This window comes from Streptomyces sp. BK208 (genome assembly GCF_004364245.1).
GTDB lineage: Bacteria > Actinomycetota > Actinomycetes > Streptomycetales > Streptomycetaceae > Streptomyces.
The window spans coordinates 173,015-284,496 of record NZ_SOAV01000002.1 but is presented as its reverse complement, the minus strand read 5'-3'; the positions used below and the strand labels follow the sequence as shown (position 1 = coordinate 284,496).

The following is a 111,482-nucleotide window of genomic DNA, read 5'->3' as shown; positions in this document are numbered from 1 at the left end:
GTCCCGGACGACAAGAAGCTGCTGTCGATCTTCACGGACGTCTTCGACTGCTTCTTCCGCTTCCTCGCCGCCAACCTCGCGGGCGAGTGCATCGTCACGGAGGACGCCTTCTGGGGGACGGTCGCGGAGGTCACCCGGGAGTACCAGGAGTCGGTGCCGGAACTGGCGGAGAAGTTCGAGCGGTTCGACATGTTCGCCCCCGAGTTCGCCCTGTCCTGCCTCAACCGGCTCCAGCTGCGCGACAACCGGCAGATGGTGGACCTGGCCGACCCGTCCGGCGCCCTCCAGCTGGTCGGGAACCTGAAGAACCCGCTCGCGGGCCGGTAGCGGCGGGTCCCGGCAGACGGGCGGGCACCCCGGAGACGGTCCTCCGGGGTGCCCGTCGTGCCGTCCGGACCGCGCGGTCCGGATCAGGTCCGTCCGGGGCAGCTCCCCCGGATCAGGTCCAGGGCACCTGCGGCGAGCGGTAGTAGTCGATCCCCGCCGCCTCCCAGTGCGGTGCCTGCGCGGCGAGCCGTACCTTGTAGGTGTCCCAGTCGTGCGTCGACGCCGGGGACCAGCCCAGTTCGGCGACGCCCGGCAGCCTCGGGAAGGCCATGAAGTCCAGCTGGTCCGGGTCGGACAGGGTCTCCGTCCACAGCGGGGCCTCCACCCCGCGGACCGCCTCGGCCGGGGCGCCCGGCAGGTAGGCGGCCGGGTCCCAGTCGTAGGACCGCTGCACCTCGACGTATCCGGCCCAGGACAGGCCCAGCGGGGTGTCCTTGGTGTACTTCATGTCCAGGTACGTCCGGTCGGCCGGGGAGAGGATCAGCCCGGTGCCGTTCCTGGCGGCCTCGGCGACCTCGGCCTTCTCCGCGGCGCTGGTGCGGTCCAGGCCCCAGTACTGGACGAGCGCGCCCTCGGCCGGTCCGGCGCCGGCCAGCTGGTGCCAGCCGACGACCGTCTTGCCGTACTTGGCGACGATCGGCTGCACCCGCTGCATGAACGTCACGTAGTCGGCGTGCGGGGTGGAGTGCGCCTCGTCGCCCCCGATGTGGAGGTAGCGGCCGGGGGTGAGCGCGGCGAGTTCACCGAGGACGTCGTCCACGAAGTCGTACGTGAGGTCCTTGCCGACGCACAGGGAGCTGAAGCCGACCTTGGTGCCGGTGTAGAGCGGGGGTGCCACGCCGTCGCAGTTCAGCTCGGCGTAGGAGGCGAGGGCGGCGTTGGTGTGCCCCGGCATGTCGATCTCGGGGATCACCTCCAGGTGGCGGGAGGCGGCGTAGCGGACGATCTCCGTGTAGTCCGCCTTGGTGTAGTAGCCGCCGGGTCCGCCGCCGACCTCGGTGGAGCCGCCGTAGGTCGCCAGGCGCGGCCAGGAGTCGATGGCGAGGCGCCAGCCCTGGTCGTCGCTGATGTGCAGGTGGAGCTTGTTGTACTTGTAGCGGGCGACGCGGTCGATGTAGCGCTTGACCTCGTCGACGTCGAAGAAGTGCCGGGAGACGTCGAGCATGGCGCTGCGCCAGGCGTAGCGCGGGGTGTCCTCGATGGTGCCGCCCGCGACCGGCCAGGGACCGGGCTGTGCGACGTCCTTCTCCACGGCCGCGGGCAGCAGCTGACGCAGGGTCTGGACCCCGTGGAAGAGCCCGGCGGCCTTGCGCGCGCTGATGGTGACGCCGGAGCGGCCGCTGTCGAGGCGGTAGCCCTCGTCGCCGTACGGGCCCTTGGTCAGGCGCAGTTGTATGCCGCCGTGGCCGTGGGTGGTGACGGGGAGCCGGTATCCGGTGGAGGGCCGCAGGAGGTCCGCGAGGTAGTCGCCGACGCGGCGGGCCTCGCGCGAGTCGTCGACACGGATGTGGGTGCCGCTGGTGATGCGGTACGGCGCGCCGCCGGGGCGGACCGAGGAGGGGGCCGGGATCACCTGGTCCAGAGGGGTGGGTCTGGGGGCCGTCTTGGGGCCGGGGGCGGCGCCGGTGGTCACGGCGCCGGCCGCCGCGACCAGCAGCAGCGATCCCAGCAGCCGGGTGATGCGGGGAGTCGTTCTGTGGTGCCGTCGATGAGGTCTCACGTGCGCTCCCTTCGCGAGGTGTGCGATCCGGGGTTCCTGGAGGGGGGTTACGGGGGTTGGAGGGGGGCCGGACCACTCTCCCGCACCATCACCGCTCGCGGACGCGATGAAACAATCCCCGCATGGCGGAAATCATCCAGAAGGACGGAACGTGGGTCTTCGACGGTGACGCCCTGCGGCTGACACCCGGTCGGGACAAGAACGTCGGCCTGCTCCGCCGGGAGCTGGGTGAACTGCTCGTGCCGCTCACGGCGTTGGCGGGCATATCGTTCGAGCAGGGGAAGAGGTCGGGGCGGCTGCGGCTCCGGCTGCGGGACGGGGCCGACCCCCTGCTGCACGCGGCGGGCGGCCGGCTGGCCGAGCCGCACGACCCGTACCGGCTGGTGGTGGAGCCCGACCGGTACGGCGTGGCCGAGTACTTCGTGGACGAGGTGCGCAACGCGCTGCTCCTCGACCAGGTCCCCGCCGGGCCGGTGGACGCCTATCTGCTGCCGGGGCCGCCGGTGCCGCTGTCGGTGTCGGCCGGGGACGGCGTGGCGAGCTTCGACGGGGAGCGGGTGCGCCTGGAGTGGAAGTGGCAGGCGGAGGAGGCCAAGTCGGCCGCCGGGCCGCGCGTGCTCCCCCTCGCCGACATCGTCGCCGTCGAGTGGCAGCCGACGGTCGGTCTGGACAACGGCCACCTCCGCTTCACCGTGCGGGCGGCGCCGGGCGAGGTGCCGCCGAAGTACGACCCCAACGCCGTGGAGCTGTGGGGTTTCAAGCGGGACCCGCTGATGGCGCTGGTGGCCGCGGCCGTACAGGCCCGTCTGCCGCACCCGGCCGCCCGTGCGGCCCTGGAGGAGGCCCGCACGGGAGAGGAGGCCCGCACGGGAGAGGAACGGTCCGTCGCGGCCGGCGGCCCCGGCGGCGCCGCGGCTCCCGCCGCCGTGCCCGCGCCGGCCGCCGAGGACGACCACGACGCGCTGCTGCGCAGGCTGCGGGAGCTGGGCGAGCTGCACCGCTCCGGGGTGCTGACAGACGAGGAGTTCGCCCTGGCGAAGCAGGCGGTGCTCAAGCGGATGTGACGGGCCGTCCTACCGGGCCCGGCGTGCCACCGTGAAGTGGTCGACGGTCTCGCCGGTCTCCGCGATGCCCCGCACCTTCAGGGTCGCCAGCCGCCCCCGCGAGGCGGGCGTCACGTCCACCCGCAGGAACGAGTAGTCGAGGTACCGCACCCGGGACCAGGCGACGTCCTCGCTCTGCCGCCCGCCGTCGACGCAGACGAAGGACGACACCGACTCGACGTCCTTCTCGTGACCCTCGTAGCTCTGCTCGGCGCTGAACGCGTACAGGCTCTTGCCCGCCGCGCCCGCGGTGACGTAGACGACGCCGTCCGTCTCGGGGTACGCGGTGCCGCCGATCGGCAGCTCCCGGGTGACCTCGCCGCCCTTGACGACGTCGGTGCGCTCGTAGACGTGGTTGTGCCCGTTGATCACCAGGTCGACGGTGTACTTCTCGAACAGCGGCACCCACTCGTCGCGGACGCCGCCCTCGGAGGCGTGCGCGGTGGAGGTGCAGTAGGCGCAGTGGTGGAAGAAGACGACGACGAAGTCGATGTCCTTCTCGGCCCGGTACTTCTTCAGCTGCCGCTCCAGCCAACGGGTCTGGGTGCCGCCGGAGATGCCCAGGTTCGCCGGGATCTCGAAGGAGATGTCGTTGGCGTCCAGCGAGATGACGGCGGTGTTGCCGTGCACGAAGGTGTAGACGCCCGGGAGGTTGTCGGCGTCGGGGCCGTTGTCGGGCAACTGCCAGCGGGCCTGCTCGCCACCGTAGCCGTTGGGCGAGTACCAGGCCTCCATGTCGTGGTTGCCGTACGACACCATCCACGGGATCTGCTTGGCGACCGACTCGGTCTGGTGCAGGAACTGGTCCCACACCCGCGAGTCGAAGCCGGTGTCGGAGGTCTTGCCCTGCCCGGCCGGGTCGCCGTAGGCGATGTCGCCTGCGTGCAGGTGGAAGGCCGGGTTCTGGGCGAGGATCAGGGCGTCGTTGGCGAGGCCGTGGTAGCTGACGCCCTGGTCGCCGAAGGCGGTGAAGGTGAACGGTTCGGATCGGGCCGGCGCGGTGGTGAAGGTGCCGAGGGTGCCGGCGAGGTGGGGCTCGGCCGGGTCGAACCCGGCGTGGCCGACCCCGTAGTAGTAGGTGCGGCCGGGCTTGAGACGGGTGAGCCTGGCGTGCAGGTAGTACTGGGTGTGGTCGCCGCTCGCGCCGACGCCGGCCGGGGTGTGCAGCGGGCGCGGTTCGGCGTCGATCCTGTGCGAGAGGTCCCACGGGTGGGCGCCGACGCGGATGAAGGGCTTCTTCACCGCGACCGGGACCTGCCAGGAGACGGTCATCTCGGTGCGCGGGTCGCCGCCGTAGGCGAGGTGGCGGCCGAAGGGGGCGACGAGCGCGCCGTCGACGGTGTCGGTGCCGCCCGGCCGCCGGCCGGGGGTGGCGGCCCGCGCGGTGGCGCCCGGCACGAACACGCCGCCCGCGACGGCACCGAGCGTGACCGCACCGCCCCTGATCATCGTGCGCCGCGAGAACCTGGCGCGCAGGTACTCGTGCTGCTCGGCCATGCTCATGCGGCCGGCCAGCGGCTCGGGAACGCCCATGCGAGGTATGTCCATGGCGTCTGAAACTCGTCTCCTCAGGCAACGAGATTCCGGACACCAGGTGGACAGGCCGCGAACAGCCCCTCATGAGAGTTTCAACAGCGATCTGCCCGAGATCGGGCAGGATTCTTGCGCAGCGACCTCTCGTACCCCAGGATCTACCGGGTGCACGACGAACTCGTTGATCATCTGACGCGGTCCACGCCCCTGAGCCGGGGCGAGGCACTGCGCGTGGTCCAGGACGTGCTCGCCTACTTCGACGAGACGACAGAGGAATACGTCCGTCGCCGCCACCGCGAGCTCCAGGCCCAGGGCCTGGTGAACGCGACGATCTTCGAACGGATCGAGGCGGACCTGAAATACCGGGCGGTCGCGCCGCCGGAGCTGTCGCTCCGTCAGCTGCGCCGCATCGTCTACGGCTGAGATGCCGCTACGGCCGAGAGGCCGAAGAGAGACACGAGGTTTACGTATACATGTGCGGAATCGTCGGATACATCGGCAAGCGTGACGTCGCTCCCCTGCTCCTGGAGGGTCTCCAGCGCCTGGAGTACCGCGGCTACGACTCGGCGGGCATCGTCGTCACCTCCCCGAAGACGACCGGCCTGAGGATGGTCAAGGCCAAGGGCCGCGTGCGCGACCTGGAGGCCAAGGTCCCGGCGCGCTTCAAGGGCACCACCGGCATCGCCCACACCCGCTGGGCCACCCACGGCGCTCCCTCCGACGTGAACGCCCACCCGCACATGTCGGCCGACAACAAGGTCGCCGTCGTGCACAACGGCATCATCGACAACGCCGCCGACCTGCGCCGCAAGCTGGAGGCGGACGGCGTCGAGTTCCTCTCCGAGACCGACACCGAGGTCCTCGTCCACCTGATCGCCCGTTCCGAGGCCGAGAAGCTGGAGGACAAGGTCCGCGAGACCCTGCGGGTCATCGAGGGCACGTACGGCATCGCCGTGATGCACGCCGACTTCCCCGAGCGCATCGTCGTCGCCCGCAACGGCTCGCCGGTCGTCCTCGGCATCGGCGAGAAGGAGATGTTCGTCGCCTCGGACATCGCCGCGCTGGTCGCCCACACCCGGCAGATAGTCACCCTCGACGACGGCGAGATGGCCACTCTCAAGGCCGACGACTTCCGCACGTACACCACCGAGGGCACCCGCACCACGTCCGAGCCCACCACCGTGGAGTGGGAGGCCGCCTCCTACGACATGGGCGGCCACGACACCTACATGCACAAGGAGATCCACGAGCAGGCCGAGGCCGTGGACCGCGTGCTGCGCGGCCGGATCGACGACCGCTTCTCCACCGTGCACCTGGGCGGCCTCAACCTGGACGCCCGCGACGCGCGCGCCGTGCGCCGCGTGAAGATCCTCGGCTGCGGCACCTCGTACCACGCGGGCCAGATCGGCGCCCAGATGATCGAGGAGCTGGCCCGCATCCCCGCGGACGCCGAGCCGGCCTCCGAGTTCCGCTACCGCAACGCGGTCGTCGATCCCGACACCCTGTACATCGCCGTCTCCCAGTCCGGTGAGACGTACGACGTGCTGGCCGCCGTGCAGGAGCTGAAGCGCAAGGGCGCCCGGGTCCTCGGCATCGTCAACGTGGTCGGTTCGGCGATCGCCCGCGAGGCCGACGGCGGCATGTACGTGCACGCCGGCCCCGAGGTGTGCGTGGTGTCCACCAAGTGCTTCACCAACACCTGCGTGGCCTTCGCGCTGCTCGCCCTGCACCTGGGCCGCACCCGCGACCTGTCCGTGCGCGACGGCAAGCGGATCATCGAGGGGCTGCGCAAGCTGCCCGCGCAGATCTCCGAGATGCTGGAGCAGGAGGAGGACATCAAGAAGCTGGCCGCGCAGTACGCCGACGCCCGCTCGATGCTCTTCATCGGCCGCGTCCGGGGCTACCCTGTCGCCCGCGAGGCCTCCCTGAAGCTCAAGGAGGTCTCCTACATCCACGCCGAGGCCTACCCGGCCTCCGAGCTGAAGCACGGTCCGCTCGCCCTGATCGAGCCCGCCCTGCCGACGGTCGCGATCGTGCCGGACGACGACCTGCTGGAGAAGAACCGCGCGGCCATGGAGGAGATCAAGGCCCGCAGCGGCCAGATCCTCGCCGTTGCCCACCAGGAGCAGGAGAAGGCCGACCACACCGTCGTCGTCCCGAAGAACGAGGACGAGCTCGACCCCATCCTCATGGGCATCCCGCTCCAGCTCCTCGCCTACCACACGGCCCTCGCCCTGGGCCGGGACATCGACAAGCCCCGCAACCTCGCCAAGTCGGTGACGGTGGAGTAGTCACGCGGCTCCCACCGCGACGGCCCTCGTGTGCGTCACCGCACGCGGGGGCCGTCCGCACCTGCGGACGCGCCGTCCGGAACGTCAGAAACGTCAGGGAATGACCACCACGGGACGCTTGGCCCGCTTGGCGAGCCGGCCCGCGACGGAGCCGAAGAGGCGGCCGACCAGCCCGTGGCTGGAGCCGACGACGATGGCGTCCGCCTCGTACTCCCGCCCCACCTCTTCGAGTTCGTGGCAGATGTCGCCGCCGCGCTCGACCAGGATCCAGGGGACTTCGGCGAGGTAGTCCGCGCACGCCAGCTCCAGACCGAGCACCTCGGTGCGGTGGTCGGGCACGTCGACGAAGACCGGGGGCTCGCACCCGGCCCACACCGTGGTGGGCAGCCGGTTGGCGACGTGCACGATGACCAGGCCGGAGCCCAGCCGGGACGCCATGCCGATGGCGTAGGCGAGGGCGCGCTCGCTGGAGGTGGAGCCGTCGAAGCCGACGACGACGCCGTGCTGAAAGGCTGGGTCGCACGACTTGCGTGGCTCTTCGGCCGCCAGGGGCTCGGCCGCCGTAGGTTCGGCGACGGGCCGCTTGCGGTCCGCGGGTTCGAAGAATTCGTGACCGGCCATGGCTGTCTCGGCGTTTTTATCCTCTATGGGGGACAACAGTGTGCGGCGGAGCTGTGTCCGGGAATGGTCTTCCCCACCCCATACCCCCAAGGGTACGGCGCCACGCCTCCTTCGCCCGGATCCCGCGGACGGTCCCCGCCGCGGGATTCACCGGAGCATGCCCGAGAGGGCGCCCGTAACGCAATGGTTGCTGCGCTGTACAGGCGGTTCGCACGGGATTCAACCGAGCGTGACCGGACGTGACCGAAGCGCCGCACGGCCGTTGATCTCCGTGCACGCCATCCCAGGGAGCACCCGTGTCCGGACCGCACCGCACCGCCGAGCCGACGTCCGGCGCACCCCACCGCGACGGCGTCACCGACCTGGTCCGCTGGGCGGCGTTCAGTTGCTTCCTCGTGCCCGTCGCGCTCCTCTGGTACGGCACCTCCTTCGCCGGCGCCGTCGGCACGGCCTGCGGACTGGCCGCCGTCACCGGCGCCTGCCGTCTGCTGCTGCGGCGTTCCGAGCGGGTCGCGGCCCGGCGGGGGACCCGCGGGGGCGGGCGGCACGCTGGGCAAAACACACCGGTCGGCTGACCGGTTTTTGCACACGGTTCCGCTTCTTTTCAGCCAACTTCCACGGGTGGCTCATCCCTGCCCCTCACCACCCCCAAACCCCCGTTCCACCTGCACGAACAGGGTCTCGGGACCCCTTCGCACCCTACGGGGATTGGCCACTGACACAAGGCGCACTTCACAGGGGCGCCCCAGAGTGCAACGCTTCGTGATCGACTGCTTCACGCCAAGTTGCCATGTCGACAATGTCCCAAGTGCCGAACCGGCCACCTCGGCGTGACGGGACACAGTAGATTCGATCTTGACCGTCTACGGCGGGGGACTCGTGCAGGACCGAGGGGAAACGTGTTGGAGCGACAGACCCGAAGGGTGAAGGGCGCCGCGACCACCGAGGGGGGCTTAGCGGTATGAGCCACGACTCCGCCACCGCGCCGGAAGCCGCGGCCCGGAAGCTTTCCGGGCGCCGCCGCAAGGAGATCGTCGCGGTGCTGCTGTTCAGCGGCGGTCCCATCTTCGAGAGTTCCATACCGCTGTCGGTGTTCGGGATCGACCGCCAGGACGCCGGCGTGCCGCGCTACCGACTGCTGGTGTGCGCCGGTGAGGAAGGCCCGCTGCGGACCACAGGGGGCCTGGAACTCACGGCGCCGCAAGGACTGGAGGCGATCTCGCGCGCGGGCACGGTCGTCGTGCCGGCCTGGCGGTCGATCACCTCGCCGCCGCCCGAGGAAGCGCTCGACGCGCTGCGCCGGGCGCACGAGGAGGGGGCCCGCATCGTCGGCCTGTGCACCGGCGCCTTCGTGCTGGCGGCGGCGGGCCTGCTCGACGGACGGCCCGCGACCACCCACTGGATGTACGCGCCGACGCTGGCCAAGCGCTATCCGTCGGTGCACGTCGACCCGCGCGAACTGTTCGTGGACGACGGCGACGTGCTGACGTCCGCGGGCACCGCGGCCGGGATCGACCTGTGCCTGCACATCGTGCGCACGGACCACGGCAACGAGGCGGCCGGTGCGCTGGCCCGCCGTCTGGTGGTCCCGCCGCGCCGCAGCGGCGGCCAGGAGCGCTACCTGGACAGGTCTTTACCGGAGGAGATCGGCGCCGACCCGCTCGCTGAGGTCGTCGCCTGGGCGCTGGAGCACCTCCACGAGCAGTTCGACGTGGAGACGCTGGCGGCGCGCGCCTACATGAGCCGCCGCACCTTCGACCGCCGGTTCCGCTCGCTGACGGGCAGCGCCCCGCTCCAGTGGCTCATCACCCAGCGGGTCCTCCAGGCGCAGCGTCTGCTGGAGACGTCGGACTACTCGGTGGACGAGGTCGCGGGCCGCTGCGGCTTCCGCTCCCCGGTGGCCCTGCGCGGCCACTTCCGCCGCCAGCTTGGCTCGTCCCCGGCCGCCTACCGGGCGGCCTACCGGGCCCGCCGTCCCCAGGGCGAGCGCCAGCCGGACCCGGATCCCGCGGGCGCCCCCCGCGCGCTGCCCCCGGCCGAACCCCCGGCCGCGCTCCCCCCGGAGAACGCGGTCCCGTTCCAGACCCGCCGCACGGCCACCCCGATGCCGGCGGGCGCGGCAAGCGTCCCGGGCCAGCGCAGCGCACCGTGAGGTGACACGGCCCTCGAAACGCCGGACGGGCCCCCGGCCCGTCCGGCGTCCACCATCGACGCCGGGCAGACCGATCCAGCCCGTCCGGCGTTCGAGGACGAGGCCCGTTCAGGGCCGAAGCGGGGCCTGGGGGCGGCAGCCCCCAGCGAGGCCGGCACCGACGCCGGGGGCCCGTGATGCCGGGCAGACCGTTCCAGCCCGTCCGGCGTTCGAGGACGAGGCCCGTTCAGGGCCGAAGCGGGGGCCTGGGGGCGGCAGCCCCCAGCGAGGCCCACCCGGACGCCGGGGACCTCAGGAACAGGCGCCCACCGTAAAGTGGCCCGCATGAACGATCGCATGGTGTGGATCGACTGCGAGATGACCGGCCTCTCGCTGTCCGACGACGCGCTCATCGAGGTTGCCGCCCTCGTCACCGACTCCGAGCTGAACATCCTCGGCGAAGGCGTCGACATCGTCATCCGCCCGCCGGAGCAGGCCCTGGAGACGATGCCGGAGGTGGTGCGCGAGATGCACACCGCGTCGGGACTCCTCGCGGAGCTGGACGGCGGCACGACCCTCGCGGACGCCGAGGCCCAGGTCCTGGCCTATGTGCGGGAGTACGTCAAGGAGCCGGGCAAGGCCCCCCTGTGCGGCAACTCCGTCGGCACCGACCGCGGCTTCCTGCTGCGCGACATGGCGGCGCTGGAGGGGTACCTCCACTACCGCATCGTCGACGTCTCGTCGATCAAGGAACTGGCCCGCCGCTGGTACCCGAGGGCGTACTTCAACAGCCCGGAGAAGAACGGCAACCACCGCGCGCTCGCCGACATCCGCGAGTCCATCGCCGAGCTGCGCTACTACCGCGAGGCGGTCTTCGTCCCGCAGCCCGGCCCCGACTCCGACACGGCCAAGGCGATCGCCGCGAAGCACGTCGTGTCCGCCGGTGAGGGGCACGGGTCCGCCGGTTAGGGCCGCGGGCCCTACGGGCGGCGGCGTCCGGAAAGCCGGGCGCGAGCACCCCTTCGGACCCTGTACACTTTTTCTCAGCCGGTCGGGAAACCCCGCCACGCGGGATTCGAGCACCGGCCTTGGTGGGTGTAGCTCAGCTGGTAGAGCACCTGGTTGTGGTCCAGGATGCCGCGGGTTCAAGTCCCGTCACTCACCCTGAATGATCAAGGGCTGACCTCGCAAAACGGGTCAGCCCTTGATCTCGTTCTGAGCCTTTGGGAACAGGTGCATGTGCGCTTCCTTGACCAGGAGCCGGACACACCACCGGTGATCCCGCTCGCCCCGGGACTGGATCCGTCCCGCCGGCAGTACCCGTGAACGACACCGCCGCCTTCCAGCCGCGGGAGGGAGCTGCTTCCCCTGGTGGCGTCAGTGCAGCGCTTCGATCGCGCGGAGGACCAGGGCGCGGGCGTCGGCGCCGTACACGGCCATCCCTTCCCGCGCTACTGCGCGCTCGCCTGCATCGGTGAGGCTCGCGGCAAGCTCGGGGCAACCCCGAGCCGCCGGTACGGCGGAGACGCCGGCCCGGGTTCGTAAGATCAGCGGAGACGAGCAGGCCGAATCAGTGCTGGTGACGGCGGTGAAACGGACCAGGAGGCGTCCGCGACAGTGTCGCGGACGGGCCTCTGGATTGCCGTCGAAGCCCCAGGGCTCCCTCCTTTGACTCACGATGCACGGTGGCGACGAGCCGTCCACGCTGCTCATTGCTTCACACCCGGAGTGTGCCAATCGGCGAACCAAATCGGCACGAGTCAAGTACGGTCATGGCGCATGGAGGCAGAAGAGGCTGAGCGAGTACTCCGAACGGTCAACGAGGCGGCTGGCCGCGCTCTCCACCAGGTGCTAGTCAAGACGCATTGGGCCCCAGCGTTTTGGTGGGAAACGCCGAACAGGGCCACCGATGCGCAGCGCGCCGCGTTGCAGGACCTGCTGGACGAGTTCGACGCCAGTGTGGAGAGCGTCCTGACCGCGTGCGCCGCGATGGTCTCCCACGAGCATGCCCATCTGGACACGGAAGCGAGGTCCGCCCTCGCCACGCTGCTCAAGATTCGCTCCGAGCCCGACAATGCAGGCAAGCTCCGTCTGCTGGCCGCCGTCAACCGGCAACTCGACCCGGTCATACGCAGACTCGACCCCCCTCAGCCTGAGCTTGGTTCTGCTCCAATTGGCTCGCGCCCGCCTGGCCCGGGGTTTTATCAACGTCAGCAGGCTCGTGCCGAGGCCGCTGCTGAGGAACAGCGCCGCGTCACAGCGCGACCAGGAGGGAACCCGGCGAATGGCGACTCCGTTCCCGGGACCGTCAGCCCTTACGACGATCTACGCGAACCGTGGTATCGCCGTCTGCTGGGCCGGAACCGGGGCCGACAGTAGGCCACGGTGACTGGGCTGGTCCAGAGCGCCCTCGGCGGCGGGCGCGCCTTGCTGGTCGGCTGGATACTGCCCAGCCTGATCAATGTGCTGATCTTCGGGTTCGTGGTGGTGCCGAAGCTCAGCAGTTTCACCTCGCTCGAGGCCGAGAAGGGGCAGGCCGCGATCTTCGGCCTGGTCGCCACCGCGGTCCTCGGCCTGGTCCTTGCCGCCCTGCAGACGCCGCTCTACCGCGTCCTCGAGGGATATCGCGGCTGGCCCCGGAGGCTTGCCCACGCACGGCGTCGACATCATCTGGCCCGCAAGCACCTGCTGCGCAACCGCGTGGACGCCCTGGCCCTGACAGAGCAGGAACGGGCAGGTCACCTGACCGCTACCGACGAGTCCGTGCTCGCCGCCTTCCGCGCCCACCCGATCATCAGCCGCTACCTGACTGCGGACATCCGCAAGGGCGATGCCTGGTTCGCGCTCCTCAATGAGCAGCTGCACCGATACCCCGTGGACGACCGGCAGGTCACCCCCACTCGGCTCGGCAACGCGATCCGACGGTTCGAGGAGTACGGCTATGACCGCTACCGACTCGACTCACAGGTGCTCTGGCACGAACTCAACGCCGTTGTCCCCGACATGGCACGCCAGCAGACCGACGAAGCCCGGATGAGCGTCGACTTCTTCGTCAGCTTGCTCTACGGGCACCTGCTCGTCGTTGCGGCTGCCATCGCCGACCTCGCTCTCGGCAACGCTGCGCGCCCCTGGCTGGTGGCCGCGACCATTGCGGTTCTGCCGCCGCTCACACTTCTTTGGTATCGCCTGGCGGTCGTGGCCACCGACGAATGGGCAGGCGCGGTTCGGGCCATGGTCAACCTTGGCCGACACCCCCTGGCCGCCGCGCTCGGACTCACGATTCCTGACGGAGTCGCGGAGGAGCGCACCATGTGGCACCTGGCCAGCGATCTCGTCCGCAGTGGCTTCCACCCGGGACAGACCGCGCTGGACTCCTACAGGACCGCCCTCGGGGAGTCGAGCGCCAGAGGCGAGCCGACGCCCACCCAGCCGGCACTGCCCACGGCGCGCCCGTCTCCAGCCGCAGACGACACATCGCCAAGTTAGGGCGGGCCATCTGGCGCATGACGGGCATCGCCCTTGCGCCTGCCGTTCCTGCTGATCACGCAGTCTCCGTTCGCGCTTGCAGTGATCGTGGTGGCGCAAATCATCCTGGACCGCCCCTCCGGAAAGGGACGGCCGCCCGTGCCGATGATCTGGGGCAGCCGTCCGTCAGCCGACGAGGTCGGCGGGTGAGACCTCGAGACCCAGGCGGTCCGGAGCAACGCGGACGGCTTCATGGCGCGGTTCACGTCCCGTCACTCACCCTGGTCCGTCGTCAGCCGGTGACCTCCGCGAGAAGGTCAACCTCTCACGGCATTACAGGGCATGAGGCCCCGATCCCGCCCGCGGCGGACCGTACCCCTGCCGCCACGCCGCGACCGGGGGCCCGCCGCCGGACCCCGCAGCGGTCACGGTCCTCGCCCGCCGCACCGCCCGCCGCGCGGGTCGGGCCGGACGGACGCCCCCCTACGACGACCTGCGCTCCACCAGCTCCGTCGCCAGGACCACCTGATGCCGTTCCAGACCGCGCGAGGCGGCCGGGCGGCGGTCGGCGATCTCGGTCAGGAGCAGGTCGATCATCGCCCGGCCCATCTCCTCGATGGGCTGGCGCACGCTGGTCAGAGGCGGCTCCATGTGACGGGCGATCGCCGAGTCGTCGTAGCCGACCAGGGCCACGTCGTCCGGGATGCGCCGGCCCGCCTCGCGCAGGACCTGGCCGGCGCCCGCCGCGGTGACGTCCGAGGCGGCGAAGACCGCGTCGACGTCGGGGCGGCGGCGCAGCAGCTCCGCCATCGCGCGGCGCCCGCCCTCCTCGGTGAAGTCGCCGGGCTCGATCAGTCCTTCGTCCACCTCGTGGCCCGCGTCCCGCAGGGCGTCGCGGTAGCCGTCGACGCGGCGCTGGGCGCCGTAGACGGCGAGGTGGCCGGTGATGTGGGCGATGCGGCCTCGGCCCCGGGACAGCAGGTGCTCGACGGCCGAGCGGGCGCCCCCGTAGTTGTCCGAGTCCACCGAGGCCAGCGGCTCCGTGGCCGAGCGGGGGCCGCTGATCACCGCGGGGATCTCCAGCTGGGTCAGCAGGTCGGGCAGCGGATCGTCGGCGTGCACCGAGACCAGCAGGACGCCGTCCACCCGGTGCGCCGCGAGGTACTGGGCGAGCCGCTCCCGCTCCCGGTCACTGCCCGCGAATATCAGCAGCAGCTGCATCTCGGTGTCGGACAGCTCGGAGCCGACGCCCTTGAGCATGTCCGAGAAGTAGGGCTCCGCGAAGAAGCGGGTCTCCGGCTCCGGCACCACCAGGGCGATCGCGTCCGTGCGGTTGGCCGCCAGGGCGCGGGCCGCCGTGTTCGGGACGTAGCCGAGCTCCTCGACCGCCGCCTCGACGGCGGCCCGGGTCGCGTCGCTGACCCTGGGCGAGCCGTTGATCACGCGGGAGACCGTGCCGCGGCCGACACCCGCGCGTGCCGCCACCTCTTCGAGGGTGGGCCGGCCACCGCTCCGCCCACGCACTCCGTGGCCTGCCATCGGCTCCGCCTCCCGTCGACACCCCCGCGCTCTGCGGCTGGCCTGGAATTTAACAGGCCGGTCGGGTGTAATGACCGACTCCGGCCCCTCTCCCGCCGTACGGGAGTGTCTCCGCGTCGCTCGTAGCGTCCAGTTAACAGGCCGATAACTGAACGCATTTCGTCGCGTCCGTTCCCTTGACACCCCCGCCCGGACCCGCGACTCTTCAACACATCACTTGTGGGAGCGCTCCCACACTACCTGGCACATACACATCCCGCACGTTCCCCGCCCGAGCCGCAGCGACGAACGAATGACATGAAGCAGCGGGCCCAACCATGTAGTTGGCCGGGGGGTCGGCACGTCAGGGCAACAGGAGGACGCAATGCGAGCAGCACGCAGAGGATCGGCCCGCAAGGTGGTGGTCATGGCGGCCATCGCGTCGCTGGGCGCCGGGCTGCTGGCCGGCTGTGCCGACGACGGGAACGACGAGGACAACTCGTCGTCGGGCGACAGCAGCGGCAAGACCACGATCACCCTCGGTCTGTTCGGGACGATGGGCTTCAAGGAGGCCGGCCTCTACAAGGAGTACGAGAAGCTCAACCCGGACATCCACATCGAGGAGAACGTCACCGAGCGGAACGAGAACTACTACCCCGCTCTGGTCAACCACCTCACCACCAACAGCGGCCTCCAGGACGTGCAGGCGATCGAGGTCGGCAACATCGCCGAGGTCGTCGGCACCCAGGCGGACAAGTTCGCGGACATGTCCAAGGCCGAGGGTGTCAAGAAGGACAACTGGCTCGACTGGAAGTGGCAGCAGGGCACCACCAAGGACGGCGCCACGATAGGCCTCGGCACGGACATCGGCCCGATGGCCATCTGCTACCGCAAGGACCTCTTCGAGAAGGCGGGCCTGCCGACGGACCGCGAGGAGGTCTCCAAGCTGTGGGCCGGCGACTGGAAGAAGTTCGTCGAGACCGGTGAGAAGTACAAGAAGGGTGCCGGCAAGGACACCTACTTCATGGACTCCCCCGGCGGACTGATCAACGCCATCCTCAGCAGTGAGGAGGAGAAGTTCTACGACTCCTCCGGCGAGGTCGTCTACAAGTCGAACCCGGCCGTCAAGGACGCCTTCGACCTGACCGCGGAGGCCGCCGAGAAGGGACTGGTCCAGTCGCAGACCCAGTTCCAGCCGGCCTGGGACCAGACCGTCGCCAACAGCCTGTTCGCCACCGTGGCCTGCCCGCCGTGGATGCTCGGCACGATCAAGGGCAAGTCGAAGCCCGAGTCCGCCGGCAAGTGGGACGTGGCCCAGGCGCCGAAGTCCGGCAACTGGGGCGGCAGCTTCCTCGGCGTGCCCAAGAGCGGCAAGCACGTCAAGGAGGCCCAGAAGCTGATCACCTGGCTGACGGCGCCGGAGCAGCAGGCCAAGCTGTTCGCCGTGCAGGCCAGCTTCCCGAGCGCCCCGGCCGCGTACACGACGCCCGAGGTGACCGGCGGCAAGAACGACATGACCGGTGACGCGCCGATCGGCAAGGTCTTCGCCAAGGCCGCCGAGAGCATCCCGAACCAGGTCATCGGTGCGAAGGACCAGATCATCCAGCAGGGTCTGACCGACAACGGCGTCATCCTCGTCACCCAGGGCAAGTCGGCGAAGGACGCGTGGAACAACGCCGTGAAGACCATCGACAACAACCTGGAGAAGTGACCGGAATGACCACCCGGCACGACACCGCCGCGCCCCCCGTCAAGGGGGGCGCGGCCCCGGGCCGCCCGCCCGGTGGCAGGGCGGCCGCCGAGGCCGACCGCAAGAGGCGGGCGAAACTCTCCCGGCGCTGGCAGCGGGACATCCGCTGGAGCCCGTACGCGTTCGTCTCGCCGTTCTTCCTGCTCTTCGTCGCCTTCGGCCTGTTCCCGCTGATCTACACCGGCTGGGCCTCGCTGCACACGGTGGAGCTGACCGCGCCCACCGACATGACGTGGACGGGCCTGGACAACTACACCCGCATCTTCGACGACGAGTTCTTCTGGAACGCGGCGAAGAACACGCTGTGGATCGGCGTCATCTCCACGGTGCCGCAGCTGCTGATGGCGATGGGCCTCGCGCACATCCTCAACTACAAGCTGCGGGCCTCGACCTTCTACCGGGTCGTGATGCTGGCGCCGTACGCGACCTCGATCGCCGCGGCCTCGCTGGTCTTCGTGCTGCTCTTCGGCCGCGACTACGGCATGATCAACTGGGTCCTCGACATGGTGGGCCTGGACAAGATCGACTGGCAGAACGGCTCGTGGGCGTCGAAGTTCGCCGTGTCCTCGATCGTCATCTGGCGCTGGACCGGCTACAACGCGCTGATCTACCTGGCCGCGATGCAGGCGATCCCGCAGGACCTGTACGAGTCGGCGGCGCTGGACGGGGCCAGCCGCTGGCGGCAGTTCATCCACGTCACGCTGCCCTCGCTGCGTCCGACGATCCTGTTCACGGTCGTCGTGTCGACCATCGGCGCCTCGCAGGTCTTCGGCGAGCCGCTGCTGTTCGACGCGAACAAGGGGGCCTCGGGCGGTTCCCAGCACCAGTTCCAGACGCTCGGCCTGTACCTGTACGAGCAGGGCTGGGTCAACCAGCACCTGGGCCGCGCCTCCGCGATCGCCTGGGCGATGTTCCTGATCCTCATCGTGATCGGGATCCTGAACGCCGTCATCTCGCGCCGGCTGCGCGCCAGTAGTTAAGGAGAACCGGCCGTGACGACGACCATGACGAAACCCCCGGCCGACGCGGCACCCGAGCCGTCCCGGAAGGGCCGGCGGGGGTCGAAGGCCTCCCGGGCCGGCGGGCACATGCACGCCGGGCCGATCGCCTACATCATCCTCGCCCTGTTCACCATCGGCTCGCTGTTCCCGCTGGTGTGGACGGCGATCGCCGCCTCGCGCGACAACCAGCGGCTCGCCCAGACGCCGCCGCCCCTCTGGTTCGGCGGCAACCTGTTCGACAAGCTGGAGGTCGCCTGGAACGACGCCAACCTCGGCGAGGCGTTCCTCAACACCACCATCGTGGCCGGCATCTCGGCGTTCACCATCGTCTTCCTGTCGACGATCGCCGGGTTCGCCTTCGCCAAGCTGCGCTTCCGCGGGCGCAACGCGCTGATGCTGATCGTCATCGGCACGATGATGGTGCCGCCGCAGCTCAGCATCATCCCGCTGTACATGATGGTGGCGAAGCTGGACTGGTCCGACCAGCTCCAGGCGGTGATCCTGCCGTCCCTGGTGAACGCGTTCGGTGTGTTCTTCATGCGCCAGTACCTGCTCCAGGCGCTGCCCGACGAGATCATCGAAGCCGCCCGCGTCGACGGTGCCAGCAGCTGGCGCGTGGTGTGGCACGTGGTGTTCCCGGCGGCGCGGCCCGCGATGGCCGTGCTGGGCATGCTGATGTTCGTGCAGTCCTGGAACGACTTCCTGTGGCCGTTCCTGGTGCTGACGCAGAACGGCAGTCCGACCGTGCAGGTCGCCCTCGCCGGACTGGGCCGCGGCTACACCCCGGACCAGTCCCTGATCATGGCGGGCGCGCTGCTGGGCACGCTGCCGCTGCTCCTGGTGTTCGCGATCTTCGGCAAGCAGATCGTGGGCGGCATCATGCAGGGCGCCGTCAAGGGCTGACACCTCGCACTCACCCGCGGGGGCCGGGTCACCGTCGCCCCGGCCCCGGTTCGGGTGACCAGTGCCCGGCCCGGCTTCCCCCCTCGTCCTTCCACCCGTCGGTCTCACCGGTCGGATTTCGCCCGATCGGGACGACCCGCCACGAACCGCCTATGGGAGCGCTTCCATGCCTGAGTCCGCAACGCCGGTGACCCCGGTGACCTTCCCCCCCGCCTTCCTGTGGGGCGCCGCCACCTCGGCGTACCAGATCGAGGGCGCGGTACGGGAGGACGGCCGTACGCCCTCGATCTGGGACACCTTCAGCCACACCCCCGGGAAGACGGCCGGCGGGGACACCGGTGACATCGCTGTCGACCACTACCACCGCTACCGCGACGACGTGGCGCTGATGAAGGACCTGGGCCTGGGCGCCTACCGCTTCTCGATCTCCTGGCCCCGCGTGCAGCCGACCGGCCGCGGCCCCGCCGTCCAGCGCGGCCTGGACTTCTACCGCCGCCTGGTGGACGAGCTGCTGGCCGCCGGGATCAAACCGGCCGTCACGCTCTACCACTGGGACCTGCCGCAGGAGCTGGAGGACGCGGGCGGCTGGCCCGAGCGGGACACGGCGTACCGGTTCGCCGAGTACGCGCAGATCGTCGGCGAGGCGCTCGGCGACCGGGTGGAGCAGTGGATCACGCTGAACGAGCCGTGGTGCGCCGCGTTCCTCGGCTACGCCTCCGGTGTGCACGCGCCCGGCCGCACCGACCCTGCGGCCTCGCTGCGCGCCGCGCACCACCTGAACCTGGCGCACGGCCTGGGCACGGTGGCGCTGCGCTCGGTGATGCCGGCCCGCAACTCGGTGGCGATCAGCCTCAACACCTCCGTGGTGCGCCCCCTGTCGCAGAACCCGGCGGACCTCGCCGCGGCCCGGAAGATCGACGACCTGTCGGGCGGGATCTTCCACGGCCCGATCCTGCACGGCGCCTACCCGCAGTCCCTCCAGGAGGCGACCGCCTCGGTGTCGGACTGGTCGCACGTCCAGGACGGCGACCTGGGCCGGATCCGGCAGCCGATCGATGCGATCTGCCTCAACTACTACACGCCCACCGTGGTCTCGGCGGCCGACGCCGACTCGCGCGCCCCGCGTGCCGACGGCCACGGCGAGAGCGACCACTCCCCGTGGCCCGCCGCGGACGACGTGGCCTTCCACCAGCCGCCGGGCGAGCGCACCGCGATGGGCTGGACCGTCGACCCGAGCGGCCTGCACGAGCTGATCATGCGCTACAACCGGGAGGCCCCCGGCATGCCGCTGTACATCAGCGAGAACGGCGCGGCCTACGACGACAAGCCCGGCGCGGACGGCTCGGTGCGCGACCCCGAGCGGGTCGCCTACCTGAACGGTCACCTCTCGGCGGTCCGCCGGGCCATCACCGACGGCGCCGACGTCCGCGGCTACTACCTGTGGTCCCTGCTGGACAACTTCGAGTGGGCCTACGGCTACGAGAAGCGTTTCGGCGCGGTGTACGTCGACTACGTCTCTCAGCAGCGCATCCCGAAGTCGAGCGCCCTGTGGTTCGGGCGGGCGGCCCGCACGGGGACGCTGCCGCCGGTGGACGCGGCCGAGTAGGCAGGCCCCGCGAGCGGACCGGCGGCCCTTCGGGGGGAGGGACGGCGGTACGACGGATGCGGGGCGCGGCACCCGGCGGGTGCCGCGCCCCGCGTACGGGACCGGTGTGGGGCCCGGTCCTGCTCCAGGCCGCCCCGTCCTACTCGAAGGCGGCGAACGCCTTGGAGAAGGCGTTCGGCTCCTGGTCGACGGAGCTGCACGTGGCGTCGGCCGAGGGCTTCGGGCCGCCGGGGCAGGCCTTGTCGCGGGTGGCGGACCACATGGACAGTCCGCCGAGGCCCTTGGACTTGGCGAACTCCACCAGCTGCGCGGCGTCCTCGACCTCGAAGACCTCGGAGGCGACGTCGTTGACGCCGATCATCGGGGTGACGGCGACCGCCTGCCAGGCGTCCGCGTCGGACAGTCCGAGGACGCCCTTGACCTGGGCCTGGGTGGCGGTGGCGGCCTGAGTGGCGTACGTGCCCATGTCGTCGCTGTACGCGGGGCCGTAGTCCATGGCCATGATGTTGACGGCGTCGATGTCCACGCCGTTCCTCTTCGCGTCGGCGAGGAGGTCGACGCCCGCCTGTGTGAGGCCCTCGGGCATCACCGGGAGGGTGAAGGAGACGTCCAGACCTGGGTGCTGCTTCTGCAGCGCGGCGATCGCCCGGGCACGGCGGGTGTTGGCGGCCGTGTCGGGCAGCGCGCCGCCCTCGACGTCGAAGTCGACCTTGGTCAGCCCGTAGGCGTCGACGACCTTGCCGTACGCCGCCGCCAGCGCGTCGGCCGACGTGCAGGTGGTGCCGAGTTCGGAGCCGGAGGCGCCGCCGAAGGAGACGCGGACGTCGCCGCCCTTCTCGCGCAGGGCGCCTATCTGGTTCGCGACCGCGTCGCCGCCGAGGTCGGTGACGCCGCCCCACTTGGGCGTGCAGCCGCCGCCGTCGGTGACGAAGGCGAGGTTGTACTCCTTCACGCCGGTCGCCGCGGAGTGCGCGAGCAGGTCGAAGGCCGGGTAGAGGGAGGTGTCGACGTACGGCGCGAAGCCCGCGCCCGCGGCGGTGCCGTCGCCGGGGGTCCCGGTGGGCGCCGGGGCGGTGGGGGTGCCGGTCGGTGCCGGCTCGGTGCCGCCGGTGGCCGTCGGGGTCGGCGTCGGGGCCGGGGTGTCGGTCGGGCGGCCGCTGGGCTCGGGGGTGGCGGCGTCGTCCGTCGAGCACGCGGCGTCGTCGACGAGACAACCGGTCGGGTCGGCGGTGCCGTCGACGACGAAGCCGACCGTGACGGACTCCCCGGTCTTCAGCCCGTCCGTGTCCCACCGGGGCGGGGTCACGGTGACGTGCTGACCGTCGACCTCCGACTCGGCGTTCCACAGCGAGCCGAGCGTCGCGCCCGAGGGCAGGTCGAACTCCAGCGTCCAGTCCGCCTTCGGCTGCCCGCTGGTGTTCGTGACGACGTACTGGGCGGTGTAACCCGTCGACCACGCGCTGGTCTTCGTGTACGCGGCGCCGACCGCGGCCGCCTGGGCGGTGCTGGTGAACAGCAGCGCCCCGCCACCGGCCACGGCCGCCGCGACGACGGCGCCGATCGCCTTGTTCCTGCCACTGACCTTGCGTCGGTGCGTACGCATCACGTGCCTGCCTTCGCTGTTCACGGTGCCCCCGGCGGGAGACCGACGGGGGCGGGGTGGGGGTGCGGCAGCACGCTAGCGACCCGGAAACGGGCAAAGAGCCTGATCCGGGCGGGGCTTGGCGATCTTAGGGTGGGCTTAAGGAAGGGATCGGGGCTGATTAATGGTCGCGGCCGGCCGGGGCCGCGGGTGACGTGGCCACGGGTGGCGTGGCCGCGGCCGCCCGGTGCTGCCGGCGTCGCCGTACGGCTCCCCGGTGGCCGTGTCGCGCCGGCGGCCGGCGCCCGTCCAGCTGGATCCAGATCCGCACCTCGGTGCCGCCCAGCACGGAGGCGCCGATGCGTACGTCGCCGCCGGTCGACTCCGCCATCCGGCGCACGATGTCCAGGCCGAGCCCGGTCGAGCCGTCGGTGCCCGAGCCCCGGCCGCGGGCCATCGCCGCCTCGGGGTCGGCTATGCCGGCGCCCGCGTCCGAGACGAGCACGATCACCGCGTCCTCGCCGTTGTGCAGGTCGACGGCGAAGGCGGTGCCCTCGGCGGTGTGCCGGAAGACGTTGCCGAGCAGCGCGTCGAGGGAGGCGGCGAGGTCGGCGCGGGCCACGGGTATGCGCACCGGCCGGTCGGCGCCGGCCACCCGCCACTTGCGTCCCTCGTCCTCGGCGAGCGCCGACCAGAACGCCATCCGCTCGCGGACCACCTCGGCCGCGTCGCACCCGGCGCCCGGACCGGCGGCCGCCGTCTGCGGCTTGGCGTCCCTGGCGGTGCGGATGATGGTGTCGACCTCGCGCTCCAGCTGCTCGACGGCGGCCCGGGTCTGCTCGGCGGCCGGGCCGTCGCCGAGCGAGGCCGCGTTGAGGCGCAGCACGGTCAGCGGGGTGCGCAACCGGTGGGACAGGTCGGCGGCCAGCTCCCGCTCGTTGGCGAGGAGCTGGACGACCTGGTCGGCCATGGAGTTGAACGCGACGGCCGCGCGCCGCAGTTCGTCCGGACCCTCCACGGGCACCCGCGCGCCCAGCTTGCCCTCGCCCAGCTCGTGCGCCCCGTCGACCAGGCGCCGCGCGGGCTGCACCATCCGCACGCCGAGCCGGTCGGCGACCGCGACCGAGCCCACGACGAGCGCGGCGCCGACCGCGGCGAGCACCGCCCAGGCCGTGCCGACGCCGTTGGTCACCTCGGACTCGGGGATGTAGACCTCGACGACGGCGATCTCGCCGGAGCTGAGCGCGACGGGCTGGAGCAGGGTGGAGCCGCCGCCCACCTCGGTGGTGGAGGCCCGCCCCATCTCCCGTACGGCGGCGATGTCCTCGTCGGTGGCGCGCTGCCGGCCGATGTCGGTGGCGCCGCCGCCGCGGTCGCCGGACGCCGGTATGTGCACGGCCATCCCGGCGTCCGAGCCCGCGGAGGCCACGACGCGCTCCAGCTGCTCGCGGTCGGTGGTGATGGACAGGGCGGGGGCGACGGCGGCGGCCTCCCGCTCGGCGTTGGAGAAGGCGCGGTCGCGGGCCATCTCGCGGATGACGAGCCCGAGGGGCACGGCGAAGGCGACCACGACCATCGCGGTGACCGCCAGCGAGACCTTGACCAGGGCCCATCTCATCGCGGTGGCTCCAGCTTCACTCCGACGCCGCGCAGGGTGTGCAGATAACGCGGCCGGGCCGCGGTCTCGCCGAGCTTGCGGCGCAGCCAGGACAGGTGCACGTCGATGGTCTGGTCGTCGCCGTAGGACTGCTGCCAGACCTCGGCGAGCAGCTCCTTGCGGGCGACGACGACCCCGGGCCGGCCGGCCAGGAAGGCGAGCAGGTCGAACTCGCGGCGGGTCAGGTCCAGGGCCGCCCCGTCCAGTTCGGCCTGGCGGCGCAGCGGGTCGACGGTGAGGCCGCCGACCCGGATGACCGCGGGCGCCGCCGCCTCCGCCGGGCCGCCGCGGGCCCGGCGCAGCACGGCCGCCATCCGGGCCGACAGGTGCTCCACGGAGAACGGCTTGGTGAGGTAGTCGTCCGCGCCCGCGTTCAACAGCCGTACGACCTCGGCCTCGTCGTCCCGGGCGGTGGCGACGATCACCGGTACGTCGGTGATGCCGCGCAGCATCTTCAGCGCCTCGCAGCCGTCCAGGTCGGGCAGGCCGAGGTCCAGGACCACCACGTCGAACCGGAAATGGGCGACCTCGCGCAGCGCCTCCAGTGCCGTGCCCACGCTGCGCACGGTGTGCGAGGCGTCGGTCAGCTGCCGGATGAGCGCCGAGCGGACGAACTGGTCGTCCTCGACCACGAGCACACTTGCCATGGGCGGCACCGTACGCCATGCGGACCGACCCGGCCCGGGCCTGTGGACAACTGCGGCCGGGACCGAGGTCACCCCGCGGGCACGCGACACGCGTGGGGCGGGTGAGGCAGTATGACGGCGATGCGCAGAGGACTCGTCCACGTGATCGCCTGGCTGCTCGCCACCGGCGCCGCGGTCACCTTGTCGTGGTGGGGCGTCCACACGGTGATGGCGGGCACGGCCTACGACGCGCCCCGGGCGCTGCCGATCACGGCGGCGGACGCGAGCGTGCGGGGCGGGGAGGACGACGCCGGGCGACCCCTGGCCTCGTCCACCGGCCGTCCGGCGCCCTCCCCTTCGGCCAGCGCGTCGCCGGCGCCGAGCCGCACCTCCCGCGAGCCCGGCCCCGCCCCCGCCCCGTCGCGCACCGCGCCGTCCAGCACGCCGGCCGAGGACCCGGCGAGCCCCGCCCCCGACACGTCCGGGAAGGTCAGGAGCTACGACACCGACGGGGGCCGCGCGGTCTTCGACCTCGGTCCGGCGTCCGCGTCCCTGGTGTCGGCGACGCCGGGCGCGGGCTGGTCGATGCAGGTGTGGAAGACGGAGTCGTGGATCCGGGTGGAGTTCAGCTCGGGCGCGGACCGGGTGTCGGTGTTCTGCACCTGGCACGACGGGCCGCCGCGGGTGGAGATCGGCAGCTACTGAGCCGACGGCCCCGCCGGCGGGCTCACTTGAACACGGACTCCGGCGGCGCGGGCGAGTCCACCGCCGCCGCGTCCGTCACGGGCCGGGCGCCGCCGGTGAAGTCGCGGAGGGCGCGGCTGTGTTCCACGCGCGCGGGGTGCGGGTCGGAGGCGGCCCGGCGGGTGAGTTCGGCGACGGGCAGCGGGTGGTCGGCGGCGACGAGGATCGCGTTGCCGAAGCGTCTGCCGCGCAGCACGGCCGGGTCGGCGACGAGGGCGAGTTCGGCGAACCGGGCGGCCGCGGTGGCGACCTGGCCGCGCAGGTGGGCCAGCGGCGGGCCGTCGGCCAGGTTGGCGGCGTAGAGCCCGCCGGGCGCGAGCGCGCGCCGCACCTCGTCGAGGTACTCGGTGGAGGTCAGGTGGGCCGGGGTGCGGGCCCCGCCGAAGACGTCCGCGACGACGAGGTCCGCCCAGCCGTCGGGTACCTTGGCCAGACCGGCGCGGGCGTCGGTGGAGCGCACCCGTATCCGCGCGCCCGGGTCCAGGGGCAGCTCCCGGCGGACCATCTGGACCAGGGCGGCGTCCCGCTCGACGACCTGCTGGGTGGAGCGGGGGCGGGTGGCGGCGACGTAGCGGGCCAGGGTGAGGGCGCCGCCGCCGAGGTGCACGGCCCGTACCGGCTTGCCCGGCGGGGCGGCCAGGTCGATGACGTGGCCGATGCGGCGCTGGTACTCGAAGGACAGGTACGCCGGGTCGTCGAGGTCGACGTGCGACTGCGGGGCGCCGTCGATCAGCAGCGTCCGGGCCCGGGGCCGGTCCCGGTCGGGCACCAGCTCGGCGCGCCCTCCGTCGACGTCCTCGACGACGGCTTCCGCGGCGGCGTGCCCGCGGCGGGCGTTCCTGGACTTTCCCATCGGTCCATTATCCGGGTCCCCGGCCGGGCCCGGCGCGACGGTGCCCAGCGGCAGCTGTCGGCGGCCCTGATCACCAGGCCGGCGCGACGGTGCTAGCGGCAGCTGTCGGCGGCCCTGATCAGCCGGGCCGCCTCGCCCAGCGCGGCCCGCAGGACGGCGGGGTCGGTCGCCAGGTCCGCCTCGCCGGGCGGCAGCAGCCAGTCGGAGCCCTCCACGGGCGGCTCGGGCTCCGGGACGATGCGCAGTCCCCGGCCGTCCGTCTCGGTGCAGGTGCTGCCCGGCACGTCCCAGGCGGCGGCGGTGCCCGGCGGCACCAGGAAGCCCAGGGTGTCGCAGCCGTCGTCGTGGATCACTGAGCCCACCCCCTCACCGGCTCCCCGCCTGAGGATGTCGACCGCCTCCAGACCCTGTCGGGCCGGCACGGTGACGACGTCACAGGCGTCGCAGGGGGGATCGCTGATGCTGGTGTCCATCCCGGCCTCCACCACGGAACTCCTCCTCGGACGAGCGGACCGGGATTCGGGGGGTCTCCGGCCGACCGGTTCAACGCGGCGGGGCGTCAACGGCTACGGCCGGATGCCGCCGCAAAGGATGGCACTTCATGGCAGATCGTGGAGGAGATATCCGTTTTGTAGCCAAACAGCGCGTGGCCGCTCTGTCACAGCCGGTACGTTCTTGCTCGCCGGAAACAGGGTGTCGCGCGAATTCGGCCCCCTTCCCCCCGGCATGGTTCGACGGTTCGCACGAGAGGACCCGGCCATGGCGTCGTCAACGGTGACCTCCGCCCAGCCCGAACGGCCCCCGCGGCCGAACCTCGCCTTCAGGCGGTTGCGCGGCCGGCGCTCCCCGGCGGAGTTCGCGGCGGCGGTCCGCCGTGCCGCACGCGAGATCGACGAGCGGGTCAGTTGCGACGCGCGCTACGTCGGCCGGGTCGAGGCGGGTGAGATCCGCTGCCCCAACTACGCCTACGAGCGGGTGTTCCTGCACATGTTCCCCGGCCGCACGCTCACCGACCTGGGGTTCGCACCCCGCTCGTCGGTACGCGGACGGCAGCCGCGCACCACCGGTGAGTCGCGAGGGGCGGGTGAGCCGTATGAGACGTATGACACGCGAGACACGCACGACCTGTACGAGACGCACGACAACAACGAGGAGAGCGACGTGCTGCGTCGCGCATTCATGACGAGCGGTGCCACGGTGGCCGCCGCCTCGCTGGGGCCCCTGGGGCTCGCCCTCGACGCCGCGGCGGCCGGGCGTCCCGCGCGCCGGGCCGGGAGGAGCGAGGCCGGCGCCCTCGAAGAGGCCGTCCGCCGGATCCGGCTGCTCGACGACCGGCACGGCGCGGACGGCCTCTACCGGCGCGCGGCGGCCCCGCTGCGCACCGCGTACGCGCTCCTGGACGCCGGGGCGTCCCGGCAGGCGGTCGCCGACCGCCTCTACTCGGGCGCCGGTGAACTGGCGATCTCCGTGGGCTGGCTGGCGCACGACTCGGGGCGCTTCGACGACGCCCGCTCCCACTACGCCGAGGCCCTGGCCACCGCCCGGACCAACGACGATCCGGCCCTGGAGGCGCACGCCTTCTGCAACATGGCGTTCCTGGCCCGCGACGCCGGCCGTCCGCGCGAGGCGGTACGGGCGTCCCAGGCCGCGCAGCGCGCCGCCCGCCCGCTGGGTTCGGACCGGCTGATGTCGCTGCTCGCGCTGCGCGAGGCGGGCGGCTGGGCGGGGCTCGCGGACCGCGTCGGATGCGAGCAGGCGCTGGTGCGGGCGCAGACCTTCTTCGGACGGGGCCCCTCGGACACCGACCCCGAGTGGATGAGCTTCTACGGCGAGGCCGAGCTGGAGGGGCTGGAGGCGCAGTGCTGGTCCACCCTGGGCGACTGGCCGCGGGCCGCTCGGCACGCGCGGCGGGCGGCCGAGCTGCAGGACCCGCACTTCACCCGCAACCTCGCGCTGTACACGGCGGAGCTGGCGGACGACCTGGCCCGCGGGGGCCGTCCCGACGAGGCGGCGGGCGCCGGGACGCGGGTCCTTGACCTGCTCGGCGAGGTCCAGTCCTCCCGCGTCCGCACGATGCTGGCGGGCACGGCCCGCGTTCTCCTCCCGCACCGCCGCGCGCCCCAGGTCTCCACCTTCCTGGACCGCCACGCGGCACTCCCGAGACCGGCCTGACCACAACCGGCCGACCCCCACGCGCCCACGCAGCACCGGCCGCCCCCGACTGCGGACACCCGCACCCCCACCGCCGTCGCTGCGGGCAGTCGTGCCTCCCCCAGTGCCTGAACGGCCTGGGAGGTACCCCCCAGGGCGGCACGGGTGGGCGGTGGGGGCACCTCCCGCTCGAGCGAAGCCGAGAGTGGGGGGAGGCACCCCGCAACGCCGGGCAACGCACCCCCACCCCACCCCAGCCCGGACGCCGGGCTCCCACCAGCACGGGCATCGCACCGCACCACCGGCACCGGCACAGCCGTCAGCCGTCAGCCGTCAGCCGTCAGCCGTCAGCCGTCAGCCGACGAGATGCCCGGAGTCGTTCCAGCTCTCCACCGCCGGCTCCCCGTACGCCCACCCCAGCACCGACAGCGACGTCGGATTCAGCCGTATCCGCGCCCCGAACGACACCGGCAGCCCCAGCCACCGCGCCCCGATGGCTCGCAGCACGTGCCCGTGGGCGAAGACGAGCACGTCCCGCTCCGCCTCCCGCGCCCACGCCACCACCTCGTCCGCGCGCGCGGTGACGTCGCTCACACTCTCCCCGTCGGGCACCCCGTCCCGCCAGATCAGCCAGCCGGGCCGCACGGCCTGGATCTGGTCCGGCGTCATGCCCTCGTAGGCCCCGTAGTCCCACTCCATCAGCGCGTCCCAGGTCCGGGCACGCCCGCCGAACCCCGCCAGCTCGCAGGTCTCGCTCGCGCGCACCAGCGGGCTGGTCCGCACCTCCACGCCGGGCAGCCCGTCCAGCGGTGCCCGGTGCAGCCGCTCGCCGAGCAGCTTCGCGCCGCGCCGGCCCTCCTCCAGGAGCGGCACGTCGGTCCTGCCGGTGTGTCTGCCGGACAGCGACCATTCCGTCTGTCCGTGCCGGGCCAGCAGGATGCGCGGTGCCATGGAAGGGCCTTTCCGGGAGAAATGTCTGAGGGGACGCTTCCATCATCCCGTACCGTCCGTGCGGGCAACCCGAGGGGCAGTGCCCGCGTCTATCCGGTCCGAGGGCGCTTCGCGGAGCGCTTCCGGCGAGGCCGTAGAGTGGCTCGCCCGCGTCCGTCCGGGCGCACGAGTGAGCGAGACGTGAGAAGCGTGAGAAGGGGGAGGGCGATCGGATTGCCGCACACCGAGACACCGGGCACCGAGGCGGCCCCGAAAACTCGGCTGCGCTGGTGGACCGAGCTGCCGCTCATCGTCCTCGTGTACGCCTGCTACAGCGCCGGGCGGCTGCTCGTGCGCGGCGACGTGGCCGACGCCGTCGACCACGGCGTGGCCATCCTGGACATCGAGAAGGCGCTCTTCCTCAACGCGGAGCACCCCCTCAACCGTCTCTTCACCAGCGAGCCCTGGATCGGTGTCCCGGCGGACTTCTGGTACGCGTCGCTGCACTACCTGGTCACCCCGGCGATCCTGGTGTGGCTCTTCCGCTCCCGCGCGGTGCGCTACCGGGCCGCGCGCACCTGGCTGATGACGTCCACGTTCATAGGTCTCATCGGCTTCACCCTGCTGCCTACCTGCCCGCCCCGGCTGCTGGACTCCGGTCACGGCTTCGTCGACACGATGGCCCAGTACAGCTCGTACGGCTGGTGGGGCGGCGAGGCGAGTGCGCCGCGCGGCATGGGCGGCATGACCAACCAGTACGCGGCGATGCCGAGTCTGCACGTGGGCTGGGCGCTGTGGTGCGGGGTGATGCTGTGGCGCTACGGCGGCACGCGCACGACGAAGGTGGCCGCCGTCGTCTACCCGCTGGTGACCACGATCGTGGTCATGGGCACCGCGAACCACTACTTCCTCGACGCGGTCGCGGGTGCGGCCGTGATGGGGGCGGGGCTGCTGCTGACGCCGTTCGTGCTGCGGACCGCGCAGCGGATCCGGACCCTGCTGCCGGCCCGTCTCGCACCGGCCGCGGCCGGCTCCGCGCCCGCTGCCGCCGGCGCCCCCGCTGCCGCCTCCGCCCCGGCCGCCGGGAGCACGGGTTCCGCGATTGTCAGTGGTGGATGTCAGACTTCCGCGGGTGAGCGAATCCCACGGCAGCGCGAGCAGCGGTTCGGAGCGGGAGCCGAGCCGGACCCCGCCCCCTCGGACGCGGGGGACGAGACTCCGGCACCGGCTCGCTGAGCTGCGCGGTCCCGACGTACCGGCCAAGGCGCTGGACGCACGCGCCCTGGCCGCCCTCGCCGCCAACCCGGGATGCCGTCGGCGCGCGGTCCTCGACGGCGCCGGGGTGGACAAGGGCTCGCTGGCGAGTGCGCTGGGCTCACCGGCGGCCTTCGGGCAGTCGCAGTTCGCCCTGACCCGGGGCAACGCCTTCGAGGCCAAGGTGAAGGCGGACGGCGGCGCCGAGCTGCTGCGCCTCGCGCACGAGAAGCTGGACCGGGGTGCCGTGCCGCCCGCCGAGGCCCCGGTGCACGTGCCCGATCTGTCCGCGGCCGGGCCCGAGGGGCGCACCGCGCGGACGGCGCTGGCGCTGCGCGAGGCGGCCACCGGCACGCCCGGCGCCTGGACGCTGCTCGACCATCCGATGCTCGCCCTCGACGTCGCCGGGTCACCGGCGTTCCTGGAGCCGGACGCCGTGGTGGTGCATCCGGACGGCAGCTGGACGGTCGTGGAGATCAAGTCGTTCCCCCTGCTGGACGGCTCGGCCGACGCGGCGAAGGTGGGCGCCGCCGCGCGGCAGGCCGCCGTGTACGTGCTGGCCCTGGAGCAGGTCGCCGCCCGGCTCGCCCCCGCCCCGCGCGTGCGCCACCGCGTCCTGCTGGTCTGTCCCAAGGACTTCTCCAACCTGCCCACCGCGTCCGCCGTCGACGTGCGCAAGCAGCGTGCCGTGACCGACCGCCAGCTGGCCCGGCTGACCCGCATCGAGGAGATCACCGACGCGCTCCCCGAGGGCGTCTGCTTCTCCCCCGGGCTGCCGGCCGAGGAGCTGACGGCCTCGGTCGACGCGGTCCCGGCGGCGTACGCGCCCGAGTGCCTGTCCACGTGCGAGCTGGCCTTCCACTGCCGCGCCCGGTCCCGGGAGGCCGGTGCGGTGACCTCCCTGGGGCGTCCGGTGCGGGCCGAGCTGGGCGGTCTCTCCACGGTCGAGGAGGTGCTGGCCGCGGCCCGCGGCGAGACCGGCGACCCGGACGACCCGGCGGTGGCCGCGCTGCGCCGGGCGGCCCGGCTGCGCGCGGAGGCACTCGCGACGGCCGGCGCCCGCCCCGGCGCCGCGGCGGGCGCCGGGGACGGCGAGGTGTCCGCATGTCGCTGATCACCACGCTCGCCCGGCTGGAGGCCGTGCACTCGGGCCGGGCCCAGCCCGCCGCCACCGTCCGGCACCGGCACCTGTCCGACCGCCCGCTGGTCTTCGTCCCGCTGATCACCGCCGGTGAGGCCGGGGCCCCGCTCGGCGCGCTGGTCGGCACCGACCGCGACGCACTGCACCTGCTGGTCGTGCCGCAGCCCCGCGACCGCGACCTGCGCTTCGCGTTCCTCGCCGAGCTGGCGGACATCGTGCTGCCGTACGTCGAGGCGTACGCGGAGAGCGTCGAGGCCGCCGAGCGCACCGAGACCGACCCGGAGACGGGCAAGCGGGTCAAGGTCGAGGTCGACCTGTGCGCGGACGCCGCGCAGCTCGTCGTGCCGAGCCGCGCGGGCATCGACTTCGTACGGCTGCTCGGCCGGTCCATGCGCTTTCGGCGTACGGCGGAGCAGGACCCCGAGACCCCGCACCCCGCGCCGCCGCGGGTGCCGCTGCTCGGCCGCTGGCTGACCCACTTCGGCGAGCGTGCCCGCGTGCCCGGCTCCTCGCTGCTGCTCGCCGTGACCGACCTGCTGGGCCGGCACTGGGCGACCGGGCAGTCCACGCTGGAGGACCAGCACCTGGGCGCCCTGCTGGCGTGGATCGCGCCGGACGGCACGGGCCTGTCCGGCGCCGAGGCGGCCCGCCGCGCCGAGCTGGCCCGTGACGCCGACGGCCAGCTGCTGTGCCCGCCCGCGGGCCCGGCGACCGACCCGGCCTTCGACAACAAGCTGCTCGCCCCCGCCATCGAGCGCTACGACCGCGCCCGTGCCGCGCTGGCCGCCGCCGAGGACGGCGTGCAGGCCGACGGCCGGCTGGGCGCGCTCACGGCCGCCGAGCGGGAGATCCGCGCCCTGGTCGAGAGCCGTACCCGGCCCACCTGGGACGCGGTGTGGCGGGGTCTCGACCTGCTGCGGGAGCTGCCCGAGGGGGCGCACACCGAGGAGCGCTGGACCCGCGACCGCTGGTCGTTCACCTCCCACCGCGACCGGGTCCTGGCCGGCGAGCCCCCGCAGCCGCGCCGCGACGACGCGGTGACGGCGGCGAACAAGCTGGCCACGCGCGAGCGCGAGCAGGCCCGACTGGAGGCCCAGGAGGCGCTGGACGATCCGCTGGTGATGGCCGGGCGGCGGCTGGCCGGGGAGGCGTTCGCGGGCGAGGTGGTCGACGTGGTCATGGCGTACAGCGAGAGCAAGCGGCCCAGTCCGCGCCCGCTGGTGACGGTACGCACGGACGACCGCCCGCACCTGGGCGAGCGGGTGAAGGTCTACCGCTCGCTGGGCGGCAGGCCGCAGGCGGCCGAGTACGTCGGACCGGCGGGCGCGGACGCCCCCGGCGGCGGGCACGGGGAGCGCGCCGAGCGGGACGACGGCACGCTGGTCCTGCGGATCCTGGACAAGATGGGCCGCGGCAAGGAGCCCGAGGCCGGGTCGGTGCCCGAGAAGGGCGACCTGGTCTGCTTCACGCTCTTCGAGCACGAGCAGCGGGGCGGAGCGAAGCTCCCCGACCCCGAGCAGACCCCGTGGACGCACGGCGGGCCGCCCGGTGAGGCGGCGGCCGTGCCGGAGGCCGCCGACGCCCAGACCGAGGAGGACGTGCTGTGACCGCCGAGACCCTCGCCGTCTCCGCTCCCCCGGCCTTCGACCCGGGCGCGGAGGCGGCCCGCGCCACCGCGGCGATCCTCCACGACACCCTGCACGGCACGCAGCGCGGTGTCGTCGTCGACTCCCCGCCCGGGGCCGGCAAGTCCACGCTCGTGGTGCGGGCCGCGCTGGAACTGGCCGAGGCGGGCCGCCCCCTGATGGTGGTCGCGCAGACCAACGCCCAGGTCGACGACCTGGTGCTGCGCCTGGCCGAGAAGAACCCGGACCTCCCGGTGGGCCGTCTGCACAGCAGCGACGCCGACCCGTACGACAAGGCGCTCGACGCGCTGGACAACGTCCGCAAGTCGGCTAAGGCCGCCGACCTCGCCGGGCTGGCCGTCGTGCTCTCGACGGCGGCGAAGTGGGCGCACGTCTCGGTGGACGAGCCGTGGCGGCACGCGATCGTCGACGAGGCGTACCAGATGCGCTCGGACTCCCTGCTCGCGGTCGCCGGGCTCTTCGAGCGGGCGCTGTTCGTGGGCGACCCCGGTCAGCTGGACCCGTTCGCGACGGTCGGCAGCGAGCAGTGGGCGGGCCTGGCCTACGACCCGTCGTCCTCGGCGGTCACGACACTGCTCGCCCACAACCCGGACCTGCCCCAGCACCGCCTGCCGGTCTCCTGGCGGCTTCCGGCGTCGGCGGCCCGGCTGGTCTCCGACGCCTTCTACCCGTACACGCCGTTCCGCAGCGGCACCGGCCACGGCGACCGGAGCCTGGCCTTCGCGGTGCCGTCGGACGGCTCGGGCCCCGACCGGGTGATCGACGAGGCCGCGTCCTGCGGCTGGGGGCTGCTGGAGCTGCCCGCGCGGCACACCCCGCGCACCGACCCGGAGGCGGTGCGGGCGGTGGCGGCGGTGGTCCGGCGTCTCCTCGACCGGGAGGGCCGGGCGACGTCCGAACGCTCACCGGAGCCCGCCCCGCTGACCGCCGCGCGCGTCGCCGTCGGCACCGCGCACCGGGACCAGGCGGCGGCGGTCCGTGCGGCGCTGGCCGACCTCGGGGTGAGCGACGTGACGGTCGACACGGCGAACCGTCTCCAGGGCCGCGAGTACGACGTCACGGTCGTCCTGCACCCCCTCTCCGGCCGTCCCGACGCCACCGCCTTCCACCTGGAGACCGGCCGCCTGTGCGTCCTGGCCTCCCGGCACCGGCACGCGTGCATCGTGGTCTGCCGCGAGGGCGTGGGCGAGCTGCTGGACGACTACCCGTCCACGGAACCGGTCCAGCTGGGCACGCTGGTGAAGTTCCCGGACGGATGGGAGGCCAACCACGCGGTGCTGGCGCACCTCGGCGAGCACCGGGTGACCTGGCGGCCCTGACCGGGGCGCCGACCGACCTCCGGATCGAGTCCGGCATGTCGCCGGAGGCGGCCGAAGGACGTGGGAACAGATCACAGCGCTGGAAGCCCCGGGTCCTGCGACGAAGCCGTCTTGCGGGGCGCCACGAGGCCTGTCAATCGTCAATCCTTGACCACACCGTCACCTGCGCCATTTCACCGGCATTGAAGCCATTGCTCGTCGCCGTGACTGTGAGAACGGCGATGCGTCCGGCATCTGTCCGAAGACAGAGAATCGTTCCCTTCTTCACCTCCACCGGGTCAATGGTCTGGGTGGAGATCAGGTCGGAACACTGCTGTCTGCTGGGCATGGTCGAGTCTGACCACAGCGCCAGCGCCGAGCTGGACAAGCCAGTCGAAATGCGCGGCGGTTCGACGAGTCCCAAGTGGACGTCGTTGTCGTTCTCATCGATTCTCGGAGGGACGACGTCGAGGTCCGGTCCCGCATACGCGATGCGAACGGTCCCTGTGTACTGGATCGCGTCCGAGTCGGGACTCAGCGTCGCACTCGGAGCTGGACTCCCCGGTGCATCAGACCCAGCGGGCTGGATCTCCGACGGAGTGGCGCTGGCTGACGGCGTCGTACTGTGCGTCTCCTGGGAAGCGTGTTCCGACGACTCAGCTGCAGCCTCTGGCTTACCGTCCCTACCGCCGTCGCCGAATAGGGGAATGCCGGCGGCGATCAAGCCGAAGACCCCACTGCCGACGGTCGTGACGAGCGCGGCAATGAGACCGACCTTGCCTGCTTCGCTCAGGCCTGTGAACCAGTTCCGGAACTGGCGCAAGCGTGACTGACGTGGAGGGGAGGCTGGTGGCCCCCACCCCGCGCCGGCCGTCGGGCCTGGCCCTGGGTTCGGGCTGTTCTGAGGTGGTGGCGGTGCGGAAGACAACGCAAATCTCCCAGGCATCAAGTTCCGTTGAGATACAGGAGACTAGAAGAAATCCACTGACTGCACCCAGAGTCTTTGAGACGTCTTGAGATGGGGTGGCTCACCTGCCGAGCACTGCATGCGATGGGTTGTTGCCATCTTTCGGACTATGACCCCTCGGTTGCAGAACTGCTCGGTCACAGATGATCAAATGGGTGTCGGGGCCATATGAGTGGCGAGCGGGTCCAGGCCTGAAAGGCCATTCCCCCGGACGCCTCATGCCTGCAAACTCCGGGCCAGCGTCATAGGAACGGTCGCTGACCTGCGGAATATGCACCTGCATCCCCCGACTCACGGGCTCGCCCCAGCGACCGCCCCCCGTTTCACGGCCTTGCTTCCCGGAGCAGCGGGCGCCGTTCCCTCAGGAGCCGCATCGATCACAGCGATCAGAGAGAGAGGCACCGACACATGCAGTTCGTCCTTGCCCCACCCTTGCTCCGCCCCGCCCTCTGAGCGGCCTGATCCGGTCGCCCCGCGTCGTGACGATCCGCCTCACCCTGACCGCCGCGGGACGCGGGGGCGGCCGTTGAAGGGCCGGAGCCGGGGCCAGCTTTTCCCTTAGGGCTAAGATTTCTGTATCTGAACGTACGCCGCGAGGGGAAGACATGGCGCAGGGCAGGGCGGCGAAGCGGCCGGACGCGGTGGCGGGGATCGTCGGGGACTGGGCCCGTGAGCGGCCCGAGCTGGACACCTCCCCGCTGGAGGTGCTGGCCCGGCTGCACCGGTCGTATCTGCAGTACCAGTCGCGGATGACCTCGCGGCTCGACGAACACGGGCTGTCCGTCGCCGGGTTCGACGTGCTGACCGCGCTGCGCCGGGCCGGGGCCCCGTACCGGCTGACCGCCGGGCAGCTCGCGGCCTCCGGGCTGGTCTCCTCGGCGGGGGTGACACTGCGCCTGGACCGGCTGGAGAAGGACGGCCTGCTGGTGCGCGAGCGGGACGCCGAGGACCGGCGCGTGGTGTACTCGCGGCTCACCGAGGCGGGCCTGGCCAAGGTGGACGAGGTGTTCAGCGAGCACCTGGAGAACGAACGCCGGATGCTCGGCGGGCTCTCGCCCGCCGAGCACCGTCAACTGGGCCGTCTGCTGTCGAAGCTGGAACGCTCGATCGTGGATTCCGACGACGTCCCGGATCAGCGCGCCGACGCGGGCTGAGCGGCGGCCGGAGCCTTCGACTGCTGTTCCGCCCGGGCCCGGTACAGCCGGCGCAGCCGGACCACGCCCAGGTCGTGCTGGTAGAGGTTCTCGCGCTGGTCGGCGTCCGCGGGCATGTTCTCCAGCATCACGCGGTCCTGCTCCAGGACCTCCCAGTGGCGGGCCTCGATGAGCGTCTTGTACAGGAACCGCCAGGTGTCCCGCTGCCAGTCGCTCACCTTCCGGTAGCGCCAGAAGAAGACGCCGGTGCGTCCCGCGTCCACCGGGCAGGCCATGCCGACGATGCCGAACGGGCCGCCGGGGCCCGCCGACGGCGGGTAGGGGATGGACAGGTCCACCCAGTCGACGCCGGTGTGGCACAGCTCGACCCAGTCGAAGTTGACGCCCCGCTGGTCGGTCTTCTCGAAGAAGTAGCCCCGCTGCGTCTCGCGGATGCGGAACTTGGCGGTGGTGTCCCCGGCGAACATGGTGTGCGACTCGGAGTGCAGGAACGCACCGTGCATCGGGTCGAGCAGGTTCTCCATGGCGTACCGCCACGGCACGTCCCACTCCGCGTAGCAGAGGAAGGCGGAGATCTCCTCGTCGGCCAGCGGTTCGGGCAGGGTGAGTTCCACCGGCTCGGGGTGCTCCTCGTCGCCGAACCAGGCGAGGATCGCGCCGCCGACCTCGCGCACCGGCAGCGAGGTGACGAGGGTCTTGCCCTCCAGGCTGCAGCCGGGCAGTCCGGGCACCGAGGTGACGGTGCCCGTGCCGTCGACCTCGACGCCGTGGTACCAGCAGGCCACCCGGTCGCCCAGGTGCTTGCCGAGGGAGAGGGGCGCGCCGCGGTGCGGGCAGCGGTCGGCGAGCATGGACAGGCCGCCGTCGGACTTGCGGAAGAGCAGCCAGTTCTCTCCGAGTGCGGTCACCCGGCGCATGTCGCCGGGTGCGACGAAGTCGGACGGTACGACGGGGTGCCACTGGTTGCGCAGGCCGTGGGCGTAGATGTGGTCGGCGCTGTCGTGGGTGGAGAGGGTCATGTCAGGCTCCCAGGCGGTTCATCTCGGCACGGAAGGACTCCTCGGTCCAGGGCTCGCCGGTCGGCGTGCGCAGCTGGCGGGTGTTGAGTCCGTCGATCACGTCGGCCAGTTCGTGACCGTCCTTGGTGAAGATGTCCTCGAGCGTGCGGGCGAGCTTCAGCTCGTACGGGGTGGGCTCGTGGTCGCGGGTCTGGTGGGGGTCCAGGTAGGGCCAGGTCTCGGGCACGGCGTTCTCCATCGAAGGCGTGAGGGGGTCAGAGGTCCAGCACGAGGCGGTCCGAGGCGCAGCGCGAGACGCAGATCATCATCGTCTCGCCGGCGGCCCGCTCGGCGTCGCTGAGCAGGAAGTCGCGGTGGTCGGGGGTGCCGGCCAGGACGCGGGTCTCGCAGGAGCCGCAGATGCCGTCCCGGCAGGAGGAGGCGACGGTGAGCCCGGCGTTCTCGGCGGCCTCCAGGACGGAGGTCCCGGCGTCCACGCGCAGGGTCACGCCCGAGGCGCGGCACTCGACGTCGAAGGCGCCGTCGTCGTCCTCGCGGGTCACGGCGGGTGCGGCGAACCGCTCGGTGCGCAGCCGCCCCTCGGGCGCCGCCTGTTCGACGGCCTTGAGCAGCGGTTCGGGGCCGCAGCAGTACACCAGCGCGTCGGCCGGGAGGTCCGCGAGGGTGCCCGCCACGTCGATGTGCCCCCGCTCGTCCTGCGGTACGAGGGTCACCTCGCCGCCGAGCGCGGCGAGTTCGCCGCCGAAGGCCATCGAGGCGCGGGTCCGCCCGCCGTGCACCAGCCGGTACGGGACGCCGTCCCGCTCCGCCCGGCGGGCCATGGCGAGGATCGGGGTGATGCCGATGCCGCCGGCGACGAAGACGTAGGAGGCGGCCGGTTCGAGGGCGAAGTGGTTGCGCGGCCCGGCCACCCGCACAGTCTGGCCGGGCCGCAGCCTGGTGTGCACGTGCCGCGAACCGCCGCGCGAGGCGGGCTCGTTGAGGACGCCGAGCCGGTACCTCCCGGTGTCCTCGGGGTCGCCGCACAGGCTGTACTGGCGGACGTGGCCGCCGACGTGCAGGTCCAGGTGGGCGCCCGGTGTCCAGGAGGGCAGCGGCTTGCCGTCCGGGTGGACCAGCTCGACGGAGAGGACGCCCTCGGCCTCCCAGGTGGTGCGGTGGACGAGGAGGTCCAGTTCCTGCTCTTCGGCGGCTTCGGTGCTGCTCATGTCGGCGGGCCTCCCTACCGGGCGGGGATCTTGACGGGCGGGGTGAACGGGTTCTTCATCGGGCCGAGCGCGGCCAGGTCGACCTCGACGAGGGTCGGCCCGTCGGAGGCGACGGCGGCGTCGATCACCTTGGCGGCCTCGCTCGCGTCGCCGATGCGTGCGTACGGGAGGGCGCAGGCGGCGGCGAGCTGGGCGAAGTCGGGGGTGAACAGGTCGACGCCGGAGCGGCGTTCGGTGTACGTGGCCTGCATGTTGCGCAGGACGCCGTAGCCGCCGTCGTTGAAGACGATCAGGGTCAGGCGGGGCCGTTCCTGGGCGAGGGTGAGCAGTTCGCCCAGGTGGACGGCGAGTCCGCCGTCGCCCGCGATCACGACGGTGGGCTCGCCGGGGCGGGCGAGGGCCGCGCCGATGCCCATGGCGAGGCCCTGGCCGATGCCGCCGCCGCGCGGGAAGACGTTGGCCCGGGGATCGTGCATGGGCAGCAGGCGGTTGCCCCAGGACGAGGACGGGATGGTCACGTCCCGGGCGACGACGCTGCCGCGCGGCAGCGCGGCGGCGAGGGCGTCGCAGATCGCGGCCTGCGGGCCGATGCCGTCGTGCAGGGCGGCCCGCACCTCGTCGCGCACCCGGCGGACCCGGTCCGTCCAGTCGGTGTCGGCCCGTACGGCGGCCTCGGTGAGGCGCGGCAGGACGGCGCGGGAGTCGCCGTGCAGGGCGTGCCGGGCCGGGTACACCCGGCCGAGGGCGGCGGCGTCGACGTCGATCTGGATGTGCGCCTCGGGGAGGCGGAGCCCGTAGTCGGCGGTCTCGTTGGACCGGAAGTGGGTGCCGACGGTGACCAGGACGTCCGCGTCGGCGAGGAGCGCGCGTCCGGCGGGCGTGGTGGCGAAGTTGCCGACGACCTGCGTGTGGTCCTCGGGTACGGCGCCCCGCCCGGAGTTGGAGGTGAGCAGGCCCGCGCCGGTCGTCTCCAGCAGCGCGAGGAGCTGGTCGCGGGCGGTGTTGGCCCCGCCGCCCGCCCAGATCAGCGGGCGCCGGGCGGAGGCGAGCAGGTCGCGCGCCGCGGCGAGTGCGGAGGCGTCCGGCACCGGGGGCACGGCGACGGGCACGGTCTCGCCGTCGTCCTCCTGGACGGCGTACTGGAGGTCGATCGGCCACTCCACGCTCGCGGGGCCGCCCGGGAGGGCGAGCGCGGCGGCGGAGGCCTCGCGCAGGACGCGGCCCGCGTCCCGGGCGGAGGTGACGGTGGCGGCGTACGCGGAGACCGCGGTCAGCATGCCGAGCTGGTCCTTGGTCTCGTGGATGAAGCCGCGTCCGCTGCCGAGGTGGGCGGACTCCACCTGCCCGGTGACGTGCAGCACGGGGGACCCCGAGGACAGGGCCTCGATCAGGGAGCCCGCCGCGTTGCCGGCGCCGGTGCCGGTGGAGGTGAGGGCGCAGCCGAGGGTGCCGCGGGCCCGGCCGTAGGCGTCGGCGGCGTTGACGGCGCTCGCCTCGTGCCGCACCGGCACGAACCGCAGCCCGGGGTCGGCCTCGACGGCCTCCACCAGCGGCAGGTTGTGCACGGAGACGATGCCGAAGACGGTGTCGACGCCGAGGGACTTGAGGTGGGCGGCCAGGAGTCCGCCACCGTGGTCGTAACGCATGCGAACTCCTCAGAGGATGCCGCGGCCGACTCCGCCGCAGACGTCGATGCTGGTTCCGGTGATGTAGGAGGCGCGCGGCGAGAGCAGCGAGACGATCGCGTAGGCGACCTCCTCGGCGCGGCCGAGGCGGCCCAGCGCGATGCCCCGGTCGGCGGCGATCTCCGCCTGCCAGTCCTCGTAGGTGAGGCCGCTGTCGGCGGCCGCGTGGCGGCGGGTCCACTGGCCGGTGTCGACCAGGCCGAGGCAGACGGAGTTGACGCGGATGCCCTCGGGGGCGAGTTCGCGGGCCAGGGAGGTGGAGAGGTTGAGGATGCCGGCCCGGGCGGCGCTGGTGGTGATGAGCCGGGTCTCGGGCTGCTTGGCGAGGACGGCGTTGACGTTGACGATCGCGGCGGCGTCGGAGGCGCGCAGGTGGGCGCGGGCGGCGGCGAGGGGGTTCAGGACGCCCGCGAACTTCAGCTCCAGCTCGTCGCGCCAGTCGTCGCCGGTCGTCTCGTCGAGGCTCTTCATCCGCGACTGGCCGGCGTTGTTGACGAGCCCGTCGAGCCGGCCGCCGAGGCGGTCGGCGGCGCGCTCGGTGAAGTCCCGTACGGCGGCGGCGTCCCGGACGTCGCAGACGCCGGTGTACAGGCGCTCGGGGCCGGCGCCGAGGGAGGCGGCGGCCTTGGCGAGCCGGTCGGCGTCCCGGCCGCAGGTGGCCACGCGGGCGCCTTCGCCGAGCAGGGCGCGGACCGTGGCCAGGCCGACGCCGGAGCTGCCGCCGGTGACCAGGACGGTGCGGTCGGCGAGGCCGAGGTCCATGGGTACTCCTTGCAGAGGGAGGTGCGGGTGGGGCGGGGTGTCAGTGCATGGTGAAGCCGCCGTTGACGGCGACGACCTGCCCGGTGAGGTAGCGGGACTCCTCGCCGAGCAGGAAGGAGACGAGGCCCACCAGGTCGTCGGGGTGCTGCGGCCGGGCGATCGCGCGGTTCGCCGCGTACAGGGCGTGCCGCTCGGCCGGCACCGTCTCGGTCGCCTCGACCTCCGTCAGGCCCGGCGCCACCGCGTTGACGGTGATGCCCCGGCCGCCCAGTTCGCGGGCCATCGCCCGGGTGAGGGCGACGACGGCGCCCTTGGAGGCGATGTAGTGCGCGAGGCGCGGGGAGCCGTAGAGGGCCGCGTCGGAGGCGATGTTGACGATCCGTCCGGGGTCGGACATCAGGGGCAGCAGGTGTTTTGCGACGAGCCAGGGGCCGCGCGCGTTGACGGTCATCAGCCGGTCCCAGGTGGCGACGTCGATGTCCTGGAACTCCCGGCCGCCGACGCCGTTGGCCAGCGCCGCGTTGTTGACCAGGCCGTACACGCTCCCGTCGGAGCCGAGACGGTCGGCGAGGGCCTCGACGGAGGCGGGGTCGGCGACGTCCAGCGGGACGAAGTCGGCCGCGCCGCCCGTCTCGCGGATCGCCGCCGCCGTACGGGAGCCCCACTCCTCGTTCAGCTCGGCGACGACGACGCGGTACCCGTCGGCCGCCGCCCGGCGGGCCATGGCCTCCCCCAGGCCACGGCCCGCACCGGTGACGACGACCGTGCGGCGCCCGGTGGCCGGGTCAGTCACGGGTGACGCCGTACAGCGGGGAGTACTCGGGGTAGGTCGGGACCTGGGGCTTCTGCGTGCCGATGATCACGCAGAACAGCGCGTCGGTGTCGCCCTCGTTCTTGAGCGAGCGGGTCACCCCGGCGGGCACCACGATCATGTCGCGGTAGCCGAGGGTGCGGTACTCGGTCTCGTCGGGGCCGCGGTGGATGCCGACGCGGACCTGGCCCTCCAGGACGAAGAAGGCCTCCTCCACGTCGTGGTGGGTGTGGGCGGGGCCCTCGGCGCCGGGCGGCAGCAGCATGTTGGAGAAGGTGAAGCCGCCGGAGGGCAGGATGCGGCCGTCGTCGTCGTGGTTGCCAGTGGCGCCGGAGCCGACGTAGCGGATCTGCGCCCGCTTGAACTGCGGGCCGGCCTTCTCCTGGAAGGAGAGGGTGCCCCAGTCCGGCTCGCGGGAGGCCTTGGTGGCGATCAGGGAGTCGGTGTACTTGGCGAGGTCCGAGCCGTTGTCGTAGTCGTCGGTGGTGAGCGGCATGGTGATCAGCCCTTCCGGGTGCGGGTGTCGGTGACGATGTGGAGGTGGGAGAGCAGCCAGGCGTTGAAGTGCTCGGGCTGCTCCTGGTTGGCCAGGTGACCGGCGTCCTTGACGATCACGTAGGCGGTCCGGTGCAGACCGCCGGCCAGGACCTGGGAGGCGTCGGGACCGGTGATCCGGTCCCGGTCCCCGCACAGGACGAGGGTGGGCGCGGTGACGTCGGCGAGTTCGCCGCGCAGGTCGGTGGCGGCCATCGACTCGGCCGCCTGCCGGTAGCCGGCCGGGCGGATCGCGTCGGCCATGGTGTCGACGACCCGCCGCACCAGTGCGGGCGGTGCGTCCTGCGACAGCAGCCGGGGGCCGCGTTCCTCGGCGAAGGCGCGTGCGCCGACGCGCTCCAGTTCGGGGACGCGGGCGCGCATGGCGGCGGCCTTCTCGGGGCTGGTGCCGGAGCCGGGGGTGGAGTCGGCGACGGTGAGGGAGGCGACGAGGTCCGGGTGCCGGGTGGCGAGCCGCAGGGCGATGACGCCGCCCCAGGAGACGCCGACGACGTGTGCCTCGCCGGCGCGGGCGCGGATGACGGCGGCGGCGGTGTCGGCGTAGTCGTCGAGGGTGAGGTCGCCGTCCGGGTCGGCGGACCGGCCGTAGCCGGGGGCGTCCCAGGCGACGACCCGGTGTCCCGCGGCGGCGAGGGCGCCGGTCTGCGGTGCGAAGGCGGCGGACGAGGAGCCGATGCCGTGCAGGCACAGCACCAGCGGCCCGTCGCCGCCGGTCTCCGCCAGGTGCAGGCCGGCCAGGTCGTGGGCGGTCACAGGATCTGCCCCCGGCGTCCGGCCAGGGCCGCGAGCGAGCGCAGCACGGCGTACGGGACGACCTGGCTGGTGGCCGGGTTGGCGGGGTCGGGGAGGTGGCGCACCTCGAAGCGGTACGCGCCCTGCGGCCCGCTCGCCTCGACGACGTGGGAGGTGTGCGCCGCCGCCGGGTCGGCGACGACCCTGACCCGCACTGCGTCGAGGTCACCTACCGCGAGGGCCACGGAGGCGGCGACGTTGGTGGACCGGGGGAACTTCGCCGGTACGTCGCGGGCGGTGCCTGCCATGACCTCCACGGGGCCGGTCGCGGACCGCAGCCGGGCGAGCGTCTCCTCGTCCATCCAGGGCTGTTCGAGGGTGGACGGCAGCTTGGTGGTGGTCAGGGTGACCTCGCCGAGCGGTCCCATGGCCCGTACGGCCTGGAGCAGGTCGAGGCCGCCGACCGCGCCGCCGGTGAAGTAGACCCGGCCGGGTCCGGCCGCGAGGAGCCGCTTGGCGAGGTCCTCGTCGGTGAGCGCTCCGGTGGAGGCCACGAGCAGGTCGGTGCCGGAGGCGAGGATCGTCTCGCCCCACTCCCGTACGACGCCCTGGCCGGCGGCCTCGACGATCAGGTCGCAGGCGTCGAGGGCTCCTTCCACGGTGAGCTGGGGTGCGGGTACGGCGTCGCCGAGGGGGCGGTTGTCGACGATGCCGGCGAGTTCGGCGCCGGGGATCTGACCGGCGGCGAGTGCGCCGCCGACGGTGCGGCCGATGGCGCCCCAGCCGATGAGGCCGACCTTGCGTGTGCCGCCGTTCATGCCGCTGCTCCTTCGGTGCCGGCGGGGGTGGGGTGTTCGGTGCGGGCGTCCACGGGCGCCGTGACCGGGCTGCCGTCGGGGGTGCCCGCCATGTGGGCGCGGATCCGCTGCGAGGGCGGGCCCGCGGTCCCCCACAGGTCGGACAGCTCGGGGGTGCGCCGCCACACCTTGCAGATCCAGGTGTCCTCGACGATCTGGGCGACCTCGGTGGTGTACTCGCACACCAGGCCGGTGGGGTCGGTGAAGTACGAGAAGGTGTTGTTGCCGGGGCCGTGCCGGCCGGGTCCCCACTCGGGGGTGACGCCGTGGTGGCGGAGCCGGCCGAGGCCGCGCATGAAGTGGTCCAGGGACGTCATCTCGTAGGCCACGTGGTTGAGGGAGACCCACGGCGCCTGGTTGAAGGCGACGCAGTGGTGGTCGGTGCCGCAGCGCAGGAAGGCCATCTGGTGCTCGGACCAGTCGGAGACGCGCATGCCGAGGACGTCGCGGTAGAAGGCCACGGAGGCGTCGATGTCGGGGGTGTTGAGGACGGCGTGGGTGACGCCCACCGGCAGGGACACGTCCCGGCCGCGCGCGGTGACCGCCCAGGTCTCGGCGGACAGTTCGATCAGCCGTCCGTCGAGGTCGTGGAAGCGCAGTCCGTAGCCGCCGCCGACCTGGTCGAGGGGGCCGGGTTCGGTGACGAGGGCGATGCCGCGCGCCCGCAGCCGCTGCGCGGCCTGGTCCACCTCGGCCGGGGTGCCGAGCGCGAAGACCAGGCGGCCGAGACCGATCGTGTCGGAGCGGGTCAGCCGCAGGGCGTGGTGCTCCTCGCCGGTGCCGCGCAGCCAGCTCGCGCTGTGTTCGGCCTCGACGACCTCCAGGCCCCAGACCTCCTCGTAGAAGTCGACGGCGTCGGCGAAGTTCGGGGTGAGCAGCTCGACCGAGCGCAGGGCGCGCAGGCGGCCGATCGGGGGCTGGTTCATGGCGGGGTCTCCCTAGGGGTGGGTCAGTTGGCCCAGGGCAGGGGCGTGGCGTCGGTGCCCCAGTACAGGGACTTCTGCCGTTGGTAGGCGCGGATCAGGTCGCGGCCCTTCTCGATGCCGAGCCCGGAGTCCTTCATCCCGCCGAAGGGGGTGGAGATGGAGAACTGCTTGTAGGTGTTGATCCAGACGGTGCCGGCCTGGACGCGGCGCCCGAGCCGCCAGGCGGCCCGCGCGTCGCGGGTCCAGATGCCGCAGGCCAGCCCGTAGACGGAGTCGTTGGCCAGGTCGACCAGTTCGTCCTCGTCGTCGTAGGGCAGGGCGACCAGGACCGGGCCGAAGATCTCCTCCTGACAGGCGCGGGCGGAGTTCGGCAGGGAGTCGATGACGGTCGGCAGGTAGTAGGCGCCCTTCGCGTACCGCTCGCCCTCGGGGGCGGCGCCGCCGCACAGCACCCGGCCGCCCTCCTCGCGGGCGCGGTCGACGGCGGCGGCGACCGCGTCGCGGTGCGCGTGGTGGACGAGCGGCGCGACCTGGGTGTCGGGGGAGGTGCCGGGGCCGACGCGCAGTCTCCGTGTCCGCTCGGCCAGTTCGCCGACGAAGGATTCGTACCGCGAGGCGTGGACGAACAGGCGGGACCCGGCGATGCAGGACTGGCCGCTGGAGGAGAAGATCCCGTACATGACGCCCGCGAGGGCCTGTTCGACGTCGGCGTCCTCGCGCACGATCGTCGGCGACTTGCCGCCGAGTTCGAGCGAGGCGGGGACGAGCTTGTCGGCGGCCGCGCGGGCGATGGCGCGCCCGGTGGTGGTGCCGCCGGTGAAGCCGATCCGGCCGACCAGCGGATGCCGGACGATCGCGTCGCCGACCACACTGCCCTTGCCCGGCAGTACGGCGAGCAGGGCGGTCGGCAACTCCTCCTCGCTGAGCACCCGGTGGACGAGGCGGCCGAACGCGAGGGAGACCAGCGGCGTCCACTCGGCGGGCTTGAGCAGGACGGCGTTGCCGCCGCCGAGCGCGGGCGCGACCTTCTGCGCGTCGGAGGCGATGGGCGAGTTCCACGGGTTGATCGCGCCGACGACACCGATCGGCTCGTAGGTGCTCATCGTGAGGTACGGGCCGCGCGAGGGTGGGAGCGCCTCCTCGGCGGTCTCCAGCGCGGCGGCCGTGTACCGGAAGGTGCCGGCGGCGCTCAGTGCGAGCGCGCGGGTCTCGGCGAGCGTCTTGCCGGTGTCGGCGGTCTGGAGCGCGGCCAGGTCGTCGGCCTGCTCCTCGATCAGGTCGCCGATCCGGTACAGGACGCGGGCCCGGCGGTGCGGCGGCAGCTCCCGCCACTCGGGGGCGGCGGCGGCCGCGGCGGCGGCGTGCGCGGCCTCGTCCACGTCGTCCGGCGAGGCCGCGTGGACGGTGGTGAGGACGGCGCCGTCGGCCGGGTCGACGGTGTGGATCGGCAGGCCGGCGCCACGCCGCCACTGCCCCGCGATGAGGATCTCGTCGGCTGGGATGCGCGGCATGGGGGCCTCCGGTAGGGGCGGGAGGGGACGGTGCGGGAACTCGCTGACACGGCAGGGGCCTTGCCCCCGACCATCGCGTCTAAGCACTAGAAATCTAAGGGCTTAACTATTTTCACCGCAAGGGACCCGGGACCGGGAATTTTTTACGACGTCAGGAGTAAGGCTTGCCTAACATCGGCGGGCTACCGGTAGAACTTAAGCACTGAGACATTCAGCGCCTACATAAGTGGGGCGTCGCCGCACCTCTCCTACCCTCATCGCCGCCGGCACGCGGCCGCCCCGTCGTGCCGTACGGCCCGAACCCTCCGTGCGGGCTCGCGCACTCCCCGACGCACGGGATCCGGAGACCCACCCATGACGATCGACGCAGCCCGTGACACCCCGGGCCGACGAGACGACGGCCCGAGCGACGGCACCGGCGACTCCGCCGCGCTCGCGGCCGCCATCGGCGCCCGCTTCGAACGCCTGCCGCTGTGCCGCTGGCAGGTGATGGTCCGGCTGGTCGTCGGCGCCGTCACGTTCTTCGAGGCGTTCGACCAGCTTCTGATCGCCTACGCGCTGCCCGAGCTGCGCGACGAGTGGCACCTCGGCACGACCCGGGTCACCACCCTGATGACCGTCGGCTCGGTCGGCATGCTGATCGGCGCCCTGGTCTCGGGCCGGCTCGCGGACCGGATCGGCCGGGTGAAGGTCATCGCCGGCTGCATCGCGCTGTCCGGCCTGTGCAACCTGGCCCTGACCCTGTGCACCTCCCCCGAGCCCTTCATGGCGCTCCGCTTCGTCCAGGGCATGGCCATCGGCGGCGAGGTGCCGATCGCGGCCACCTTCATCGCGGAGATCACCCGCGCCCACCAGCGCGGCCGCTTCGTCCTCCTGTACGAGCTGGTGTTCCCGGCGGGGCTGACCGCGGGCGCGCTGCTCGCCGCCTGGCTGGTGCCGCTGCTCGGCTGGCGCTGGATGTTCGGCCTGGCGGCCGTCCCCGGCGTGCTGTGCTTCGCCCTGGCCCGCTGGGTCCCCGAGTCGCCGCGCTGGCTCGCCGACCACGGCAGGCACGAGGAGGCGCGGGCGACGATGGCGTCGATCGAGGAGAAGGTCGAGAAGATCACGGGAGCCCCGCTGCCGGACCCCGCACCGGCCCGCCCCGTCCCCGCGCCCGCGGGCAGCGGTGGCACCGGCGGCCTGCGCGAGCTGCTGAGCGGCCGCTACGGCAGGCGCACCCTCGTGATCGGCGCCCTGTGGTTCACGGGCTACTTCGCGAACTACGGCATCACGTCCTGGCTGCCGACCATCTACGAGGACCACTTCGGCCTCGACCTGTCCACGGCGCTGCTCTACTCGACGGTGACGAGCTGCGCGGGCCTGGCCGGCTGTCTGCTCGTGGCCCTCACGGTCGACCGGGCCGGCCGCCGCGCCACAGTGACCTGGTGCATGGCGGCGGCGGCCCTGTGCCTGCTCCTGCTGGGCCTGACCGGGGGCGACTCGGCGGGCGGCGTCCTGGCCTGGACGTCACTCGCCGCCGTCTTCCTCTTCGGCTCCAACATCTGCCTCTACCTGTACACGCCCGAGCTGTTCCCCACCCGGATCAGGGCACTGGGCTCCAGCGTGGGCGGCGCGATGAACCGCCTGGGCGTCATCCTCGGCCCGATCGTCGTGGGCGCCATCTACGCCGGGGGCGCGGTCGGCACGGTGTTCGTGACCCTGGCCGTCGTCGCCGTCGCGGGCTCCCTGACGGCGGCGGCCTGGGCGGAGGAGACCAGCGGCCGCGCCCTGGAGGACGTGGCGCCGTAGGGGGACCGGCACGCCCCGGGACCGGCCCGCCGGTCCGGCCGGCCCTACGGCGGCGGGCCGGAATGGGAGCGGGCCAGCCCGGCAGCGAGCCGCTCGATCAGCCGACGGGCGGCCTCCGGGGCGACGACCTCGATGTGCTCGCCGAACTGGAGCAGCTGCCGCACCCCGTCGATCCCCCGGTACGCCACGGTCACCTCGACCCGCCCGTCCTCCCCCGGCTCCCCCGCGTCGCCCACCGTCCGGAGCCGGGCCCCCAGGATCCGCCGGGCGAGGTCCAGGCTCCCGGCGTCGACGCGCGCGGTGACCAGCACCCGCCCCGCACCCTCCAGCGCCTCCGCCAACTCCCGGGCGGTGCCCGCGAGATCGGCACCGGCCCGCAGTCGTCGCGGATCGTCGAGCACGACCCACCGCTGAAGCCGGGTCAGCGCGAACATCCGCGGCCGCCCGTCCTGGTCGGCCACGAGGTACCAACGCCCGCCCCGCTGCACGAGCCCGTAGGGATCGACCACCGACTCCCGTGCGGACTGGGCACCGCTCCTGCGGTAGACGATCCGCAGCCGCTTCGCCGTCCGCACGTCCCGGACCAGCCCCGCGACGTCGATCAGGGGCACGTCGTCCTCGAACCAGGGCCGGTTGTCGATCGCGATCACGTCCGTCAGCGCGAGCGGCAGCTCACCCCGGACGGACGGCAGCGCCCGTCGCGGCGTGAGCTTGCGCAGCGCCGACCGGGCGGCCGCCTCGCCGCCGACCTGACGGGCCCGTTCGAGGTCGAGGCCGACCGCCCGCAGCAGATCCGCCTCACCGGTCGTCAGCTTCGACAGGTCGGCCTGGTCACCGGGCAGCAAGCTGATCCCGCCGTACTTGCCCCGCTCGGTGAAGACGGGAATCCCGGCGTCGACGAGCGCCCGCACGTCGCGCAGCACGGTCCTGGTCGAGACCCCCAGCTCCCCGGCCAGCTCCTCGGCGGTGGTCCGCCGACGCGTCTGCAACGCCGCCAGAAGCTCGATCAAACGCTGCGGCCGGCTCATCCGGCAGTCTCCTCACCCGAACATGACACTTTCTGTCATGTTCGCAGACGAGGCTGACACCGAAGGCCGGAACCGACCGGCCCGTCCGCAAGGAGCCGATACCCATGTCCGCACCCAACCTCTTCCTCGTCTACGTCAACGACGTCGAGCGCGCGACCGCCTTCTACTCCGACCTGTTCGACATCAAGCCCGTGATCACGACACCGCGCTACGTCCCCTTCGAGGTGGCCCCGGGCGTGCTGTTCGCCATCTGGAGCGGCCGCGCCGACCAGGTCGCGCCCGGCACCCCGCGCACCTCGGAGGTCGGCCTCATGGTCCCCGGCTCGGCGGCGGCCGTCGACGCCGTCCACGCCGAGTGGGTCGCCAAGGGCGTCACCGTGGTGGAGGAACCCCACGACGAGGTCTTCGGCCGCACCTTCGTGGTCGCGGACCCGGACGGCAACCTCATCCGCGTCTCCCCGGTCGACTAGTCCGCCTCCTCCGCCCGGGCGCCGCATCCCCGACATCCGTCACACCTGCTGCGGCGCCCGCCCGGCGGCCGTACCGTCGGACGCGAGCGGCTACCGAGGAGGCATTCCGATGCGCAGGGTGACCTATTCGATGAACGTGTCCCTCGACGGCTACATCGCCGACGCGAGCGGCGGGATCGACTGGAGCGACCCGGAGGCGGACGTCTTCGGCTTCTGGACGGACGAGATCCGCGAGGCCGGCGCCCACCTGCTGGGGCGGCGCCTGTACGAGACGATGCTGTACTGGGAGACCGCCGAGGAGGACGAGTCGCTCGGCGCCGCGGAGCTGGAGTGGGCCGCGCTGTGGAAGGCGCTGCCGAAGGTGGTCTTCTCCAGGACGCTGACGACGGTCCAAGGCACCAACACCCGCCTGGCCTCCGGCACCGTGACCCAGGAGATCGAGCGCCTGCGGGCCGAGCCCGGCGACGGCGACATCGCCATCGGCGGCGCGTCCCTCGCCGCCGAGGCCGCCGCGGCCGACCTGATCGACGAGTACCGGACCATGATCCACCCGGTACTGGTCGGCGGCGGCACCCCGTACTTCCCCCGGCACGAGCGCCGGGTGAACCTCGAACTCGTCGAGCACCGCACGTTCGGCTCACACGTGACCTACCTCCGCCACCGCGTCATCCGCTGACCGGCCCGTCAAGCGGCCCCCAGCTCGCACCACACGTACTTACCCCTGTTCCCCTCGCGGGCCAGCGGCTGCCACCCCCACACGTCCGCACACGCCCGGACCAGCGCAAGCCCCCGCCCGTCCTCCCGCTCCACGGCCCGGTCGAACGGCTGCGGCGGCTCCGGCGGCGAGGGATCCGCATCCCAGGCACCGAGCCGGAGCACTCCGTTCCCGGACCAGCGAACCCGCAGCGCGGCGGGCCCCTTGGTGTGCCGCACGGCATTGGACACCAGCTCCGTCGCCAGCAGTTCGGCGAGGTCGACCATCCGGATCAGCCCGTGCATCGTCAGGATCAGCCGCAGAGTCCGACGGCAGACGGTGACGGCTCTGGGGTCGTTCGGGATGTAGAGGGAGTACTCCCACGGATCGTTTTCGGGCATGGCGGTTCCCTTCGAGGGTGAGGGCGAGTGGGTGCCGTGCCGGTGTCTTTGCCGCCTTGCCATGACAGGGCAAAACGGTGCGCTTCCGCCACAGGCAGTTGCAGTGCGTGTTCTTCGCGCCACCGACGGTAGACCTTAGAATTAATGGCACGCAAGCCCGTCGCGTAATCTGACACCCGAACGAGGAGCAGAACCGGGCGCGTTGAGCAGGGGGCACGAGCATGGGAACCAAGCGCGTAGCGACGGCACGACAGTTGCGCTTGGCGGTAGAGCTGCGCAGGCTGCGCGAAGCCTCGTCCCTCAGCGCCCGCGAGGCGGCAGCCCTCCTCAGCGTCAACTCAGTGCAGATCAGCCAGATCGAGTCCGGCACAACAGGCGTGAGTGAACAGCGCCTACGCCGCCTGGCCGCGCACTACGCCTGCACCGACGAGGACTTGGTCAACGCCTTGGTGGCGATGGCGACCGACAGGACGCGCGGCTGGTGGGAGGAGTACCGAAACCGTTTGCCCACGCCGTTCCTGGACCTGGCGGAGCTGGAGCACCATGCCACCTTCCGCTGGGACGTGGACTTCCTGCACGTACCAGGGCTCCTTCAGATCGAGGACTACGCCCGAGCACTCTTCTCGCGGCGAGTGCCCGAGCTTCCGCAGGACGAGCTGGACTTGCGCGTCCGCCACCGGATGCAGCGACGCGAGATCCTCGAAGGCCAGCGGCCGATCCCGTACGAAGCCCTCGTCCACGAAGCGGCATTGCGCATCCGAGTCGGAGGTCGCGCCACCTCTCGTTCTCAGCTCGCGCACATCCTGGAGTTCTCCGAGGCAGAGCACGTGACGTTGCGCGTCATCCCTTTCGATCTGGAGGAGTTCGCCGACGTCACAGCCGACATGGTCTACGCGGGCGGTGACGTCCCGCGGCTGGACACCGTGGTGCGCGACGGCCCCCACGGCACGCTGCTCATCGACTCGGAACCGCAGCTGGATGTCTTTCGAACACTCTTCCGTAGAGTGGAGGCGGTATCGCTCACCCCCGAGCGTTCCCGTGACTTCATCCGCAGACTGGCGAAGGAACTGTGAGGCTCTCGGTGACCATCCCCGACAACTGGCGGAAGTCCTCCTACTCCGGCAGCGGCGACGGCAACGCCTGCGTGGAGGTCGCCCTGGACCACCCCCGGACATCCGTCCGCGACTCCAAGACCCCCGCCCGAGCCGTGCTCACCTTCCCCGCCTCCGCCTTCGCCGCCTTCCTCACCGCCCTGCGGAACCCGCCCCGGAGCTGAGGCGCACCGGCGGCCCCGGACCTGCGCCCGGTGCGCGCCGCGACCAGGGGTCACGCGACCTCATCCACGGCCTGGCCAAGGAGCTGTGAGGGAAACCATGTCCTCCCCCATCAAGTGGCAGAAGTCGTCCTACTCCGGCGGCGGTGAGGGCAACGCCTGCGTGGAGGTCGCCCTGGACCACCCCCGGATATCCGTCCGCGACTCCAAGACCCCCACCCGAGCCGTGCTCACCTTCCCCACCCCCGCCTTCGCCGCCTTCCTCACCGCCCTGCGTCACCCCGCCGGGGAATAACCGGAGACCCCCTCCTGTTACGTCGCGCAGCGACACGCGTACGACCACGCCGATCACAGGAGGCACCCCACCATGCCCGCAGACGCCGCAGAGGAGATCCGGGGCACCGCCCACGGCACCGCTCCCGTCCCCCTCTCCGTACTGGACCTGGTGACCGTCGGCGCGGGCCGCACCGCCACCGACGCCCTGCGCACCAGCGTGGACATCGCGCGCCTCGCGGAGCACCGCGGCTACCACCGGTACTGGGTCGCCGAGCACCACTCCATGCCCGGCGTCGCCTCCTCCTCCCCCGCGGTGATCCTCGCCCACCTCGCCGCCCACACCGACCGCATCCGGCTCGGGTCCGGCGGCGTGATGCTGCCCAACCACGCGCCGCTGGTCATCGCGGAGCAGTTCGGGACGCTGGAGGCGATGGCGCCGGGGCGCGTCGACCTCGGTCTCGGCCGGGCGCCCGGCACGGACGGGGCCACCGCCGCCGCCCTGCGCCGTACCGACCGGCTGAACGAGGGCGCCGACGACTTCCCGCAGCAGCTCGCCGAGCTGATCCGGTTCCTGGACGACGACTTCCCCGACGGGCACCCCTACGCCCGCATCCACGCCGTGCCGGGGCCCGTGCAGGCCACCTCGCCCGGGGGCGTGCAGTCGGCGCACCGGCCGCCGGTGTGGCTGCTCGGTTCGTCCGGGTTCAGCGCGCGGCTGGCCGGCACCCTCGGGCTGCCGTTCGCCTTCGCGCACCACTTCTCGGCGCAGAACACGGTCCCGGCGCTGGACCTGTACCGCGAGTCCTTCCGGCCGTCGGCCGTCCTGGACGCGCCCTACGCCCTCATCGGCGTCTCCGCGCTCGCGACCGACGACGAGAAGGAGGCACGGCGGCAGGTGCTGGCCGCCGCGCTGAACATGGTCCGGCTGCGCACCGGACGCCCGGGGCTGGTGCCGACGCCCGAGGAGGCGGAGGCGTACGCCTTCAGCCCGATGGAGGAGGACTTCATCCGGTCCTGGAACGCCAACGTCATCCACGGCACCGCCGACGAGGTCCGAGCCGGCCTCGACGACCTGCAGAAGCGCACCGGCGCCGACGAGCTGATGCTCACCGCCAACGCGCACGGCGGCGACGTACGGCTGCGCTCCTACGAGCTGATCGCCGACGCCTACGGGTTGCCGACGCCGGCCTGACCCGCGGCCGGGCCGGTCCCGGCGGAGTCCAGCAGCGCGGAGATGCGGTCCGGCGCCACCGGCCGGGAGTAGAGCCAGCCCTGGCCGGTGTCGCAGCCGATGCGGCGCAGGCGGGTCGCCTGGTCCGAGGTCTCCACGCACTCGGCGGTGACGGTCAGGCCGAGACGGTGGGCGAGCTGGACCATCGCCTCGACGATGACCTCGTCGGCCGGGCTGGCGGCACCGGCCCCGGTGCCCGCGGAGACGGCCCCGTCCGAGGCCGCGCCGCCCGCCGCACCGTCGTACTGGAAGCCCCGTACGAACGCGCCGTCCAGTTTCAGCACCGAGACCGGCAGCCGGCTGAGGTAGGCCAGGTTCGAGTAGCCGGTGCCGAAGTCGTCGATGGCGATGTGGACGCCCATGTCGCTGAGCGCCTTGAGGACCTCGAGCGGGCGCCCGGCCGAGCCCATCACCGCCGACTCCGTCAGCTCCAGCTGGAGCAGGTGGGGCGCCAGGCCCGTCTCCTCCAGGGTGTGGGCGACGTCCGCCACCAGGTCGGAGTCCCAGACCTGGCGGACCGCCACGTTGACGCTGACGAAGATCGGCGGCTCCCCGGGATGGGCCAGCTGCCAGCGGCGGGCCTGCCGGCAGGCGGTGCGCAGGATCCAGCGGCCGAGGGGAACGATCGAGCCATCCTCCTCCGCCAGTGCGATGAACCGATTCGGCGCCAGCACGCCGAACTGCGGGTGGTTCCAGCGGATGAGCGCCTCGACGCCCCGCACCCGGCCGTCCTCCATGCCGACCAGCGGCTGGTACTCGAGGGCGAACTCGCCGCGATCGATGGCCGGACGCAGGGTGGCCGCCAGTGCCTGGCGGGTCATGCGGCTGGCGTTGCGCTCGGGGTCGAAGAGGGTCCAGCGGGCCCGGCCGTCCGCCTTGGCCCAGTACAGGGTCGTGTCGGCGGCCTGCATCAGGGCGGTGGGCGTGGTGCCCGCGGTGTGCCGCTCGACGACGCCGACCGAGGCGGTGACCGACAGGCACCGGTCGGCGAGTTCGAACGGCGGCTGGAGGGCCGCCAGGACCGCCCCGGCCAGGTCGGCCAGCTGCTCGGTGCCGGTGGAGTCCTCCACCAGGAGGGCGAACTCGTCGCCGCCGAGCCGGGCCACCAGGGGCGCGCCGGAGCGGGCGCCGGCGGCCTCCTCCGCGCACCGCGTCAGCCGTTCGGCCACGGCGGCGAGTAGGCGGTCGCCGACCCGGTGACCGTGGGTGTCGTTGACGGCCTTGAACCCGTCCAGGTCCAGGTAGCACACGCCGATCCGGCCGGTGCCGCCGTGCTCGTAGGACTCCGCCTCCAGCGCGGCGGTGAGGCGTTCGAAGAACAGCGCGCGGTTGGGCAGCCGGGTCACCGGGTCGTGCATCTGGAGGTGGCGCAGCCTGGCCTGCAGCTCCCGCCGGGCACTGACGTCGACGACGGAGAGCAGCAGCCCCGGGGCGTCCCCGTCCCCGGAGTCCCCCGGACCGGCCAGCGGCTCGACCGTCACCTGCGCCCACAGGGAGTGCCCGTCGGCCCGCTTGAGCCGTCTGGTGCAGCGCAGCCGGGGCCGGTGGCCGCGCAGCACCTCGCGGTACGCGTGCCAGGTGCCGGCGTCGGAGGCAAGGTCGACGAGGTCGGCGGCGACCGAGCCGGTCAGCGCCGCCGGGTCGGTGCCGAGCAGGGTGCCCAGCGTGTCGTTGGCGCTGACGACGAGGCCTTCGGGGTCGACCAGGGCCATGGCGAGCGGGGCCGTGGTGAACACCGACCGGTAGGCCGGGGGCTCCGCACGTCCGGCACGAGGAGCCAGAGCGCCGTCACTCTCTGTGATGACCGTTGGGCTGAGGTCTACCGCGGGCGCCGGCCCTTCGGAGGTTCCGTTCACCGCTCGCTCCCGCAGTGCCTCGATCTCTGTTCGTGCTCTGTTCGTGCAGGAAAGTGTGCCGATCATAGAGGCTGACACCGGGCCCTTCCAGCCGCCGTTCCGCTTTCCGGACCGGGCGGCTCCTCCGACAGATCGTTTCTGCTCACACCTGGACGGGTCCGTCACCCCTCCGACCAGTTGTGACGTTCCGTGAGTGTCTTCGGAATGTCGGGCGGGCGAACTCCGTCGAAATCCCGGCCGGCTCACCCATCCGATGTAGGCGAACAGGTCGTAATACGACAATCATGCACAAGCTGGGTGCGGTGTCCCGTCAACCGCGTCCGGAGGTACATGTGCCGCGCCAGTTCTCCCGGACCAGGCTGCGCAGCACCGCCGCGGTGTGCACCACGATGTCGGCGCTCGCCGCGACCTCCCTGATCACCGCCCCCTCGGTCGCCGAGCCCTTCTCACCGGCGCCGTGCGCGCTCCGGCGCACCGACGTGCACCACTCGGAGGGCCTGGACACCTGGAACGCGGCCTATCCTCGACCGGCCCGCACGCTGGACGCGGTGATCGTGTTCCTGTCCTTCCCCGACTCGCAGCCGCTGACCGCGCCGGCCGACCTCGTCGCCGACCATTTCCCGGCCACCGGTGACTTCTTCCGGCGCGCCTCCTACGGTGCCTTCGCCCTCCGCCCGCACCCGCAGCGGGACTGGATCCGGATGCCGAGCCCGTCGACGTCGTACGCCATACGGCGCGACTGGGGCCCCGAGCACCGGGCCGCCTACCTGCGCGACGCGCTGGCCGCGGCCGACCGGCACGTCGACTTCTCGCGGTACGACGTCGTCTACTTCGTCGCCGACCCGGACGCGCCCGGGGTGGACTCCGACGCCACGAAGGTCGTCAACCTGGACACCCCGCTGCGAGCGGACGGCACGGACATCCGGCGGGTCGTCACGGTCTTCGAGAACCACCCGCCGGACCGGCTGGTCCTGGCGCACGAGACGGGCCACGTCTTCGACCTGCCCGACCTGTACCACCGGCCGGCCGACGGCGAGGGCGACTGGGACACGCACGTCGGCGACTGGGATCTGATGGGCAGCCAGTTCGGTCTGGCTCCGGACATGTTCGGCTGGCACAAGTGGAAGCTGGGCTGGCTGCAGCCCCGGCAGGTGGCGTGCGTACGGGGCAGCGGGCCGACCCGGCTGACGCTGGAGCCGCTGGCGGCGGGGCCGGGGGTGGAGCTGGCCGACGCCGCCGGGGCGCCGGCCTTCGGCCTCGGGCGGGGCACCAAACTGGCGGTGGTGCGCACCGGCTCGGGCAGCGTCCTCGCCTTCGAGGTGCGCACGCCGGTCGGCAACGACGCCTCCGCCTGCCGGGCGGGGGTGCTGGTGTACCGGGTGCACAGCGGGGCGGAGTCGGGCGGCGGACCGATCGAGGTGGTCGACGCCCACCCGGGCACCGAGGCCTGCTGGGCCGACTCGGTCTACCCGCCGCTCGCCGACGCGCCGGTGGGCCTCGGCGAGAGCTTCACGGTGCCCGGCGACGGCGTACGGGTGGAGGTCCAGGGCCGCACGGAGTCGGGCGCCTGGACCGTACAGATCACACCCGGCTGACCCGCACACCCCGGGCTGACCGCCCGTCCCCGGCCCCCCCGGACCCCACGGACCCCCGCCCGAGCCGATGCACCCGGCCACAGGGGCGACATCCGGGCCAGCTCAGCCCCACAGCCCGCGGCACCACCCACGCGAATCAGGCCCCCGCCCACGGCCGGGCGACACCCACGCGAATCAGGCCCCCGCCCACGGCCGGGCGACACCCACGCGAACCAGGCCCCGGACCACGCAGCCCCCTGCGCGAGCCCACCACCCCGGGTCACCGCGCGAGGGGGGTGTGGGTGGCGAAGCCCCCACAACGCGCGGCGAAGCCGCGCAAAAACAACGATGGCGAGACCGGTTCGCGCTTTCCGCGAACATGCCTCGCCATCGCCAACGTGCGCCGCCAGGGACTCGAACCCCGGACCCGCTGATTAAGAGTCAGCTGCTCTAACCAACTGAGCTAGCGGCGCCTGCTGACGTCGTAGACCTTAGCACCCTGGTCGGGGGGAGGAAAAATCGAAATCCGCACGGCCGCGCGGGCCGCCCGCACGGCCGCCCAGAGCAGGATCTCCGGGCCGGGCAGCCACGGCTGGCGGGTGTCCGGGGCCACCAGCCAGCGGGACCCGGTGCGCGAGGGCGCACCCGCGGGGGCCGGGACGGTCACCGCGTCCCCGGCACCGTGGCACAGCAGCGGCGGCACCGCGCCCGTACGGCCTCCCCGGCGGCCGCGGGCACCCCACTCCTCCCAGTCGAGGAGCGAGGGCAGGCGCTGGGCGGTGCCCGGCGCGGCGAACAGCAGCATCCGGCCGCGGAACTCCGCCACCGGTCCCGACCCCGGGCCGTCGTCCCACAGCCGGTCCAGCATCCGGCGGCCGAAGATCGCGGGGGCGCTCACCACGTCGAAGGCGGAGCCGCAGGGCAGGACGATCGGGGCCTCGGGCCGCTCCTCCCAGAGCGCGAGCGTGCTGCGCGGGTACGCGCCGGCGGACGCCAGCCAGGCGGCACCGTCCGAGGTGACGTCGGAGACGTGGGGCGCGGCGTTGCGTGTGCTGCTCATGCCGCACAGATCTACCGAACGTGAGGGGACCACTCCGTGGAGTTGCCGGAAATCGCGACGACGGGACCGGTGAGGGGGTATCTTGCCCACCCTCCTGGCATATGCGACCACGACTGTCCGGCCACCTGTTCGGGGAGCGGCCGGCTCACCCGGCCGGTTCGCCGCGCATCAGGTCGCGCCCGAACTCGACCATCTTCTTGGCGTAGTCCTCGGTCCACTCGGCCCGTTCGGCGATGTCGGCCGTCGTCAGCCGGTCGAACCGCCTCGGGTCGGCCAGCTGCGCCGCCGCGACCGCCTGGAACTCCGTCGCCCGGTCCGCCGCCGCCCGGAAGGCGTGGGTCAGCTCGGTGGCGCGCTCCAGCAGGGCCCGGGGGTCGTCGATCGACTCGAGGTCGAAGAAGTGCTCGGGATCGGCGGCCGCCTCCGCCGGCTCGAAGAGCAGGGGCGCGGGGCGTAGCCGCGGTTCGTTCCGACGCGGCGTGGGCTCCGCCATGTCTTCTCCTCCTCGTACGTCACGACGCGGCCCGCCCCGGGTGCGGGGGCGCTCCGGTGGAGTGGGCCACCGTCCATTGTCCCGCGCCCGCGCAAGAGGGCGGGGTGTGTCCGGCACCGCTGCCCGGACACACCCCGCCCTCCCGGCCGTGTCAGCCGGCGTACGTCTCGAACTCGGCGATCTTCGGGGTGCCCGAGGCGCCGGTGATCTCGAAGGTGATCTTCTCCAGCGAGACCGGGGAGAAGCCGATCACGCCGGCTCCGCTGCCGGAGGCCAGCACGGCGCCGGTGTCGCGGTTGAGGACCCGGTAGGAGCCGATGGTGCCCGCGGATCCCGCCGCCTCCCGGATGTTGACCTTGGAGACGGTGGTGACGGAGGACCACTTGACGGAGATCGAGCCGGTCGTGCCGGCCGGGGACCAGTACGTGCTCAGGTCACCGTCGCGCACGTTGCCGTAGCTGGTGCCGCTCGCCTTGGACGATCCGTCGGCGCCGGCCCCGATGCTCAGGTTGGTGCCGCTCGGCGGGTCGGTCGGGTCCGGGTCCGTCGGGTCGGTCGGGTCCGGGTCGGTGGGGTCGGTCGGGTCCGGGCTCTGCGGCGTGCAGCTGCCGTCCGACACCTTGAGGCCCTTGTTCGCGCCCGCCGTGGCGCTCACCACGGAGGGCACGCAGGAAGCGGCGTCGAGGGTGTAGGAGTACGGGACGGACACCGTGGTGTTGGACTGCGGGTTCGGACCGGCCGGGTTGCTGTCCTCGCCCGGCTCGGACCAGGTCACGTTGTCGAAGATGTTGCCGCTGACCTGCCAGGTGCCGGCCTGGTCGGTGTAGAAGGTGCCGAGGACGTCCTTGGAGTCCTCGAAGTAGTTGTTGTCCACCTTCGCCTTGGCGCCCGCGCGGGAGTTGATCCCGGACTCGTTCAGGTTCTTGTAGTGGTTGTTGTACATGTGGGCGATCCCGCCGCGCAGCAGGGGCGTGCGGGAATCGATGTTCTGGTACAGGTTGTGGTGGAAGGTGACGTAGCCGTTGGAGCGGTCGCTCTCGCTGGAGCCGATGAGCCCGCCGCGGCCCGAGTTGCGCAGGACGCTGTAGGACAGGGTCACGTACTGGGTGTTGTCCTTCATGTCGAAGAGGCCGTCGTAGCCCTCCGACTCCCCGCCCGAGGCCTCCAGCGTGGAGTGGTCGACCCAGACGTTGCGGACGTCGCTCTCCATGCCGATGGCGTCGCCGCCGTTGGAGGTGGGCGAGCCGGACTTCTTGACGTTCCGGACGGTCACGTTCTGGATCACGATGTTGCTGGACTCGCGGATGTGGATGCCCAGTTGGTCGAAGACGGCGCCGCTTCCGACACCGACGATCGTGATGTTGCTGACCTGCTTCAGCTCGATCTTGTCGGCCGCGGTGCTGCAGCTGCCGCCCGACACCTTGCTGGTGTTGCCGTGGTTGATGGTGCCCTCGACCTCGATGACGATCGGGGTGCTGCTGCTGGCCCGGCCGCACAGGGCCTGGTGGATCGCGGTGCCGGTGGTGGCCCGGACGGTCTGCCCGCCCGCGCCGCCGGTCGTGCCGCCGTTCTGGGTCGCGTAGCCGGTGGCGCCGCCGGCCGCGGCCGCCGCCTCGGGCATCGTCAGCACCACACCGGCCGCGGCCGCGAGGGCCAGCGTGCCCAGTGCCGCTTGGAGTCGCAGCGCGACTGGTCGTCTCATTCTCGGTCTCCCCATTCGCCTTCACATGCCGGAACGGAAGTCATGTCGTGATCACGTCAAACAACATGACGGGAAAGCGCTTTCTCGGCGTGACAATAGGGTGCACCCTGAGGCCTGACAAGGGTTCAGACACGTTCAGTATTCCGGCTGTTGTCCGTCTACATGAACAAGGTGATCGCGCGGAGAGGCCGCACCGGACCCCGCCCCCACGCTCTCCGCCGACGCGCGGCCCCGCCGATGTGCGCCCCGGCCGGAGCTGCGGTACGATCATCCTGCCTGATCACGGAGGTCAACCTCCCGCGGCGGGCGATGCGTTGGTGGTCCAAGGAAAGACGCCCCACTTCCCGTGGGGAAATGCAGGTGCAAGGCCTGCCCAGCGCTCGACGAGAACCCCGGTCCCGCTCACGCGGGGCCGGGGTTCTTTCCGTCTCGGACCTGCTCGGACCTCCTCAGGCCTGCACCACCGGCTCCCGCGTGAAGAGCACGCCCAGTTCCGGGGCGTTGACCCGGCGGTCGGCCAGGCGCAGGCCCTCCCAGACGGTGACCTGGTTCGCGGTGAGCACCGGCTTGCCCAGCTCCTTCTCCAGGGCCGGGATGTGGGCCGCCGTGTGCAGCGCGGTGTCCGGCAGGAGCACCGCCTCGGCGTCCGGGCGGTCGGCGGCGCGGGCCAGGGCCAGCACCTCCTCCTCGGTCCAGGTGCCGACCTCCGCGGCGGTGACGATGCCCGAGCTGACGACGTCGGCGACCTCGACGCCGGCGGCGCCGAGGAAGTCCGCGAAGAGCCGGGCCACGTCGTCCGGGTAGGTCGCTCCGACCGAGACCCGCCGGGCACCGATCTCCTTCGCCGCGTGCACGAAGGCGAAGGAGGTGGACGAGGCCGGCAGGCCCGCCGCCTGGGCCAGGGCGCGCACCTGTTCGTGGGCGCCCTCCCAGCCGTGCACGAAGCTGCCGCTGGTGCAGGCCCACACCACGGCGTCGGCGCCGGCCAGCCGCAGTTCGGCCACGCCCGCCTCCAGTCGCTGCGGCGAGCCCATCTCCAGCAGCGCGTCCACCCGGTGGGCGTCCTCGCCGATGTCCGTGTGCACCAGGTCCACCCGGATGTCGCTGCCCAGGAGCTGCTCGATGCGTGGGTAGTCGTCCTCGCCGGAGTGGCCCGGGTACAGGAATCCCAGTGCTGTCATGTCCACCCTTCCTGCTGCTGTTCCGTGTCCGGGACGTCACCGACGCCCGGCATGTCCGCGGCCGCGGGTCCGACCGGACCGGCCACCGCGGGGTCGACGGGACCGGCGGGTCCCACCACCGCGGGACCGGCCACGCCCGTCGCCGCGGGGCCGGTCCGGGCAGCCGGGTCGGTCAGCGCCTGGTACGGCCCCACCGCAGGAGTACCCAGTCGGCGCAGGGCCGCCCACATCGTCACTTGGTTGGCCGAGATCACCGGTATGCGCAGCTCGGCCTCCAGCTGCGGGATGACGTCGTAGGTGGGGAGGTTGGTGCAGGAGATGAACAGGGCGTCGGCCGCCCCGGGCGCGGGCACGGCCCGGCGTGCCATGGCGGCCACGTCTCGGTACGGGACCTTCCAGATGTGCCGGGTCAGCCCCATGAAGGCGCAGCCGGCGACGGTGACCCCGGCCTCGGCGACGTACGCCTCCAGCGCCCGGGTCACGGACACGGTGTACGGGGTCACCAGCGCGACCCGGCGCACGCCCAGCTCGGTCAGCGCGTCGAGCAGGGCGCCGGAGGTGGTGACGGACGGGACCGCTCCCGCCCAGGTCATCGCCTCGCACATGGCGCGCTCCCCGGTGACGCCGCCGACGAAGCTGCCCGAGGTGCAGGCGTAGGCGACGACCTCGGGGGCGATGGCGTTGAGGGTGCGCACCGCCTCGCCCAGGGTCTCGTGCTCGCTGACCAGCCGGGCGAGGTCGAGACTGACCTCGACGGGCACGAAGGGGGTCCGCGTCATGTGGAGCGACACGTCGTCGGGCACCCATCGCCACAGCTCGCGATCGAGCGCGAAGTCGAACGGGGCGACCACGCCGACCCCGCGTTGCGGAGCTGGTCCGCCGAGAAAGGAGATGTCCATGGCACGCACCGGCCTCACACTGGGAAAGCAGAGGGCAACGCACCGTCAGAACGGCCGTGTTGACGAAGGTAGGTTGCGGTGCGAGCGTGGTCAATCCGTCCTCGTCACTCCCAGGTCAACAGCCGGTTAACTTCCGCGTCACCTCTCGCACCGCCCCCGCCCCGCCGACCGGAGACAGGCCCGCCGATGACCACACCCCCTTCCCCGCCCGCACCCGCGTCCCTGCCGACGCTCCTCGTCCTGGACGCCGAGCCGCCGCCCCGTCTCGGCCGGCTGACCGGCCGGGTCCGCGTCGAGCACGCGGACCCGGCGACGCTGGCCGACCGGCTGCCGCACGCCGACGTCCTGCTGGTGTGGGACTTCACCTCGCACGCGGTCCGCGAGGCGTGGCCCGGCGACGGCCCGCGTCCGCGCTGGGTGCACACGGCGAGCGCCGGCGTGGACCACCTGATGTGCCCGGAGCTGGCCGGGTCGGACACGGTGGTGACCAACGCCCGCGGCGTCTTCGACCAGCCGATCGCCGAGTACGTCGCCGCACTGGTCCTGGCGATGGCCAAGGACCTGCCCACGACGCTGCGCCTGCAGGGCGAGCGGACCTGGCGCCACCGCGAGTCGACGCGGGTGGCCGGGACGCGCGCCTGCGTGGTGGGCTCCGGTCCGATCGGCCGGGCGGTCGCGCGGACGCTGGAGGCGCTCGGCATCACCACCGCGCTGGTCGGCCGCACCGCGCGCCCCGGCGTCCACGGGACCGACGAGCTGGACCGGCTGCTCGCCGGGGCCGACTGGGTGGTGGCGGCGGCTCCGCTCACCGACGACACCCGCGGCATGTTCGACGCCCGGCGCTTCGGGCTGATGCGGCCCTCGGCCCGGTTCGTGAACGTGGGGCGGGGCCAACTGGTCGTCGAGGACGACCTGGTGGAGGCGCTGACCGCGCGCCGGATCGCGGGCGCGGCGCTGGACGTGCTGAACCACGAGCCGCTCGCCCCGGACAGCGCGCTGTGGCGGGTGCCGGATCTGATCGTCTCGCCGCACATGAGCGGGGACACGGTCGGCTGGCGGGACGAACTGGGCGCCCAGTTCGTGGAGTTGTTCGAAAGCTGGGCGGCGGGCGGACCGCTGGCCAACGTGGTCGACAAGAAGCGCGGATACGTGCCCGGACACTGACGTCGCCGCCCGGGCCGACGTCCCAGACCTGCGGGAGGGTGCTGCATGACCGACCTCACCGAACTGACCGCCGTACAGCTCGTCGAGGGCTACCGCGAGGGCGCGTTCAGCCCCGTGGAGGCCACCCGGGCGGTCCTGGAACGGGCCGAGCGGATCCAGCCGGAGGTGAACGCCTTCGTCCGGCTGACCGGTGAGGAGGCGCTGGACCGGGCCCGGCGGTCCGAGGAGCGGTGGCGCCGCGGGGAGCCGTGCGGGCGGCTCGACGGGGTGCCGGTCACGGTGAAGGACATCCTGCTGACCCGCGGCGAGCCGACCCTGCGCGGCTCGCGGGCCGTCTCGCCGGACGGCCCCTGGGACGAGGACGCGCCGTCCGTGGCGCGGCTGCGGGAGCACGGCGCGGTCTTCGTCGGCAAGACCACGACGCCCGAGTACGGCTGGAAGGGCGTGACCGACTCGCCCCTGTCCGGCGTGACCCGCAACCCGCACGACCCGTCCCGTACGGCGGGCGGTTCCAGCGGGGGCGCGGCGGCGGCCGTGGCGCTCGGGGCGGGGCCGCTGGCGCTCGGCACCGACGGCGGCGGCAGCGTGCGCATCCCGGCGTCGTTCTGCGGCGTCTTCGGCCTGAAACCGACGTACGGGCGGGTGCCGCTGTACCCGGCGAGCGCGTTCGGCACCCTCGCGCACGTCGGTCCGATCACGCGGGACGCGGCGGACGCCGCGCTGATGCTGGACGTCATCGGCACCCCGGACGCCCGCGACTGGTCGGCGCTGGGCCCGGCGCCGGGGTCGTTCACCGAGGCGCTGCCGGGCGGGGTGCGGGGACTGCGGGTGGCGTACTCGCCCTCGCTGGGCGGGCAGGTGGCGGTGCGTCCGGCGGTGGCGGGGGCGGTGCGGCGGGCGGTGGAGCGGCTGGCGGGTCTCGGCGCGTACGTGACGGAGGCAGATCCCGACTTCACGGATCCGGTGGACGCCTTCCACACCCTGTGGTTCAGCGGGGCGGCGCGGGTGGTGCAGCACCTGCGGACGGGACAGCGGGAGCTGCTCGATCCGGGGCTGCGGGAGATCGTCGGGGCGGGGGCGCGGTACTCGGCGCTCGAGTACCTGGCGGCGGTGGACGTACGGATGGAGCTGGGGCGGCGGATGGGCCGCTTCCACGAGGAGTACGACCTGCTGGTGACGCCGACGCTGCCGATCACGGCGTTCGAGGCGGGGGTGGAGGTGCCGAAGGGGGCGGGGTACCGGCGGTGGACGGGGTGGACGCCGTTCACGTATCCGTTCAACCTGACGCAGCAGCCGGCCTGCACCGTCCCTGCCGGGGTGGACGGAGACGGCCTGCCCGTCGGGGTGCAGATCGTCGCGGCGCGGCACCGGGACGATCTGGTGCTGCGGGCGGCGCACGCGCTGTACGAGGGGGGTACGTCGGTCGGCTGGTGACCCGCGTGGAGGCGGGCGCGGGTGGGGGCGCGTGGCCCGGCGTTGCGGGGTGCCTCCCCACTCTCGGCTTCACTCGAGCGGGAGGTGCCCCCACCGCCCACCCGTGCCGCCCTGGGGGTGCCTCCCAGGCCGTTCAGGCACTGGGGAGGCACGACTGCCCGCAGCGGTGGCCGAGGTGGTTACCCTGCCCGGCGGAAGCTGAGCGTCTCTCCCGCCGCGCCCGTGCGCCACAGGTCGTTGCAGGCCTCGGCCATGGCGTCGAGGCCCTCGGTGATGCGCCCCCAGACGGTGCCGGGGACCCAGCCCACGTCGCCGTTGAGGAGCAGGTTGTTGCGCTCGTAGAAGAGGGCGAGGTCGACGAGGGTGGTGCCGGGCCGGACCTCGCGGTCGTAGCCGTACGCCTTCGTGCCCAACTCGGCTCCCGCGAAGGCGAAATAACACAGGTCGCCCGGGATGGGCGTTACCGTCGGGTTCTCCAGTGGTGGTTCGGATGCCGCGAAGGGCGGGAAAAGGGCGTAGATCTCGTTGCGCGCGTATTTGGCGTGATACACGTCGCTGCCGAGGGGGAGCGCGTCCCAGACGGCCGCGCAGGTGATCGGGGCCCGGTCGTCGAGCAGTTGGGCCGTGCAGGTGATTCCACGCTTGACCAGCGAGACTTCGATGTAGCGATCAGCCATGCCTCCATGGCAGTGCCCCGCGGCCCTGCGGTCAAGGGTGCCGGACCGAGGTATCGGACCGAAAAAGATCGGCATAACCTGCCCGGCTTCGGGTAGCTGCGCGCCCATGGCTCCACCACACAGAACCCCTCCATGGGGTATATCCGACCAAAGGCCCAGAACAGCCGGGCCCACTCGCCGGTCGCTGCTCGCGGGGGTCGCGGCGCTCGGCGCACTGGGAGCGGCCGGCTGCTCGCGGGTGGCCACCGCGTCCGACGTGAAGGGGGGCGACCTGCTCGGCCGGCTGCGGGCCCAGGGTGTGGCCCGGCTCGGCATCGCGGGCGAGGTCCCCTTCGGGTACATCGACAAGAACGGCGAGCTGACGGGCGAGGCGCCCGAGCTGGCGAAGGTCATCTTCAAGCGGCTCGGTGTGGACCGGGTGCAGCCCGTGCCGACGGAGTTCGGCTCCCTCATCCCGGGCCTCGCGTCCCAGCAGTTCGACGTCGTGGCGGCCGGGATGTACATCAACGCCGACCGTTGCGAGCAGGTCATCTTCTCCGACCCGGACTACCAGATGCTCGACGCGTACATCGTGCGCAAGGGCAACCCGCTCGGACTGCGCAACTACCGGGACGTCGTCGAGAAGAAGGCCAAGTTCGCCACCGGCACCGGCTACGCGGAGATCGCCTACGCGGTGGAGCACGGGTACAAGGAGAGCGACATCCTGATCGTCCCCGACCAGGTGGCCGGTCTCAACGCCGTCGAGGCCGGGCGCGTGGACGTCTTCGCGGGCACCGCCCTGACGGTCCGTGAAGTGGTGAAGAAGTCCAGCAAGGCGGAGGCGACCGAGGCGTTCGCCCCGCTCGTCGACGGCAAGCCGCACGTCGACGGCGGCGGTTTCGCCTTCCGCCCGGACGAGACCAACCTGCGGGACGCGTTCAACGTCGAGCTGCAAAAGCTCAAGAAGAGCGGCGAACTGCTGCGCATCCTCAAGCCCTTCGGTTTCACCCAGAACGAGATGACCGATCTGACCGCGAAGGAGCTCTGCGGCGGATGACCTCGGGACTGTGGGAACTCGTACTCCGGGGCGTCTGGGTCACCGTCCAGCTGCTCTTCTTCAGCTCGCTGCTCGCGGCGGCCGTCTCCTTCGTGGTCGGCATCGCGCGCACCCACCGGCTGTGGATCGTCCGCTTCCTCGCGGGCTTCTACACCGAGGTGTTCCGCGGGACCTCCGCGCTGGTGATGATCTTCTGGGTCTTCTTCGTGCTGCCCCCGGCCTTCGGCTGGCAGCTGGTGCCGATGTGGGCGGGCACGCTGGCCCTCGGCCTGACCTACGGGGCGTACGGCTCCGAGATCGTGCGCGGCGCGCTCGGCGCGGTCGACCCGGCGCAGAAGGAGGGCGGCATCGCTCTCAGCTTCACGCCCTGGCAGCGGATGAGGCTGATCCTGCTGCCGCAGGCGGTGCCTGAGATGATCCCGCCCTTCTCCAACCTGCTCATCGAACTGCTCAAGGGCACCGCCCTGGTGTCGATCATGGGCATGGGTGACCTGGCCTTCAGCGGCAACCTGGTGCGCCTGGCGCTGCAGGAGAGCGCGGAGATCTACACGTACATCCTGCTGATCTACTTCGTGATCGCCTTCCTGCTCACCCGGGTGATGCGCGGTCTGGAGAAGAAGCTGAAGGCTGGCGTCGGAAAGGCGCCGCGGAAGAAGACGGCGGCCGTGCGCGTGCCCGAGGGAAGTGGTGTGGCGTGAAATGGGACTGGAGCGCGGTCTCCGACTTCATGCCGCACTTCTGGGACGGCCTGCTGGTCACCCTGCAGATCCTCGTCCTCGGCTCGCTGGTCTCCTTCGGCCTCGGCCTGGTGTGGGCGCTGCTGATGCGGGTGCCGAGCCGCTGGGTGACCTGGCCGGTCGGTGTGGTCACCGAGTTCATCAGGAACACCCCGCTGCTGGTGCAGCTGTTCTTCCTCTTCTACGTGCTGCCCGAGTGGGACATCACGTTCTCGGCTCTCACCACCGGTGTGGTCGCCATCGGCCTGCACTACTCGACGTACACGATGCAGGTCTACCGGGCCGGCATCGAGGCGGTGCCGGTCGGCCAGTGGGAGGCCGCGACGGCGCTGAACCTGCCGCTGCGGCGGACCTGGACGGCGGTCGTCCTGCCGCAGGCCATCCGCCGGGTGGTGCCCGCCCTCGGCAACTACGTGATCTCCATGCTGAAGGACACGCCGCTGCTGATGGCGATCACGGTGCTGGAGATGCTCGGCGAGGCGCGGCTGTTCTCGCAGCAGAACTTCCAGTTCACCGAGCCCCTGACGGTGATCGGTGTGGCCTTCATCATCATCTCCTACCTGGCCTCCCTTGCCCTGCGAGCCCTGGAGCGACGCCTTGCCCACTGACACTCTCCCCCATCCCGAGAAGAGCCCCGAGCGCAACTCCGGCGAGCTGATACGCCTGGACCAGGTCACCAAGCGGTTCGGGGACAACACCGTCCTCGACCACCTGGACTTCTCCGTCGACGCGGGCAAGCACGTCACCCTGATCGGCCCGTCCGGTTCGGGCAAGACGACGATCCTGCGGCTGCTGATGACGCTCCTCAAGCCCGACGAGGGCACGATCACCGTGGACGGGCAGAAGCTCTTCCCGGCGAGCGAGAAGGAACGGCGCGAGGTCCGCAAGCAGATCGGGATGGTGTTCCAGCAGTTCAACCTGTTCCCGAACATGAGCGTCCTGCGCAACATCACCGAGGCGCCGGTCACGGTGCTCGGGATGTCCAAGGACGAGGCGGTGGAGCGGGCCAAGGGACTGCTCGACATGGTGGGCCTGGCCGACAAGTGCGACGCCCGCCCGGCCCAGCTCTCCGGCGGCCAGCAGCAGCGGGTGGCGATCGCCCGGGCGCTGGCGATGCGCCCGAAGGTGCTGTTGCTCGACGAGGTGACCTCGGCGCTCGACCCGGAGCTGGTCGCGGGCGTCCTGGACCTGCTGCGGGACATCGCGCGCAGCACGGACATCACCATGCTCTGCGTGACCCACGAGATGAACTTCGCCCGGGACATCTCGGACCAGGTCCTGATGTTCGACTCGGGACGGGTCATCGAGGCCGGTCCGCCCGAGAAGATCTTCAGCGAGCCGGAGCACGACCGCACGCGGGAGTTCCTCAGCGCGGTCCTGTGAACACACCCCGTGAACGCCCCAACGTCCGAGGTCGGGACGTTGGGGCGTTCCTCTGGCATGTGCCGCCGGTCCTGCGCCGCAGATGGGAGCCTCGAAAATCGGCCAACACCCCCTCACGGGAGGACTCTTGGCCGGTATCGTGCAGGCAGGGATGCACCCGCGAGCGCAGGGGGAGACCACCGTGGCGCTGCAGCACAGGCCGACCGCGCCGCACCACTCGCCCCAGGACGCCCTGCGCGTCCTGGAGACGATGACGCGGCACACCTCGGGTGTCACCGACACCGAGATCGCCCGCCGAAGCGGCCTCGGCCGGGAGCGGCTGACCCCGCTGCTGCGGATGCTGCGCCGCGAGGGCTACGTCGAGCAGACCGCCGACGGCACGTACGTGACCGGGGAGGCCCTGGCCCGCCTCGGCTCGGCCCAGGGCCGCGAGCAGGCCCTGCGCGACAAGCTCCAGCGCACCCTGGACCGGCTGCGCGACTCGGTGGGCGCCGCCGTCTACATCAGCCGGTACGTCGACGGCGAGGTCAGCGTCACCCAGTACGCCGACAGCCCGGCCACCCCCAGGGTGAACGAGTGGGTGGACTTCCGCGTCTCGGCGCACGCCACCGCCGTGGGCAAGTCCCTGCTGACCCAGCTGGACCACGCCGGCCGCCGCGACCACCTGTCCCGGCACAAGATGGCCCGCCTGACCTCGCGCACCATCACGAGCGACCGCCTGCTGCTGTCCCGGCTGGAGTCCCAGCCGGCCACCGTGCCCGTCCTCGACCTCCAGGAGTACGCGGTGGGCACGGTCTGCGCGGCCGTCCCGATCACCGCGGGGTCGGCCGTGGGCTGCCTGGCCCTGTCGCTGCCGGTCGAGCACGCGCACCGGCTGCGCCGGGCCGCCGACGAGCTGAACCGCGGCGCGGCACCGGTCCTGCTGTCCCTGGCGATCTGACGGGTGCCGGGCGGCCGGTCCCGGAGGCGGTCGAAAGCACTGCCCGGGACCGGGTAGTATTTTCGTCGTCGCCGACCGCGGGAAGCGGACGGCGGGAGTCATGCGCCGCTAGCTCAGTTGGTTAGAGCAGCTGACTCTTAATCAGCGGGTCCGGGGTTCGAGTCCCTGGCGGCGCACCACGGAAGGTCCCCCTCGCTCCGGCGAGGGGGACCTTCTCCGTTCTCCGTGCCGCTCTGCGTTCGCAGGCGCTCAGAAGGTGACGTCCGAGCACGCGTAGAACGCGTTGGCCGTGTCGGCCACCGTCCACACCGCGACGATGACGTGGTGACCGCTCAGCCCGGACGGCAGCGTGCCGCTGTGGGAGAGCGTGGCCGGGGGCTGCTTGCCGCCGTAGGGCACCGTGAAGAACGGCGTGAGGTTGAGGTCGGACCGGGCCAGGTTGTGGTTCTGGTTCCAGCCCGCCTTGGTGACGTAGTACTTGAAGTCGGTCGTGGCGTGCCGGGCGGTGAACTGCCAGCGGAAGGTGTAGCTCTGCCCGCCGTTCACCCGGGTGGTCGGCCACGCCTGGCCGTTGGGCTGCTTGGGGCTGTCGAGCGCGGCGAACGTGCCGTGGCCCGCGGAACAGATGCTTCCGTCGGCCGGCCCGGAGGCCGGGAAGCCCTTGGGTCCCTCGACGCTCTGCGGCTCCCACTGGATGGATCCGCATCCGGTGACGGTGCCGTTCTGGCACACCTTCTGCCGGCTGACGGGCAGGTCGGTGTAGCCGTGACCGCTGGCACCGCCGGACGAGAGCACGAGGGCTCCGGTCGTCGCCATGCCCAGCGCGGCGGCGTAGAACTTGCTCCTTGTGCGCATGCTGCTGCTCCCTGTGCCGTGTGGGGAAGTTCAGTGAGCCGTGCAGGTCTAGACCAAGTTCAGATTATTGCCGGTAGTTGAACATGTCCATACCAAAGGCGGAGTGCGCTGCCGGTCGCGCCGCCCGCCCGCGCCGGACCGGTCAGGCCCCCGTGTCCCCCCGCCCCGCGCAGAACGCCACCGTCAGGTCCTTGACCAGCACCTTGCGCTCGTAGTCGTCCAGTTCGACCAGCCCGCGCATGGTCAGCCGGGTCACCGTGTCCTCCACCGAGTCCACCACCGAGGTCAGGACGCTCGCCCGCTGCGCCGCGTCCAGCGCCGCGATCCGGCGCCGGTGCATCGCGGCGGCGACCTCGGGGGCGTACTCCACCCGGACCGGCCGCACCGAGAACACCTCGAGGCCGACCGGCGCCGCGTCCGCCGCCACCAGCCTGGTCAGCGTGTCGCCGGCCACGTCCGCCGAACTGCGCACCGTGCCCAGCGGCTCCACCGGGACCCGGGCCAGCGCCGCCTCGACGCACTCGCGCAGATACGTCTCGTGGTCCTCGACGCCCAGCGTGGCCCGTACCGTGTCCCGCACCCGCCACACCACCAGCGTCACCGCGCGCAGCGCCACCCCGTTGCCGTCGGCCGCGGGCATCGGCTCGCTGCGCCAGTGCCGCAGCCGCACGTCCACCCGGCGGCGCAGCAGCAGCGGGTTGACCCACATCAGGCCGGTGCGGCGCACCGTCCCCCGGTAGCGGCCGAACAGCCCGAGCACCCAGGCCCGTCCGGTCCGGCCCCGGGCGAGGCCGCCGAACCCGAACATCCCCAGCGCCCCGGCGGCCGCGTACGCCGCCCACTGGGCGGGTCCGAGCCCGGCGCCCGCGTGCACCGGCAGCGCGAACGCCTCGGCCGCGAGCGGCGGTACGAGACCGGCCCACCAGGAGGTGGCCGCGCACCCGGCCACCCCGCACAGGCCCGCTGCCACTCCCGCCGCACCGGGCAGCACCCGGGCCGGGCGTTCCGTCAGCTCCGGGTCGACCGACGGCACCGGGCGCGGCCGGGCGTTCACCGGACGCCGGGTCCGCGGCCGCGCCGCCCCGGGCGCCTCCCCGGCGCCCTGCCGCCGCGTGACGACCGCGGGCCGCAGCGGTACCGGCGCCGGGGCGGGGTCGTCGCGGAAGAGCAGGTGGACGGGGATCTCGGTGGTGGCCTCGTTGTGGATGAGCCGGCCGGGCCGCGGGCCGGCCGGCGCCGCCACGGGCTCGGCGGAGCCGGGCACCGCCCCCGGACCGCGGAAGCCCGCCGGGGACGCCGTCGCGGGCGGGGCCACCGAGACCGCGGCGGCCGAAGCCGGGGACACGTCCACGGACGACTCCGCCGACGCCTCCGTGGAGGTGAGGGACGAAGGAGAGGTCAGGGACGTGGGAGAGGTGAGGGAGGAAGGGGTGGAAGAAGGGGTGGAAGACGTCGTGTTCGTACTCATGCCTGCTCCAGCCTCCGCGCCAGACGCGTCATGAACGGGTGATCACCTGCGGGCGGCGGTCACGAGAAGAGCCGCCGCCAGGTCTCCGGGCCCGGGCGGCCGTCCGCCGCCCCGCCGCGCCAGCCCTGCGCACGCTGGAAGGCCTCGACGCCCCGCCGGTCCGCCTCGCTCCAGCGCGGTCCGGGCCCCCGCGTGTAGTGCGCGCCGAACCCCTTGGCCACCAGCTGCCTGCCGAGCCGGGTGACGTGGGGGTTGTCGGCGCCCGGTCCGAACATCGCCCGTCCGGGGAATCCCGCCACCCCGTGCGAGGCGGGGCCAGCGGCCGGGGGCGGCACGTCCGCGGTGGCCGCCTTGCCCGTCTGGTCCGCCTGGCTTTCCGTGACCCCCTTGTAGCGGTACGGCAGGTACTTGGCGGAGTTGGTCCAGTAGGCGTACGGGGTGTCGAGCCTGCGGGTGTGCGGCGGGGTCTGTTCGTAGGCCGTGTAGGCGGTGTGCGTGCCGTCCGTCCAGCCGCCGAAGATCACCACGTGGGAGCCGCTCTCGGGTTCGGAGGCGTTGTGGAACAGCAGGATGTCCCCGGGCTGGAGCTCCTCCTTGGTGATGCGGTCGGCGACGGTGCCGAGGCTTCCGGTCCATTCGTTGGCGGGCAGCTTCCAGGCCATCGACACGTAGCCCGAGCAGTCCTGCCGGTAACCGTCGGACCAGTAGGCGGTCATGCTGTACGGCACCTTCGCGGACACCCAGGTCCTGGCCCGGTCGATGATCTCCGTACGGGTGATGCCGGCCAGCTCCGCCCCGGCCGGGGGCGCCGCGGGCCGGCCGGTCGCGCCGTGCAGCGGAGCCCGGGGACCCTGCGGCGTGCCGGGCTCGTCGGCCGCGGGGAGGCCCGGCCGGTGCGGTGCGTGGGCCGCCGCGGGGAGCGCCGCGGCCGGTCCCGCGCCCAGGGCGGACACGGCGGTCGCGGACGCGGTGGCGGTGGCCACGGCCAGGGCGCGGTACGCCGCCGGACGGGCGAGCCCGCGGCCTGCCGGGGACGGCGGCAGACCGCGCCGCGGGTCACGGCAGCCGGCGCAGTCGCAGTCGCCCGCGGGCTCGATCTCCTCGAATACGGGAGTCTCCATGCGATTCCCCTCACACTCCCGGTGGAAAAGTCCGCGGTGGCGCACTTCGGTACATGTCCGCCAGTCTCACAACTGTCGTCATGACTCGCATGTTGACGGTCCGAATGATGTACCCGACCGAAATGTCCGCGTGGCGGTGGCGCCGGCCGGTGGTCCGGAGCACCGTCCGGCATCGGGTAGAGTTCTGCAGGTCAGCAGGCGCCGCTAGCTCAGTTGGTTAGAGCAGCTGACTCTTAATCAGCGGGTCCGGGGTTCGAGTCCCTGGCGGCGCACAGACGGTCGAAGGCCCCTCGTATCACACGAGGGGCCTTCGGCGTGTGCGGCACCCGAGCGCCTTGCGATCATGACGAACGCCGTAGAACCCTGGTCCGGCCGGGAGCCGGGTGCCCGGGTGGTGCCGAGGGGGGCACCATGCAACCGGTAGCCGCCATTCCATGTCTATAGGGTGTGGATGCCGTGGTGACCGTGACCCACCACTGTGACGTCCGTGATGGTCGACGAGGGGGACCGGAACAGGCGTAGGGAAACAACGAAACACGCATGACCAGCGTGTGGGGGGATGACTCATGACGCCGACGGGCGCCGGGCAGGACCACGACCCTTCCCAGACCACGCAGCTCCGGATACCCGGGCACCGGAACTGGAACACCGCTTCGTTCCGCCGGATAAAGAAGACGCTGCCGAAGTACGACTACGAGCACTACAGCCGCCTCGCGGGCCCCCTCACCCAGCCCGACCCGGGCCGGCCGTACCGGGTGCGGTACCGCTCGCTGATCTCGCAGGAGCCGCACCGCGTCCGGGTCGCCCTGATGCTGGCCGCGGCCCCGCTGCTGTCGGTGGTGCTGCTGGTCTGGCTGCTCCAGCCCGAGCACTGGACGGAGCGCGACTACCCGGCCTTCTCCTGGCTGCCCGCGCTCGACATCGTGATGCTCGTCGCGATCGGCCTGATCGAGCTGTTCCGCTGCCTGAACGTGCTGTCGAACGCGCACGCCACCCTGGTCGCCCGCGACCCGGTGCCGGTGGTGCCCGAGAGCGGCACCCGGGTCGCCTTCCTCACCTCCTTCGTGCCCGGCAAGGAGCCGCTGGAGATGGTGACGAAGACCCTGGAGGCGGCCGTGCGGATCCGCCACCGCGGTCCGATGCACGTCTGGCTCCTCGACGAGGGCGACGACCCGGAGGTGAAGGAGGTCTGCGCGCGCCTGGGCGTGCACCACTTCTCCCGCAAGGGCGTCGCCAAGTGGAACCGCGAGAAGGGCCCGCACCGCGCCAGGACGAAGCACGGCAACTACAACGCCTGGCTGGAGGCGCACGGCGACGACTACGACTTCTTCGCCTCCGTCGACACCGACCACGTGCCGCTGCCCAACTACCTGGAGCGGATGCTCGGCTTCTTCCGCGACCCGGACGTCGGCTTCGTCATCGGCCCGCAGGTCTACGGCAACTACGACAACCCGATCACCAAGGCCGCCGAGTCGCAGCAGTTCCTCTTCCACGCGCTGATCCAGCGCGCCGGCAACCGCTACGGCGGGCCGATGTTCGTGGGCACCTCCAACGCGGTGCGCATCAGGGCGCTCAAGCAGATCGGCGGCCTGTACGACTCGATCACCGAGGACATGGCGACCGGGTTCGAGATGCACCGCCACCGGAACCCGGCCACGGGCCGCAAGTGGCGCTCGGTGTACACCCCGGACGTGCTCGCGGTGGGCGAGGGCCCGAACGCCTGGACGGACTTCTTCACCCAGCAGATGCGCTGGTCGCGGGGGACGTACGAGACGATCCTCAAGCAGTACTGGAAGGGCTGGTACTCGCTGCCGCCGAGCAAGCTCTTCAACTACACGATGATGATCATCTTCTATCCGATGTCGGCCCTGAACTGGATCCTGGCGGCGCTGAGCTGCTGCCTGTTCCTGGGCCTGGGCGCCTCCGGCGTCAACATCGACCCGGCGGTCTGGCTGATGCTCTACGGCAACGCCTCCGCGCTCCAGATCGGCCTGTACGTCTGGAACCGCCGCCACAACGTCTCCCCGCACGAGCCCGAGGGCTCCGGCGGCGTGGCCGGCATGATCATGTCGGCACTGTCGGCGCCGCTGTACGCGAAGGCGCTCATCGACGCCGCGCTGCGCCGCAAGAGCAAGTTCGTGGTGACCCCGAAGGGCGACTCGGCCAGCCCGGACACCCTGTTCGGCACCTTCCGGTACCACTGGTACTTCATCGTGGTCTTCGCCGGCTCGATCGCCGCGGGCCTCGTCCTCGGCCACGCGCACCCCGCGATGATCATCTGGGCGACCTTCGCGCTGCTGATCACCGCGTCGCCGATGTTCGCCTGGCGCCACGAACTGCGGAAGGCGAAGAGGAAGCAGCCGTCCGCCGCGGCGGCGGAGCCCGCACCGCGGGTCCCGCCGCGGCCGTCGCACGGACGGCACGCGGCGCGCGCACCGCGGCAGACGCCCGACCGGGCGGCCCCCCTCGGCGGGGGCGACGACCAGACCATGCAGATCGCCCTTGGTGGACTTGGGGGACGTAAGGAATGAAAGACCGTGCCGGCCGCCGCCGCGCCCGTCGCTTCGCGATAGGTACGGCGGTGGTAGTCGCGCTGGCCGGGATGAACGGGCCGTGGCTCTACCGCTTCGGAACCGAGAAATACCACCAGTACAAAATCAACGAGCCCGCGTACAAGGCCGCCAACGGCAAGTGGGAGATCGTCGACTTCCCCGAGGAGTACCGGCAGAACACCATCCACGCGGCGCTGCTGCGCACCGGCAAGGTGCTGATGGTCGCCGGGTCCGGCAACAACCAGGACAACTCCGACGACAAGCAGTACGACACCCGGATCTGGGACCCCGTCAAGGGCACCGTGAAGAAGGTGCCGACGCCCACCGACCTGTTCTGCACCGGGCACACGCAGCTCGCCAACGGCAACCTGCTGATCGCGGGCGGCACCAAGCGGTACGAGAAGCTCAAGGGCGACGTCACCAAGGCGGGCGGCCTGATGGTCGTCCACAACGAGAACCCGGACAAGCCGATCACCCTCCCGGCCGGCACCAGGTTCACCGGCAGGGAGAACGGCAAGACCTTCGTCTCCAAGGACCCGGTCCTGGTGCCGCGCGCCGAGAAGGTCTTCGACAAGGCGACCGGCGAGTTCCTGCGCAACGACCCGGGCCTCGGCCGGATCTACGTCGAGGCGCAGAGGAGCGGCAGCGAGTACGAGACCGGCACCGAGGACAACTACCGCATCCAGGGCCTGTCCGGTGCCGACACCCGCAACACGTACGGCATCGCGCAGAAGCTCGCCCTCGACAAGAAGGACTTCCAGGGCATCCGGGACGCCTTCGAGTTCGACCCGGTCGCCGAGAAGTACATCAAGGTCGACCCGATGCACGAGGCCCGCTGGTACCCGACACTCACCACCCTGAGCGACGGAAAGATCCTCAGCGTCTCCGGCCTCGACGACATCGGCCAGCTGGTCCCGGGCAAGAACGAGGTCTACGACCCGGCCACCAAGGAGTGGACCTACACCGACAAGGTCCGTCAGTTCCCCACGTACCCGGCGCTGTTCCTGATGCAGAACGGCAAGGTCTTCTACTCGGGCGCGAACGCCGGTTACGGCCCCGACGACGTGGGCCGCGACCCGGGCGTCTGGGACGTGGAGACCAACAAGTTCAGCAAGATCCCCGGCATGAGCGACAAGAACATGCTGGAGACGGCGAACACGGTGCTGCTGCCCCCGGCGCAGGACGAGAAGTACATGGTGATCGGCGGCGGCGGGGTCGGCGAGTCCAAGCTGTCCAGCGAGAAGACCCGGATCGTGGACCTCAAGGCGGACGACCCGTCATTCGTCGACGGGCCGTCACTGGAGAAGGGCACGCGCTATCCGCAGGCCTCGGTCCTGCCCGACGACAGCGTGCTGGTCTCCGGCGGCTCCGAGGACTACCGGGGGCGCGGCGACTCCGACATCCTTCAGGCGCGGCTGTACCACCCGGACACGAACGCCTTCGAGCGGGTCGCCGATCCGCTGGTGGGCCGCAACTACCACTCCGGTTCGATCCTGCTGCCCGACGGGCGCCTGATGTTCTTCGGCTCGGACTCGCTCTACGCGGACAAGGCCAACACCAAGCCCGGCAGGTTCGAGCAGCGCATCGAGATCTACACGCCGCCGTACCTGTACCGCGACTCGCGGCCCGACCTGGCGGGTGGGCCGCAGACCATCGAGCGCGGTGGGTCCGGGACGTTCACGTCGCGGGCGGCGTCCGCGGTCAAGAAGGTGCGGCTGATCCGGCCGAGCGCGTCGACGCACGTCACGGACGTGGACCAGCGGTCCGTCGCGCTGGACTTCACGGCGGACGGGGACAAGCTGACGGTGACGGTGCCGGAGAGCGAGAACCTGGTTCCGTCGGGGTGGTACATGATGTTCGTGACGGACGGGCAGGGGACGCCGAGCAAGGCGGAGTGGGTGCACGTTCCGTAGCGCTCCCCCCGGGTGGTGTTCCCGGGTGCGGGGAGCACGGCGGTCGACCGCGCAGCTCCCCGCGCCTGCCGGGGCGTTACCCTCGCGCCAGTTCCAGGGCGTACTCGGGGTACCAGTCCCCCGCCTTCGGGCCGCCCTTGCACTCGCCGTCGGACTCCCCCGGGCGCTTGACCCACAGGTAGGCGTCCACGAGGGGGTCGGCGGTCCTCGTCGTCGGGGTCTCGCCGAGGGCCCGGCCCGGAGGGTTGCACCAGCGCTCGTCCGGGGCGCCCTCGGTGTAGGGGCCGTTGCCGTTGCGGCTGGTGTCGATGACGAAGTGCTTGCCGCCCACCTTGGCGGAGAGCTGCTTGCCGTAGGCGAGGGATTCCTCGGTGCCGTAGAAGTTCGAGACGTTGACCGCGAAGCCGTCGGCCCGGTCGACGCCGGCCCGCTTCAGGGGGTCGAAGATCTGGTCGGGGTGGCCCCAGCCGGCGTTGCCCGCGTCCAGGTACACCTGGGTGTTCTTCAGGGCGGTGAGCTTCTCGATCGCGCCCTTGAGGAGGTCGTAGCGCTCCTCGTGGAACTCCTGCGGGGTGCAGCCGTCCACGAGGTGGAGCACCGCGTCCGGTTCCAGGACCACGACGGCGGCCCGGTCGCCGATGCCCTCGGCCACGTCGTCGACGAAGGCGCGGTAGGCGTCGCCGTCGGCGGCACCGCCGCCCGAGTACTGGCCGCAGTCGCGGTGCGGGATGTTGTAGAGGACGAGCAGCGCGGTGCGGCCGGCCTCGTCGGCGGCCTCGGTGAAGCCGCGGGCCTGCTCCTCGGGGTTCTCCGGGCTGATCCACTCGCCGGTCGGCTGCTGGGCGATCTTGCGGATCTGTTCGGCCCGGTCCTTCTCGCCCGACTCGGTCAGGGCGGTCACCTGCCGGGCCGCGGTGCCGTCGGGGTTGACCCAGAACGGGTCGGCCTCCCTGGGCTGCTGCGTGATCCCGGCGCCCGGCCCCTTGCCCTCGTCACCGTCACCGTCACCGGACGAGGAGCAGCCCGCGAGCAGCAGGGCCGCCGCTCCCAGCACCGCCGCCGACGCGGCCCGCCTCCTGGACGCGCTTCCGGCCGGCTTGCTGCCGTACATCCGACCCCCCTGGGTGCACTGTTGCGAGGCTCAATCCTGACATACACCGCCTGTACCCACGCGGCTCCCCGATGCCTTGTCGGGGGCCGTGCTAGGCGGTTCCGGTCAGGTAGGCGGAGACGACGACGTTGGCCGTGTAGCTGTCGGTGGTGTGGTCGAAGGTGCCGCCGCAGGTGATGAGGCGGAGTTCGGAGCGGCCCGTGGCGCGGGGTCCGTAGGCCTGCTGGGCGTCGAAGCCGTCGCGGGTGAGGACCTGGACGTCGTCGACGGTGAACTCGGCGACCCCGGCGTCGTCGCGGGCCACCCGGATCGTCTCGCCGGGCTCCAGGGTGCTGAGCTCGTAGAAGACGGCGGGCCGGGTCTCGGTGTCGACGTGCCCGACCAGCAGGGCGGTCCCGGCCGCTCCGGGGGTGACGCCGGCCGCGTACCAGCCGACGGTGCCGGGCTGGTCGAAGGGCGGTGGTTCGATCGCACCGTTCGCGTCGAGGCCGCGGGCGACGACGGGGGCCTCGATGCCGAGGCCGGGGACGTCGAGGCGCTGCGGCCTGGCGTCGTCGAGGGGCGCGTGCGCGGGAGGCAGGGGGACGTCGGGGGGCCGGCCGGCCGCCGCCATGTCACCGGTGGCCGGCCGGGATATGCCCTCGCGCACGTCGGTGGCCTCGCGGCCCCACAGCCACAGCCCGAGCAGCAGCACCACCCAGGCGATGCCGGTCACCAGACGCCCCCCGGGGACGGCGGGACGCGGTTCGTCCACGGCGGTGGCGGCGGCCGTGGCCGTGGGCGGCCGGTCGCCCCGCACGTGCTCGTCCTGTGCGGACATGGTCATCCCGTCCCGCGGCTCCGGCTGCGCACGCCGCGCAGCGCGACGGCGACGGCGGCCATGCCCGCGAGCACCAGACCGGTCACGGTCTGCGCCGTGCCGGGGGCCTGGGAACGGGCCCGCTCCCCGCTGTCGGCGGCGGCGAGCCGCGCGGTGCCGCCGCCGCCCGCGTCGACCGGGGCGACGGGAGAGGCGGGGGCGGACGGCCGGGCGCCGGGGCGCCGGCCCTCCCCGACGGTGAGGGTGCCCCTGCGGGCGTGCTCGCCACAGTTGACCTGCACGGCGTACACACCCGCCCGCACGGTGGTGCGGACCTGGGCGGCGCCGACCAGGACACCGTCGCCCGCGGCCAGGCCGAGCCGGACGTCCGACTCGAAGGCCGCGGACACGGCGACCGCCGACTTCTCGGTGCAGTCGGGCACGCGCAGCGTCACGTCGGTGCCGGGAGCGGGCGCGACGGGTGTCACGGAGACACCGCCGCCGTCCGCCGCGTAGGCGTGGGCCGCCGGTGCGCACAGCGCCGTGGCCAGCGCGGCTCCCGCACAGAGGGTGACTTTCAGTGAGCCCATCGTGTACCTCCAGTTACCTGGAGGCTCCCCCGCCGGCCCCCGCACCGCATCCTGCGCGGGGGCATACCTACTCCGATCGGGTCACGCGGAGGAGGCGCGGGTTTCAGACCCGTTCGACGAGGTCGGCGATGGAGTCGACCACCTGGGACGGCCGGTAGGGGAAGTTCTCGACCTGCTCGGGCCGGGTGAGGCCGGTAAGGACCAGGAAGGTCTGCATGCCCGCCTCCATGCCGGCCAGTACGTCGGTGTCCATGCGGTCGCCGATCATCGCGCTGGACTCCGAGTGGGCGCCGATCGCGTTGAGCCCCGTGCGCATCATCAGCGGGTTGGGCTTGCCGGCGAAGTACGGCTGCTTGCCGGTCGCCTTGGTGATCAGCGCGGCCACCGCGCCGGTCGCCGGGAGCGGGCCCTCGGTGGAGGGGCCGGTCTCGTCCGGGTTGGTGCAGATGAAGCGGGCGCCCGCGTTGATCAGGCGTACCGCCTTCGTCATGGCCTCGAAGGAGTACGTGCGGGTCTCGCCCAGGACCACGTAGTCGGGGTCGTGGTCGGTGAGGATGTACCCGATGTCGTGCAGGGCCGTAGTCAGACCGGCCTCGCCGATGACGTAGGCCGAGCCGCCGGGCCGCTGGTCGTCCAGGAACTCGGCGGTGGCCAGGGCCGAGGTCCAGATGGACTCGATCGGCACCTCGAGGCCCATGCGGCGCAGCCGGGCGTGCAGGTCGCGCGGGGTGTAGATCGAGTTGTTGGTGAGGACCAGGAAGGGCTTGCCGGATTCGCGGAGCCGCTTGATGAACGCGTCGGCGCCGGGGATCGGCACGCCTTCGTGGATGAGGACCCCGTCCATGTCGGTGAGCCACGACTCGATGGGCTTGCGGTCTGCCATGTGCGGGTCTCCTGCCTGCGCGGTCCTGCGTGCGCCCCAGCCTAGACAGTGCCGGATCTTGAGGGAACGTCCGTCTCAGCTCCCGGTCGCTCCGGGTGTCGGGTGTCCCGGCTGTCGGGTCAGGCTCGAAGACCTCCACGGCGTCCACCTCGCAGACGGCGGCGACGAGGGGTGCCGGGGAGTGTCGGGCGCGGAGGGGGACGGCCGAGGACCGTCTGCGCCGAGCGGGCCGTCCACGCCGAGCGGCCGTCCACGCCGAGCGGCCCGCCCGAACACCGGGGGTGCGTTCGCGCCGGCCGGTGCGAAAGTGGCTCGATCGCGCGTTGCCGGTAGGGCGTCGGGACCCCAGCCTGAGGGACGGGAGCGCTCCCACGACCGCGAAGGAATCCCATGCAGCTTTGTCGTAAGCTTTGTCATATACATGCCTACCTCGTCTCCCGAAGGCGCCGCCCGGCACTCCTCGTCACCAGCCTCGCCCTGGCCGTCCCGGTTCTGCTCCTGACGCTCCTCACCCCCTCGCCCGCCGTGGCGGCGGCACCGTCGCCCGTCCCGCTGCCCTCGCTCAGCGCGACCACCACCCAGGTCGCCTCCGGGTTGAGACGTCCCACCGCCCTCGCCGCTCCCGACGACGGCACGGACCGGCTCCTCATCACCGAGAAATCCGGCCGGGTCCGCGTCTACCACCCGGACACCGGCCTGGCGTCCGCCCCGCTGCTCGACATCACCTCGGCCGTGGACGAGTCGGGCAACGAGCGCGGCCTGCTCGGCATCGCCCTCCCACCCGACTTCGCCGAGAGCCATGACCTGTACCTGGCGTACACCGCCCTGCCGGACGGCGCGGTCACCCTCGCCCGCTACCGGCTCGACGCGTCCCGCCTCGAACCCCTGCTCTCCCAGCCGCACGCCGAGTACAGCAACCACAACGGCGGCCAGCTCGCCTTCGGCCCCGACGGCAACCTCTACTGGAGCATCGGCGACGGCGGCGGCTCCGGGGACCCCTTCCGTTCCGGGCAGCGGCTGGACACCCTGCTGGGCAAGATCATGCGCATCGACGTCAGCAGGGCCTGCGCTCCCCTCGCGTACTGCGTCCCCGGCGACAACCCCTTCGTCGGCACCGCCGGCGCCCGTCCGGAGATCTGGCTGCACGGGCTGCGCAATCCGTGGCGCTTCTCCTTCGACCGCGCCGACGGATCGATGTGGATCGGCGACGTCGGCCAGGGCCACTGGGAGGAGATCGACCACCTTCCCGCCGGGCGGGGCGGGCTGAACCTGGGCTGGTCCTGCTACGAGGGCCCGGAGAAGTTCGAGGGCGGCGACTGCCCGCCCGGCGGGCGGTACACCGAGCCGGTCTTCACCTACTCCCCGTACACCGGCGGCTGTTCGGTCATCGGGGGTCACGTCTACCGGGGCCGGGACTACGCGGATCTGGTGGGCGGCGTGTACATCGCCACCGACTACTGCTCGTCCACCGTCTGGGCGCTGCGCCCCGACGGACGGGGCGGCTACGAGCAGGCCGAGATCGGCCGCACGCCGACCCAGGTGACGTCGGTCGGTACGACCGTCGACGGGGAGTTCTACGTGGTCAACGATCTGCCGGGCGGCCTGCACCGGATGTCGTTCTCCCGGGAGGAGCCGACCTGCCGGGTGGACCGGACGGTGACGGCGTGGGGTACGGGCGCGACGGTCGACCTCACCGTCACCAACACCGGCGACACCCCGGTCAGCGGCTGGACGCTCGCCTTCACGCTGCCCTTCGGGCAGACCGTCGTCTCCGACTGGAACACGGAACTGACCCAGCTGAGCAACACGGTCTCGGCGGTCAACGCCCCGCACAACGCGACGATCGCGCCGGGCGCGAGCGTCACGCTGGGCTACCTGACGGGGCACACCGGCGACGCCTCGCCGCCGGCGCGGTTCATGCTCAACGAGGACGCCTGCGCGGTGGGCCGCTGAGGCACCGGACGGGCACCGCGGCCGGCGCCGGCCCTCCGGGTCCGGCGCCGGGGTGTCGGGGCGTCCGGGTGTCGGGCGTCGGGGCGTCCGGGTGTCCGGGTGTCGGGTGTCGGGCGTCGGGTGTCGGGCGTCGGGCGGGTGTCCGAGCGTGATCCCTCAGGCGCCGCCCCGGCCGAACAGCGGCGCGAGCAGCAGTTGGGCCGCGCCCTCCGCGACCGCTCGCGTCCCGCCGGGCGCGAGCCGCACCGGCACCGCGCCGACGTGGCCGCCCTCGCGCCGGGCGCGGGCGTCGAGGACCGCGCCGACGCCGTGGACGAAGGCGTCGGGCGCGGCGGCGACGGTACGGCCGCCCAGCAGCACCAGGTCGATGTCGAGCAGCCCGGCGAGGTTCGCGGCGCCCGTGCCGAGCACCCGCGACGCCTCCGCGAGGTCCCCGCGGGCGACGGCGGCGAGGCACAGGGCCTCTATGCAGCCCCGGGCGCCGCAGGTGCAGGGCGGCCCGTCCAGCTGGACGACCTGGTGCCCGAACTCCCCGGCGCCCGTCCGGACACCCCGGTGCACACCGCCGCCGAAGACGAGACCGGCGCCGAGCCCCGTACCGAGGTGCAGATAGGCGAAGGAGCCGCTCCCGCCTCCCCCGCCGGTCCCGCCGGCCCCTCCGGTCCCGCCGCCCACGGCGAGACCCAGCGCCGCCGCGTTGGTGTCCTTGTCGACGACGACCGGCACACCCAGCCGCCGGGCCAGCGCGTCCCGCAGCGGGTAGCCGTCCCACTCCGGGAAGCCGGTGACGCGGTGCAGCACCCCCCGGACGTGGTCGAGCGGTCCGGGCAGGGCGACGCCGAGACCGAGGAGGGTGGGCACGGCCGCCAGGCCGGGACCGGGCGACCGCGCACCCTCGGCGGCGGGACGGCCCGGGCCGCCGTCCGCGCCTGGCGCTCCCAGCCCCTCCGCCGTGAGGTCCCGCGCCACCCCCGCCACCTCCGCCAGTACGGTGTCCGCCCCCGCGCCGAGGTCCAGTGGGGCGCGCCGCTCCGCCACCACGGTGCCGTCCAGGTCGACCAGCACCGCCCGCAACTCGTCCCGGTCCAGGTGGACGCCGAGGGCGTGGCCCGCCCCCGGCACCAGGCGCAGCACCGTGCGCGGCTTGCCGCCGGTGGACGCGCGGCGTCCGGCCTCGGCGGCCAGGCCCTCGCCCCGGAGCCGAGCGGTGATCTTGCTGACCGCCTGCGGGGTGAGCCCGGTGCGCTCGGCCAGTTCCAGCCGGCTGATGCCCTCGGCGCCGGCGGTGCGCATCAGGTCGAGCACCAGGGCGGTGTTGTGACTGCGCAGGGCGAGCAGGTTGACGCCGCCCGCACCCCCGCCGATCGCCGATCCGCCGCCGGGCGCCGCGCCGCCACCGCCCGCCGTGCCGCCACCGCCCGCCGTGCCGCCACCGATTGCCGAGCCGCCACTGCCCGCCGTGCCGCCACCGGCTGCCGACACGCCACCGGTCCCCCCACCACCGCCGGTGGCGCCGCCGCCCGTCACACCGCCCTCGGCCGCGCCCCCGCCACCGGTCGCCCCACGACCACCGGCCACCGGTCCGCCGCCGGGCGCCGTGCCTCCGCCGTTCGTCCTGTTCACACCCCCATTGTGTCTCGCGCTTGCACTTTGGCAACACCGTTGCGAAAGTAGACGCATGACTGGTACTCCTCCCGGCAATCCCCCTCTGCGCGTCGGCCTCGTCGGCTACGGCCTCGCGGGTTCCGTCTTCCACGCCCCGCTGATCGCCGCCACCGAGGGCCTGGCCCTGGACACGGTCGTCACCTCGAACCCGGAGCGGCAGCAGCAGGCCCGCGCCGAGTTCCCCGACGTACGGACCGTCGCCACACCCGACGAGCTGTTCGACCGGGCCGGCGAGCTGGACCTGGTCGTCGTCGCCTCCCCGAACAAGACGCACGTGCCGCTCGCGACGCGCGCCCTGGAGGCCGGCCTGCCGGTCGTGGTGGACAAGCCGGTCGCGGGCACGGCGGCCGAGGCCCGCGAGCTGGCGGCACTCGCCGAAGAACGCCGCCTGCTCCTCTCCGTCTTCCAGAACCGCCGCTGGGACAACGACTTCCTCACCCTCCGCAAGCTGCTCGCCGAGGGCACGCTGGGCGAGGTGTGGCGCTTCGAGTCCCGGTTCGAGCGCTGGCGGCCGAAGCCGAAGGGCGGCTGGCGCGAGTCCGGCGACCCGGCGGAGATCGGGGGCCTGCTGTACGACCTCGGGAGCCACGTCGTCGACCAGGCCCTGGTCCTCTTCGGCCCGGTCACGCAGGTGTACGCCGAGTCCGTGGTCCGGCGCGCGGGCGCGGAGGCGGACGACGACACGTTTCTCGCGCTCACGCACGCGAACGGCGTCCGCTCGCACCTCTACGTCTCCTCCACCGCCGCCCAGCTCGGCCCCCGTTTCCGGGTGCTCGGCTCCGAGGCCGGGTACGTCAAGCACGGCCTCGACCCGCAGGAGGCGGCGCTGCGCGAGGGCAAGCGCCCGGGTCCCGGCTGGGGCGAGGAGGACGAGTCGCTGTGGGGCCGCGTCGGCTCCGGCCAGTCCCCGCTGACCGGCGGCGGACAGGTGCAGGCGACGGTCGCGGGTGACTACCCGGCGTACTACGCGGCGGTGGCGAAGGCCCTGCGCGAGGGCGGCCCGAACCCGGTGGACGCACGGGAGGCGGCCGCCGCACTGGACGTACTGGAGGCGGCCCGCCGGTCCGCCCGCGACTCCGTGGTGGTGACCCTGTGAGCGCCGGGGCGTCCACGCCCGCGCCGCCCACCGTGGCGGAGCTGGAGGAGCAGGAACGCCGCCTGGTGCTGCGCCGGTTCACGGACGACGACGCGTGGGCGCTGGGCTCGCTGCTCGTCGAGCTGGCCCGGGAGCGTCAGGCGCCCGTCGCCATCGACATCCACCGCGCCGGCCGGCAGCTCTTCCGCGCCGCCCTGCCCGGCTCGACCCCGGACAACGACGCCTGGATCGCCCGCAAGCGCCGCGTGGTGGAGCGGTACGGCTCGGCGTCGTACCTGGTCGGCTCGCGTTTCCGGGCCAAGGGCACGACCTTCGAGGAGTCCTCGCGGCTCGACCCCGACACCTACGCGGCTCACGGCGGCTCCTTCCCGCTCACCGTCGCCGGCGTCGGCGTGATCGGCGCGGTGACGGTCTCCGGACTGCCGCAGGTGGAGGACCACCGGCTGGTGGTGGAGGCACTGGAGCGGTTCCTGGGCGAGTAGCCCGTCCGGCTCCGGATTCCCCGGGCGGGTGTGCCCGGGGAATCATCGCTGGGTACCCGTGGTTGGCAGCAGGCAGACACGCATGGTGATCACGGTGCCCACCGGAGGGATCTCAACCGATGAACGAGGCGACCACTTCCCTGAAGGAATCGGTCGGACGGTACGGCGTCTGGAGCGTCCAGCTGCGTTCCGAGGACCCCGAGGGTGCGCCCGAACGCGCCGAGGCCGCCGCCGAGTTGGAGCAGCTCGGTTACGGCGCCGTATGGCTCGGCGGCAACAGCGCCGCGGCGAACGCCGCCCCGCTGATCGAGGCGACCTCGCGGATCCTGGTCGGCACCAGCATCCAGAGCATCTGGGAGCACAAGGCGTCCGAGGCGGCGGCGCGCTTCGCGGAGCTGGAGGTCTCCCACCCCGGGCGTTTCGTGCTCGGCCTCGGCGTGAGCCACGGCCCGCGCGTGGAGGGGTACCGCCGCCCGTACTCGACGATGGTCGGCTACCTCGACGAGCTGGACCGGGCCGGGATGCGGTCCGGGCACCGGGTGCTGGCCGCGCTCGGCCCGAAGATGCTGGACCTGTCCCGGGACCGGGCGGCGGGCGCCATCCCGTACCTGGTCACGCCCGAGCACACCGCGCAGGCCCGTGAGCGGCTCGGCGAGGGCGCGCTGCTGGCCCCGGAGTTCAAGGTCGTCCTCGACTCCGACCCGTCCCGCGCCCGCGCCACGGCCCGCGCCTACCTGGCGATGTACCTGAAGCTGCCGAACTACACCAAGAACTTCCTCAACCTCGGCTTCACCGAGGACGACGTCGCCGGCGGCGGCAGCGACCGCCTCATCGACGCGGTCTTCGCCTGGGGCGACGAGTCCACGATCCGCGCCCGCGTCGACGCCTTCCACGAGGCCGGCGCCGACCACGTCGCCCTCCAGCTGGTGGAGGACGACACGGCCCGCCTCCCGAGGGAGGGCTGGCGCAGGCTCGCCGCACTGCTGACGTGAGGGAACGCGCCCCCAGGGGCGCGGGGCGGTGAACCGAGCGGCTCCGCCGCGCGGGCGCGATCGGCTCCGCACGACCGCGGCCGGCAACGCACCGCCACCGCGCACCGCGCCCCGGCGGAGCGCCTACGCGTCCTTCAGCTCCTGCCGCTGCCGCCCCAGCCCCTCGACCTCCAGCTCGACCACGTCACCCGCCCGCAGGTAGGGCTTGGGCTCGGCCTGCCCCATCGCCACTCCCGCCGGCGTCCCGGTGTTGATGACGTCACCGGGGCGCAGCACCATGAACCGGCTGACGTACCGCACGACCTCCGCCACGGGAAAGATCTGCTCCGCGGTCGTCCCGTCCTGCTTCAGCTCGCCGTTCACCCACAGCCGCAGCGACAGCCGCTGCGGGTCGGGTACCTCGTCGGCGGTCACCAGCCACGGGCCCAGCGGGTTGAACGTCTCGCAGTTCTTGCCCTTGTCCCAGGTCCCGCCCCGCTCGATCTGGAACTCCCGCTCGGACACGTCGTGCGCGACGGCGTACCCGGCGACGCACGCGAGCGCCTCCTCGTCCGACTCCAGGTAGCGGGCCGTACGGCCGATGACGACCGCCAGCTCCACCTCCCAGTCGGTCTTGGTGGAGCCGCGCGGCACGAGCACCGTGTCGTGCGGCCCGACCACCGTGTCCGGCGCCTTGAAGAAGACGACCGGCTCGGCGGGCGGCTCGGCCCCGGTCTCGCGAGCGTGGTCGTGGTAGTTCAGCCCGATGCACACGATCTTGCCGATGCCTCCCACCGGCGGTCCGACGCGCAGCCCCGTGCCGTCCAGGGCGGGCAGCGAACCGGCCTCGGCGGCGGAACGTATCCGGCCGAGCGCCTCCTGGTCGGCGAGCAGCTCGCCGTCGATGTCCCTCACTACGCCCGACAGGTCTCGCAGGGTCCCGTCGGCGTCGAGCAGCGCGGGCCGCTCCGACCCCGCCGTACCGACTCGCAACAGCTTCATGATCCCCAACTCCTCGATCGCGGGCAGCCCGCCCGACGATGCGCGACCTGGGTGCGGCAGCAACGCGACAGCATCGGAGGACTGGTCGATCCTCCAAGGCGGCGGTCCACTCCGCAATACCCCGTTCACGTACTGGACCGTAGGGGCGGCCGGGCTCCATGGCTCTCCCGTGGCTCAGCGGTAGAGCACGGCCCGCTCGGCGGCGCTCCACGCCGTACTGGTGACGACGTACAGCGCGGCGGCCAGCGGCACCACGGCCACGGTGACGAGCGTGAAGAAGGACATGAAGGGCATCGCCTTGGTGATCGCGCCGACGCCCGGCACGGCCTGCCCGTCACCGGTGGGCGGCACCGGCCGGTCGGCCATCGTCCGCCGGGTGAGCCGGTAGCTGAACGTGGCGACCACGGCGACGACCGCGAACAGCGCCACGTACACGAGCCCCGCGCCCCCGAGCGGCCCGCCGTCACCGAGCGCGTCGGCCCAGCGCCCGCCGAGCGGGGCGGACAGCAGCCGGTGGGAGAGCAGCCCGTTGGCCTGCCCGCCGATCGCCGAGCTGGAGAAGAGGTGGTAGAGCAGGAAGAAGGCGGGCAGCTGGAACAGGCTGGGCAGGCATCCCGACAGCGGTGACACCTTCTCCGCGGTGTGCAGTTCGAGTACGGCCTGCTGGAGTTTCTCGGGGTTCTTGGCGTGCTTGCGGCGCAGTTCCGCGAGCTGCGGCTGGAGTCGGGTGCGTGCCTTCTGGCCGCGGGCGGCGGCCCGGGACAGCGGGTGGACGAGGAGCCGTACGAGGGCGGTGAACAGGACGATGGCGGCGGCCGCGGCCGAGGCGCCGAACAGGGGCTGGAGCAGGTCGGCGAGGTGCTCGACCAGGCTGGCGAAAACGGACATGGGTGGGTGAGCCCTCCGGGGGTCTCGTCGTGCCGGGATGACGGGGGAACGGCGGCATGACGACACGCCCCGCGCAGGGGGTGACCTCTACTGGAGCGGTGCCCTACGCGGCGGTCGCCGGGAGGGCGCGCCCGGGCGCTCGGGGCCGGCGGCGGCCGGCGGCGTCGGGATCGCGTTGGGGCAGGAAGGCCGTACGCAGGTCGCGGTCCCTGATGGCCGTGCGCACCCGGGTGGGCGGCACGGCGGGCGCGCAGCGTGCGGCGATGACGGCGCACACGGCGAGCGCGGAACCGACCGCGGCGGTCGCGGCGAGCGCGACGGTGGCGGAGAGGCTGCCGACGTCGACGAGCGCGACGGGCAGCAGGACCAGCAGCAGGACGAGGAGCGGCCGCAGGGGGCGCGGGAGCCGCAGGGCGGACCGGCCGTCCCGAGTCGTCGTCGGCGACATCGGCGGCTCCTCCTCCCGTACGCGCGTTCGTCCTGGTGGTGCAGACGTTCCAGTTATACAGGAGGTTGCGCGGAGCCCTGCCCGGCCTCGACCGGCCCTGCCGGACCTACCCGTTCGAACGATTCGTCCGGTTCGACCGTCTTTAACGATCAGGCCGGTTCAGCCGTCTTCACCGGTCAGGACGGTTCGATCGGCTCGATCGGTTCGATCGGCTGGAGCAGCCGCCGCGTGCCGAGCAGTGCCCGGCTGACCGGGTCCGCCGGGTCGGGGTCGAGACCGGGGCCCGGCCGCATGTCGATGTCCTGGACGGTGACGGGCCTCCCGCAGGCGGGGCAGGCGCCGTACGGGGTCAGTTCGGTGCCGCAGTCGGCGTGCCAGAAGGTGCGCATCGGCTCGCCGCCGAGCTGCTCGCGCCCCCAGATGCCGAGGGCCCGCAGGGCGGGCCACAGGGCGATGCCGCGGTCGGTGACCACGTACTCGTCCCGGGGCGGGGACTCCTGGTACCTGCGCTTCTCCAGGAGCCCCTCGGCGGTGAGCGCCTGCAGGCGGTTGGCCAGGACGGCGCGCGGGATGCCGAGGTGGACCAGGAAGTCGTTGTAGCGGCGGACGCCGTAGAGCGCGTCGCGGATCACCAGCAGCGTCCAGCGTTCGCCGACGACCTCCAGTGCGCGGGCGATCGAGCACTCCTGCGTCGCGTAGTCCTTGCCCAGTGCCATGCCGTCCACTGTAGCCAATTTCCCCCGCCTTGGTTCATTCACCGAACCAAGGGTGTTACGTTGAGTACCACCTAGTCAGTTCATTGACCGAACCCACTTGTCGAGATCAGCCCGAGACTCCGAGAGCGGACCGCCAGCCATGACCGACACCGGCACGGATTCCTCCACGCTCCCCGCCACCCCGGCCGCCCCGCCCACCGCGGCCACCGCGGCCACCGCGGCCACCGCGGCCACCGCGGCCACCGCGGCCACCGCGGCCACCGCGCAGCGGGCCTCGCCGGCCCCGCACCCCGGCCGCACCCTCGCGCTGACCAGTGCCGCGACCGCCGTGGCGCTGATGACGTACACGGCGCCGCTGGTCACGCTCCCCGACACGGCCGCCGCCCTGCACACCCCGCTGTCCGCGCAGGCCTGGCTGCTGAACGGCACCCCGCTCGGCCTGGCCGCCCTGCTCCTGGTGGCCGGCAGCCTGGCCGACGACTACGGCCGCCGCCGGCTCTTCGTCTCGGGCACCCTCGCGCTCGGCGTCACCACCGTCCTGGGTGCCTTCGCGTCCACGACGTGGCTGTTCACGCTGGCCCGCGTCGCGCAGGGCGCGGCGAGCGCGGCGCTGCTCGCCAGCAGCCTCGGCCTGCTCGTCCACGCCTTCCCGACCCCGGCCGGGCGGCTGCGCGCGACCGGCGTGTGGGGCGCCTTCGTGAGCGGCGGGATAGCCATGGGCCCGGTGCTCGTCGGGGCGATCCCCGACTGGCGGACGGCGTACGGCGTCCTCGGCGCCGCCGCGCTGGTGGTGGCGGGCCTGGGCGCGCGGTCCCTGTCGGAGTCGCGCTCGCCGCGGCGGGGCCGGCCGGACCTCGCCGGGGCGCTCACGTTCGGACCGGCGCTGGTCGCGCTGGTGGCGGCGCTGACGCTGGGCCGGGACGGCTGGCTGCGGGCGCCGGTGGGCCTGCTGCTCGCGGCGGCGGTACTGCTCGCCGGGCTCTTCGTCGTCGTGGAGCGCCGCGCGGCCTCTCCGATGATCGACCTGTCGCTGCTGCGCCGCCCGCTCTTCCTGGCGTCCTCGGCGGGCGGACTGTTCACGGGCCTGTCGGTGATCGGCTTCTTCAGCTTCCTGCCGACGGTGCTGCAGCGGGCGCTCGGCCTCTCCCCGATGAACACGGCCCTGCTCTCCCTCGTCTGGGCCGGCCTCGCCTTCGTGGTGGCCCTCCAGGCCCGCCGCCTCGCCCACCGCGTCTCCGCGCGCCACCAGCTCGCCGTGGGGTTCGCCCTGCACGGGGTCGGCGTCCTGACGATGCTCGGTGCGGTGGGCGCGGGCTCCTGGGCCCGTCTGCTGCCCGGCCTGGTCGTGGCGGGCGTCGGCAGCGGCCTGCTGAACGCCGCGCTGCCGCTGCTCGCGGTGGAGTCGGTACCGGCGGCCCGCGCGGCGATGGGCTCGGGGGCGCAGCAGACGTTCCGGTACATCGGTTCGTGCGCCGGGGTCGCCCTGACGATCGCGATCGCGACGTCGGCGAGCAGCCCGGGAGCCGGCACGGACGTGGCGCTGTGGGTCTCGGCGGTCCTGGCCGCGGTGGCGGCGGTGCTGGTGGGGACGTTGCGGGAACGCCACTGACCGGCGACGGGCGCACGGAGCGGGCCGGGTCCGCGCACGGAGCGGGCCGGGCTCGCGCACAGAGCGGAGCCAAGCCCGCACCGGGGACGGAGCCGGGCCCGCGCACAGGCCGGGGGGCGGGCCCGCACACAACCCGGGGACCGGACCCGCGCACGGAGCGGGGGCCGGGCCCGAGCACAGGGCAGGGCCGGGCTCGCGCCCCGCGGCGAGGCCGCCTGAGCCTCCCGGCGAGGCCGCCTGCGCCCCGTCCTCCCACACCCCCGCTCCCCCGCTCTCCGCCCCCGGGGTGGCTGACCCTCGTCACCTCACGGCAGTACGGTGTCCCCCATGCGCCCCGACACGCCCGCCGAAAACGTCGACCACGCCGCCGAGGCCGCCCGCCTGGAACGGACCGCCGGCCTCTACCCCGAGGACGCCGAGGCCCTGTTGCTGCGCGCCGCGGCCCACCTGGAACTGTCCGGCGACCGCCCGGCCGCCACCACGCTCTACGACCGCCTGCTGTCCACCGACAGTCCCGTTCCCCTGGAGAACCCGTCACTGGTCCGCGCCCTCAAGGCGTCGAACCTCTGGGAGTACGACCACGAGGCGGAGGCCAGGGCGATCATCGACGGCGTGCGGGCGGCGTCGCCGCGGGACCCCGCCCCCTGGGTGATCGTGGCCGAGGCCCTGGAGTCCCACGACGAGTTGGAGGCGGCGCACGACACGTTCACGGAGGGCGCGCGCCTGCTCCTGACGGACGTGCCGGAACCCCCGTACTCCACGCACCCCCTCCTCTACGGCCGCCACCGCGTCCGCCGCATGCTGGGCCTGGCCCACGACGAGTGGGACACCCTGGCCGACACCCTGCACTCCATGCCGGTGTCCCTGGACGAGCTGCACGACCCGAAGCGCGTCTGGTCCCTGGGCTCGGACAACCCGGCGGACCTGGAGGCGGAGATCTCCCGCCTGCGCGCCGAACTGGGCGCCTACCGCGAGGCCCTGTCCCGCCCCTTCCCGGTCGCCATGCTCCACTGGCCGGCCGAAGAGCTGACGGAACTGACCGAGGCGTACCCGTCCCTCTCCTCGGAGTACCCCTCCTACGACGACCACCTGGCGTCGATAGAGCGGGCCCTGCGCGAACTGGCCTCGTCCGGCACCGCGAACCTGGGCGTGGTCCCGGGCACGGTCCCGTCCTACGAGGCCTTCGCGGCGTCGGAGGGCGCGTCCCCGGCCGACCCGACCCTGCTCCCGCAGTACGCGACGACCCTGGCGGCCCGGGGCCTCGCGGTGGCCTGGCCACCGCAGCGCGGCGCGGCCTGCTGGTGCGGCTCGGGGCGGACGTACGGCGAGTGCCACGGGGAGGACGCCGCCGGGAACCGGTGAGAGGCGGTAGCGCCGTCGTCTACAGGGGCGAGCGCCTCGCAGGCTGCCACCCCCTTGTCGTCGGGGCCGACCGGTCGCCCGTGTTCCGCACCAGGTCGCCGACGAGGCTCCCGGCCAGACACGCGCCGAGCGCATGCGGGCTCAGTCCGGTCCGCGCGGCCGGGGCGTCCCACAGGGCGAGCCAGGCCGCGCGGAGACGACGGGCGTCCTCGGGGCGGGGGGACGACGGCGCGGCGGCCACGAGCTGAAGCAGCAGCAGGGCGACCTCCCGCCGCTCGGCGACGAGTTGGTCGCAGGCCCGGGCAGCGGCGGCGAGGGCGGCGCCGCCGCGCAGTCCGTCGCAGGCCCGGCCCAGGGTGGCGGCCAGGACGTCGAAGCAGTGGTCGGCCGCGGCCTCGAACAGGGCACGCTTACTGGGGAAGAACCGGTAGAGGTACGGCTGCGAGACCCCTACGCGTCCGGCGACGGCGGCGGTGGTCGCACCGTGGTACCCGCCCACGGCGAACTCGGCGACCGCGGCCCGCACCACCTGCTCCCGCCGGGTGCCGGTCACGCGGCACCCGGCGCCCGGGGCCGGCGCCGCAGCGCCTCGGGCAGGTCGTGCGAGACCGCGGCGGCACCGGCCCGGCGGACGTGTCCGTCGGGCCGGACGAGGACGAGTGGTCCGGAGGCGACGGCGAGCAGCGGCCCGGAGGGGCCGGCGCCCGCCGTGATCACGTCGGTGTCCATGCCCTCCAGGGGAGCAGGCGGACGTCAAAGGCCGGTGGAAGGCCGGTAGTCCCGCCTCTGACCTGCTGGTCCGGGAGCGGCGTGACCGCCGCAGCGCATCTTCCGGGCCGACCCGCGACGTCCGGCCTGCGCGACTGGTGGCGGCGCGGGAAGCGGCGACCCCCTTCGGCATCACCCCGAGCGGGCCCGCCACGGCCGCTCACCGGGCCGCCGACCGCGGCGGCCGGCGGGCCCACGGCCTCGCCGGTGATCCGGCCGTGCCGCAGGACGTGCGGAGAGGCGCTACGCGAACGCGCCGCGCCTGCCGCGCGAGGCATCCAGCGGGTCCCAGTCGTCCGGCCGGTCCGGCAGCAGTGACGGGTCGCCGAGCACGGCCCCCGTGTGCACCTCGTGCATCAGGCGCCGGCCGAGGATCTGCCCGGCACACGCGATACCGCTGACCGCGGAGCCGGTGATGCCGTTGCCGTACCGGGTGTCGGCGCCCGCCGTGTACAGGCCCTCGATGAACGTCGCGGTGTCCGGCCGGGCGCCGGGCGCGCCCCACCGGGCCATGCCGAAGGGTGTACCGCCGCTGGACAGCGTGTACCGCTCGTGGGTCAGCGGCGTCGCCGCCTCCACGTGCGTGATGTGCCCGCGCAGCGGCCCGAGCAGCTCCTCCGCCGTGTCGAGCACGTCCTCGACGAGCCGCGCCTTGCGCCACCGGTATGCGGCACTGTCCCGGTAGGACTCGCCCGCCGTGACACCCCAGTACTCGAAGCCGGGCGGGCAGAGCGTCATCAGCTGGAAGTTGGCGTGTCCGGGCGGGCAGATCCGTCGCGTGTCCGGGTCCTTGCCGGAGGCGAACGAGGCGAACAGGAAGTCGGTGCCACCGTGCACGGTCCCGTCACGCAGCCGGGAGTAGAACCGCTCGATGTCGTCGTCGCGGTACCACCACAGGTTGGCGCGCTGGTCGAGCTCCCGGTCGAGGGCCACGTAGACCGCCGCCCAGGGCAGTGCCATCCGCGCGTCCCTGGTCTTCGACGCGAGCCGGCGCGGCAGCCGCTCGGCGCCCACCAGGTCCAGCATGGTGCGCCGGTAGTCCGCGTTGGACACCACGACCTCGGCACGCGCCCGGCCGCCGTCGGCGAACACGACACCGCGCGCCCGCGGGCCGTCGGTCTCGATCCGGGCGACCCGGCAGCGGGTGCGCAGCTCACCGCCGTACGCGCGGATCACTTCCAGGAGCCCGGCCGCCAGCATCTGCCCGCCGCCGCGCGGATAGGCCGCCCCGCGCAGATAGTGGTCGGTGACCGTGGCGTGCAGGGCGACCGTGGCCTCGTCCGGCGCCATCCCGTAGTTCGGGGACTGCGCGGCGAGCAGGGTGCGGGCCCGCGGTGACAGGGCGCAGTGTGCGAACAGCTCGGCCAGCGTGCGCCGGCCCCAGGCCACCGACCGCGGTGCCCGCCGCGGCAGCTCGGCCATCGGCACGTCCTCGGCCGCGACGACCGCGTCCCGCCGTTCCCCGCCGAGTCCGGCCACCACGTCGAGGAACGTGGCGATGCCCGCCGCGTCCCCTGCGGGACAGGCGCGCTGGATCCGGGTGCGGTACGCGGCCCAGTCCGCCGGCACGTCCACGGTCGCGCCGGGCACCACGATCCGGTCGAAGGCGTCCGGGTCCATCGGCCGGTACTCGATCCGGTCCGCGAGTCCCAGGCCGCCCAGGATCGCGGGCAGCAGACCGTCGGGACCGCAGTCGCCCAGGTAGTGCACGCCCACGTCGAACTCGTAGTCGCGGCGCCTGCGGAACACATGGCTGTTGCCGCCCGCCACCCCCGACTGCTCGGCGACCAGGACACGCCGGCCCGCCACGGCCAGATACGCCGCGCACACCAGGCCGCCGATCCCCGAGCCGATGACGACGGCGTCCCAGGTCTGTGCCGTACGGTCCGTCATGCCACGCTCCGGGCCGGGGCCTGTCGCACCGGGGCGGGGATCGCGGGCAGCTGGCCGGGCTCGCTCACGGTGAGCCGGGAGACCTGCGGAGCGATCCTGCGGGCCAGGCCCGTCAGGGTGCGGCCGGGGCCGACCTCCACGAACAGGTCGCAGTGCAGCTCGTCGGCCATGACGCGCACCGACTCCGTCCACCGCACCGGTGCCGTCAGCTGCTCCGTGAGCACGGACCGCCAGTCGTCCGTGCCGCGCCGCGGGCGCGCGTCCACATTGGCCACCACCGGGGCGAAGCCGTGCAGCAGCTCGATGCGGGCCAACGTCTCACCGAGGGACGGAGCGGCGGGCGCCATCAGCGGGGTGTGGAACGCGCCGCCGACCGGGATCGACACCACCCGGGTCGCGCCCCGCCGACCGGCCAGCTCCGCACACCGTGCGACCGATGCCTCCTCGCCGGAGAGCACCGCCTGTTGCGGCGAGTTGAGGTTGGCCACCCAGACCTGTCCACCGGAATCACGGACCTCCGCGGCCGCCCCCTCCAGCTCGTCGGCGGGCAGCCCCAGCACCACGGCCATGGCGCCCGGACGGGCCGCGCACGCGGCGCGCATCGCATCGCCGCGGGCCGTGACCAGACGCACGCCGTCGGCGAAACCGATCACGCCCGCCGCGACGAGCGCCGCGTACTCGCCGAGGCTGTGCCCCGCGCAGACGATCGGGCGCCCCGCGGCGGGCAGCGCCTGGCGCAGCTCGGTGAGGATCACCATCTCCAGTACGAACGTGGCCAGTTGGGCGTTGTCGGTGCGGCGCAACTGCTGCTCGTCGGCCCGCAGCAGCAGCTCCTGGACGTCCCGCCCGGACACCTCGCTCGCCCGCTCGACGAGGAACCAGCCGGGGCGGCCCGTCCAGGGACGCCCCATGCCGGGCTGCTGAGCGCCCTGCCCCGGAAACACCAATGCCAGGCGTGGACCGTTCATGTCGTTCATCGACCTCTTTCCCTGCCGCCTGCTCCCGCGGTTACGGACGGACCGATGCTCGCAGCACCTTTTGAAACCCCTGTCGAACGCCGATGAAAGCGGCACTTTTATCCGTCCTCGACACGCGTTTCACCAGGCGCTTCTACGGTCCAGTTCATCCGGCCGGTGGTGGCCGGCAGGCGAGGAGAGGAACGGAAATGACCGCGCAGACCGTCAAGGCCGAGCAGGACTTCCACGCGCAGGTGAGCCAGATCGTGATCGAGGAACTCGAGCTCGAGGACGGTGAACTGACCGACAACGGTCACTTCGTCGACGACTACGAGAGCGATTCCCTTTCGCTCATCACGGTCGTCTCCCGAATAGAGAAGGAACTCGGTGTGGTCATTCCCAAGACCGAGCTCGGCGACCTGGTGAATCTGCGTCTGCTGGTCACCGCCGTCGCCCGGCACAGCGGGGAGAACGCGAATGCCTGAAGGCCACCGCGTCGTCATCACCGGACTCGGTGCGGTGTCGCCCGTCGGCATCACGGCCGACGTCTTCGCCGACGCCGTACGCGCCGGCGCCGGTGGCATCGGGCCCATCGAGAGCTTCGACGCGAGCGGCTTCCCGCGGGCCAACGCCGGTGAGGTCGCGGACTTCGACCCGGCCGACCACCTCAAGCGGCTCGACCCGGCCCGCTGGGGCCGCAGCGGTCTGCTGGCCGCCGCGGCCGCCCGGCTCGCCGTCACCGACGCCGGCATCGACGAGGAGCAGCTGACGGCCGCCGGGGCCGGCGCGATCCTCGGCACCACCAGCGGCGAGTCCGCGGTGGTGCAGGCACTCGCCGAGCAGTGGGTGGCGGCCGGCCTGTCCGCCATCGACGGCGAGCTGGCCGGCCAGACCCCGGCCTCCCGGATCGCCCACGCGGTCAGCACCGAACTGCGTCTGTTCGGCGAGACGCAGACCATCCCGACGGCCTGCTCGGCGTCCAACTACGCCCTGGGCTACGCCTACGACCTGGTCCGCAGTGGCGAGGCCGGGGTGATGCTGGCGGGCGGCGCGGACGCCGTCAACCGGCTGACCCACGCCGGGTTCTACGCCCTGGGCGCGATGGCGGAGGACGTCCCGCGCCCGTTCGCCGCCGACCGCTCCGGCATCGTCACCGGCGAGGGCGGCGCCGTCCTCGTCCTGGAGACGTACGAAGGCGCGGTGGCCCGCGGCGCCCGGATCTACGCAGAGGTGCTCGGCTACGCGGCCAACTGCGACGCCGCCCACATGGTGCACCCCGACGCGACCAGCATCGCCGAGTGCATCAAGGCCGCACACCGGGCGGCCGGGGTCGAGCCGGCGCAGATCGACTACATCTGCGCGCACGGCACCGGCACACCGACGAACGACGCCACCGAGGTCGCCGCCGCCCGCGAGGTGTTCGGCGACCGGATCCCGCCGATCAGCTCCATCAAGTCGATGCTCGGACACACCATGGGCGCGGCCTCCGGCTTCGGCGCCATCGCCTGCTGCAAGGCGCTGGAGCAGGATTTCCTGCCGCCCACGGCCAACGTCGAGGAGCCCGATCCCGCGCTCGGCGAAGGCGTGGACTGCGTGCCCGGCACCGGCCGTCCGGCCCGTCTGGACATCGTGCAGAACCACGGTTTCGCGTTCGGCGGCAACAACGTGATCACCATTCTGGGGAGGGTCTCGTGACCACCGCGACGGCAGTGCAAGCGCGCCCCATCGCCCCGGTCGAGCCGCTGTACGTCACCGGGGCCGGGCTCGTCACGGCGGCCGGCGACGGACTCGGCGCCCTGGCGGAACTGCTGCGCGGTGGCCGCGAGCTGTCCGGCTCTCCGGTCGGGGACGACGCCGCGGACTACCCCGGGCGTCCGGTGCGCGCGGTGCGCGCGTTCGACGTGAAGGCGCGACTCGGCCGCAAGGGCACCAAGTATGTGGACCGGCTCACCTCGTTCGGCCTGGTGGCCTGCAAGGAACTCCTGGAGTCCCGGGCCGGCGCGCCGGGTGAGGCCGAGGCGGCCCGCACGGGCGTCGTCCTCGCCACCAACACCGGATCGGTGTCCACGCACAGCACCCTGCTGTACGACACACTGACCATGGACAAGCCGTACCTGGTCAACCCCGGTCGCTTTCCCAACACGGTGATGAACAGCACCTCGGGCCAGATCGCCATCCGCAACGGGCTGCGCGGTCTCAACGCCACGGTGGCCGGCGGACCGAGCGCCTCGCTGCTCGCCTTCCGGCACGCCCGGCTCGCCCTGACCCTGGGTCGTGCCGACCGGCTGCTGGTCGGCGGCGTGGAGGAGCTGAGCGCCCCGGCCGCGTGGGCGTGGCACCGCACCGGTGTGCTGCACGAGGGCGCGGCGCTCGGGGAGGGCGCCGCGGTCTTCACCGTCCAGCGGGAGCGGCCCGCCGCCCCCGCCCTGGCCGAACTCCTCGCCTGCGAGGTGCGGTTCACACCGGACCCGCGCAGGTACGCGGACGGGCTGGCCGACGCGGTGACGCGTGCGCTGGGCCGCAGCGGGGTCGCGCCGTCGGACGTCTCGGCGGTGTCCGTGGGCTCCTCCCACCACCGGGCCCTGGACCGGGTCGAGGAACGGGGCCTGCGCCGGGCGCTGGGCGGCACGCTGCCCCCCGGTGCGGTCCGGGTCGCCGACGCGCTCGGCGAGACGTACAGCGCGAGCGGCGCGTTGCAGCTCGCCGCGCTTCTGGCCGACTGGCCCGGACAGGGCCGCATCGGCCTGGTCACCTCGGTGGGCCGCGACGGCAACGCCGCGGCCCTGGTCGTACGCCGGCCGGAGTGACCCCGCCCCGCGACACGACGGCGCCCGTGGGTCCTGCCCGCGGGCGCCGTCACGTGGGCGCGAGCGAGCACGCCCCCTCACCCGCCACCGATGGGACAGCCCCGTGCCGCCCCAAGACAGGAGACCCGTGTCGCCGCTCAACACGTCCTACACAGGCCGCACCTACCCCCCGACGGCCCCCTACGAGGTCGGTGCCGAAACGCTCCGGGAGTTCGCCGAGGCCGTCGGCTCCGCCTCCCCCGGACGCGAGGCCACTCCCACCTTCCCCATCGTCCTGTCGATGCGCGCCGAGAAGCAGGTGATCGACGATCCGGACTTCGGCTTCGACTTCGACCGCGTGATCCACCGGGACCAGCGTTTCGAGTCCGCGCGCCCCGTCCGGGCCGGCGACCGGCTCACGGTCACCGTCGAGGTCGTCACCGCGGAGACCGTCGACGGCAACGACGTCGTCACCCTGCGCGGCCGCATCCGCGAGGCGGACGGCGGCGCCCTGGTCTGCACGACGACGTCGACGCTCGTGTCACGCAAGTCGGGCGGGGACCGGTGAAGGACATGAGAATGCCCACCCGGACCTTCCGCCTCACCCGCGAACGGCTCGTCGCCTACGCCGCCGCGTCGGGCGACCACAACCCGATCCACTGGTCCGAGACCCGCGCCGCGGCCGTCGGCCTGCCCGGCGTCATCGCGCACGGCATGCTCAGCATGGGCCTGGCCGCGACCGCCGTCACCCAGTGGGCGGAACAGGAACACGTGGGGGCACACGTCGTCGAGTACGCCACCCGTTTCACCCGCCCCGTCCTCGTTCCGGACACCGCCGACGGTGTAAAGCTCACCGTCGACGGTGTCGTCGGGGACGTCAGGGAAGACGGGACGGTGCGGGTCGATCTGACGGTGCGCTGCGCGGGACAGAAGGTGCTGGCCCGGACGCGGGCCGTGCTGGCTCCGGCGCGGGTCTGACCGCCAGACCCGCGAAGGTACCGAGCAGGACGACGGCGGCCCCCGTGAGCACCGCGCTCCGGAGGCCGCCGTGCACGTACACCGCGGTGAGCACGGCGATACCGAGCGCGCCACCGAACTCGCGCACGGTGTTGTTCACACCCGACGCCAGATTGTGCTCGTGCTCGGCGACGGACCCGATGACGGTCGCCGGATTCGCGGCGAACACGAGCCCCATGCCGACCCCGGCGAGCGCCATCGCGCCGACCATCGCACCGTACGGGAGCCCGGGCCTGCAGATCACCGCGAGCCATACCAGGGCTGCCCCCTGGCAGACGCAGCCGAGCGCCTGGAGCCGTCCGCCGCCCACCCGGCCCACCAGGGCGCTGGCCACCGGCACCACGAGCATCGGCGCCGCCGTCCACGGCAACGTGCGCAGCCCCGCCTCGAACGGCGTGTAGCCCATCGGCCCCTGCATGAACTGCGCCAGGAAGAAGATCGAGCCGAACACCCCGAAGTACATGGCGAGCGCGAGGGCGTTGCTCAGCATGAACGGGCGGATCCGGTAGAGATGGAGCGGTGCCAGCGGCGTCGGGGTACGGCGCTGCCACGCGCCGAAGGCCGCGAGCAGACCTGCCGACAGCACCACCCCGCCCAGCGACTCGACGAGGGCGTCCGCGCCGTCCGCGAACCGCACGATGCCATACACCGCAGCCACCACCGCGCCGGTCACCAGGGCGACGCCGGGCACGTCGAGCGGGCGTGGCGCGCCCTTGGACTCGGCGATCGCCCAGCGGGCCAGCGGCAGCGCGAGGGCGCCGATCGGCACATTGATCCAGAAGATCCAGTGCCAGTCCAGGCCCTGGGTGACCAGGCCGCCGGCCATCGGGCCGAGCGCGATGCCCAGGCCGTTGACGCCGCCCCACACGCCGACCGCGAGCGGCCTGCGCGCGGCGCTCACGGACGCCACGGCCAGGGTCAGCGACACCGGCAGGACGGCGGCCGCCCCCGCGCCCTGAAGGATGCGTGCCGCGACCAGGGCGCCCGCCGAGTCGGCGAGCGCGCACGCCGCGGACGCCGCCGTGAACAGGGCGACGCCCCACAGGAACACCCGCCGGCGGCCGATCCGGTCGCCGAGCGCGGCCCCCGCGAGCAGCAGGCCCGCGAAGGCGAGGACATAGCCGTTGACCACCCACTGCAGGCCCGTCTGACCGGTGTCGAGGTCTTCGGCGATGGCGGTCAGCGCGTTGGTGACGACGAGGTTGTCGACCGCGACCATGAACATGGGCACCGAGGTCGCGATCAGCGCCCACGCCGCCCCTTTCTGCTTCATCGCTTGTTGCCGTCCTTTCTCGGGTCCGTACGGAGAGGTCCGTGCGGACGACAGGCCGCCGGGCCCGTACGACGGGTCCGGCGGCCTGGGAGGTGGAGGTGATGTGCGTGGTTACGCCCGCGTGCCCGTGGGCGGCAGCTTCAGTTGGACGGCGCCGATCTGTGCCAGCAGGAACAGGTCCTGACGGCAGGCCCAGTGCTCGTGCACGAGGCCGTCGTCGCCCACCCGGTAGATGTGGATGTGCTCCACGTCGACCTTGTTGCCGGTGCCCTCGAAGCCGAGGAAGTCGCCGGTGTGGATGCCGGTGAAGCGGACCCGGATGACGGCCTTGTCGCCGTCCGCGAACGAGTCGATGTGGTCCCAGCTGGCCTCCGTGAACACGGAGTTCATCCAGCGGGCGGTGCCCAGGTAGCCGGCCGGGCCGCCCGGGGTGCCGGGCGGGGCCTCGTAGTCGACGAAGTCCTCGGCGACCAGCTGGTGGGCGATCTGCTCGTCGAGGTCGTTGAAGATCCGGCCCATCTGCTGGGCGATCTCCAGGACGGTGTCGTGGGACATGGAATTCCTTTCCTGAGGGGGGTACCGCGGAAGAGATGAGGGCTCAGTGGCCGACGCCGAGGCCGCCCGTCACCGGGATCACCCCGGCGGTGACGTACGAGGCCTCCTCGCTGACCAGGAACTTCACGGCGGCCGCCACCTCCTCGGGGCGTCCGGCGCGGAACAGGGAGGTCTGGCTCAGCACGTGCTTGCGACGCGCGTCGGTGACGTCCTTGACCATGTCCGTCTCGATCAGGCCGGGCGAGACGATGTTCACGGTGACGTTGCGGCGGCCGACCTCACGGGCCAGCGAGCGGCCGAAACCGATCAGTCCGGCTTTGGACGCCGCGTAGTTGGTCTGTCCGGGGGCGCCCGCCATGGCGCTCATCGACGACATCAGGACGATGCGTCCCCAGCGGGCCTTGAGCATGTCGGGGACGACCTCCTGGGCGACGGCCACCGCGGACAGCAGGTTCGTCTCGATGACGTCGCGGAAGTCGGCGTCGCCCATGCCGACGAGCAGCTGGTCGCGGGTGATCCCGGCATTGGAGACCAGGACCTGGATCGGGCCGTGCTGGATGCGGGCCTCGTCCACCGCGCGGCGCACGGAGACGGGGTCGGTGACGTCGCAGCGCACTCCGAAAAGGCCCTCCGGCGGTTCGCCGGTGCGGTAGGTGACGGCGACCTTGTCGCCCTGTTCGGCGAGGGCGCGGGCGGTGGCGAGGCCGATGCCCCGGTTGCCACCGGTGACGAGCACGGAACGGCTCACGGTCTGGCTCCTTGTGGGTTGCTGGGACGCGGGGTCGGTACGCGCCGGGTGCAGGGCGGTCAGCCCGCGAGCAGCTCGGCGAGCCGCCCGGTGGCGGCCGTGGTGTCGGTGAAGTGGATCGCCTGCCAGCCGGCCGCCTCGGCGCCCGCGCAGTTGTGCTCCAGGTCGTCGACGAGCACGCAGTCGGCGGGCGCGGCACCGGCCCGCTCGGCCGCGAGGGCGAACATGCCGGGTGACGGCTTGCGGTGCCCGACCTCGAACGAGAGCAGGACGTCGTCGAAGAGCGCGGCCGGGTCGACCATGCGCCGCCAGTGTGCGTCCCACGTGGGCACCATGTTGGACAGCAGGCCGACGAACGCTCCGCTCTCGCGCGCCTTGCGCAGCGCCGCCACCCAGGCGTGATTGGTCTCCCGCCCGTCGAACCAGGCGTCCGCGAGCGTCGTCAGGTGCACGCCGGTGACGCCGTGGTCGGCCGCGAGCACCTGGCTGACCTGGGCGAGCCACTCCTCCTCGGAGACCAGCGGGGTGTCGATCGGCTCCATGACGTCGCGGGTGCCGTAGCGGGCGGTGACCGTGCCGAGGGCGCGCCGCAGCACCTCCGGGTCCAGCCCCTGGCTCCGGCAGAAGGTGCCCATGGTGTGGGTGATCGGCGGGGTCAGCACGCCACCGAAGTCGCTCCACACGGCGAGCCGGCGACGGTCGTTCGCGCTCACAGTTCGCTCCCCGCTGTCATGGTGACGGATACGGACGCGATCTCCGCGCCGTCCTGGTGGAAGCGCACCGGCAGGGTGCGCCGCCCCTCGCCCGGCCCGATCCGCGGCGCCTCGGCGGTGACCAGGGCGTCGAGTTCGGCGAACCGGGTGAAGCGGGCCTCGAAGCCGGTCGGATACGTGGCGGTGGGTTCGCCGGTGGAGAGCAGGGCCAGTTGGCGCGCGGCCTCGACGAGTGTCATGGCGGGCAGATGGTCGTAGACGTGGTCGAACAGGGCCCGGTTGTCGAAGCGCGGGGTGACCTCGGCGGTGACCGTGCCGGGCGTGGCCCGGTGCCGGGACAGGACGACGTTCAACGGGTTGCCGCGGCCCACCGCGCCCGGCTCGGCTTCCCAGCCGCCGTCGGGCCCGTGGTCGCAGAACTCCGAGGTCAGCGGGGCCGGGGTGCCGCGCTGGGCGTGCCGCAGGACCTCGTTCTCGTGCTGGTTGAGGAAGAGGACGTCCATCTCGTGCTCGCCGATTCCGGTGCCGTCCAGCGTGTAGCGCTGGACGACGGTGCCCTTGCGGTAGCGCCCGCGCCGGGTCGGCCGCCCCACGTACTCGGTGTCGATGACGAGCCGACCGGGCTCGTCGCCCACCAACAGATTCTTGAGATCGCCCAGTTGGATGCGGAAGGTGTCGACGATCATCGTGGTGCCCCGGGACAGGCCGATGTGCGCGTGCGACCCGGCCATCGCGGCCTGGCGGCCCGACTCCAGAAGCAGCAGTGGGTCGTAGACGAGCGGGCGCTGCGCGTGGTCGTTGTAGTAGCCGTGCGTGAGGGGGAGCTGGACCGCGGCGCGTACCCGCTTCTCGGCCAGCGGACGGATGTCGGTGACGAAGACCTCGGAGACCGCGGCCCGGTGGACCAGGGAGCGGTCGACGGTGCGCCCGAAACTGAGTTCTGCGGGCGCCGTGGAAAAGTCCGGAGCCACGTCTGTGGTCATACCTGTTTCCTTCGGCAGGGGAACGGTCTTGCTCCGGCAGCGTCGCACCGTCCGGTGGAACTCGAATGGCAGCCGAATTCAACGCCGATAAAAGCGGCCGAGGGCGCGCCGGACCAAACGGGTATCCTCATGGAATGCGTATCGGAGAACTGGCGCGGCGGACCGGGGTTCCGGTGCCGACCATCAAGTACTACTCGCGCGAGGGCCTGCTGCCCCCGGGCGAGCGCACCAGTCCGAACCAGGTGGCGTACGACGACAGCCATGTGCGCCGGCTCAAGCTGATCCGCGCCATGCTGGAGGTCGGCGGCCTGTCCATCGCCGCGGCCCGCGAGGTGCTCGCCGAGGTCGACTCCCCGCACCGCACGGTGCACGGCGCGCTCGGCGTCGCCCAGTCCGCGGTCACCAGGCCGGCCTCGGAGCGCGGCGGCCCGGAGGACCGGGAGCGCGCCGAGGCCGAGGTCTTCGACCTGGTCCGGCGCCATGGCTGGGCGGCGAAACCGGAGAATCCCGGCTGGCAGGCGCTGGTGCAGATCATCGTGGCCTACCGGGACCTGAACCGCGGCGATCTGCTGGGCCTGCTCGACCGGTACGCGGCGGCAGCGGGGGAACTCGCCGTCGCCGAACTGGCCGCCCTCGCGAACGCGCCGTCCACGGACGGCAAGGTGGAGGACGTGGTCCTCAGCACGGTGCTCGGGGATGCGGCGATGTCGGCGCTGCGGCGTATCGCCCAGGAGGACGCGTCGGCCCGGCTTCCGGGAAGCCGCCGCTCGGCCTGACCCGCCCGTCGCCCCGGGGTGTCGGCGCGGCGACGGTTGCGGGTGCGTCACGGCCGCTCGCGCGCGTCGGCGGCCGCCCACGTCACAGCCCCGCGCCCTCGCGGGCCGCGGTTTCCCCGCCGCCCGGCGGGCTCGCGCAAGCCCCGAGGGCGAGCGCCTCGGCCGCCGGCACGGCGGGAGCCAGATGGTGGACGCGGGCGGGCGGCAGGTTCCCCAGGACGGTCTCCGTGCGGAACCGGTGCCGCGCCAGCACCCGCCCGATCACGGACTGCAGTGCGAGGACCCGCGCCCGGGCTCGCCCCGTGGCCAGCGCCCGCCGCAGCGGCGGCATCCCCGCGTAGGCGAAGTACGACATCGTCCCCCCGGGCCGCAGCGCGCCGACGAGCCGCCCCAGGATGTCCCCGACGGTGGCCGCGTCGAAGTTGGCGAACGGCAACCCGCACACGATCGTGTCGTACGACCCGAGGTCGGCGTCCTGGACGAGCCCGGTCAGCACCCGGACCCGCCGGTCCCCGGCATACGTCTGCGCTAGCAGCGCGGCGAACCGCGGGTTCGCCTCGACGAGGTCGAGCGTGTCCATCGGCCCCAGAGACTCCATCACATGCCGGGTCACCGCCCCCGTCCCCGGCCCGACCTCCAGGACGGCCCGCGCCGTGCCGGGGCTCGGGATGACATAGCGCGTCAGGGCCCTGGCCAGGCGCGGACTGCTGGGCGCGACGGCCCCGGTGGCCCGTCGGGTGCGGGTGAACTCGCGGAAGAACAGCGTCGCTTCGGTCATGACCCCACCTGAGTACGTCGGAAGTGGCAGTGCGGAACGCGGGTGATAGTGCCACTATCGATAGCGTAAGTTACTGTTGCACGGCAGGAGGCGCCCGGCACCCGTCACGGTGACGCTAACGGGACTCTGACCTGCGAACACGACTCACCAATGGCCCACGCGCATGTCTCCAAGGAGGTAGCGCCGGCCGGCTGGAACGGGCTAGCGAACGGGAAAGGAGGGGGCCGTGGGTATCGACTTCGGCTCGCTCGTGTCATGGCTGGACGTGACCTCCGGCCTGTCCTCCTCGCTCTCCGGAGCGGCCTGCTGGGCGTACGCGATCCTCGCCCTGACGACGCTCCCACCCCTGCTCCCCAACGCCGTACTCCTGGTCACGGGCGGCATGCTCGCCGCCCGCGGCGAGATGTCCCTGCTGCTCGTCCTGGCCTCGGTCGCGGGCAGCGCGGTCCTCGGCGACCTGCTCATCCACCGCTTCGGCCGGGCGGCGGGCGCCCGGGTGCGCGGCTCCGCCCGCGCCGGGGGCCGCAAGGGCGAGCTGTTCGACTGGGCGTCGCACCGCGTGCACCGAGGCGGCCTCGCCTTCGTCGTCGGCGTCCGCTTCCTGCCCAGCGGCCGGCTCCTCGCGGGGCTGACGGCGGGCGCGGCACGCTACCCGGCGAGCAAGTTCGCCCTGGGCGCGGTCCTCGCCGAGACGGTGTGGGCGGGCTACTCGGTGGGCGCCGGCTACTTCGGCGGGAAGGTGAGCGACGACCCGGTGTTCTCGATCGCGACCGGGGTCGGGCTCTCCGTGCTGGTGGGCGCCGTCGCCGCACTCCTGCAGCGCAGATCGGCAGCCGGGCGGACCCCTGTGTCGAAGGAGGCATAGCGCCTTCCCCGGAATGGGAATATCACGCGCCCGGAAATTCAGTGAGGCTGGTGGGCGAGGTTCCCGTATGTTCCGTCAATTCGTCGAAGAATGAAGAATTCAGGAGAGAGAAGTGTTTGCCGCAATCGGAAGATTTACCGCGCGGCGCCGTGCATGGGTTGTCGTCGCGGCAGTCGTCTTCACCCTCTTCGCCGGCGTCTGGGGCACCCGGGTCTTCGCTTCGTTCACCGGCGGCGCCGGCTTCGACGACCCGGCCAGTGAGTCCGTCCAGGCGGACAAGGTGCTGGAGGGCCCGCTCGGCCGGGAGTCCAACGACCTGATCGTGGTCTATGAGGCCGCACGGGGCAGCGACGCCACCGTCGACGACTTCGGCCCCGCCGTGCGCTCCGCCCTCGACGGCGTACCGCGCGCCGGCATCGAACGGCTCGACTCCTACTGGCACCCGGGCCGCCAGGACAAGGGCGCGTACGTCTCCGCGGACGGCACCAAGACGTACGCGACCGTGCAGTTCACCAGCGACGTGGACCAGGAGCAGGTCGAGGCGCTCGACAAGATCAAGGAGGACTTCGAAGCGCAGGGCACCGAAGTCCGCTACGGCGGCGTCGCCGCGATGACCGAGCAGGTCAACGCGCTGACCGGGTCGGACATCGCACGTGCCGAGATGCTCTCGGTGCCGATCCTGCTGATCCTCCTCGTGCTGATCTTCCGCAGTGCGATCGCGGCCCTCCTGCCGCTGGCCGTCGGATCGTTCGTGGCGCTCGGCTCGTTCGTGGTGCTCCGCGTCCTGACGATGTTCACGGACGTCTCCAGCACCGTCATCAACGTCATCACGATCCTCGGCCTCGGACTCGCCATCGACTACGCGCTGTTCATGGTGAACCGGTTCCGCGAGGAACTGCACGCGGGCGCCGACGTCGACACGGCGGTGCAGCGTGCCACCGCCACGGCGGGCCGCACCGTCGCCTTCTCCGGCATCGCTGTGGCGATCTCCTTCGCCGGGCTCCTCTTCTTCCCTTCCCGCTTCCTGTCCTCCATGGGGTACGCGGCCGTGGCCGTCGTCGCCTTCGCGGTCGTCGGCGCCCTCACCCTGCTGCCCGCGCTGCTGCGCTACACCGGCCACAGCATCGACAAGTGGCGTATCCCGCTGCCCGGTTCGGGCCGGCGCACCCCCCGGCCCGAAACGCGGGGCCGCTGGTACCGCACCGCCCATGCCGTGATGCGCAGGCCGTTGATCTCCACCCTCGCGATCGTCGCCGTCCTGGTCGGCCTCGGCGCGCCGCTGCTCGGTGTGAACTGGGCCCGCCCCGGCGAGTGGGTACTGCCCTCGGACGCCGACGCGAAGGTCGTCAGCAAGGAGCTCTCCACCGATTTCGAGGTCGACCCCGGCCGGATCATGACCTCGGTCGTCCGCTTCGACGGCCCCGCGCGGCCCTCCCAGGTCGCCTCCTACGCCGAAGAGCTGGCGAAGATCGACGGAGTGGCGTCGGCGACCCCGACGAACGTCGCGGGCAAGGACGCCCGGGTCACCCTGCACTACACGCCGGACCCGATGTCCGACGCCGCCCGCGCCCTGGTCGGCGACGTGCGCGCGGTCGACCCGCCCGGCGGCGCCGAGACCCTGGTCACCGGCATGCCCGCCTCCCGCGTCGACATCGTCGACATGATCGGTGAACGCCTGCCGTGGATGGCGCTGTTCGTCGCGGTGGTCTCCTTCCTGGTCCTGTTCCTGGCGTTCGGCTCCCTGCTGCTGCCGCTCAAGTCGGTCATCCTGAACCTGCTCTCGCTCCTCGCCGCCTTCGGCGCGATCAAGTGGATCTTCCAGGACGGCCACCTGTCCGGCCTGCTGGGCTTCGAGCCGATCGGCGCGGTGGACGTCAACTTCCCCGTCCTGGTCGTCGCGATCGCCTTCGGACTCGCCATGGACTACGAGGTGTTCCTGCTGTCGCGGGTGCGTGAGGAGTTCGACGTCAGCGGTGACGTCGTGGAGTCCGTGGCGCTGGGCGTGCAGCGCACCGCGAAGATCATCACCAGTGCCGCGCTGCTCCTGGTCGTGGTCGTGGGCGGCTTCATGGCCTCTTCCATCCTCTTCATGAAGATGATCGGCGTCGGTCTGGTCATCGCGGTCCTGGTCGACGCGACCATCGTGCGCGGGCTGCTGGTGCCGGCCACGATGGCGCTGCTCGGCAAGTGGGCTTGGTGGGCACCGGAACCGCTGGCCCGCTGGTGGGCGAAGTACGGCCTGCGCGAGGGCTCCGACGCCCCGCCGCCGGACCCCGCACCGGCCCCGTCCCGCCACGCCGGGGCCACCCGGTGACCACCCCCGAGACCGCACCGCGCTCCGCGCCCGCCGATCCCCCGTCGGCGGTGTCCCGGGGCGCGGTGCCCCCTTCCTCGCACCGACCCGCCGAGCGACGGCCGCGGACACCGCCCGGGAGGCCGGACGCCGCGCACGGTCCCGCCGGGCAGGGTGCCGCCCCCGTCGTCGCGGCCGGCGCCACCGCCGTGCTCGCCGCGCTCTTCGGCGACTGGGGCGGCTGGTCCGCCCCGCTGGGCAGCGGGCTCCCCGGGTTTCCGCTCGCGTGGGGCGTGACCGCCGGACCGCCGCTGCTGCTCGTCACGCTCGCCGGGGTGTACGTCGCGTGGGCGGGTGCCCCTTCCTTCGCCCGGACCTGGGCCCATACGGCGGCGGGCCTCGCCTCGGCCACCGGCCTGCTCGCTCTGCTCCGGCCGCCGTACGGGCCGGACGGCGCCTGGTCCGCGCTGGCCGAGGCGTCGCACGCCGGCCTCTTCGGCGTGCTGGCCGGCTGGCTCCCCGCGCTCGCCGCCTACGCGGTCCACCGGCGCCGGGCCCGGGACGCCCGGGAAGGTACGCAACTCGCCCCCTACGTGTGGCTGACGGCGCTGGCCGCCGTAGGCCCGCTGGCCGTGCTCGCCGCGGGCGCCGCCTGGGCGGGGGACGGCGTGCCCGCCGTGTGCACGGCGGCGCAGTGCGTCTCCGCGCACGCGGGGCTCGTCTTCACGGGGGAGATCACCTTGCGGCTGGCTCTTCCGGCCTGGGCCGCCGCGATCGCGGCCCTGGCCGCGGCACGCCGCTCGGACCGGGTCCGGGGACTGCGCACTCTCTGGCAGATCCTCCTCGGAGCCGGAGCGGCGGGACTGGCGGTGCTGTTCGCGCCGGGGCTGGTGTTCGGGGCCTCGGTGTGACGGTGCCGGGATCCCGTCCGCAGGTCCGGTGAGAGCCGGCCGCGGCTCCCCGCGCCCCGAGTGACGCGGGGCTCCGTCGCGGGGCGCGCCCGGAACCGCGGCCCGCACCCGTTCACGAAGCCCAGAAGACCACGGGAGCCCACATGCACCCCACTCGCCGCGACCTCCTCGTTCTCGCCGCCGCAGGCACCGTCTCCGCCGCAGGCTGGACCGCCGCCCGAGCCGTGACCGGGAACGCCCCCCGCCCGCATGCACGCCTCGCGTACATCGGCGGGTTCACCGAGGGTGAGTACGGCCTCCCGGGCCTGCCGGGCATCGGCGTGGCCCGGGTGGGCACGACCGGCGAGCTGCACATCACCGGCTGGCGCCGCGGCATCGAGAACCCCTCGTACCTCACGCTGTCCCCGGACGGAGCCCGCCTCTACGCCGTCAGCCAGCGCCCGGACGGTGCCACGGGCGCACTGCACGCCTACCGCGTCGAAGGCGAGGACCTGGTCCCGCTGGGCCGGCCCCGCTCCAGCCACGGCGCCGCCCCGGTCCACCTCGCCGTCTCCCCGGACGGCCGTTTCCTGCTGACCGTGAACTACGACTCGGGCCACGTCACGGTGGTGCCGATCGCCCCCGACGGCTCCCTGGAGGACGCCGTCCAGGTCGTTGCGCACCGTGGCCACGGCCCGCACCCCGACGAACAGCGCGGCCCGCACCCGCACATGGTCGCCTTCGACACCGCGGGCCGCCGCGTCCTCGTACCGGACAAGGGCAACGACCGCATCTACGTCTACGACTTCGACAGACGCACCGGCCGCCTGACCGAGTCCGGCCGCGCCGCCCTGCCGCCCCGGACCGGCCCGCGACACCTCGTCTTCCATCCCGGCGGCCGGCTCGCCTACGTCACCAACGAGCTCGGCCACACCGTCACCACTTGGACGTACGACCCGGACAGCGGGGATCTCGCCGCGGTCGCGCACGCCTCCGTCGCTCCGGCCGGTCTCAACCCGCGCAACGCCCCCTCCGCCGTACACCTCACCAAGGACGGCAGGTTCCTGGTGACGGCCGACCGGGGCATGGACACGGTCGAGTCGTTCCGCACCGCCGACGCGGGCCGCCGGCTGCGCCTCGTGCAGTCCCAACCCGTCACCGCTAAGGCACCGGGCACCCGCTGGCCTCGCGACGTGGCGCTCGACGCGTCCGACCGCTACGTCTACACCGCCAACCAGGCGGGCCAGTCGGTGAGCGCCTTCCGCCTCGACCCGGAGACCGGCCGCCTGGCCCCGGCCGCCGCACCGCTCTCGGTCCCCAGCCCCAGCTGCGTCATCCTCCGCTAGAAGGCGCGTTCGGAACACGCCGG

General features: G+C 72.7%; 107 protein-coding genes and 4 tRNA genes (1 of these 111 cut by a window edge). 57 read left to right on the top strand and 54 right to left on the bottom strand.

The annotated features are described in order from the left end of the window. On the top strand, positions 1–327 hold the 3' end of the coding sequence (locus tag EV562_RS05900; RefSeq protein WP_133885596.1) for an IucA/IucC family siderophore biosynthesis protein. The gene continues 1,443 nt to the left of window position 1, outside the view; only the last 327 of its 1,770 coding nucleotides appear in the window; its start codon lies off the left edge, out of view; the stop codon is at positions 325–327. A gap of 112 nt (positions 328–439) precedes the next feature. On the opposite strand, the gene EV562_RS05895 is transcribed toward EV562_RS05900, so the two are convergent. Next, positions 440–2,047 carry a beta-N-acetylhexosaminidase gene (locus EV562_RS05895; RefSeq protein ID WP_133885595.1) on the bottom strand — a complete coding sequence of 536 codons (1,608 nt, stop codon included), beginning with the start codon at positions 2,045–2,047 and terminating at the stop codon, positions 440–442. 122 nt (positions 2,048–2,169) lie between these two features. On the opposite strand from EV562_RS05895, the gene EV562_RS05890 reads away from it, so the two are divergent. Beyond that, positions 2,170–3,111, top strand: coding sequence for a DUF4429 domain-containing protein (locus tag EV562_RS05890; protein ID WP_133885594.1), 942 nt, complete (start codon positions 2,170–2,172; stop codon positions 3,109–3,111). Positions 3,112–3,120: 9 nt separating this feature from the next. Here EV562_RS05890 and EV562_RS05885 read toward each other — a convergent pair whose 3' ends face one another. Next, a complete protein-coding gene (locus EV562_RS05885) occupies positions 3,121–4,683 on the bottom strand; it encodes a metallophosphoesterase family protein (protein ID WP_208298315.1) in 1,563 nt (520 codons plus the stop codon). A gap of 165 nt (positions 4,684–4,848) precedes the next feature. Here EV562_RS05885 and EV562_RS05880 point away from each other — a divergent pair, with 165 nt between their 5' ends. Next, positions 4,849–5,106 carry a hypothetical protein gene (locus EV562_RS05880; RefSeq protein ID WP_004987724.1) on the top strand — a complete coding sequence of 86 codons (258 nt, stop codon included), beginning with the start codon at positions 4,849–4,851 and terminating at the stop codon, positions 5,104–5,106. A 50-nt stretch (positions 5,107–5,156) separates the two neighbouring features. Beyond that, positions 5,157–6,974, top strand: coding sequence for a glutamine--fructose-6-phosphate transaminase (isomerizing) (gene glmS / locus EV562_RS05875; RefSeq protein WP_133885592.1), 1,818 nt, complete (start codon positions 5,157–5,159; stop codon positions 6,972–6,974). Between the two features lie 93 nt (positions 6,975–7,067). Here glmS and EV562_RS05870 read toward each other — a convergent pair whose 3' ends face one another. Beyond that, positions 7,068–7,595: a universal stress protein gene (locus tag EV562_RS05870; RefSeq protein ID WP_133885591.1), complete on the bottom strand. Its 528-nt coding sequence runs from the start codon at positions 7,593–7,595 to the stop codon at positions 7,068–7,070. 296 nt (positions 7,596–7,891) lie between these two features. Here EV562_RS05870 and EV562_RS35005 point away from each other — a divergent pair, with 296 nt between their 5' ends. The 7 genes from EV562_RS35005 to EV562_RS35000 all read left to right on the top strand — a co-directional run bounded on the left by EV562_RS35005 (position 7,892) and on the right by EV562_RS35000 (position 13,401). After that, positions 7,892–8,170, top strand: a complete 279-nt coding sequence (locus EV562_RS35005) for a hypothetical protein (protein WP_166661609.1) — start codon at positions 7,892–7,894, stop codon at positions 8,168–8,170. 386 nt (positions 8,171–8,556) lie between these two features. Then, complete coding sequence (locus EV562_RS05860; protein WP_133885590.1) at positions 8,557–9,747, top strand: helix-turn-helix domain-containing protein; 1,191 nt, start codon at positions 8,557–8,559, stop codon at positions 9,745–9,747. 324 nt (positions 9,748–10,071) lie between these two features. Further along, positions 10,072–10,695, top strand: coding sequence for an oligoribonuclease (orn, locus tag EV562_RS05855; RefSeq protein ID WP_133885589.1), 624 nt, complete (start codon positions 10,072–10,074; stop codon positions 10,693–10,695). 122 nt (positions 10,696–10,817) lie between these two features. Then, positions 10,818–10,890 (top strand) — tRNA-His (locus EV562_RS05850). 615 nt (positions 10,891–11,505) lie between these two features. Continuing rightward, positions 11,506–12,105, top strand: coding sequence for a hypothetical protein (locus tag EV562_RS05840; protein ID WP_133885587.1), 600 nt, complete (start codon positions 11,506–11,508; stop codon positions 12,103–12,105). A gap of 6 nt (positions 12,106–12,111) precedes the next feature. Next, positions 12,112–13,212 (top strand): hypothetical protein, encoded by a 1,101-nt coding sequence (locus EV562_RS05835; RefSeq protein WP_133885586.1) that lies wholly within the window; start codon positions 12,112–12,114, stop codon positions 13,210–13,212. Positions 13,213–13,245: 33 nt separating this feature from the next. Then, positions 13,246–13,401: a hypothetical protein gene (locus tag EV562_RS35000; protein WP_166661608.1), complete on the top strand. Its 156-nt coding sequence runs from the start codon at positions 13,246–13,248 to the stop codon at positions 13,399–13,401. 273 nt (positions 13,402–13,674) lie between these two features. Here EV562_RS35000 and EV562_RS05830 read toward each other — a convergent pair whose 3' ends face one another. Further along, positions 13,675–14,730 carry a LacI family DNA-binding transcriptional regulator gene (locus EV562_RS05830; protein WP_133885585.1) on the bottom strand — a complete coding sequence of 352 codons (1,056 nt, stop codon included), beginning with the start codon at positions 14,728–14,730 and terminating at the stop codon, positions 13,675–13,677. Positions 14,731–15,094: 364 nt separating this feature from the next. On the opposite strand from EV562_RS05830, the gene EV562_RS05825 reads away from it, so the two are divergent. From EV562_RS05825 to EV562_RS05810, 4 genes are all read left to right on the top strand, one after another. Beyond that, positions 15,095–16,420 (top strand): ABC transporter substrate-binding protein, encoded by a 1,326-nt coding sequence (locus tag EV562_RS05825; protein WP_133885584.1) that lies wholly within the window; start codon positions 15,095–15,097, stop codon positions 16,418–16,420. Positions 16,421–16,425: 5 nt separating this feature from the next. Beyond that, entirely contained in the window at positions 16,426–17,439 is a 1,014-nt protein-coding gene (locus tag EV562_RS05820) for a sugar ABC transporter permease (protein WP_133886030.1), read from the top strand. A 12-nt stretch (positions 17,440–17,451) separates the two neighbouring features. Further along, complete coding sequence (locus EV562_RS05815) at positions 17,452–18,363, top strand: carbohydrate ABC transporter permease (protein WP_133885583.1); 912 nt, start codon at positions 17,452–17,454, stop codon at positions 18,361–18,363. 166 nt (positions 18,364–18,529) lie between these two features. Beyond that, a complete protein-coding gene (locus tag EV562_RS05810; RefSeq protein ID WP_133885582.1) occupies positions 18,530–19,969 on the top strand; it encodes a GH1 family beta-glucosidase in 1,440 nt (479 codons plus the stop codon). A 139-nt stretch (positions 19,970–20,108) separates the two neighbouring features. On the opposite strand, the gene EV562_RS05805 is transcribed toward EV562_RS05810, so the two are convergent. The 3 genes from EV562_RS05805 to EV562_RS05795 form a co-directional block, all read right to left on the bottom strand. After that, positions 20,109–21,572, bottom strand: a complete 1,464-nt coding sequence (locus EV562_RS05805) for a cellulose binding domain-containing protein (RefSeq protein ID WP_133885581.1) — start codon at positions 21,570–21,572, stop codon at positions 20,109–20,111. Positions 21,573–21,732: 160 nt separating this feature from the next. After that, a complete protein-coding gene (locus EV562_RS05800) occupies positions 21,733–23,169 on the bottom strand; it encodes a HAMP domain-containing sensor histidine kinase (RefSeq protein ID WP_133885580.1) in 1,437 nt (478 codons plus the stop codon). Further along, positions 23,166–23,855, bottom strand: a complete 690-nt coding sequence (locus tag EV562_RS05795; RefSeq protein ID WP_208298297.1) for a response regulator transcription factor — start codon at positions 23,853–23,855, stop codon at positions 23,166–23,168. The genes EV562_RS05800 and EV562_RS05795 overlap by 4 nt, the downstream gene beginning before the upstream one ends. A 120-nt stretch (positions 23,856–23,975) precedes the next feature. Between EV562_RS05795 and EV562_RS05790 the strand changes: the two genes are divergently transcribed. Beyond that, entirely contained in the window at positions 23,976–24,539 is a 564-nt protein-coding gene (locus EV562_RS05790) for a hypothetical protein (RefSeq protein WP_166661607.1), read from the top strand. 22 nt (positions 24,540–24,561) lie between these two features. On the opposite strand, the gene EV562_RS05785 is transcribed toward EV562_RS05790, so the two are convergent. Next, positions 24,562–25,431, bottom strand: a complete 870-nt coding sequence (locus tag EV562_RS05785) for a fused MFS/spermidine synthase (RefSeq protein ID WP_133885577.1) — start codon at positions 25,429–25,431, stop codon at positions 24,562–24,564. Between the two features lie 92 nt (positions 25,432–25,523). Next, the gene (locus EV562_RS05780) at positions 25,524–25,904 is read right to left on the bottom strand and encodes a hypothetical protein (protein WP_166661606.1); all 381 of its coding nucleotides are present in this window, start codon (positions 25,902–25,904) and stop codon (positions 25,524–25,526) included. Between the two features lie 286 nt (positions 25,905–26,190). Here EV562_RS05780 and EV562_RS05775 point away from each other — a divergent pair, with 286 nt between their 5' ends. Further along, entirely contained in the window at positions 26,191–27,603 is a 1,413-nt protein-coding gene (locus EV562_RS05775) for a hypothetical protein (protein ID WP_133885575.1), read from the top strand. A gap of 333 nt (positions 27,604–27,936) precedes the next feature. Here EV562_RS05775 and EV562_RS05770 read toward each other — a convergent pair whose 3' ends face one another. Continuing rightward, positions 27,937–28,533, bottom strand: coding sequence for a histidine phosphatase family protein (locus tag EV562_RS05770; protein WP_133885574.1), 597 nt, complete (start codon positions 28,531–28,533; stop codon positions 27,937–27,939). Between the two features lie 213 nt (positions 28,534–28,746). Here EV562_RS05770 and EV562_RS05765 point away from each other — a divergent pair, with 213 nt between their 5' ends. Genes EV562_RS05765 through EV562_RS05750 form a run of 4 tightly spaced genes read left to right on the top strand, consistent with a single transcriptional unit; the run spans position 28,747 to position 33,872 of the window. Further along, a complete protein-coding gene (locus EV562_RS05765) occupies positions 28,747–29,748 on the top strand; it encodes a phosphatase PAP2 family protein (RefSeq protein ID WP_133885573.1) in 1,002 nt (333 codons plus the stop codon). A 1-nt stretch (position 29,749) separates the two neighbouring features. Next, entirely contained in the window at positions 29,750–30,880 is a 1,131-nt protein-coding gene (locus EV562_RS05760) for a hypothetical protein (protein WP_166661656.1), read from the top strand. Then, a complete protein-coding gene (locus EV562_RS05755) occupies positions 30,871–32,514 on the top strand; it encodes a hypothetical protein (RefSeq protein WP_166661605.1) in 1,644 nt (547 codons plus the stop codon). The genes EV562_RS05760 and EV562_RS05755 overlap by 10 nt, the downstream gene beginning before the upstream one ends. Next, positions 32,511–33,872, top strand: a complete 1,362-nt coding sequence (locus tag EV562_RS05750; RefSeq protein WP_133885572.1) for an AAA family ATPase — start codon at positions 32,511–32,513, stop codon at positions 33,870–33,872. The genes EV562_RS05755 and EV562_RS05750 overlap by 4 nt, the downstream gene beginning before the upstream one ends. A 133-nt stretch (positions 33,873–34,005) precedes the next feature. Here the strand turns inward: EV562_RS05750 and EV562_RS05745 are convergent, their stop codons facing one another. Next, positions 34,006–34,674 carry a hypothetical protein gene (locus tag EV562_RS05745; RefSeq protein WP_133885571.1) on the bottom strand — a complete coding sequence of 223 codons (669 nt, stop codon included), beginning with the start codon at positions 34,672–34,674 and terminating at the stop codon, positions 34,006–34,008. Positions 34,675–35,423: 749 nt separating this feature from the next. Between EV562_RS05745 and EV562_RS05740 the strand changes: the two genes are divergently transcribed. Further along, positions 35,424–35,972, top strand: a complete 549-nt coding sequence (locus tag EV562_RS05740) for a MarR family transcriptional regulator (protein ID WP_133885570.1) — start codon at positions 35,424–35,426, stop codon at positions 35,970–35,972. Here the strand turns inward: EV562_RS05740 and EV562_RS05735 are convergent. Genes EV562_RS05735 through EV562_RS05685 form a run of 11 tightly spaced genes read right to left on the bottom strand, consistent with a single transcriptional unit; the run spans position 35,951 to position 46,038 of the window. Next, positions 35,951–36,991 (bottom strand): aromatic ring-hydroxylating dioxygenase subunit alpha, encoded by a 1,041-nt coding sequence (locus tag EV562_RS05735; RefSeq protein ID WP_133885569.1) that lies wholly within the window; start codon positions 36,989–36,991, stop codon positions 35,951–35,953. The two genes, EV562_RS05740 and EV562_RS05735, sit on opposite strands and share 22 nt — an antisense overlap. 1 nt (position 36,992) lies before the next feature. After that, on the bottom strand, positions 36,993–37,217 hold the full coding sequence (locus EV562_RS05730) for a recombinase-like helix-turn-helix domain-containing protein (RefSeq protein ID WP_133885568.1): 225 nt from the start codon (positions 37,215–37,217) through the stop codon (positions 36,993–36,995). Positions 37,218–37,245: 28 nt separating this feature from the next. After that, on the bottom strand, positions 37,246–38,199 hold the full coding sequence (locus EV562_RS05725) for a PDR/VanB family oxidoreductase (protein WP_133885567.1): 954 nt from the start codon (positions 38,197–38,199) through the stop codon (positions 37,246–37,248). A gap of 14 nt (positions 38,200–38,213) precedes the next feature. Then, complete coding sequence (locus tag EV562_RS05720; RefSeq protein WP_133885566.1) at positions 38,214–39,845, bottom strand: thiamine pyrophosphate-binding protein; 1,632 nt, start codon at positions 39,843–39,845, stop codon at positions 38,214–38,216. A 9-nt stretch (positions 39,846–39,854) separates the two neighbouring features. Beyond that, complete coding sequence (locus EV562_RS05715; RefSeq protein ID WP_133885565.1) at positions 39,855–40,646, bottom strand: SDR family oxidoreductase; 792 nt, start codon at positions 40,644–40,646, stop codon at positions 39,855–39,857. Positions 40,647–40,686: 40 nt separating this feature from the next. Next, positions 40,687–41,439, bottom strand: coding sequence for an SDR family oxidoreductase (locus tag EV562_RS05710; protein ID WP_133885564.1), 753 nt, complete (start codon positions 41,437–41,439; stop codon positions 40,687–40,689). Continuing rightward, the gene (locus EV562_RS05705) at positions 41,432–41,953 is read right to left on the bottom strand and encodes a cupin domain-containing protein (protein ID WP_133885563.1); all 522 of its coding nucleotides are present in this window, start codon (positions 41,951–41,953) and stop codon (positions 41,432–41,434) included. Before EV562_RS05705 ends, EV562_RS05710 begins: the two co-directional genes overlap by 8 nt. A 5-nt stretch (positions 41,954–41,958) precedes the next feature. Beyond that, a complete protein-coding gene (locus EV562_RS05700) occupies positions 41,959–42,765 on the bottom strand; it encodes an alpha/beta hydrolase (protein ID WP_133885562.1) in 807 nt (268 codons plus the stop codon). Beyond that, on the bottom strand, positions 42,762–43,562 hold the full coding sequence (locus EV562_RS05695) for an aspartate dehydrogenase domain-containing protein (protein ID WP_133885561.1): 801 nt from the start codon (positions 43,560–43,562) through the stop codon (positions 42,762–42,764). The genes EV562_RS05700 and EV562_RS05695 overlap by 4 nt, the downstream gene beginning before the upstream one ends. Then, on the bottom strand, positions 43,559–44,527 hold the full coding sequence (locus EV562_RS05690) for a VOC family protein (protein WP_133885560.1): 969 nt from the start codon (positions 44,525–44,527) through the stop codon (positions 43,559–43,561). The genes EV562_RS05695 and EV562_RS05690 overlap by 4 nt, the downstream gene beginning before the upstream one ends. A 23-nt stretch (positions 44,528–44,550) precedes the next feature. After that, complete coding sequence (locus EV562_RS05685) at positions 44,551–46,038, bottom strand: aldehyde dehydrogenase family protein (protein ID WP_133885559.1); 1,488 nt, start codon at positions 46,036–46,038, stop codon at positions 44,551–44,553. A 354-nt stretch (positions 46,039–46,392) separates the two neighbouring features. Between EV562_RS05685 and EV562_RS05680 the strand changes: the two genes are divergently transcribed. After that, positions 46,393–47,826: an MFS transporter gene (locus EV562_RS05680; RefSeq protein ID WP_133885558.1), complete on the top strand. Its 1,434-nt coding sequence runs from the start codon at positions 46,393–46,395 to the stop codon at positions 47,824–47,826. A gap of 44 nt (positions 47,827–47,870) precedes the next feature. Here the strand turns inward: EV562_RS05680 and EV562_RS05675 are convergent, their stop codons facing one another. After that, entirely contained in the window at positions 47,871–48,854 is a 984-nt protein-coding gene (locus tag EV562_RS05675) for a WYL domain-containing protein (protein WP_133885557.1), read from the bottom strand. 104 nt (positions 48,855–48,958) lie between these two features. On the opposite strand from EV562_RS05675, the gene EV562_RS05670 reads away from it, so the two are divergent. After that, positions 48,959–49,324, top strand: a complete 366-nt coding sequence (locus EV562_RS05670; protein ID WP_133885556.1) for a VOC family protein — start codon at positions 48,959–48,961, stop codon at positions 49,322–49,324. A 109-nt stretch (positions 49,325–49,433) separates the two neighbouring features. Next, entirely contained in the window at positions 49,434–50,000 is a 567-nt protein-coding gene (locus EV562_RS05665) for a dihydrofolate reductase family protein (RefSeq protein WP_133885555.1), read from the top strand. 8 nt (positions 50,001–50,008) lie between these two features. Here the strand turns inward: EV562_RS05665 and EV562_RS05660 are convergent, their stop codons facing one another. After that, a complete protein-coding gene (locus tag EV562_RS05660) occupies positions 50,009–50,419 on the bottom strand; it encodes an ATP-binding protein (RefSeq protein ID WP_133885554.1) in 411 nt (136 codons plus the stop codon). Positions 50,420–50,640: 221 nt separating this feature from the next. On the opposite strand from EV562_RS05660, the gene EV562_RS05655 reads away from it, so the two are divergent. From EV562_RS05655 to EV562_RS05640, 4 genes are all read left to right on the top strand, one after another. After that, positions 50,641–51,492: a helix-turn-helix transcriptional regulator gene (locus EV562_RS05655; RefSeq protein WP_133885553.1), complete on the top strand. Its 852-nt coding sequence runs from the start codon at positions 50,641–50,643 to the stop codon at positions 51,490–51,492. A gap of 8 nt (positions 51,493–51,500) precedes the next feature. After that, a complete protein-coding gene (locus EV562_RS05650; protein ID WP_133885552.1) occupies positions 51,501–51,695 on the top strand; it encodes a DUF397 domain-containing protein in 195 nt (64 codons plus the stop codon). Positions 51,696–51,792: 97 nt separating this feature from the next. Then, a complete protein-coding gene (locus EV562_RS05645; RefSeq protein WP_133885551.1) occupies positions 51,793–51,987 on the top strand; it encodes a DUF397 domain-containing protein in 195 nt (64 codons plus the stop codon). A 72-nt stretch (positions 51,988–52,059) separates the two neighbouring features. Continuing rightward, positions 52,060–53,160: an LLM class flavin-dependent oxidoreductase gene (locus EV562_RS05640; protein ID WP_133885550.1), complete on the top strand. Its 1,101-nt coding sequence runs from the start codon at positions 52,060–52,062 to the stop codon at positions 53,158–53,160. On the opposite strand, the gene EV562_RS05635 is transcribed toward EV562_RS05640, so the two are convergent. After that, positions 53,136–55,055 carry an EAL domain-containing protein gene (locus tag EV562_RS05635; protein WP_133885549.1) on the bottom strand — a complete coding sequence of 640 codons (1,920 nt, stop codon included), beginning with the start codon at positions 55,053–55,055 and terminating at the stop codon, positions 53,136–53,138. The two genes, EV562_RS05640 and EV562_RS05635, sit on opposite strands and share 25 nt — an antisense overlap. Before the next feature lie 284 nt (positions 55,056–55,339). Between EV562_RS05635 and EV562_RS05630 the strand changes: the two genes are divergently transcribed. Then, positions 55,340–56,650, top strand: coding sequence for a M6 family metalloprotease domain-containing protein (locus tag EV562_RS05630; RefSeq protein ID WP_133885548.1), 1,311 nt, complete (start codon positions 55,340–55,342; stop codon positions 56,648–56,650). A 378-nt stretch (positions 56,651–57,028) separates the two neighbouring features. On the opposite strand, the gene EV562_RS05625 is transcribed toward EV562_RS05630, so the two are convergent. From EV562_RS05625 to EV562_RS05600, 6 genes are all read right to left on the bottom strand, one after another. Then, positions 57,029–57,102, bottom strand: a tRNA-Lys gene (locus EV562_RS05625). Then, positions 57,093–57,689 carry a bifunctional DNA primase/polymerase gene (locus tag EV562_RS05620; RefSeq protein ID WP_133885547.1) on the bottom strand — a complete coding sequence of 199 codons (597 nt, stop codon included), beginning with the start codon at positions 57,687–57,689 and terminating at the stop codon, positions 57,093–57,095. Before EV562_RS05620 ends, EV562_RS05625 begins: the two co-directional genes overlap by 10 nt. Positions 57,690–57,834: 145 nt before the next feature. Further along, entirely contained in the window at positions 57,835–58,182 is a 348-nt protein-coding gene (locus EV562_RS05615) for a hypothetical protein (RefSeq protein ID WP_133885546.1), read from the bottom strand. Between the two features lie 151 nt (positions 58,183–58,333). Further along, positions 58,334–59,884, bottom strand: a complete 1,551-nt coding sequence (locus EV562_RS05610) for a pectate lyase (protein ID WP_133885545.1) — start codon at positions 59,882–59,884, stop codon at positions 58,334–58,336. A gap of 449 nt (positions 59,885–60,333) precedes the next feature. Beyond that, positions 60,334–61,065, bottom strand: coding sequence for an aspartate/glutamate racemase family protein (locus EV562_RS05605; protein ID WP_133885544.1), 732 nt, complete (start codon positions 61,063–61,065; stop codon positions 60,334–60,336). Next, a complete protein-coding gene (locus EV562_RS05600; RefSeq protein ID WP_133885543.1) occupies positions 61,062–61,964 on the bottom strand; it encodes an aspartate/glutamate racemase family protein in 903 nt (300 codons plus the stop codon). Before EV562_RS05600 ends, EV562_RS05605 begins: the two co-directional genes overlap by 4 nt. Before the next feature lie 186 nt (positions 61,965–62,150). Here EV562_RS05600 and EV562_RS05595 point away from each other — a divergent pair, with 186 nt between their 5' ends. Together EV562_RS05595 and EV562_RS05590 are read left to right on the top strand one after the other, a co-directional pair. After that, positions 62,151–63,128 (top strand): D-2-hydroxyacid dehydrogenase, encoded by a 978-nt coding sequence (locus tag EV562_RS05595; RefSeq protein ID WP_133885542.1) that lies wholly within the window; start codon positions 62,151–62,153, stop codon positions 63,126–63,128. Between the two features lie 45 nt (positions 63,129–63,173). Next, the gene (locus EV562_RS05590; RefSeq protein ID WP_133885541.1) at positions 63,174–64,562 is read left to right on the top strand and encodes an amidase; all 1,389 of its coding nucleotides are present in this window, start codon (positions 63,174–63,176) and stop codon (positions 64,560–64,562) included. Positions 64,563–64,741: 179 nt separating this feature from the next. Here the strand turns inward: EV562_RS05590 and EV562_RS05585 are convergent, their stop codons facing one another. Further along, a complete protein-coding gene (locus EV562_RS05585) occupies positions 64,742–65,239 on the bottom strand; it encodes a DUF3830 family protein (RefSeq protein ID WP_133885540.1) in 498 nt (165 codons plus the stop codon). Positions 65,240–65,345: 106 nt separating this feature from the next. Here EV562_RS05585 and ehuB point away from each other — a divergent pair, with 106 nt between their 5' ends. The 6 genes from ehuB to EV562_RS05555 all read left to right on the top strand — a co-directional run bounded on the left by ehuB (position 65,346) and on the right by EV562_RS05555 (position 69,514). Beyond that, positions 65,346–66,275 (top strand): ectoine/hydroxyectoine ABC transporter substrate-binding protein EhuB, encoded by a 930-nt coding sequence (ehuB, locus tag EV562_RS05580; protein WP_133885539.1) that lies wholly within the window; start codon positions 65,346–65,348, stop codon positions 66,273–66,275. Beyond that, positions 66,272–66,973, top strand: a complete 702-nt coding sequence (gene ehuC, locus EV562_RS05575; RefSeq protein ID WP_133885538.1) for an ectoine/hydroxyectoine ABC transporter permease subunit EhuC — start codon at positions 66,272–66,274, stop codon at positions 66,971–66,973. The genes ehuB and ehuC overlap by 4 nt, the downstream gene beginning before the upstream one ends. After that, positions 66,970–67,620: an ectoine/hydroxyectoine ABC transporter permease subunit EhuD gene (gene ehuD, locus EV562_RS05570; protein ID WP_133885537.1), complete on the top strand. Its 651-nt coding sequence runs from the start codon at positions 66,970–66,972 to the stop codon at positions 67,618–67,620. Before ehuC ends, ehuD begins: the two co-directional genes overlap by 4 nt. Then, positions 67,610–68,395, top strand: coding sequence for an ectoine/hydroxyectoine ABC transporter ATP-binding protein EhuA (ehuA, locus tag EV562_RS05565; protein WP_133885536.1), 786 nt, complete (start codon positions 67,610–67,612; stop codon positions 68,393–68,395). The genes ehuD and ehuA overlap by 11 nt, the downstream gene beginning before the upstream one ends. Before the next feature lie 181 nt (positions 68,396–68,576). Beyond that, positions 68,577–69,335: an IclR family transcriptional regulator C-terminal domain-containing protein gene (locus tag EV562_RS05560; RefSeq protein WP_133885535.1), complete on the top strand. Its 759-nt coding sequence runs from the start codon at positions 68,577–68,579 to the stop codon at positions 69,333–69,335. A 102-nt stretch (positions 69,336–69,437) separates the two neighbouring features. Next, positions 69,438–69,514 (top strand) — tRNA-Lys (locus tag EV562_RS05555). Between the two features lie 70 nt (positions 69,515–69,584). On the opposite strand, the gene EV562_RS05550 is transcribed toward EV562_RS05555, so the two are convergent. The 3 genes from EV562_RS05550 to EV562_RS05540 form a co-directional block, all read right to left on the bottom strand. Then, on the bottom strand, positions 69,585–70,190 hold the full coding sequence (locus EV562_RS05550; RefSeq protein WP_133885534.1) for a lytic polysaccharide monooxygenase: 606 nt from the start codon (positions 70,188–70,190) through the stop codon (positions 69,585–69,587). Positions 70,191–70,332: 142 nt separating this feature from the next. Then, entirely contained in the window at positions 70,333–71,658 is a 1,326-nt protein-coding gene (locus EV562_RS05545; RefSeq protein WP_243859977.1) for an SPFH domain-containing protein, read from the bottom strand. A gap of 59 nt (positions 71,659–71,717) precedes the next feature. Further along, complete coding sequence (locus EV562_RS05540; RefSeq protein ID WP_133885533.1) at positions 71,718–72,779, bottom strand: peptidoglycan-binding protein; 1,062 nt, start codon at positions 72,777–72,779, stop codon at positions 71,718–71,720. Between the two features lie 198 nt (positions 72,780–72,977). Between EV562_RS05540 and EV562_RS05535 the strand changes: the two genes are divergently transcribed. The 3 genes from EV562_RS05535 to EV562_RS05525 all read left to right on the top strand — a co-directional run bounded on the left by EV562_RS05535 (position 72,978) and on the right by EV562_RS05525 (position 77,244). Beyond that, positions 72,978–73,051, top strand: a tRNA-Lys gene (locus EV562_RS05535). A gap of 294 nt (positions 73,052–73,345) precedes the next feature. Continuing rightward, positions 73,346–75,310, top strand: coding sequence for a cellulose synthase catalytic subunit (locus EV562_RS05530; protein ID WP_133885532.1), 1,965 nt, complete (start codon positions 73,346–73,348; stop codon positions 75,308–75,310). Further along, positions 75,307–77,244 carry a kelch motif-containing protein gene (locus tag EV562_RS05525; RefSeq protein WP_133885531.1) on the top strand — a complete coding sequence of 646 codons (1,938 nt, stop codon included), beginning with the start codon at positions 75,307–75,309 and terminating at the stop codon, positions 77,242–77,244. Before EV562_RS05530 ends, EV562_RS05525 begins: the two co-directional genes overlap by 4 nt. A gap of 76 nt (positions 77,245–77,320) precedes the next feature. Here EV562_RS05525 and EV562_RS05520 read toward each other — a convergent pair whose 3' ends face one another. The 4 genes from EV562_RS05520 to EV562_RS05505 all read right to left on the bottom strand — a co-directional run bounded on the left by EV562_RS05520 (position 77,321) and on the right by EV562_RS05505 (position 80,627). After that, entirely contained in the window at positions 77,321–78,355 is a 1,035-nt protein-coding gene (locus tag EV562_RS05520) for a glycoside hydrolase family 6 protein (RefSeq protein WP_133885530.1), read from the bottom strand. A 91-nt stretch (positions 78,356–78,446) separates the two neighbouring features. Beyond that, positions 78,447–79,175 (bottom strand): class F sortase, encoded by a 729-nt coding sequence (locus tag EV562_RS05515; RefSeq protein ID WP_133886026.1) that lies wholly within the window; start codon positions 79,173–79,175, stop codon positions 78,447–78,449. Positions 79,176–79,177: 2 nt separating this feature from the next. Then, the gene (locus tag EV562_RS05510) at positions 79,178–79,744 is read right to left on the bottom strand and encodes a hypothetical protein (protein ID WP_133885529.1); all 567 of its coding nucleotides are present in this window, start codon (positions 79,742–79,744) and stop codon (positions 79,178–79,180) included. 103 nt (positions 79,745–79,847) lie between these two features. After that, the gene (locus EV562_RS05505) at positions 79,848–80,627 is read right to left on the bottom strand and encodes an HAD-IIA family hydrolase (RefSeq protein ID WP_133885528.1); all 780 of its coding nucleotides are present in this window, start codon (positions 80,625–80,627) and stop codon (positions 79,848–79,850) included. Positions 80,628–81,017: 390 nt separating this feature from the next. On the opposite strand from EV562_RS05505, the gene EV562_RS05500 reads away from it, so the two are divergent. Next, positions 81,018–82,580, top strand: a complete 1,563-nt coding sequence (locus EV562_RS05500; RefSeq protein ID WP_133885527.1) for a PQQ-dependent sugar dehydrogenase — start codon at positions 81,018–81,020, stop codon at positions 82,578–82,580. 156 nt (positions 82,581–82,736) lie between these two features. On the opposite strand, the gene EV562_RS05495 is transcribed toward EV562_RS05500, so the two are convergent. Beyond that, positions 82,737–83,873: an ROK family transcriptional regulator gene (locus tag EV562_RS05495; protein ID WP_133886025.1), complete on the bottom strand. Its 1,137-nt coding sequence runs from the start codon at positions 83,871–83,873 to the stop codon at positions 82,737–82,739. Positions 83,874–84,258: 385 nt separating this feature from the next. On the opposite strand from EV562_RS05495, the gene EV562_RS05485 reads away from it, so the two are divergent. From EV562_RS05485 to EV562_RS05475, 3 genes are all read left to right on the top strand, one after another. Next, positions 84,259–85,341, top strand: coding sequence for a Gfo/Idh/MocA family oxidoreductase (locus EV562_RS05485; RefSeq protein WP_133886024.1), 1,083 nt, complete (start codon positions 84,259–84,261; stop codon positions 85,339–85,341). Next, a complete protein-coding gene (locus EV562_RS05480) occupies positions 85,338–85,823 on the top strand; it encodes a heme-degrading domain-containing protein (protein WP_133885526.1) in 486 nt (161 codons plus the stop codon). Before EV562_RS05485 ends, EV562_RS05480 begins: the two co-directional genes overlap by 4 nt. Before the next feature lie 119 nt (positions 85,824–85,942). Then, on the top strand, positions 85,943–86,815 hold the full coding sequence (locus EV562_RS05475; RefSeq protein WP_133885525.1) for an LLM class F420-dependent oxidoreductase: 873 nt from the start codon (positions 85,943–85,945) through the stop codon (positions 86,813–86,815). 123 nt (positions 86,816–86,938) lie between these two features. Here the strand turns inward: EV562_RS05475 and EV562_RS05470 are convergent, their stop codons facing one another. From EV562_RS05470 to EV562_RS05455, 4 genes are all read right to left on the bottom strand, one after another. Further along, positions 86,939–87,796 carry a fumarylacetoacetate hydrolase family protein gene (locus EV562_RS05470; protein WP_133885524.1) on the bottom strand — a complete coding sequence of 286 codons (858 nt, stop codon included), beginning with the start codon at positions 87,794–87,796 and terminating at the stop codon, positions 86,939–86,941. A 174-nt stretch (positions 87,797–87,970) separates the two neighbouring features. Next, complete coding sequence (gene yidC / locus EV562_RS05465; RefSeq protein WP_133885523.1) at positions 87,971–88,684, bottom strand: membrane protein insertase YidC; 714 nt, start codon at positions 88,682–88,684, stop codon at positions 87,971–87,973. Between the two features lie 103 nt (positions 88,685–88,787). Further along, entirely contained in the window at positions 88,788–89,132 is a 345-nt protein-coding gene (locus tag EV562_RS05460) for a DUF6412 domain-containing protein (protein ID WP_133885522.1), read from the bottom strand. A 176-nt stretch (positions 89,133–89,308) separates the two neighbouring features. After that, on the bottom strand, positions 89,309–89,848 hold the full coding sequence (locus EV562_RS05455) for a helix-turn-helix domain-containing protein (protein ID WP_166661604.1): 540 nt from the start codon (positions 89,846–89,848) through the stop codon (positions 89,309–89,311). A gap of 139 nt (positions 89,849–89,987) precedes the next feature. Between EV562_RS05455 and EV562_RS05450 the strand changes: the two genes are divergently transcribed. Then, positions 89,988–91,457: an MFS transporter gene (locus EV562_RS05450; RefSeq protein WP_133885520.1), complete on the top strand. Its 1,470-nt coding sequence runs from the start codon at positions 89,988–89,990 to the stop codon at positions 91,455–91,457. Between the two features lie 327 nt (positions 91,458–91,784). After that, complete coding sequence (locus EV562_RS05445; protein WP_133885519.1) at positions 91,785–92,819, top strand: SEC-C domain-containing protein; 1,035 nt, start codon at positions 91,785–91,787, stop codon at positions 92,817–92,819. A 19-nt stretch (positions 92,820–92,838) separates the two neighbouring features. On the opposite strand, the gene EV562_RS05440 is transcribed toward EV562_RS05445, so the two are convergent. From EV562_RS05440 to EV562_RS05425, 4 genes are all read right to left on the bottom strand, one after another. Continuing rightward, positions 92,839–93,372 carry a TetR/AcrR family transcriptional regulator gene (locus tag EV562_RS05440; protein ID WP_133885518.1) on the bottom strand — a complete coding sequence of 178 codons (534 nt, stop codon included), beginning with the start codon at positions 93,370–93,372 and terminating at the stop codon, positions 92,839–92,841. Beyond that, complete coding sequence (locus EV562_RS05435; protein WP_133885517.1) at positions 93,369–93,548, bottom strand: hypothetical protein; 180 nt, start codon at positions 93,546–93,548, stop codon at positions 93,369–93,371. Before EV562_RS05435 ends, EV562_RS05440 begins: the two co-directional genes overlap by 4 nt. A gap of 282 nt (positions 93,549–93,830) precedes the next feature. Continuing rightward, positions 93,831–95,480 (bottom strand): NAD(P)/FAD-dependent oxidoreductase, encoded by a 1,650-nt coding sequence (locus tag EV562_RS05430; protein WP_133885516.1) that lies wholly within the window; start codon positions 95,478–95,480, stop codon positions 93,831–93,833. Then, positions 95,477–96,457 carry an ACP S-malonyltransferase gene (locus EV562_RS05425; protein ID WP_133885515.1) on the bottom strand — a complete coding sequence of 327 codons (981 nt, stop codon included), beginning with the start codon at positions 96,455–96,457 and terminating at the stop codon, positions 95,477–95,479. Before EV562_RS05425 ends, EV562_RS05430 begins: the two co-directional genes overlap by 4 nt. A gap of 188 nt (positions 96,458–96,645) precedes the next feature. Here EV562_RS05425 and EV562_RS05420 point away from each other — a divergent pair, with 188 nt between their 5' ends. From EV562_RS05420 to EV562_RS05400, 5 genes are all read left to right on the top strand, one after another. Then, complete coding sequence (locus tag EV562_RS05420) at positions 96,646–96,921, top strand: acyl carrier protein (RefSeq protein ID WP_133885514.1); 276 nt, start codon at positions 96,646–96,648, stop codon at positions 96,919–96,921. Further along, on the top strand, positions 96,914–98,131 hold the full coding sequence (locus EV562_RS05415; RefSeq protein ID WP_133885513.1) for a beta-ketoacyl-[acyl-carrier-protein] synthase family protein: 1,218 nt from the start codon (positions 96,914–96,916) through the stop codon (positions 98,129–98,131). Before EV562_RS05420 ends, EV562_RS05415 begins: the two co-directional genes overlap by 8 nt. Next, entirely contained in the window at positions 98,128–99,243 is a 1,116-nt protein-coding gene (locus EV562_RS05410; RefSeq protein ID WP_166661603.1) for a beta-ketoacyl synthase N-terminal-like domain-containing protein, read from the top strand. Before EV562_RS05415 ends, EV562_RS05410 begins: the two co-directional genes overlap by 4 nt. A gap of 127 nt (positions 99,244–99,370) precedes the next feature. Then, positions 99,371–99,790 carry a MaoC family dehydratase N-terminal domain-containing protein gene (locus tag EV562_RS05405; RefSeq protein WP_133885511.1) on the top strand — a complete coding sequence of 140 codons (420 nt, stop codon included), beginning with the start codon at positions 99,371–99,373 and terminating at the stop codon, positions 99,788–99,790. Between the two features lie 5 nt (positions 99,791–99,795). Next, entirely contained in the window at positions 99,796–100,200 is a 405-nt protein-coding gene (locus tag EV562_RS05400) for a MaoC/PaaZ C-terminal domain-containing protein (RefSeq protein WP_133885510.1), read from the top strand. Here the strand turns inward: EV562_RS05400 and EV562_RS05395 are convergent. The 5 genes from EV562_RS05395 to EV562_RS05375 form a co-directional block, all read right to left on the bottom strand. Further along, positions 100,100–101,512 carry an MFS transporter gene (locus EV562_RS05395; protein ID WP_133885509.1) on the bottom strand — a complete coding sequence of 471 codons (1,413 nt, stop codon included), beginning with the start codon at positions 101,510–101,512 and terminating at the stop codon, positions 100,100–100,102. The two genes, EV562_RS05400 and EV562_RS05395, sit on opposite strands and share 101 nt — an antisense overlap. 111 nt (positions 101,513–101,623) lie before the next feature. After that, positions 101,624–102,067: an ester cyclase gene (locus tag EV562_RS05390; RefSeq protein ID WP_208298295.1), complete on the bottom strand. Its 444-nt coding sequence runs from the start codon at positions 102,065–102,067 to the stop codon at positions 101,624–101,626. Between the two features lie 43 nt (positions 102,068–102,110). Then, entirely contained in the window at positions 102,111–102,815 is a 705-nt protein-coding gene (gene fabG, locus EV562_RS05385) for a 3-oxoacyl-ACP reductase FabG (protein WP_133885508.1), read from the bottom strand. Positions 102,816–102,874: 59 nt separating this feature from the next. After that, on the bottom strand, positions 102,875–103,528 hold the full coding sequence (locus EV562_RS05380; protein WP_243859976.1) for an HAD-IA family hydrolase: 654 nt from the start codon (positions 103,526–103,528) through the stop codon (positions 102,875–102,877). After that, positions 103,525–104,511, bottom strand: a complete 987-nt coding sequence (locus tag EV562_RS05375; RefSeq protein ID WP_133885507.1) for an AfsA-related hotdog domain-containing protein — start codon at positions 104,509–104,511, stop codon at positions 103,525–103,527. The genes EV562_RS05380 and EV562_RS05375 overlap by 4 nt, the downstream gene beginning before the upstream one ends. 134 nt (positions 104,512–104,645) lie before the next feature. On the opposite strand from EV562_RS05375, the gene EV562_RS05370 reads away from it, so the two are divergent. Further along, positions 104,646–105,287 (top strand): MerR family transcriptional regulator, encoded by a 642-nt coding sequence (locus tag EV562_RS05370; protein ID WP_133885506.1) that lies wholly within the window; start codon positions 104,646–104,648, stop codon positions 105,285–105,287. An 82-nt stretch (positions 105,288–105,369) separates the two neighbouring features. Here the strand turns inward: EV562_RS05370 and EV562_RS05365 are convergent, their stop codons facing one another. Next, complete coding sequence (locus EV562_RS05365) at positions 105,370–106,065, bottom strand: methyltransferase (protein WP_133885505.1); 696 nt, start codon at positions 106,063–106,065, stop codon at positions 105,370–105,372. Positions 106,066–106,291: 226 nt separating this feature from the next. Here EV562_RS05365 and EV562_RS05360 point away from each other — a divergent pair, with 226 nt between their 5' ends. From EV562_RS05360 to EV562_RS05345, 4 genes are all read left to right on the top strand, one after another. Beyond that, positions 106,292–106,930, top strand: coding sequence for a VTT domain-containing protein (locus EV562_RS05360; protein WP_133885504.1), 639 nt, complete (start codon positions 106,292–106,294; stop codon positions 106,928–106,930). A 112-nt stretch (positions 106,931–107,042) separates the two neighbouring features. Beyond that, positions 107,043–109,244 (top strand): MMPL family transporter, encoded by a 2,202-nt coding sequence (locus tag EV562_RS05355; protein WP_133885503.1) that lies wholly within the window; start codon positions 107,043–107,045, stop codon positions 109,242–109,244. Continuing rightward, positions 109,241–110,134: a hypothetical protein gene (locus EV562_RS05350; RefSeq protein WP_133885502.1), complete on the top strand. Its 894-nt coding sequence runs from the start codon at positions 109,241–109,243 to the stop codon at positions 110,132–110,134. The genes EV562_RS05355 and EV562_RS05350 overlap by 4 nt, the downstream gene beginning before the upstream one ends. Positions 110,135–110,277: 143 nt before the next feature. After that, positions 110,278–111,459, top strand: a complete 1,182-nt coding sequence (locus EV562_RS05345) for a lactonase family protein (protein WP_133885501.1) — start codon at positions 110,278–110,280, stop codon at positions 111,457–111,459. Positions 111,460–111,482 lie beyond the last annotated feature (23 nt).

Coding starts and splice junctions, on each gene's coding strand:
- EV562_RS05735 (WP_133885569.1), bottom strand. CDS start 36,991: ATGACCCTCTCCACCCACGACAGCGCCGACCACATCTACGCCCACGGC.
- EV562_RS05640 (WP_133885550.1), top strand. CDS start 52,060: ATGCCCGCAGACGCCGCAGAGGAGATCCGGGGCACCGCCCACGGCACC.
- EV562_RS05390 (WP_208298295.1), bottom strand. CDS start 102,067: ATGTCCCACGACACCGTCCTGGAGATCGCCCAGCAGATGGGCCGGATC.
- EV562_RS05890 (WP_133885594.1), top strand. CDS start 2,170: ATGGCGGAAATCATCCAGAAGGACGGAACGTGGGTCTTCGACGGTGAC.
- EV562_RS05660 (WP_133885554.1), bottom strand. CDS start 50,419: ATGCCCGAAAACGATCCGTGGGAGTACTCCCTCTACATCCCGAACGAC.
- EV562_RS05500 (WP_133885527.1), top strand. CDS start 81,018: ATGCAGCTTTGTCGTAAGCTTTGTCATATACATGCCTACCTCGTCTCC.
- EV562_RS05345 (WP_133885501.1), top strand. CDS start 110,278: ATGCACCCCACTCGCCGCGACCTCCTCGTTCTCGCCGCCGCAGGCACC.
- EV562_RS05595 (WP_133885542.1), top strand. CDS start 62,151: ATGACCACACCCCCTTCCCCGCCCGCACCCGCGTCCCTGCCGACGCTC.
- EV562_RS05470 (WP_133885524.1), bottom strand. CDS start 87,796: ATGAAGCTGTTGCGAGTCGGTACGGCGGGGTCGGAGCGGCCCGCGCTG.
- EV562_RS05370 (WP_133885506.1), top strand. CDS start 104,646: ATGCGTATCGGAGAACTGGCGCGGCGGACCGGGGTTCCGGTGCCGACC.
- EV562_RS05365 (WP_133885505.1), bottom strand. CDS start 106,065: ATGACCGAAGCGACGCTGTTCTTCCGCGAGTTCACCCGCACCCGACGG.
- EV562_RS05725 (WP_133885567.1), bottom strand. CDS start 38,199: ATGAGCAGCACCGAAGCCGCCGAAGAGCAGGAACTGGACCTCCTCGTC.
- EV562_RS05780 (WP_166661606.1), bottom strand. CDS start 25,904: ATGGACACCAGCATCAGCGATCCCCCCTGCGACGCCTGTGACGTCGTC.
- ehuB (WP_133885539.1), top strand. CDS start 65,346: ATGGCTCCACCACACAGAACCCCTCCATGGGGTATATCCGACCAAAGG.
- ehuC (WP_133885538.1), top strand. CDS start 66,272: ATGACCTCGGGACTGTGGGAACTCGTACTCCGGGGCGTCTGGGTCACC.
- EV562_RS05690 (WP_133885560.1), bottom strand. CDS start 44,527: ATGAACCAGCCCCCGATCGGCCGCCTGCGCGCCCTGCGCTCGGTCGAG.
- EV562_RS05435 (WP_133885517.1), bottom strand. CDS start 93,548: ATGGACACCGACGTGATCACGGCGGGCGCCGGCCCCTCCGGGCCGCTG.
- EV562_RS05395 (WP_133885509.1), bottom strand. CDS start 101,512: ATGAAGCAGAAAGGGGCGGCGTGGGCGCTGATCGCGACCTCGGTGCCC.
- EV562_RS05505 (WP_133885528.1), bottom strand. CDS start 80,627: ATGGCAGACCGCAAGCCCATCGAGTCGTGGCTCACCGACATGGACGGG.
- EV562_RS05415 (WP_133885513.1), top strand. CDS start 96,914: ATGCCTGAAGGCCACCGCGTCGTCATCACCGGACTCGGTGCGGTGTCG.
- EV562_RS05800 (WP_133885580.1), bottom strand. CDS start 23,169: ATGAGATGGGCCCTGGTCAAGGTCTCGCTGGCGGTCACCGCGATGGTC.
- EV562_RS05545 (WP_243859977.1), bottom strand. CDS start 71,658: ATGAGTACGAACACGACGTCTTCCACCCCTTCTTCCACCCCTTCCTCC.
- EV562_RS05830 (WP_133885585.1), bottom strand. CDS start 14,730: ATGGCAGGCCACGGAGTGCGTGGGCGGAGCGGTGGCCGGCCCACCCTC.
- EV562_RS05870 (WP_133885591.1), bottom strand. CDS start 7,595: ATGGCCGGTCACGAATTCTTCGAACCCGCGGACCGCAAGCGGCCCGTC.
- EV562_RS05420 (WP_133885514.1), top strand. CDS start 96,646: ATGACCGCGCAGACCGTCAAGGCCGAGCAGGACTTCCACGCGCAGGTG.
- orn (WP_133885589.1), top strand. CDS start 10,072: ATGAACGATCGCATGGTGTGGATCGACTGCGAGATGACCGGCCTCTCG.
- EV562_RS05785 (WP_133885577.1), bottom strand. CDS start 25,431: ATGGGAAAGTCCAGGAACGCCCGCCGCGGGCACGCCGCCGCGGAAGCC.
- EV562_RS05460 (WP_133885522.1), bottom strand. CDS start 89,132: ATGTCGCCGACGACGACTCGGGACGGCCGGTCCGCCCTGCGGCTCCCG.
- EV562_RS05605 (WP_133885544.1), bottom strand. CDS start 61,065: ATGACAGCACTGGGATTCCTGTACCCGGGCCACTCCGGCGAGGACGAC.
- EV562_RS05430 (WP_133885516.1), bottom strand. CDS start 95,480: ATGACGGACCGTACGGCACAGACCTGGGACGCCGTCGTCATCGGCTCG.
- EV562_RS05775 (WP_133885575.1), top strand. CDS start 26,191: ATGGCGTCGTCAACGGTGACCTCCGCCCAGCCCGAACGGCCCCCGCGG.
- EV562_RS05810 (WP_133885582.1), top strand. CDS start 18,530: ATGCCTGAGTCCGCAACGCCGGTGACCCCGGTGACCTTCCCCCCCGCC.
- EV562_RS05585 (WP_133885540.1), bottom strand. CDS start 65,239: ATGGCTGATCGCTACATCGAAGTCTCGCTGGTCAAGCGTGGAATCACC.
- EV562_RS05795 (WP_208298297.1), bottom strand. CDS start 23,855: ATGGCAAGTGTGCTCGTGGTCGAGGACGACCAGTTCGTCCGCTCGGCG.
- EV562_RS05860 (WP_133885590.1), top strand. CDS start 8,557: ATGAGCCACGACTCCGCCACCGCGCCGGAAGCCGCGGCCCGGAAGCTT.
- EV562_RS05695 (WP_133885561.1), bottom strand. CDS start 43,562: ATGAACGGCGGCACACGCAAGGTCGGCCTCATCGGCTGGGGCGCCATC.
- EV562_RS05655 (WP_133885553.1), top strand. CDS start 50,641: ATGGGAACCAAGCGCGTAGCGACGGCACGACAGTTGCGCTTGGCGGTA.
- EV562_RS05540 (WP_133885533.1), bottom strand. CDS start 72,779: ATGGAGACTCCCGTATTCGAGGAGATCGAGCCCGCGGGCGACTGCGAC.
- EV562_RS05670 (WP_133885556.1), top strand. CDS start 48,959: ATGTCCGCACCCAACCTCTTCCTCGTCTACGTCAACGACGTCGAGCGC.
- EV562_RS05715 (WP_133885565.1), bottom strand. CDS start 40,646: ATGGACCTCGGCCTCGCCGACCGCACCGTCCTGGTCACCGGCGGCAGC.
- yidC (WP_133885523.1), bottom strand. CDS start 88,684: ATGTCCGTTTTCGCCAGCCTGGTCGAGCACCTCGCCGACCTGCTCCAG.
- EV562_RS05550 (WP_133885534.1), bottom strand. CDS start 70,190: ATGCGCACAAGGAGCAAGTTCTACGCCGCCGCGCTGGGCATGGCGACG.
- EV562_RS05790 (WP_166661607.1), top strand. CDS start 23,976: ATGCGCAGAGGACTCGTCCACGTGATCGCCTGGCTGCTCGCCACCGGC.
- EV562_RS05630 (WP_133885548.1), top strand. CDS start 55,340: ATGCACAAGCTGGGTGCGGTGTCCCGTCAACCGCGTCCGGAGGTACAT.
- EV562_RS05615 (WP_133885546.1), bottom strand. CDS start 58,182: ATGGCGGAGCCCACGCCGCGTCGGAACGAACCGCGGCTACGCCCCGCG.
- EV562_RS05825 (WP_133885584.1), top strand. CDS start 15,095: ATGCGAGCAGCACGCAGAGGATCGGCCCGCAAGGTGGTGGTCATGGCG.
- EV562_RS05445 (WP_133885519.1), top strand. CDS start 91,785: ATGCGCCCCGACACGCCCGCCGAAAACGTCGACCACGCCGCCGAGGCC.
- EV562_RS05485 (WP_133886024.1), top strand. CDS start 84,259: ATGACTGGTACTCCTCCCGGCAATCCCCCTCTGCGCGTCGGCCTCGTC.
- EV562_RS05620 (WP_133885547.1), bottom strand. CDS start 57,689: ATGAGCAGCACACGCAACGCCGCGCCCCACGTCTCCGACGTCACCTCG.
- EV562_RS05755 (WP_166661605.1), top strand. CDS start 30,871: ATGTCGCTGATCACCACGCTCGCCCGGCTGGAGGCCGTGCACTCGGGC.
- EV562_RS05455 (WP_166661604.1), bottom strand. CDS start 89,848: ATGGCACTGGGCAAGGACTACGCGACGCAGGAGTGCTCGATCGCCCGC.
- EV562_RS05665 (WP_133885555.1), top strand. CDS start 49,434: ATGCGCAGGGTGACCTATTCGATGAACGTGTCCCTCGACGGCTACATC.
- EV562_RS05525 (WP_133885531.1), top strand. CDS start 75,307: ATGAAAGACCGTGCCGGCCGCCGCCGCGCCCGTCGCTTCGCGATAGGT.
- EV562_RS05515 (WP_133886026.1), bottom strand. CDS start 79,175: ATGTCCGCACAGGACGAGCACGTGCGGGGCGACCGGCCGCCCACGGCC.
- EV562_RS05675 (WP_133885557.1), bottom strand. CDS start 48,854: ATGAGCCGGCCGCAGCGTTTGATCGAGCTTCTGGCGGCGTTGCAGACG.
- EV562_RS05770 (WP_133885574.1), bottom strand. CDS start 28,533: ATGGCACCGCGCATCCTGCTGGCCCGGCACGGACAGACGGAATGGTCG.
- EV562_RS05705 (WP_133885563.1), bottom strand. CDS start 41,953: ATGCCGCTCACCACCGACGACTACGACAACGGCTCGGACCTCGCCAAG.
- EV562_RS05400 (WP_133885510.1), top strand. CDS start 99,796: ATGAGAATGCCCACCCGGACCTTCCGCCTCACCCGCGAACGGCTCGTC.
- EV562_RS05510 (WP_133885529.1), bottom strand. CDS start 79,744: ATGGGCTCACTGAAAGTCACCCTCTGTGCGGGAGCCGCGCTGGCCACG.
- EV562_RS05820 (WP_133886030.1), top strand. CDS start 16,426: ATGACCACCCGGCACGACACCGCCGCGCCCCCCGTCAAGGGGGGCGCG.
- EV562_RS05600 (WP_133885543.1), bottom strand. CDS start 61,964: ATGGACATCTCCTTTCTCGGCGGACCAGCTCCGCAACGCGGGGTCGGC.
- EV562_RS05450 (WP_133885520.1), top strand. CDS start 89,988: ATGACCGACACCGGCACGGATTCCTCCACGCTCCCCGCCACCCCGGCC.
- EV562_RS05375 (WP_133885507.1), bottom strand. CDS start 104,511: ATGACCACAGACGTGGCTCCGGACTTTTCCACGGCGCCCGCAGAACTC.
- EV562_RS05740 (WP_133885570.1), top strand. CDS start 35,424: ATGGCGCAGGGCAGGGCGGCGAAGCGGCCGGACGCGGTGGCGGGGATC.
- EV562_RS05530 (WP_133885532.1), top strand. CDS start 73,346: ATGACGCCGACGGGCGCCGGGCAGGACCACGACCCTTCCCAGACCACG.
- EV562_RS05720 (WP_133885566.1), bottom strand. CDS start 39,845: ATGCGTTACGACCACGGTGGCGGACTCCTGGCCGCCCACCTCAAGTCC.
- EV562_RS05645 (WP_133885551.1), top strand. CDS start 51,793: ATGTCCTCCCCCATCAAGTGGCAGAAGTCGTCCTACTCCGGCGGCGGT.
- EV562_RS05425 (WP_133885515.1), bottom strand. CDS start 96,457: ATGAACGACATGAACGGTCCACGCCTGGCATTGGTGTTTCCGGGGCAG.
- EV562_RS05685 (WP_133885559.1), bottom strand. CDS start 46,038: ATGCCGCGCATCCCAGCCGACGAGATCCTCATCGCGGGGCAGTGGCGG.
- EV562_RS05475 (WP_133885525.1), top strand. CDS start 85,943: ATGAACGAGGCGACCACTTCCCTGAAGGAATCGGTCGGACGGTACGGC.
- EV562_RS05805 (WP_133885581.1), bottom strand. CDS start 21,572: ATGCGTACGCACCGACGCAAGGTCAGTGGCAGGAACAAGGCGATCGGC.
- EV562_RS05590 (WP_133885541.1), top strand. CDS start 63,174: ATGACCGACCTCACCGAACTGACCGCCGTACAGCTCGTCGAGGGCTAC.
- EV562_RS05495 (WP_133886025.1), bottom strand. CDS start 83,873: ATGCGCACCGCCGGCGCCGAGGGCATCAGCCGGCTGGAACTGGCCGAG.
- EV562_RS05520 (WP_133885530.1), bottom strand. CDS start 78,355: ATGTACGGCAGCAAGCCGGCCGGAAGCGCGTCCAGGAGGCGGGCCGCG.
- EV562_RS05840 (WP_133885587.1), top strand. CDS start 11,506: ATGGAGGCAGAAGAGGCTGAGCGAGTACTCCGAACGGTCAACGAGGCG.
- EV562_RS05610 (WP_133885545.1), bottom strand. CDS start 59,884: ATGAGACGACCAGTCGCGCTGCGACTCCAAGCGGCACTGGGCACGCTG.
- EV562_RS05885 (WP_208298315.1), bottom strand. CDS start 4,683: ATGGGCGTTCCCGAGCCGCTGGCCGGCCGCATGAGCATGGCCGAGCAG.
- EV562_RS05680 (WP_133885558.1), top strand. CDS start 46,393: ATGACGATCGACGCAGCCCGTGACACCCCGGGCCGACGAGACGACGGC.
- glmS (WP_133885592.1), top strand. CDS start 5,157: ATGTGCGGAATCGTCGGATACATCGGCAAGCGTGACGTCGCTCCCCTG.